Raw genomic sequence first — 115,343 nt, 5'->3', positions numbered from 1 at the left:
GGTTCTCACTCCACCATCCCTTCTCCATTGCTGCCATATAGGCTATCTGGTGTGTGCTTGGCTGGTAACCGAAATTCAGACTTTTTGCTGTTTTTTCTGTTCCTGCCGGTGTTTCATCTGTGCCTGTACATCCTGCTGTAAGCACAAGCGATAATGAAATCAGTGCCAGTAATATTAATCCTGCAATTTTTTTCATACCTTTAACCTCTCCTGATGGAGTTCTATAGTAATTTCATTAAGAAAAGTATTTAATTGGTTTTGTTTGGGTCAACTTTATTGGCTTTATGTATTAAATTATCTGTTTCTGTGGACAATGGGGTGGTTTTTTTCATGGATGTACCTGCCTGCTGACTCTCCGGTGCCTATGCGTGGATTTAATCATTTATTCTGACACCAATAATAAGAGGAGTTGTTTTTGCATATGACAAAAGATCCACTCAGGGGTGGGCGCCTTGGTGACTCACGCCCGTCTGAAGTCTGGGATTATTTATCTTCGATGGAGGCCGACCGCTTCATCGGGATGGCAGATGTGTCTGTAGATATTGCTCATCTGCTGATGCTTTCCAGGCAGGAAATAATAGACCAGGATTCTGCAAAAAAAATAATGAATGTCCTGCTGAAACTGCATGATGAGGGTCTTCCTGATTCCGTATATGACGAGAAATTTGAAGATGTTCATGCCGGGATTGAGGCATATATTATAGATAAAATAGGTATTGATTCCGGCGGCAGGCTTCATATGGGCCGTTCAAGAAATGATGAGGTTGCAACATGCGTCAGGATCAGACTAAGAGAGGAGATCTTAGACCTGATGTCTGATATTGCTATCCTGAGGAGTATCTTCTGCGGTTTTGCAAAGGATAATACTGATATTTACATGCCGGGATTTACTCATCTCCAGCATGCACAGCCGACAACGGTTGCCCATTACCTGATGAACTATGAGCAGGCATTTAAAAGGGACTTTGAGAGGCTTGGCGATGCTTATCTGAGGATTGATCAGTGCCCTCTCGGCGCTGCTGCCTTTGCCTCTACCGGATATCCGATTGACAGGGAGTATACGTCTGATCTGCTTGGCTTTGGCGGTGTTCTGGAGAATACAATGGACTGTGTTGCCGGCCGCGATTTTGCCCTTGAAGTGGTCTCTGACTGTGCTATCCTTATGAATAATATAAGCCGTCTGTGTGAGGAGATTATATTCTGGAGTTCTTCATTTGTCAGCTTTGTAATTCTTGCTGATGAATACTGCTCTACAAGTTCAATTATGCCTCAGAAGAAGAACCCCGACTGTGCCGAGATTATGAGGGCAAAGGCGGGTTCTGTCTCCGGGTGCCAGATGGCGGCATTTTCAATAATTAAGAACCTTCCTATGAGCTATAACCGCGATATGCAGGAGTTATGGCCTCATCTCTGGAAGGCGATTAGTGATACTAAGAGTTCAATAAAGATCCTGAACGGGATGATAAGGACTGCTCATATCAACCGGAAGAGAATGGCGGAGGAGGCAGTTAAGGGAAATACGACTGCAACTGAACTTGCCGATATTCTTGTAAGGGAGTATGGTCTGGCCTTCAGGACTGCGCATAACATCGTCGGGCGTGCTGTCAGAACTGGAAAACTTGACCTTGAAACGCTTGAGATGTCTGCAAAAGAGATGGCGGGGATATCCCTTGTGGAGCTTGGCCTTACGGAGGATGCAGTTGCTGACAGTCTTGAGGTAAGTACGTCTGTAAATGTCCGGAACGCAACCGGCGGACCGTCGCCGCAGGCTGTAATGGCCAGTATAATGAGAAGTGAGGCTGCATATGCGGATGACCTTGAATGGATCAGGGGTCTTAAGATGCATCTTCACTCGTCAGAGAAGCATATGATAGAAAAAGCAAGAGAACTGGTAATGGAATAATGGATTCGGGAGACCGGGTGTCATGCAGTTATGCCGGAAGCATGCTCGAGGGCACCTATATTACAAAGAGAGATGGCAAAGCGGTAATTAAGCTTGACAACGGGTACAACATCGGGGTGTCCTTTGATACAGTGACAAAAACCGCTGATGCTGAGAAGAGGGAGGCTGTTAAGGGTGGATTTACCCGGGAAGAAGGCCTTCCTGATCTTGCTATTGTATCAACCGGAGGAACGATTGCTTCCAGGATTGATTACAGAACCGGAGCCGTAACGAGCCAGTTTGAGGCTGAGGATATTATGAGGGCAATTCCGGGACTGGCTTCGATTGGCAATTTCACCTCTCATGTTCCGGCAACTATTCTTTCGGAGAATATGACTCCTTATATCTGGAAAGAGCTTGCCTCAACCATTTACAGTGAGATTGAGTCCGGTGTTGCGGGAGTTATTGTTACGCACGGTACTGATACCATGTCGTATTCGGCTGCTGCTGTAAGTTTCATGCTCAAAACCCCTGTTCCTGTTGTATTTGTCGGTTCTCAGAGGTCAGCTGACCGCCCGTCAAGTGACAATCTGATGAATGGCCTGTGCAGTGCTGCTGCGGCTGTCTCTGACTTAGGCGAAGTTTCGGTTGTGATGCACGGGACATCAAATGATGACTACTGCGCCATTCACAGGGGCACGAGGGTCAGAAAGATGCATACCTCCAGGCGTGATGCGTTCCGGAGTATTGATATTGACATTCTCGGTAAGGTTGAATATCCCTCACTTGAGGTCAGTCTGAATAAGCATGCCGTGAGGCGTGGCAGTTCTGAACCGGAACTTTGTGCTGATCTTGAGGAGAAGGTAGGGCTTGTGCAGTTCTATCCTGGTATGAGTCCTGATGTTATCCGCAGTTATGACGGTTATGCCGGGCTTGTCGTTGCCGGAAGCGGTCTCGGGCACACATCTTCAGTCTGTATTGAGCCTTTGAGGGAACTTGTATCATCCGGAACTACGGTTGTTATGACCTCTCAGTGTCTGAATGGCAGGGTATGTGATCGTGTCTATGATACGGGCAGGGATCTTATTGAGGCCGGAATTATTGAGGGTGAGGATATGCTTCCCGAGGTTGCTATGGTCAAACTGATGTGGGTGCTTGGCATGGAAGATGATAAGGAGAAGGTGAGGCAGCTCATGCTCTCTGATTTACGCGGTGAACTTGGGGGGTGCACACCTCATGGATTATAAGAAATTAGGTCTTAAGGCCGGAATTGAGATTCATCAGCAGCTCAATACAAGGGAGAAGCTCTTCTGCCACTGCCCTACTCTGCTCCGTGATGCTGAAGAGAGGAATGGAGAATTTTTCAGATTTCTCCGGGCAACCGAGAGTGAGATGGGAAAGATTGACCGGGCGGCAGAAGAGGAGATGAAGAAGGAGGATCGTGCCTATACCTATTATGCCTATGACACGACCTGCCTTGTAGAGAACGATGAGGAACCTCCGGCACCGATGAACCCTGAGGCTGTCGGGCTTGCAATGACTATTGCAAAGATGCTTGGCATGACTCCTGTTGAGCAGATTCATGTGATGAGAAAGCTTGTCATTGATGGTTCAAACACTTCCGGTTTTCAGAGGACTGCACTTGTTGCACTGAACGGAAAAATCCCTGCCGGTGCAGTCATTGAATCGATATGCCTTGAGGAGGAGGCGGCACAGAGGGTTGAGGGTGATATATTCTCACTTGACAGGCTTGGCATTCCTCTTGCTGAGATCACAACCGGCCCCGATATGAAGACTCCTCATGAGGTAAAGGAGGTCGCAGCATATATCGGAATGATTCTCCGGTCAACAGGCCGCGTTAAGAGAGGGCTTGGGACCATCAGGCAGGATGTCAATATCTCCATCAGTGAGGGTGCCCGTGTTGAGATCAAGGGTATTCAGGATTTAAGCCTTATTGAGGAGGTTGTGAAGCGTGAGGCCTTAAGGCAGGTGAATCTCCTTGAGATCCGTGCTGAGCTTATCCGCCGCAATGCTTCTGTTCCGGAAGATTATACTGATGTTACATCTGTCTTCTCTGAGACCGGTTCAAGCATTTTAAAGAAGGCTAAGACTATTCTTGCGGTGAATCTCAGAGGTTTTGCAGGGCTTGTAGGCAGGGAGATCCAGCCCGGAAGAAGGCTTGGCAGTGAGATCTCTGATTATGCAAAGAAGTGCGGTGTCGGCGGGCTTTTCCATACGGATGAACTGCCGGCATATGGAGTGACTGAGGATGAGGTTGCAAAACTCAGGGAGTTTGTCGGTGCTGCTGATGAGGACTGTGTCATCATAGTTGCGGATAAGAAAAAGAGGGCTGAGTGTGCAATCTCACAGATTATTAAGCGCTCGAATATGGCATTTGAAGGTGTTCCAGAAGAGACAAGAAAGATGCTTGAGGAAGGCAGCACTGCTTATATGAGGCCACTTCCCGGCGCTGCAAGGATGTATCCTGAGACTGATGTATTTCCGGTTGAGATTACTGATGAATACTGGAATTCACTTGAGATACCTGAGCTTTTAACTGCCAAAGAGGAGAGGTTTAAGAATGAACTGAACCTTGACGGGGCGGTTGCCAGGCAGATGGCCTACTCTCCGCGTATGCCCCTCTTTGAGAGGATGATTCGTGAGGGTATTAAGGCAAATCTTGCGTCAAGAACGCTTCTGGCAACCTTAAGGGAGCTTTACCGTGACGGTGTTGATACCTATTCATTATCTGATGATTCATTGCTTGAGCTTCTGAAACTTGTTGAAGACGGGAAGGCAGCAAAGGAGGCGATCCCTGATCTCATCCGTGCCGTTTCAAAGGGCATGTCTCCGGCTGAGGCTGTTGAGAGTGTCGCACCCGGAATTTCAGAAGAGGAGCTGACCGGCATTATCCGGACGATTATCGGTGAGAGGCAGGAATTCATCAAAGAGCAGGGCATGAGATCCTTAGGTCCGCTTATGGGTGTTGTCATGAAGGAGGCCCGCGGGCGTGCTGACGGCAAGGTTATCAGCGAGCTCCTTAAAAGAGAAATTCAGAGTGTTCTGTGAGATTATGGGTTAATTTATATTTTTAACCTTCAGTTAAATTTTTAACACATTGCTTTTGTATTATTATCCTAGCGATCAGGTTTTGCTTAAAATTATTTGTGGAGATATCATATGGGTGATTCGAGGAAAAATCCCTCTGCTAAGGATATAAAAATATTGTTTTCAAAAGCAGCAGGACGCTGTTCTTTTAGAGATTGCCGTAAAAATATTGTTCTTGATACGGATGATGATGGGAGCATAAATCAGATTGGACAAATTGCTCATATTGTGGCACATAGTTCTAAAGGGCCACGTGGGGATGAAAATTATACTGATAAAGAACTGAATTGCTATGATAATTACATTCTTCTCTGTCCAACCTGTCATAAAATAGTGGATGAACAACCGGAGAAATATTCGGTCGATGTGCTCCGGAAGATAAAAACAGAACATGAAAACTGGGTTTCAGATCAACTTGAAATATCAGTTGCTAAAGTTGATTTTGCAGAATTAGAAATTGCTGCTAAAGCAATATCTTCGGGAGAGAATTTTGAAGGCAGTGATTATACGGTTATCTCTCCTGAAGAAAAGATATTGAAGAATGGTCTGGGGAAGAGATCAAGGCGGCTGATTTCAATGGGTTTATGTGGTAGTGGAGAGGTAAGTAAATATTTATCCGAGATGTCAAAACTAGATCCTGATTTCCCTGATAGGTTAAAAAATGGCTTTAAAAAGAAGTACCTCGAATTAAACAGGGAGTTTTCCGGAGATGATCTCTTCATGGAGATGCTTACACATTTTCAGGGTGCTGAACATGACTTTGGGCAGGATGCCGCCCGTCTGGTTATCCTGACTCATATGTTTGAAATCTGTGAGGTATTTGAAAAATGATACTGCCAAATAAATATATCAAAGAAGATGAAGCTTTAATCGGTGTTGGTGCAATATTACTGAAGTATTTATCCTGTGAAAAAAATCTGTCGGAGTTATGGGATTCTGTCAGGAATTCTTCTCAGATTGGCAGTTTTGAGCGTTTTATTCTTTCACTGGATTTATTATATTCATTAGGTCTCATTGAATTTAAAAATAATAAGCTTGTGAGGGTTAAATTATGATTCATGGGCTATATGCCAGTGATAAGAGGTTTAAATCAGTTATATTTAATGAAGGTCTTAATATTATTGTTGCTGACCGGAAGGAAGACTCCGGCAGTAAAGATTCACGTAACGGACTTGGGAAAACCTCACTGTTAAATATCATTCATTTCTGTCTTGGTTCGGATTTGGAAAAATCATCTCTGCCGGTTGAAGATATTTCTGACTGGACTTTTTATATTGATATTGATCTTGGTGGTGAAAAAATTACTGCCGGCCGGAGTATTGGGGACCCTGGAATTATATGTGTTGATGGTAGTAATCTTTTAAATCTTCCATTGGTTCCTGAATATAATGAAAACAAGGGGTTTTACTATTATAAGCATAAAGACTGGAAAAATCTTCTTGGAATCTCTCTTTTTAATATTCCATCCACAACTCATATTAAATATATGCCGACTTTCAGAACTCTGATTTCATATTTTATCCGTACTGGTATAGATGCCTACAGTACTCCTTTTAGTTTTTATAAAAACCAGAGTGCCATACAAATACAGGTTGCAAATGCCTTTTTATTGGGTATGAACTGGCTTCATCCGATTGAAGTACAGAAATTAAAAGAGAAAGAAAAATCAATAAAAATGGTTGATGGTGCTATTAAGTCGGGTATGAGACCATCAAAGGGCGAACTTGAGGCAGAGAAAGTCAGGCTTCAGCATGAACTTGAGATTGAGGAGAAAGCTTTGAGTACGTTCAAAGTTCATCCTCAGTATCGTGTAATTCAGGAAAAAGCAGATAGTTTAACCAAAAGTATTCATCTGTTGGCAGATGAAAATATAATTCTACGAAGAAAACTGGACAGGTATGAGGAATCAGTCCAGTCCGAAAAAGCACCTGATAATTTATCAGTAGCAGATCTGTATGAGGAGGCCGGGCTTCATTTTAGTTCTGCCTTAAAAAAAACTCTTGAGGAAACAAGAAACTTTCATAATGAAATTGTCCGTAACAGAAAACTCTTTTTAGAGGCTGAGATTGAGGCAATTAAAAATAAAATTGGTAATAATGAAAAATATATGGAGAATATCTCATCTGAACGCGCTGAAATAATGGAGGTATTAAGTACGCACCATGCACTTGAAGAATATTCTATGCTTCAGAATAGAGTTACTGAAAAAAAAGTCCATTTAGAGAAAACATTACAGATGATCTCTGAGATTCAGGAAATGTCAGAGAAGAAAAAGGAAATCAGATCTGAAAGAATAGAGCTGGATTCTAAAATTCAACGCGATTTTGAAGAATCACGTCCCCGGTGGGAGAAAGCAGTTAATGGTTTTAATGATAATTCTCAGGCTCTTTACAATGAACCTGGCTATCTGATAATTAATACTCCTGATGGTGGTAGAGTTTCAGGCAATGCTTACAGTTTCGATGTAGATATTCCGCGTAGTAATAGTGAAGGTGTTGGGAAGATGAAAATATTCTGCTATGATTTGATGCTGGTGGATATATTTTCCGTTTCTGGTGGTATTGATTTTTTGATTCATGACAGTACTATGTTTGATGGTGTAGATTCCCGTCAAATAGCACATGCTCTGGAACATGGACATTATAAGGCTAGAGAATCAGGATTTCAATACATTTGCACATTTAATTCGGATATGATTCCGTACTCTGATTTAAGTGATGACTTTAAAGCAGATGATTTTATCTGTCTGAGACTTAATGATAAAAATCCGGAAGATTCGCTATTTGGTTTCCAGTTTGAGTTAAGTAAGAGAAATACCGGCATATGAATGATTCATGGGTTGTAGATGTGGACTTAAAACGAGAATATAGATTTTTTGTGTGTATAAATTGCGGATAATTGAGATCACCGGAAGAAAAGATGAATAATAATCCAGTTCAGCAGAAGGCAGATTCAATTGATTATGATTATGAGAATGACAGTTTGTTTTTGTATACAAAAGGAATGGGGTATAAACAGTCATTAAATCTGGATAATATAATTGTTGATTTTGATGATAAATATCAGATAAAAGGTGTTGAAATACTTGGGGCCTCTGAAAAATTTGGTGTTTCTAAATTTGAATTAAGGAAACCCGAAGAGATTAAGATTTATCTCGAAATATCTGAAAATGTGGTTGAACTCAGCGTCAATCTTACTCTTGAAAGAAGAAACCGGCATGTCCCTAAAGTAATCTCTGTAACAGGACTTAATGAGTCTAATATCCCATCCGGAAAAATGGCACTGTCATGCTGAATTTTTGTTTTTGATAGTCTTATGGTTGCAACCTGCCAGTGCCAATGTCCTGGGATTTTGAATATAGGAGTAATCATATGAAACAGTCCGATTTAGCTCTTCAGATAGCCGCCGGAGAGGACAGCACTCATCAGTTTAAGGTTGATGTACGTAGTGGTGAGTCCATAGCAGCAGAGATGGCAGCTTTTGCCAATTCAAAGGGTGGCACAATATACATTGGGGTTGCTGATGATAGTAATGTTCCGGGTCTGACAAAAGAGGATGTTTCCCGGATAAATCAGCTTATAAGCAATGCCGCCAGCCAGCAGGTCAGAAGTCCGCTTTCTGTACATACTGAAAATGTTGTCCTTGAAACCGGAAGAGTAGTGATTGTACTTACTGTTCCTAAGGGCATATACAAACCTTATTTTGATAAGAATGGTGTAATCTGGCTGAAAACCGGTTCAGACAAACGAAGGATCAATTCAAAGGAGGAACTGCGCCGGTTGTTTCAGGTGACTGATCAGTTCCATGCAGATGAAGTTCCAACTAAAGCAGGTATTGATAAGCTTGATAATATTCGCTTCCGCGACTTTTTAAAAAGTGCATATAAACAGGATGTGCCATCATCTTCTGAAGAACTTATCAGACTTTTGCAGAATATGAATCTTGCAACTGATGATGGGATGCTGAATCTTGCAGGTGTGCTGATGTTTGCCGAAAGGCCCGAATGGGTAAAACCACAGTTTATTGTCAAGGCAATATGCTATCCGGGAAATGATATTCATATCAGTGAATATCTGGATACGGAAAATTATGAAGGTCCTTTTCAGAAAGTCTTTGAAAGTTCTCTTGCTTTTATCATGCGCAATCTGCACAAGGTTCAGGCCGGACGTGGAATTAATTCTCCGGGACTCCCTGAGGTTCCGGAAAGTGTCTTTGAGGAACTGCTTGTAAATGCACTGGTTCATCGTGATTATTTTGTGAGTGCACCGATCCGTATTTTTATTTTTGATAACCGGATAGAGATTATAAGTCCTGGTCATCTTCCCAATAATTTGACGGTGGAGAAGATTAGGACAGGTAATTCAAATATAAGAAACCCGATTCTTGTATCCTATGTGGCGAAGGGGCTGTTGCCGTATCATGGGCTTGGTTCAGGAATAAAGCGTGCACTTGAACAGTGGCCCGATATTGACTTTGAGGACGATCGTGAAGGCTGTAAGTTCACTGTTACGGTTCACCGAAAAGTTCAGGGGGTATTGCTGGGGATGGAGGAACATGATGAAATAAAAGGTCAGGGAGGAGTTTTATCGGGTCTACACGGTGACCTTTTAAAATCCAATTTTGACCTTATAAATGTAATTAAATCAAATCCTCGGAGTGACTATAAAGCATTGGCAAAATCTGTTGGGGTAAGTGAAGCAACAGTTAAACGGCATATTCAGAAATTAAAGAATGCAGGCATTTTGAGACGTATTGGGTCGAAAAAGACAGGGCACTGGGAAATAATCTCTGATGGTGCGGGTCAGGCTAAAGATCAATGATTTTTGTGGTGGCTCATTTGGGTGTTCATCAATAAGTTCACCAAAATGTGTGATATATTGTGGTTTAAAAGGTCAAAATATTGGTTTATCGGGTCAACGCTGTGACCTTTTAATTTTGACCTCTTAATCATTTGGTTTCTGGTTGGTTTTCTCACTCCCCGTTCTCAACAAGCGTCTTTGAGATGATGTATTCACCTTTGGCTTCTCTTGTTGAACCTATTATGAGCCACTTCTCCTCACCGTGCTCTTCCACATAGCCACAGGCCTTTATTAACTCTCCATCAAGCGCCTGTCCGCTGTATGTATGTGTGAATGAGAGCACCTTTGAGATCTCTTCATGATCCACAGAGTATATGGCAGGGCTGTCAAACGAGAATGAGGCATCGGTAACTGTGGCCTCAATCTCCATCTTTCCGGTGACTCTGCCCTTGCTGACCGCAATTCTGTTCAGATCTTCATAGTCGCGGGTGTAGAGCAGGTCAAAATAAGTCCCGTCAATCTCACCACGGTTCCACTTCCTCTTCTCATGGAGTATAAAAGTTTCATAATCAATCTCCGGAATACGCTTGTTGTAAACCTTCTTCCAGAGTTCTTCGGAAAGAGGTGAGGCTTCCCCCTTCTTAACGGCAGATATCAGGTTTTTCTGGGCCAAAAACCAGTATTTGCCGTAAACGACCATATCAATATCCGAAACATCATTCTCAAGCCCGAGAAGGAGAGATCCTGTGCATCCGGCCCTGCCTTTAGGGACATCAAAAATCCTGAGCAGTTTTTTGACTCTGTTGTCCCTCTCTGCAATTTTTTCAACCTCAACTTCCGGTTTGAAAACTCTCTTAATGTCCTCAGGGGGCACCCTGTGAACCACGTCCAGATATTCCGGTTTATATTTCCTGATATACTCAAAGGCCGGCTCAAAATCATATTTCCTGTATTTTATCCCTTCCGGAGAGGTTCTTTCTCCCTCTTCATCAGGGACATATCTTAATACTCCGCCTGCCTTTGTCTCATTGTCATATGCCGAGACTGCATAGAGGCATCCGTCATTATCCTCAAAAAAATCTCTCAGTCTTATAGGTTTCATCTTTAAATTCCGTGTTCTGCCAGATATTTGCCTATTTTCTCAATATCACTGCCTGCCCTGATTATACTGCCTGATTTTAAATCAATAACTGTACTCGGCGTTCCGGGAAGTCTTCCGCCGTCAATAAATATATCATGGACAACATTCACCTGTGAGAACTCAACCGGAGATATGTGCCCTGAGATATTTGCACTCGTTGATGTTATCGGACAGTCAAACCCGCTGATCAGCTCAAGTGCAGTCTCATGCGCCGGCATTCTTATGCCGATAAGACCCGTTCCTCCGGTCAGTATGTCCGGTACGCACTTTGATGCCCTGACAACAACAGTCACAGGTCCGGGCATGAAATGCCGGATGAAATCCTCTTCCTTCTCCTCAAGAATAGTCACTGCATGGAGCATCTCCATATCTGACACCGCAATTGATATCGGCTTTGACAGTGACCTGTGCTTTGCATGGTAAACCTTCTCAACCGCATGGTCGGAGAATGCATCCCCGCCAAGACCATAGACTGTCTCAGTCGGATATACGACAAGGCCGTCTTTCTTTAAAACTTCTATTGCTTCTTCTGTTTTTTGGTTCAGAAATGCCGCCCCCTTACCCTGTATATGTCAAATACTGCCAGCTCACTTGCATGCATAACCGCAAAAACTCCTGCCTGTATCGGGTCGGTTACAACAAGGTCTGCGTGATCCGGCAGACTTCCTGCCATTGAGAGGGATATAACCGGAATTCCGTACTGCTTCACTCTCTCCACAACAGACACGATTGTGCCGCCCATCAGTGACCCTGCAAGGACCAGCACTGCAACTCTCGGGAGGCGTGATATTGCATCAATGGCAGCAGTCAGGTTCTTCTCTCCGACAACCGGAAATGTATCCACCGAAATTCTCTCTCCGCGGATATTATGCCTGTCTGCCTCATTGACTGCACCTAGCGCGACCTGTGCAACCTGTGCGCCTCCCCCGAATATTATAATCCTCTTTCCAAAGATCTGTGACAGCGGTCTGTAGGTCTTGATGTCATAAACCGTATCCAGTCCGAGAAGGCTCTCTTTAAGACTCTCATAATCTCCAATATCTCCGAATTCAAAATATAGGAGTGATCTGCCTCTGTCCGGCCCGAATGGGAGCACTGAAGACTGTACCATCTCAATATTTGCACCATTCTCTGCCATAACTTCAGATATGTCACGCAGAACTCCCTGTCTGTGCTCACAGATTATGCTTACAGCCCTAACCGAAATATCGCCTGATTCTGTCATATTCTAAAAATTTCCGAAAATTCCGGATTATATTCTCTTCAATAACCTTCTGATCAATTGATTTATAATTGATATAGATTTTATTGTATTGTTTTCTCTGTTCTTCAGTTGCAGTTTCCTGACATTTCACCGGTATAAACGGGAAGAGGTGTTATGTATTGCTGCCGCCCCGGAATAAATCCCTGCGATATTATTAATATCTCATCCATCCTAGTTTTATGAAGCACTTATCTTTGATAGTGCTGGCTTTTGTAAGTCCGACGTGTTCTGTACAACAGGCACTGCCTTATGGCTAGGGATTACAAAAAGGTCAGTATATGGCTCTTTTTGTGGACTTACAGTTGAATCCGGATGGTATTTGATACTTCAGAACCGGAAAAAGCGGGATATTAGTCAGTAATTGTCCCTGGGCAACTCTGCTGAATGCGCAATTAATCATGCGCAAAGGACGCAGATGCCCGTTAAAGTATCTTTTAAAATAAAGGTGGTGAAAAATGGCACGAATGCACGCCCGCAGGCGCGGTAAATCCGGCTCAGTCCGTCCACTCCGCACAGAAGCACCGGAATGGTCCAACAAGGACGCAGCAGAGATCATAAAGACAGTAGTAGAACTAAGAAAGGATGGCCTTTCAAGTGCCGCAATCGGTCTTGTCATGAGAGACAAGCACGGTGTTCCGAGTGTAAAACTCGCAACCGGTAAGAGAGTTGACCAGATTCTCGCAGACAACGGACTTGAATCCGATATTCCTGAAGATCTGAGAAATCTCATTGTAAAGGCACTTGGTATGAGAAAGCATCTCTCTGAGAATAAGAAAGATGTACACAACAAGCGTCAGCTTCACCTCACTGAGGCAAAGGTGCGCAGACTTGGTAAGTACTACGTAAGAACCGGCAAAATGCCAAAGGGATGGGCATACAAGCCTGATACTGCGGAGTTCCTGCTATCAAGATAATCTGATAATGTCCATCGAAGCCGCTGCGGAAATTCTGGCTGATAATTTATCCAAAGAGGATTTTGTCAGGGTATATGGCCACCATGATGCGGATGGAATAGCATCCGCCTCAATTATCTGCCATGCCCTCTCACGCCTTGGAAAAAAATATCACCTGACTATTAAATCCGGCATCAGTGCCGGGGATGTCAGTGACGAAATCCCCACAATACTGTGTGATTTCGGTTCATCACTCGAAGATCTTGCAGAGGGCGTGATGGTTGTTGATCACCATCTTCCCCGTTTTTCCGGAGAATTCCACGTAAATCCGAGACTGCACGGGATTGACGGAGATAACGAACTGTCATCTTCGGGTGCGGCATTTATTGTTGCAAACCGGATGGGTGACAACAGGGATCTCTGCGGACTTGCTCTGCTTGGCATAATCGGTGACGGTCAGAGAGTTACCGGAAAGAATGAAGAGATCATAACCGAAGGGATTGGAAATCAGTTCATAACTCCGGGAAGAGGCATTGCCCTTCCTGGCAGGGATACGGCTGAAAAGCTCTATACAGCAACCGATCCTTATCTCGCCGGAATAAGCGGTGATAAGGCTAAGGCTCTTGAGATTTCAAAGTCCGGTTCTGATCTGAAAAGTGATCCTGACAATATGCTCTCTTCAGTCATACTCGAGATTGCCGGTCAGTCAAGTCTTCATGCAATGCAGTCGGTCTGGGGAGATATATATGAGATTGAACGGGGCGTTATTCATGATGCACACACCCTTGCCGCAACTGTGGAAGGGTGCGGGCTTTCAGGGAGGGGCGGTCTTGGCGCCGCTTTATGCCTGCGTTCAGTCCGCTACAGGGAGATGGCGGAAGAGACTGCCGTATCATTCAGGCTTAACGTAATCTCCTCACTCAAAAGCGCAAAAAAACCGGATGAAAATCTTGGCCTTTTTGAGATTGACAACCCGAAGGTCTCGGGCAGTGTGGCGGATATTCTCTCAAAAGATCTCCTCTCAGATTCACCCGTATTTACGGTTGCGAGGAAGGATGACGGCGGATATAATATCTCTGCCCGGTGTCCTCCCGGTTATGGGCTGAATATCGGAGAGTTTCTCGAAAAACTTGCATCCGGGTGCGGTGGTACTGGCGGCGGTCATGTATCAAGAGGCGGTGCAACATTTCCGGAGTCCGGTTATCCGGCGTTCAGAAGAGGAATAGAGGGAGTGTTTGCATGAGTCTTCTCATCTCAGGAGAGATAAGGACATCTCATAAATTCCCGGAATGTGTCGCAGAGGCACTGTCAGCAGACAATCTGCTCTCAATGAGGACGGTTCCGGACGGAGTTTATGTCAGGACCACGGCAGAAGGAAATAAGCTGAGATCGGTGACAGCATCGGTGGACGATTATCTGATGAATCTCTCTGTTGCAGAGGATATATGCAATTGTGTATCTTTTGTTAAGGGGAGTAGCAGAAAATAATAAAAAAGGTGAATAAATGGCAGCAAGAAGAAAGTCAGTTGGAAGAAGAGTAGAGGGATGGAAGGCGAAGAGCTGGTACAAGGTATATGCTCCTGAAAATTTCGATAAAGCATACCTTGGCGACACCATCTCCAATGAACCTGAGAAGGTTTACGGAAGAGTAATGCAGACAACACTTGGTGAGATGACCCAGGATTATTCCAAGCAGAACATCAAGATGAGATTTAAAGTCAACAATGTAGCAGGAGATTCTGCATACACTGACTTTGTCGGTCATGAGGTTACAAAGGATTACCTCCGTGCAATGGTGAAGCGCAGAACATCAAGGATTGATTCAATCGTTCTTCTCACAACAAAGGACGGCAGAAAACTCAGGGTTACAACCACATGCTTTACAATTAACAGGGCTGATTCAAGTCAGGCGCATGCAATCAGGCAGGCAATAACAGATTCTGTTAAGGCAAGGGCTGCTGAGCTTTCTTATGAACAGTTTGTAAAGGAAATGGTTCTTGGCGACATCTCCCGTGAGGTATTTAAGCTCGTAAAGAAGATCCATCCTGTCCGCCGTGTTGAGGTCATTAAATCCAAGGGTATTGAAGCATCCTCGGTTTATGCACAGTAATTTAATCAACAAAATCAGATATATTTAAAGGAGCTGAAGATACAATGGGAAAAACAGGAACCACAACCTGGACTCAGATTAAGAGTGTTTCCGGACAGCTTAGGCTTGTCCCGCAGAAAGAAGCCGGGTATAAAAAACCAGGCCCAAACCAGCGTTTTAAATCCGGTGCAAAACTGAAGAAAGCTATCAGCAAGAGCCAGGATGCAGGACGCGGCAGAAGAGGGGGAAGACCTGCAAGAGGCCGCGGCAAACAGATTGATCCAAGATTCAGAAGGCGTATCAAGCGCTCTCCGGCATCAGTAAAAGGCACAAAGGGTTCAAAATAATATTTCCGGATATTATTTTGAAATTTTTTCTTAAACCTGTATTTCAGGGGAGGTTATTGTAATGAATTCTAATGAAGCAGTTCAGTCTTATCTTTTTGGTGAAAACGGGAAGCTGAATCTGATAACTGCATCACAGACCATTGCTGTTGTATCCGGACTTAAGGGTGCGGAGAAGAGCGGTGCAAAGAAAGTCCTGCTGATTCTGCTTGATTCATACTGGACCCAGCTTAATATTGCCGGGCAGAAGACCGGATTTAAAGAATTCGGTGAATCTGCGGATCTTATCGATAAGGCAAAGAAGCAGATTGAGGATGAGGATTTTGATGATGCAGTAATGACTCTCTCAATGGCAATTACAAAATGCACCACGCCTGCACAGTCGGCATGGACGGTACTGAGTGAAAATGAACTCATTTGATTTTCTGAATTTTGTCTCCACAAGATCTTCTGTGAGGGATTATTCGGAGACAGAGGTTTCTGATGAAGAGATCTCCGTTATAATTAAATGTGCTTCTGAAGCACCAAGTGCGGGCAACAGGGAGTCCTGGGATGTTATCATTGTCACAGATCCCGGGCTTAAAGAAGACCTCTCAGATGCGGCTTTCCAGCAGCAGCATCTCATATCGGCCCCTGTACTGCTTGTGGTATGTGCAAATTATGTGCGCTCCATGTCGCAGTACGGCGAGAGGGGAATTCTTTATGCAATTGAGGATGCTTCTATTGCATGTACATATATGATGCTTGCCGCACATTCAATGGGTCTTCAGACCTGCTGGACCGGTGCGTTTGATGATGAAGCTGTCCCGGAGATTCTGTCTCTGCCGCAGCATGCACGCCCGGTTGCCATACTGGCACTCGGAAGAGGGGTCGTTTCCGGAGAAAGACCGGAGAGGATGCCTGTAAATGAACATATTCATGAAGATGTCTGGTAGATATTATGGCGGATTATCTTGTAACTGTTGAATCCGGATGGATTATCAAGGATGTCGAGACTCTCGACGATGCAATTGGTATTGCTATCAGTGAGGCCGGAAAACGCCTCAATCCTTCGGCAAAGTTTGTTGAAATTGAGATTGGGCAGCTGACCTGTCCTTTCTGTGAGCAGGAGCTTAATAACGCTCTGCTTGTTGGAAATCTTGCTCTTGTCGGTCTTATACTTGAGATGAAGGTCTTTAAGGCTGAGAGTGAGGAGCATGCCGGAAGAATTGCAAAATCTGTAATCGGAAGGGCACTCCGTGATATTCCGCTCAAGATTGTAGAAGTAGAGGAAATCAAGGCATGATTTCGGTCGTGGGCCACACTGCAACAGACCATATCTTTAAGGTCCCGGTGTTTCCTGAAAGGCACAGCTCGGTGCCGATTCTTGATCATAAAATATATTATGGCGGAGGCGCGGCGAATATCGCAGCCGGAATTGCAAAACTCGGGGGGGAATGTGAACTCTTCTCTGCCGTTGGTTTTGATTTTTCCGGCAGTGAATATGATCTCTGGATGGACGAACTTGGTATCCGGAAGAACCTTCTCTGCTCGGATGATAAAAGGACTGCATCCTGCTATCTGTATAATGATGAGGACGGAGATCAGATCACATTCTTTGAATGGGGTGCTTCTGAGCTTTTTACAACCGCAGATTCGCCCAGGTTTGAGTGTGTCCATATGGCAACCGCAGATCCGTCTTTCAATGTGAAAGTATCTGAAAATTCTGAGTTCGCATCTTTCGATCCCGGACAGGATCTTATAAATTATTCCGGTGAGCAGCTCTCCGTCATTCTTGACAATATTGATATTCTCTTTGCAAATAAGCATGAGATGAAGGGGATGGCTGAGAAGATCGGGATTTCAGAGGCCGATATTATCAAATCTGTTCCTGTTTCGGTTGTTACCATGTCAGGTGACGGCAGTGTTATTCATATGAATGGCAGTAAGACGAGGATACCGTCCGTTCCTGTGACGCTTGCTGATCCAACCGGTGCCGGTGATGCCTACAGGGCAGGTTTTCTGACGGCTCAGCAGATTGGTTACGATCCTGTGACCTGCTGTAAGATTGGTACTGTTGCCGCTTCATTTAATGTGGAGTCGGTTGGCCCGCAGACTAATCTCCCCGACTGGGAGAGAATGAAGCTGCGCTATGAGGAGCACTTCGGTAAACTTGAGGCTGTTATTTATAGTGCAGAACCTGAGCGTAGGTAGGCCCGGAGAGCATTTCGAAACGTGCACTCCGGTCACACTGCATAGTCTCAGACTAACTTTCCGGATAATTCCGGAAAGTTTAGTATCGGACTATTATTCCGGAGCATTTATCCGGGATTATTGCCTTTATTAATCAGAATTTATTATATTATATAATCCGGGAGAGTGATTTGATCTGTCTGCTTCAGGTGATACAAAAATAGAGGGTCTGAGCAGATATCTGTTTATTGCGCCTTCCTGGCCGCGTTCTCTAACAATAATTATAATTCTTGGAATGCTGACAGATATTGCCAGCGTTTTCGGTAACAGTGAATTCAGGTTTTTCGGGACGCTTGGTTTTACTCTGCCTGCAATAATATCCTTTGTCTTAACAAAACCTCTTGTTGAATATTTCGGGAAGAAGATTACCTGGAACAGGTCTGCACTGCTGGTTCTTGCCTGTTTTATATTTTCGGTGATTATCAGTTTCTTTCCGGTTCTGCTGATCTTTGAAGGGATTGTTCCGCTTCTCTTTGCGGTGTCCCTTGGGTTTATATTCGGGATAAGACTGATTGTTCTTGTAGCAATAGCAGATTTCCGGCTAAAAAAGATGTTTCCGGCAGCGGTAACTCAGAGTTTCTTCGGGACTTTTGTGGGTTATTTTTATTTCGGACCGGATTTTCTGCTGCTCTCGGCAACGACGCATATTCTCTTCGGGATATGTGTGTTTCTCTTCCTGTGGCTCATTGAGCGGCCGCTTAAGAAGAATTTCAATATAAGTGCCCTCAATTTCATCAATGCATTTATTGCGCACAATACTGATGGCTCTAAGGCGCTTGAGACTTTTTTCAGGGAGATTGGTGAGGAGGTCTATGTCCCGCAGGTCTCGCTCTTCTTTAAGAGGGAGGGTAAGGAGGATGTGATCTTTACTGTGCCAAACCTCCATCCCGGACCTATGGGTGAGATTGGCGGCGGCAATCTACCACGTATTCTGCATGATTCTCTTCCTGGTGAGGCTTTTGTCGCACACGGGTGCGCAACGCACGACTTCAATCTTGTATCTGAGGACGAGGTTGCAAAGATTGCTGATGCTGTGAGGAAGTCTGCTCTCGGTATTGAATATTTTGAGTCTGCCGGAAAGTCGATGCGCTTTGAGTGTGGGACTGTCAAGACTCTTGTGCAGACTTTCGGTGACAGTGTCCTTGCTATCAGCACGAGGTCTCCGGGAATGACTGAGGATCTTGATTATCCGATTGGCCTTGCTATTATGGCCGAGGGGCATAAGAGGTTTAAGAATGTCGCTTTTGTTGATGCCCACAACTGTATGACTGATGTTGTTACATCTGTGCTGCCTGCTTCTTTTACTGCATATGAATATATCAGGGGGGCACTGTCGGCATTTGAGGGGTGCTCTGACTGTGGGCAGGATGAGTTCTCAATTGGTGTCTGCCGGATGGATCTGCCATTTACACGTGAGGACGGTTTTGGTGATCTCGGTATTCAGACGCTTGTTGTTGAGACTGCCGGACAGAGGACTGCATATGTGCTGTTTGACGGGAATAATATTCATCAGGGTGTCAGGGAGAAGATCCGTGATGAGGTTTTAAGGCATGTTGATGAGTGTGAGCTTATGACGAGCGATTCTCATGTGGTTAATACGATGAGCGGCAAGAACCCGGTGGGCCTTCGGGTTCCTCCTGAGGATATTATTCCGTATGTTATTGATTCGGTCAGGACTGCGGTTAAAGACCTCTCGCCTGCGACTGCCGCAGCCTCTACCGGGTGGTGTGAGGGTGTTGTGGTGTTTGGCTCGCAGAGGATCTCGCAGCTTGCAAGCACGGTCAATGCAATGCTCACCTATGTCGCGCCCCTTGGTGTTGCAATACTTGGTGTTGCGCTTGTTTTTTCGGTGATTGCGTATCTGATTCTGCTGTAATTGATAATAATCTTCTAATATTTTTTTGAATACTTGGTCTTTTTTCCGTTTTATTTTGGTATTTGCCAGTATATGTTTGTGATTTGTTTGTTTTTTGCCGGAATTTTATGCTGGCTTTTTTCTATGCGTGAGTCCTGGGGATTTTTGTTATGCTATTGGTTTTATCAGGATTTTTGGGGACAATTGCATAAATGTTAATTTGATGGAGTTTCATTTAATATGGGCGAGGGTAGGTAAGCTTGGCCAAAACCGACGGACTTAAGATCCGTTCCCGAAGGGGTCCATGGGTTCGAATCCCATCCCTCGCATTTTTGTAGTCGGGTCTGAATCTGGCTGTTTTTTATAAAATTTAATAAATCTCTTTTTTTTGGATAATGTTAATGTTGTCTTTATTTTCCTCAGGTCCGGTATAAGGAATCATTTTGTTCACTTGTAAATGATGGTCCTGATGTAGCTTTAAAAATTATTTGCCCATGATTAAATATATATCATATTAATCAAAACATAAGGGAGATATGAAATTTAATATAATTATTGAAAAAGATGAAGAAGGAGGATATATTGCAGAATGCCCTGATTTACCGGGTTGTATTACTGAAGGTGATACTCAGGATGAAGCTATCAGGAACTTGAATGAGGCTATCATTGGCTGCCTGAAATCAAGGCTGAAAAGTGCAATAAATAATATTAAATTTATCGAATCTGATGAAAAATTAAATCTCTCGCTTGACATATCTGAAAATACAGGTAGCAGTTATGCCTAAACTGCCACGCGCATCCGGTGAAAAACATATACATGCACTGAAAAAAGATGGCTGGAAGATAAATCATATTGAGGGCAGTCATTACATCCTCATAAAAGATGGCAGTAATGTTCATCTTTCAATACCAGTTCATTCCGGAAAAACAATGGGTCCGGGACTTCTTAAAAGGATAATTAATAAGGCAGGACTGACAACTGAAGAATACTGTAAGCTTTTCAATAATAAATAACAGGATTTCAGATTATTTTAAAATCCAGCCGGATGCACCAATTAAATTTATGTCTCATTTGTCTTTGCTTTCGTTTTTTTTCCAGACATTGTTGGATGCTTTGGGGAAAGTCTCATGTGCATGTCTTTAGGGGTTAGTTTTTACCGAATTCGGAAGTTCTGTTATGAATTTGTATGGCATGGTTTTGATTGTTGTCTGTGAGTCTGATAATGGTATGATGAATTGGTAATTGTGGATTAATATTCTGATCGTTTTGTGAAGTCTGAGAATGTGTCGTGTATCATTTAGTGCTGTAAAAATGAGTATTTTAAATTAATATGCGGGCTATACCAATTAATTAGTAATATTTTCAGGAGTTATTGTCAGAATATTTTGGACATTGATTGCTAAATATATGAGTTATTTCAAAGATAATTGCTGAAATCAGAAATAGCCTCATAAATGAGGGATGTTATATATTAATCAGGAAGAGTTTGATATAATTTGGTAGATTTGCCAAATTTAATTTAAATATATTGTGGTTTATTGGCGGAGTAATAATATGGATGTCGGAGTAATTGGTGCGGGGGCAATGGGCAGGAATCATGCCCGTGTGTATTCAGAGCTTAAGAAGGTGGACAACTTTTATATCTATGATACAGATGAGAAGGCTGCCGGAGATGTTGCCTCTAAGAATGAGGGTATTGCCACATCATCGCTGGACGTGCTCCTGGGCAATGTTGACGCCGTAAGTCTCTGCGTGCCAACACCATATCATTTTGAAGTTGCTAAAGAGATATTCATTGCCGATACAGGGATTGATGTCTTAATCGAAAAACCGATATGCCATAACTCGGAGGCTGCAAGGGAGCTTATCAGTCTTATTCCGGGTTATGGTAATAGTGACGGTTATAATAGCAGTTGTGGCAATTATTACCGTAGCAGTGGTAATGATTATCGCAACAGTGATAATGATGATTGCAGCATTGACGGTACTGGTAATCTTAATGTTACGGGTAATCTCAGAGGTCCGGTAGTCGGCGTAGGTCATATAGAGAGGTTTAACCCAATCATAAAAGAGATCAAAGAGATAATCAGGGGGACCCCCTGTATGTTGAAATCAAGAGGCACAATCCGGCTTCAGCAAGGGTTACAGGAAGTTCTGTAGTGGAGGACCTGATGATCCATGATATTGACGTAGTTCTTCATTCACTCTTTGGTCAGCCTGACAGAATGGAAGCCTTTGGAACTTTTGATGTTTGCTCTCTTATGATGCAGTATGACAATGGTCATAATCTGCGGAGTGCACAGGGTGGTGATATGCAGAGTGGGCAAGGTATCCAGGGAGGTATGCAGAGTATGCAAGGTACTCAGGGAGTTATGCAGAGTATGCAAGGTACTCAGGGAGTTATGCAGAGTATGCAAGGTATCCAGGGAGGTATGCAGGGGGTGCATGAGCAGGATGATGCTTATACCTATCCTCTGCATAATACACCTGTATATCTATCTGCAAGCCGGAAATCATCGAGGAAGATCAGAACCATCCATATTGAAGAAGAGGAATTCACACTTCAGGGTGACTTTATGACGCAGGAACTCTATGTCTACTGGAAGCCTGAGAATTACCAGATTGAGGCTGAGAGGTATTATCAGGAGAACATCATAGAGAAAGTTATGGTGGGAAAGATTGAACCTTTAAAGACGGAGTTGAGTCTCTTCCTTGAGTGTTCGGAGAAGAGGAAACCTTTTCCGGTAACGCCTGAGGATGGTCTTGGTAATCTTCTCTTCTGCGAGAGGGTTACTGGTAGATTGTAGTATCTGCGCAATTCCATAATTTCTAAATAAAATGGTGTGGATTATCTGAATTAGTGAATATGTGGTGTCTGGATAAAATATTGATCAGTATGGTTGAGTTATCTAAGCCAGATGAAAAATATGCTGTAATATCATGAAAATCGTATCAATAGTCGGCGCACGTCCGCAGTTTATCAAGTGTGCACCAGTATCAAGGGAGCTTAGAAAAGAACACCAGGAGATCTTAGTCCACACAGGTCAGCATTATGATGCCAATATGTCTGACATCTTCTTTGAGCAGTTAAGTATCCCAAAGCCGGATTATAATCTCAATATCGGCTCCGGCAGCCAGGGAGAGCAGACCGGAAAGATGCTCATTGAGATTGAGAAAGTCCTGATAAAAGAGCAGCCGGATATGGTGCTTGTCTATGGTGACACCAATTCAACCCTTGCCGGTGCCCTTGCAGCTGCAAAGCTTCACATCCCAATAGCCCATGTTGAAGCCGGCCTGAGATCCTTTGACAGAACAATGCCTGAAGAGATTAACCGGATTATGACTGATCACCTATCAGACCTACTCTTCTGCCCCACCCAGACCGCCGTTGATAACCTCAAAAATGAAGGAATTACCAAAGGTGTTCACCTGACAGGTGATGTGATGGTAGACGCTCTCCAGTATAATCTAAAAATTGCTGAAGAAAAATCAACTATCCTTGAAAGATTAAACCTTATAGATGATAATTCAAACAAAATTTCAAAATATTATGTTGCAACTGTCCATAGACCTTCTAATACTGACTCAAAAGAAAACCTGACAAACATCATTGAAGCCTTTATAGAAATAGCAAACTCTGAAGATGCGCAGATAATATTCCCTGCACACCCAAGAACAGTAAAGTGCCTTAGAGAATACGGACTATATGAAATAATATCAAACAAAAACCAATATAAACCCGGAAAGATTGTCCTCATTGATCCTCTCCCATATCTTGATATGCTTCTCCTGATGTCAAATGCGAAAATGATTTTTACAGATTCCGGAGGAATTCAGAAGGAGGCTTATATCCTTAATGTTCCCTGTGTAACCCTCAGAGATAACACAGAATGGGTTGAAACCCTTCAGGACGGAATGAATATTTTAACAGGAGCAGGTAAAATTAAAATCATCTTGGCTATATTAAAATATGAACAAATTAAAAATAATCAAGTCTTTAATAATCTCCAGAACACAGGAAGATTTGGTAATGGGGATTCTTCTGAATTAATAGTTTCTGAAATTAGTATATTCAATAAAATACTAGGAGGCTGTCCGAGAATGGTATCACAATATGACCAATTATTATGAAATATATTTTTTGATGTAGATCGTAAGAATTATATTTTGTAAAAACAACATAATATGTAATTATGGTTGACTCCTCAGTAAAATCTAAAAGAGACTATTGGTTTGGAAATCCTGATGAACTATCTCCAGATACAATAAAAAAAAGTCCGCCAGATATTTATTTTAAGGAAGATTCTGTCGATTTTACTCAATCTAAATTATCCTTCATGCACATTTTTGATTATTTACCCGATGATCATGAGTGCTTTGAATATACCAAAATCTTTAAAAAACTCGATTATACACCATTAATGAGTGATTATAGTCCTTTAGGGCAGCGTGCATATCATCCAGGGCGAATAACTGAAATTTTGATCTATGCCTATTGTGATGGTGTATATAGTTCCCGGCAAATCGAAAGGAAATGTCATACGGATCTTGGATATATGTATATTTCACGCATGAATTGTCCTAATTTCCGTGTATTAAGTGATTTTAGAAAGGACAACAATGATTATTTTCAAACTCTGTTTAAAGAAAGCGTGGCTATTGCAGAAGAAAATGGCTTAATGGATTTTAAAAATGTGAGTCAGGATGGCTCCAAATTTAAAGCTGATACATCAAAGCATAAAGCAATGAGTTATGGCAGAATGAAGGATAAAATAGCTGAATTAGAGAAATTTATAGAAAATATAATGACAGAAATTGAAAAAATTGAATCCAAAGAAGCACTTGAAATAAGGGAAGAAAATATTAATCCCGGTGAGCAAATACCAGATAAATCTCAAATTAGTTTTGCAGACACTGATGCAAGAATTATGGGTAAAAAGGGTGATTTTGACTATCGTTATAACGGACAAATCTCTGTCGATAGTAAAAATCAGATAATTATTGCTCAGCATCTTACTCAAAATGCAAATGATAAACAAGAGGTTATGCCGGCATTAACACAGATCCTTGATGATTATGGTAAAATGCCAGATTCAATGAGTTTTGATAATGGATATTTCTCTGGTCATAATCTTGAAGCATTAAAAAAATTCGGAGTGAATGCATTCGTAGCTGTGGGCAGAGAAGAAAAACAGGATGTTGATAATAAAGAAGGCGAAGGAAAACTCTTCGGTAAATCAGTATTTACATATGTTGAAGCTGAAGATGTTTTTATTTGCCCAAATGAGAAAATAATGAAGCTTAAATCTAAGAGTAAGGATGGTAAAAGGATATATTCTGGGATTAAAGAAGAGTGCCTCAATTGTAAATATAGAATATCCTGTTGTAAGTCCAAAAGGGGTCAACCAAGAACTGTTTCAACTGATGATTACGAACCATTAAGAAATGAGATGAGGGATAAAATGCAACAATTATCATCAAAGGAGATTTACGCCAGACGTAAAACTATTGTCGAACCGGTGTTCGGTCAAATTAAAAATAAGGGTTTTAGAGATATTCATTTAAGAGGATTCGAAAAAGCAAAAGGTGAATTTGCTCTTATTTGTTCCTGTCACAATCTCAAAAAATCAGTGAGATATTTGAGAAGTATTAATTTTGTGTCTTCATTTTCAAATAATCTGGCTTTATGTAGCTTTTTAGCAGAACAATCTGTTAGCGCTATTAAAATCTCTATAAATCGTGCACTCGGGAAGGTGCGTCGATGTAGAATTTTTTGCACAGAAATTTTAGATCATATTTCTGTTAGCAAATTTGTTTGTTGCGTAAAATTTGCTGAGAAAAACTCCTGTTTTCGGACAGCCTCCTAGAAAATTTGGGGTGGATAAAAGGCTTGTTCATCTCTCATCGTTAATTATTAGTGGACATATTACTCGCGGGGAGGCAATAGGGATGTTGAAAATGCCCCCGTATCTAGATCCAAGACAAGAAGAGAAAGATAAACAATTTGTAATGAAAAAGCTTGGTTTTACGGAAGAAAAATTTGAAATGTACATAAAATCTCCTGAAATACTGCATCAAGAATATGGTTCTGAGAAATGGTTATGGGATGGATTGGTAACAATAGTCAAATCTCTGAGATATAATTAAATGTCAACGAATTAATGACAAAAAAGATGAAATAATTTCAGGACTTAATAGTTTAGTAGCTTTAATTGTGATGGCATGATTCATAAATTTCGGAAATATTTAAATAAATACTATGGTTTATTTCTCATAAGAGGTTATATTCCTCCTAAACCTATAAGTTTGAATATATTCACTACGCGGCGATGTAATTTTTCTTGTAACTATTGCAGTCGAAATCTCTCAATAAATTCCTCAGTTTTTGAAGGAGAATCTATATTAAAATCGGATTTTAAAATTGAAGGGTTGAAGAAGATTTTAATTAAATACCCATCTATAAGGTCAGTTTCTTTTGTTGGTGTTGGTGAACCCTTTTTGGTTAAGGATATTATTGAAATGGCATCTTTAGCAAAGAAAAGTGGCAAAAAGACATCGGTAGTTACCAATGGGAGTCTGTTGCATAGATATTTTGGTCAAATTGGTGCATCATTTGACTCAATCTCTGTTAGTTTACATGGATTAAATCCAGATGATTTTTCAAAAACGACCGGTGTGGACTCTTTGGTATTTAAACAAATTGAAAAAAATATGTAAATGTTCAGTCTTCTGAAGCAATATCCTAATTTTCCATTTTTTTGAATCACTTTTCTGGAAATATCGCTATTTTGATTCAAATCGTAAGTTATATATACTTTAGATATCTAATAGATATCTGTGAAAAAAGTACCAATTGTTGCAGAAACTGAACTTAATGTCAAAAACATTGAGGGGTTCTACATTCGAAAAGTTACACCCTTTGGAACAAGTGCGAAGGTTGATTGTCCAAAGGAACACCTTGGAAAGAAAGTCTATCTTGTAATTGTAGGGCCTGAAGACTGATATCAGATGAATTGCGAAAGTATCCGTAATTACAACAAAACATACAGGTACAAGAAAGAAATAGCCAAATTATCTCATGATATTATTCAACTGAAGGTCGAAAACGAGAAGTTGAATAAAAAATTGAGTCAGGCTAATTCCTGTAAAAAATCATCGTAACTGATCCACTTTTCGTCAAAAAAATCATCGTAATTGATCCACCCCCAGTAACACTGGCAGTAAATGAAACTGCATAAGACGACAAACACAAGGTGGTGAAATCAATGTGCGATGTTAACAGGATTTATCAGCTGTACCTTGAAACACGATCAAAGAGGAAAGTAGCTGAAATAATGGGAATATCCCGAAACACTGTTTCAAAGTACCTTAATCGTATTGAAAACTGTAAAAATGGATTAACCAATGAGATCTTACCAGAAGATGAGAAAGTTGCAAGACCAAATACAGTATGCAAAGGAGAAATCAGAGATCGGATTCTCTCAATGCTTCTTGAGAATCAGGAAAAACCAAAAAACAAAGACTAAACGCAAAACAGATATTTTCAATTCTTGTTGGGGAAGGAGAAAAGATTAGCTATTCAACTGTTCTGAGAGAAGTTTCAAAATGGAAGGAAAGCAACTCCTTCAAAGATGTTTGCATAGCTCAGGAATATGATTCAGGCTTTAGATCAGAGTGTGACTGGGGAACCGTTGTATTAAAAATTCCTGAAGAACCAGCAAAGTACAAGCAATTTTCGACAGTTCTGAATTATTCTCTTTATCGCTTCGGAAGAATATATCCAAATGAGTCACAGGAAAATCTTTTCCATGCCCTAATTGAATTTTTCCATGAAATTGGCGGAGTTCCTGAGAACATTTTCTTTGATAATATGAAGACTGTTGTTACCAATCCAAAAGAGAAAGTCTTTAACGAAAGATTTCTTCGTTTTTCCGCCCACTATGGATTTAAAACCAATGCATGCAATCCTCATTCCCCACAGGAAAAAGGAACAGTGGAAAAAACAGTATCGGTAATCAGGACTTCTGCATTTGGCCTTAAGGATACCTTTAGTTCCTTGGAAGAAGCTAATGAGCATTTAAAAAATACCCTTTCAAGGATCAATAGTTGCAAAGTTGGAAATAGGGAAATGATTCCTATTGATGCCTTGAAAATAGAGCAAAAATCATTTATTCCGCTTCCTTCAATGGATTTTCAACCTTATGACTTAAAGTACAGGAAAGTTGACAGATATTCAACTGTAACATTTGAAAGAAATAATTACTCCGTTCCTGAATCCTGCAAAGCTGAGAGACTTTCATTGAAAATTTATTGCTTCAAAATTGAAATTTTTGAAGGTGATGAATTAATCGCTGAGCATCCAAGAATATTTGATAAAAACAAGTACTCGTTAAATGTTGAACATTATTTGAGCACATTAAGGAATAAACCTGGTTCGCTCAGGTCATCCAGACTTTTGAAAGTAATGGATCAAAATTTAAAAGATCTCTATTCTGAGAATTATGTGGATAAACCAGAAAAATTCATCATGATTCTTCTTCTTATCCGGGAGTATTCCCATGAAGAAGTTATTGCTGCAATAAAGGGACTTAGGAATGATGGAATTATTCCGGACTATGAATTGATAAAACTGAATCTTAATTTTAAAAATAGTCCAGAATTTGAAGATTTCGATTACAAATATGATATTGAAGTACCCAATCCAGACCTTAGAGAATATGACAGATAAACATCAGGAGATGATGAAAATGGACAATGAAATAAAAACGCTCTGTAGGCAACTTAGATTGCCTGGAGTATATCAATCATATCAAAGTATAGCTGAAGATTTTAAAGACCCTGAAGATTTTCTTTTCCAGATACTAAACGCAGAAGTGAAGTCAAGAGAAACCAGAAGAATTGAACGCTCAATAAATCAGGCCGGATTCCCAGCTTTCAAAAAATTTGAAGAGATTAAAAGGGATATGCTCCCAAAGGATGGGAAAGAAGCCTTTGAGAAAATTAAGAATCTTGCATTTCTCAAAGAAGACAGAAACCTTATCCTGATAGGAAATTCCGGCACAGGCAAAACTCATCTTGCAATAGCGGCAGGAATTGCTGCATGTGAGAATGGGTACTCTGTATATTTCAGAACAGCAGCTGGAATAATAAACGATCTAAAAGAAGCAAAGAAGGAACTTCGTCTTTCTAAATTTGAGAAGAGGTTTAGAAAGATGGACCTTGTAATTATTGATGAACTTGGGTATATCTCCTTTGATGAAGAAGGAGCAGAATTGCTCTTCCAGTTTCTTGCTCTCAGATATGAACATAAGTCCACAATTATTACAACTAACCTGACATTTTCTGATTGGATTCGTATCTTTCATGATAAGGCCATAACTACTGCAATACTTGACAGGGTTACTCACCATGCGGTGATAATAAATATGACCGGTAAAAGCTACCGGCAGAGAGAATTCGTAGCAACAAATAAGAATAATGAGGACATATAACTCAGTCAAGGGTGGATCAATTACGATGATTTCACTGGATCACTTTTAATGATTTTTTACAAATCCACCAACATAGAGTTACTCTACGAAAATGAAAAGCTGAAAAAAGAATTCAATGAGTACAAATTCAGGCATCCACCAACTACAGGAGAAAAAGGTGGCAAACCATATGCCATAAAAAAAGAGTCAAAAAAAGCACAACTAAAGATTCCAAGGATCCAGATAATAATAAAACAGAGAAGAAAAGAAGAGAGGGGCACAACCTGGACATAAGGGTAATTTTAGGCCAAAACCGGAGAAGGTTGACATACATAAGACAATTGATGTGGCTGAATGCCCTTACTGCGGCAATACCAAATTGAGCAAAGTGCAGGAAGAAAGGACAAGAATTGTTGAGGATATCCCCATAGTTAAACCAATTGTTACAATGTATCATATCCCTCGGAGATATTGCTCAAAATGTAAAAAAATGGTTGAAGGAGAAGTTTTAGATGCTCTTCCAAACGCAAGGATAGGTTTAAGGGCTATGCTTACTGCGGTCTGGATGGATGTTGTAATGAAAGGTACTGCAGTTGGAATACCTAAAATATTTAAGAACTTTACCGGTTTAAAATCAGCACTGGTGAAGTCAAAAAAATGGGTGAATTGATTGCAAAGGAATTCTCTGAATATTATGAGGTTCTCAAAGAGATGGTCAGAGAAGCCGATGTCAGATACATGGATGAAACTTCCTGGAGAGAGAGTGGAATTAACAAATGGTTGTGGGTTTTTGTTGCGGAAGGTGTAGCACTATACATGATTGCAAAAACCCGCAGTCACAAGGAACCACTTTCTATTCTTGGAGAAAACCCAAAAGGAATAGATGTTCATGACCGATTCTCTGCGTATAATACATTGGCAAGAAAAACCGGAAACAGAGCACAACAGATTTGCTGGTTTCATCTTCTTGTAGATTCTAAAGATCTTTCAAAACTTTATGGTGAAGAGGGCAAACATATCCATGAAACAATGAAGTACATCCATGCTAAAGCAAAATCATTCGAGGGAAAAGGCCGCCCGGAGGATGTTGAAAATTTAATCTCAGAATTGCAGGATAAATTAGACCGACCTTATAAAAATTTAAAATGCAGGAAATTTGGGGAGAGTTTAAAGAGAGTTAAGGAAAAATTATTTCAGTTTGTGATTAATCCGAAAGTAGAGAGTACTAACAATAAAGCTGAAAGAGCTGTTAGGCCAATGACTGTAAAAAGGAAAATTTCCGGAGGAACGAGATCACCAGAAGGTTCTCGGACATTAGAAATACTTGCATCTGTACTTTTTACCAGTCAGAACAATGGTGCAGATTTAATTGAAGATTTGCTTAATTTGATTCATCCTTCACAACACTGAATATATACAAAAATATTCGATATCTTGTTAATACTGAGGTAAAAAAATATCCTTCATTGATTGTCAGAAGTTCGATCGTTTATATAAAACAAGAAAGATCTAAATTATTGGACGCTGTAGAGTTTTGCATATCCAATAATATTCCAATTTTAGATGTTCAGAATTATCTGCCAAGTGATATTAATGAAAGTAATAATTGTATTTTTGATGATGATATGGATGATATTGATTTTATCAATGGAGTCATAAATAGTAATATTGGAAAATTAATAATTAATCCTCCTGTTTATATTAAAAGAAATGATAAATTAGTTTCGGGTAATTGTTCAGCTTATTTTACTACATTAAGGGTTGATGGTTTTGGTAGCGTTGAAGGTTGTTGTAAAATGATGATTCCTAAACCTGGAAATGGGAATATTTTTAGTGATGAAGATGTTTGGAAAAATCCTTTTTTTATCTCTAAAAGGAATGATTACAAATATACTGGCCTTTCGCCCATTTCAAAAGGCAAATGATCAAATTGAATCTTAAATCCTCATATTTGGGATTAATTTATACATTAAGGCCATATGTGCCAGATTATAGGTGAAATTATTATTCATGAGAGAGTAAGATGATATTCTGGTTTTACTTATCACCTCTGGAAATTGAGATGTTTTTTGGGTGAAATGTGTGGCAAATTAGGACATTTGTATCAATCTCTGATTTAGGATCTCGGATCAGCGAAAGGGTAGAATATAATACAAATATTCCTGATTGTTGTCGTTTCTGTCCAGATTTTCAATAATGCAAATATCGTTTAAATTCTACCCATTTTATAGTGAGCGTTTACACATTATCATTATCATAAACTAAATCCTCAAGAGATCCTTTTAGCTTTTTCATCTTTACTGACCAGTCCAGATGTTCTATGGCATATTCACACATTTTTCGTGAGTTTTCTGGATTAACAAATATTCTCTCTGTAAAGGCAATGACCTGCTTTATGTCAATCAGAGATTCATTAGGAGGTAAATGGAGGATATAGGGAAAATCCTTTGGAAAATCAGGATCATCACATGCAATTACAAATGGCATCCCACGTGCGCAATATTCTCTTGCTTTCAATTCAGATGTCTGCTTTAATCCTTTTCGTTGAATCCCCAAACTTCCAACAGCAATGTGGCACTTATCAAACAGAATGTCTAAATCCTTTCCGGAAAGGAAACTATGGAAAATAACCTGATCTGAAATATTAAGATTTTTAGCCAGATTTTTAAGAACCGGAACTTCTGATCCATCTCCGGCAATATGCAGTACCACTTTTGTTGGACCTTTATATTCAGCCATTCCCCTGATCAATCTGTCAAGACCATGCCATGGGCTAACATTTGCAACACACAAAAGGTGAAGTTCATCACCGGAAAATTCTGGTGGATTCCGGATGGGAACTGAATTTATATCAAAGCCGTTTCCTATTGTAATGTGTGGTTTTGAAGGGTTGCCGGATCGGGATAGTTGATACTGGGTTATTTCTTCAGTTACTCCTACTATTCCGTCAGTGTATTTCCGGATGTCATTCCCAAAAAGATAATCAATCAGCAGATACCAGTATTTTTTCTTAGTTTTATATTCAAGTGGTTCAATGGTCTGGTATTCAATAACAATTTTGCATCTTCTTTTATTTTTTAAAATTCTTGAGATTTGAGGGGAAGGATATGGACTTCTCATGTATATTATGTCATCATGATTAAGAGACTGGATAAGATTCTCAAATTCAATATTTACTAATTTTTCCCTGTTTATTTTATTTGATATCCCTTTTTTATTGGTGCCTTTTAGTCTTACATTTTTTACATTAATTTCTGGATATTGAAACTCTTCGTTACCTAAGCAAATACAAAATAATGTACAGTTTACTCCAAGATCAGAGAGATTTTTTATCTGTGAGATTACTTTTTTATCTACTCCGGTTTTATTCCCGCCGGAGAATCTATAATAATAATAAATGTTCATTTTATCAGATATATTTTACTTTGTTGAATTTGTGAAAATATTGTTATTATAATTCTTAGATTTCCCTGTTAAATACTTCTCATATATTGCCATCAATTGATCTGCTATGTTAATCCATGTAAATATTTTTGAATATTCAATTATTTCATAATGGTTCCAGTTTTTTCCAAGCGAGGTTAAGATTTTTTCTGCAAGTTCATCCGATTTACCTCTCTCACTCAATAAACCATAATTGTTAGATATAATAATTTCTGGAATTCCACCAACTTTAGTTCCAACAAAAGGTTTACCACACCCCAGTGCTTCAAACATAACGGTGGGATTACCCTCATTCAGACTTGGAAGCACAAAAAGATCACATGCATTCATCCATAGTGGAATTTCATTATGTGGCCTGCCGCCTGCAAGTAAAACATAATCCTCCAGTCCAAGTTTTTTTATCTGGCGCTTAAGAGAATTATGCAGACTTCCGGAACCGACAATTATGCAAAGGATATCTTTTCTTTGCTGAATTACTTTATGTATTGCTTCTATAAGGTACTTATGGCCTTTTACAGGCTCAAGATTCCCTACCGTCAGAATTATTTTTTTGTCCAGTGGGAGTTTTAGTCTATTTCTACATTCTGTGGTATTACGTGGATAAAAGAGATCATTCCTAAACCCATTGGGTATAACACTAACGGGTGTGGATACATCCAACTGATTTATGAATTCAAGATTCTTGTTGCTGACAGTTATTATATGATCAGCAGTGTTGAGGACAGATTCTATTTTCTTTCTCCAATCATAATTTCTGAAGGGCAGGTCATAGATATCATAACCGTGAGCTGTGATTACTAATGGTTTATCATACTCTTCCTTAAGACGTGCACCTACATAACCGGCTGACCATGTGAAATGAGCATGTATTAAATCAAATGCTAAATTATTTTTCAGTATAGCCCTTTTAACTGATTTATAGTGTAAATTCCCGACATATTTGTATAAGTAATTTCCTGGCAAATAGTAAACATTGGTTGGCAATATCCGGATATTATCGATATTTCCTGAAGGGCACAGTTTATTTCTCTTTATATATTTGGAATATCTATTTACGGGAATTATTTTAGTTAATTCTGCGAATGGGTTTATTCTGACCAGCACATCAGTTCTGTTAAAATAGGGTGATATTAATTCCGTTGGGTCACGCTGGAAGAAATCATATGTGTGGCAGATTTCTAAAATATTTTTGTTAAATATCGGAAAAATCCCTTTTTTTTCATGAGTCATAATTATAATACAAAATATACTTCTATTTTTTACTGATCAAATAATTTCCAATAGCAACATAATCAAGACCGGAATTTTCAAATACCTACATGGTCTCATTTGGAGTATTAACTATTGGATAACCGTGCAAATTAAAGGATGTATTCAACAAAACAGCCCTATAAGTGAGTTTTTCAAAATATTCCAGAATCCTGAAGTAATTTTCATTATATTCTTTTTCAAAAATTTGTGCTCTTGCAGTATGATCAGCGTTATGGACTCCTGCCATAAATTCGGTTCTTAATTCAGTAGTATCAAATGAAAGCATCATGTATGGAGATTTAACTTTTTCTAATGTTATCTATTTTTTATTTCATTAATGCTCTGGGGATAATTTTCAATTAACCATATCATATACTTAGTAATGTCTGATTTATCCTCAAGAAGTTTTTCTCTTTTTATTTTCCATTCATGCTTCACATTTTTAAAATTTAATATATTTATACAATTTTCAATTAATGCTTCATTAGAATTACAGTTGAATATAAGATTATACTTTTTTTCAAGTTCTATAAAATTGCCCATGTCGTTATTTCCAACAAAACTGTTAGTCCGAACTGCAGGTGTTCCAAGCACTGCTGCTTCAGTTGTCATAGTTTGAGAGTCAGAAACAAGCAGGGTTGCATAATATAGAAGATCATGAATGTTTTCTGGTGGGAGAGATAAACGGTATTTTTCCAGTTCTTTTGGCAAAGGTGCTTCTGATGAAATGTATATTGTTGAATTTTTGCTCAATTCATCTATAAGTTGAATTTTTGATTTAGCACTCAAACCATTTTGTCCAAAATCATGGAATGCATTCCATGATACAAATCTTACGAGAACAAATTTTTCGTAAGGGTCAATACCATTTTTCTTTAATAACTCCGGATTGGGTTTGAAATAATTTGGATGTAAGTATGCTATCTCCTTGAAACTGTTTATTTTCAGAACTTTATCTCCATTTATTTTAAATCCGGAGAATCCACAAATTGTGTCTGTGAAATAATGATAATATGGGTATGAATATTCATCATCATCGAAATTAATACATTTTTTTCCCATTAATTTAGAAACATGGGCCGCTCTTATGGATCCAAATCCAAGAAATATATCGGGTTGAAAGTTTTTAACTAAAAGGTACATTTTAATATCTATTATTGGAACATTGAGTATTTTTTTGATTATTGATTTGCCATAGCTACCAAGAAAACAATACTCAAATTTATATTTTTTTAATAGATCTTCAGTAAGATCTTTTTTACTTGCTGTAATGAGAATATCATGCCCTTTTTTCTTCATTTCAAGAGTGAAATTTTTAAAAAAATGAACCTGTGCCGGATGATTAATGTCAATAACAATTCTCATATATTACCCCAGATGTGAGAAAATAGATTTACTAAAGGCTTTGTATATTGGCATAGGGATTACTCTGACGGCCTTATTCGCAAATTGTGAATATCCGGAATTACGATCTTTTAATGAGGAATTGGTATATTTGGGGTAATAGCTGTACCAAAGTTTTTTCTCCTGAGTGCCCCATCTTTCTTTGAATTTAATCAGGCCGGTGTTATCATAAGAAGTCCGGCCAAAATCATACATCTGATAACCATTTATACATGCATCTTCAATACTTTTCCAGATGAAAGCATTATATGGGTATAATTTAAGGTAATCCGGATTTGCAGCGCCGTAACCATAAATGACTTTATCCTTGTAATATAACATAATTCCTCCTCCAATTATATTTCCATTGTATTCTGAGAGGTACATTTTAACATGCCCCTCAAGAAAATCAAATAAATTCTTAAAGAAATCCCAGGGGTGGCAAGGTACGCCAAGGTTATGTTTTGTGATGCAGTTTAATTCATAAAATTCTTTTAGATCCTCAATGTTTATTGAAGAATTAACTTTCACTCCAAGTTTTTTTGCCTTATTTACGGCCCAGCGGACACTGCCTTTGTCCATTTTCTTCCATATTTCATCCAAGTTCTGAGATAATTCAATCTTGTGGGTGCAAAAAGTGCTCTTTCCTTCAAAAACGGAATTATTTATGCTATCCCTGATTTCAATTTTTCCAATATTTAGCTGCCTATTTAGATTAATTGCCTCATTAGTTAAGGCAGTGCATATGTAGTTGTCTCCGAGACAACCACACTCATGAGAAAAGGGAACTGAGCATAATCTGTTTCCTGTAAGTATGCTTTTCACATGGAATTGTGGTAACATTCCAGCTAATTGTCCATATTCATCGGTAGCGAAGATATAGTAGGGCTTGTAGCCAAATGTTTTCTCCAAAAATGTTTTCCATTCAGGAGTATGGTAGATGGTCGCGTTACTACAACAATTTATATACTTTCTCCATTCGTTTTCCGGGATTTGCCTTAATATTTTTCTCATTGTTGTATTGCCGCAATAATAGTTTTTCCGGCATTTATCAAATTGTCCTGAAGATAACTGGAAATCCAGTTAAAATAATTTTTTGTCCACCTTTCCGGGTGTATATTCAAATACAGGTAACTTTCTTCGGCGGATTTAATCAGGTTAATCAGGTCATCTGTTGTTTCTACGGAATATGTTTGGGGAACAGACATAAAGTCCCTCAGGGAGTTTTTGTTACTCCAGTTTCGACCCGTATCTGTAAAATATTGTATTTTCTGTTCATCTATTGAAAGGTACGCTTCTCCTTCAATTCCATAATCATGGAAATCATAATATTTCCAGAGTTCGCGATTGTCATATCCTGAGAGTGGTTTACCATGCATACAAATAGTTTTGATTTCATGAATTTTTTTGAATTCATTGAGTTCCTCTTCGAAGAGTTTTATTGCTACTTTAGGTTCTCCCCTGGCCTTGCTTAGTGTTTCGTAATGGTAACCAACTTCATGACCAAGCTCATGAATTTTACTGATAATATCCGGTTTAAATGTATATGGATGCCTGAAATAGTATGAAGAACGTATTCCCAGATCATGTTCAATTTCAGCCATAATAAGGGAGTTCTTGATTTTCCGGTCAACATCATGACGGATTATGCAGATTCTGGCATCTATTTTTCTATGTACTGTATAATAAGAGATATTTTCTAAACAGTTAATATCTTCATTAATTTTCTTAAAATTAATTAGAAAATCATAAAATGTGCAGGTGGAGTAATTACGTTGGATAGCGTTGCATAGTTCTGTATATTTTTCAAGAGTAAAATCTAGAGTCATATTATTTCAAACTATAAATAAAGGTATTAGATTTTTGATTCTTGCCAATCAGTACCACCCGCCCGCTCTCTCCTGCTGCATGTCAAAGAGCATTGCAAACAAAACAAACATCATTCCAAGCATAAATACAAGTAATGCAAGGCCGCCATGGACAAAGAGGACATTATTCATAAGAATATATTTTTCATACAGGCTGTAAAGTCCTCCAAAGAATCCAAGAATGGTGAATATCGATCCAAAGAAATAAAAGAATACCAGTGGATGAAAACTCATCAGAACATACTTATTCTTCATTCTCCACAAAAATCCGGAGAACAACAACCATGAAACCTTCACAATATAAGAACTGTACCTTATTCCGGATTTCTCAAGCCCGTACCTTGCAGGGTGCGGGACATTGATCACCCTGAAACCAAATACATTCAGTTTAATCAGGAGATCATTACAATACCCATATCTTGTATATATCTGTGACAGTGGTATCGTCTCAAGCGCCCTCTTTGATATTGCAGTATAACCATTCTGTGGATCCATCATCTGCCAGTATCCGGATGCGATCTTTGTCAGAAGTGTAAGGGTTGCATTGCCGGCAAATCTCCACCTGCTCATATTGGCCCTGAATTTCTCATTGATAAGCCTGTTTCCGACAGTATAGTCCGCCCTCTCACTGACGATTGGATTTAATAATTCCGGCAGGAATGCAGGGTCCATCTGGTTGTCTCCGGCCATTACAGCAATAATATCCATCCCCTCCGCAAGCGCGGCTTTATACCCGGTAATTATCGAAGCTCCCACTCCTGAATTAATTTCATGCCGGATATTAACTATCCTTGCGTCCTTCCTTGTGCAGTCATCAATACGCTCCGCCGTTTTATCTGTAGAGCAGTCATCCACCACATAAATCCGGTTGACAAACTCCGGCATTGTCTCAAGCGTAGGACCAATTAATAATTCCTCGTTGTATGCCGGAACAACTACTCCGATTTTTCTTTCTTTATACATGTTCTCTGGACTATTTTCCTTTAATTTCTGTTATATGCTGTAATCAATGGCTGGTTTATATATGTGCCCGTTCTGAGATATATCTTATTTTTGAAATTTATTTTATCTCTGAATTGTATTTATCGGCTCTCTTCTGAACTTTATTTTTCTTTGGACCTGTTTACAAGTCCGTGCTGGCTAAGTCCGATGCCGGATATATCTCATGTACCTTTAGGGATTATTTGTAATAATAATTCCATTCTGACAATATCCCGCTGAATCAGATCTCCTGATTTACCCAAGAAATATTTATCACCTCCTCACATATACAGGCATCTGCGGGGAGTGGGCAGGTGCCCGCTTACCTTTGGCGCAAGTATTCTCTTTATCTGTATCTCTCTTTTATGTTTATTATTTAGATATTAAAGCCCATAACGGCTTTTATGAAATCTGTGTTCACATCATACTCTGATATTTATATTTGTGGGTTTTCGGATATTCATACTGCTCTACAGGAAGTATTATATATTATTTCTGTATTGATTTACCGTAGAGATTATTTCATCCTGTGTATGATCTGCGGGTGTCCCGCTGACTTGGCATTAATGGAAATATGGTTTCTTAAATCCCTGTTTGATTGAAACATTATTTCCCAACATTTGTTTTATTATGTTGATCACGTAATTATTGGCACCATATTTTTTTGTTCAATGAAATAACTTTTTAAAGTATGCCGTTATTAATAACTATTGATAGATATTGGAGGGATCCAATAGTCTCTCGAAATGGAATTATAATGGAGGAATAGTAATGTTAAAAATAAGAAATGATGAAGCATTTACCGGTCTTGAGGCCGCAATTGTGCTTATCGCATTCGTTGTCGTCGCCGCAGTGTTCTCGTACGTAGTGCTCGGCGCCGGTTTCTTCACAACCCAGAAATCACAGGAAGTTGTGTATACGAGTGTCGATCAGGCAAGTTCAAGTATCGAAATACTTGGAGATGTATATGGTGAGGCAGCAACTCCTGCTAATGGAATTGATACAATAAGATTTACTGTTGGTTTAACTGCTGGTGGTTCTTCGGTCGATTTCGCACAGACCACAATTACATTCTCTGATGAAGAGGCTGTTATAAGACTTGACGGTCCAGATACTACAATTGCTAATGCACACTATGCTGCCGGTCAGTGGAATGTTGTAAGCGCAGCTAATCAGGCAACTGTTTCTGCTACAAAGTATCTGCTTGAAGGAAATGAACAGTTTACAATAAAAGTGGGTGTACCTACAGGATATTTAATTGGTGCTAATGAAGAATTTAGTCTTAATATGAGGCCTGCTGTTGGTACTGCATACACGATTTCAAGAACTGCTCCTGCAAATATTAAATCAGTAAATGTTCTTTACTAAGGTGGTGTTATAAATGTCAAAACTAATAAAATCAGATGAAGCATTTACCGGTCTTGAAGCTGCAATTGTACTTATTGCATTTGTCGTTGTTGCTGCAGTATTCTCATATGTGGTTCTCGGCGCCGGTTTCTTCACAACTCAGAAATCACAGGAAGTAGTCTATTCCAGTGTAGATATGGCATCTTCCAGTATGGAAGTATTGGGTGATGTGTATGGTCACAACCCTGATAGTAAAGAGTCAATTTCAGCAATTGAGTTTGTTGTAGGTTTGACCGCTGGTGGAAGCCCTGTTGATCTTTCAAAGACCACAATGGTATTTAAGAATGATAGGACAATCTTAGATCTGGAGAGGTCTACGATGACAGCATCTGATGCAATGGTTACAAAAGGTGAACTTAGTTCTGGGGAGTGGGGTATTATCTATATGGCCAATGCAGATGATTCGTCAGCACTTCTTGAAAACCAGAAGCAGTTTACGATCTACGCAAAGAATTATAAGGACAATGTTAATCAGTACATAGGTGCAAATGAAGCATTCAGTCTTGAGCTTAAACCTCCGACTGGTGCGTCATATGGTATTAAGAGAACTGCTCCTGCAAGAATTAAGCAGGTGAATCTCTTATACTGAGAGCATCTTTAAAATTCTTTTTTTTATTATATATGTTGATAATATTTTACAATAATGACTCGATTATCTTGTAACTGAATTTTCCTGTCATTATATCTACTAAAAAAATTATTATGGGTCTCATTTTGAAATACTAGTTTTTACTGGTCCGATAACTTAGATTATGCTTTATTCCTGACAAAATCAACAGCTTCGTGTAATTATACTGCAATTAATATGGTTCTATAAATATTAGTTCTAATTATTCTGATATTTTTGAATCTATGATTAATGATATATTTCTTAATGACATTTTATATGGTGAGTGAATTTTTTGAAAAATGAAGGTAAGGATGATATATTATCTGTTTCTGATAAAATAAACAGATTAGCAGATCATAATTTATTGATAATTTTAGTATTTTTTATAGGATTATTTTTCATAATGACTTTTTCAAATCCGGCCATTTTCATCAATGATGAATGGATAACTGTAAATCAGTTAAATCAGCTGGATAGAGGTCAGCAGTTAATATATAATGAGGGAAAATACGGAACCTTTCTTAATGGTACTCCGGGTTTATACTTTTCATCGCGTAACAACCTCCTCGGTTATTCTTTAATGCTCCCTGTACTGTCGCTCCCCGCACTGAAATTATTCAGTCTGTTCGGTGAACAGTTCAGGTTCTTCATAGTTCTGCTCTGGAGTTTAATACCGATAGCAATGGTATTTCTGGTTGAGAAATACAGGCCTAAGTGGCTTAAGATTGGTGAAATCTCTCTCAAATGGCCGGTAATAATCACAGCATTTGCATTTATGCTCCTGAATATCCTGCTATATTATCCATTCAAATTCGGAACGTGGGATTCACCGCAGGAAGTTGCAGCGGTTGTATTTACTAATCATATACTCTTCGCATTAACCGCGGTTGCAATATTTCTCATCTGCCGGTATATGTTTAAGAATGACTGGTATTCGGTATTCGGAACAATTGCCTGCATGTCGTGCTCATCGTACCTCTTCTGGGCAGCAAACTGCAAGGATCATATGCTTACAGTTGCATTCACTGCATTTGTGATTCTCTTTATGGTGAGATACATCACATCCGGAAAAGTGCTGGATGCATTCTTTGCATTCTTCTTAATGGGCATGCTTGCCTGGGCACGTCCGGAGGTCGGCGCGGCAGTATTTGTATTCTCACTTGTATACTATCTTGGCTACAATCTGTACAAAAAAGAGAACCGCTCTGAATTTTTCAGGCTGAAGATATTTGCACCACTGTTCACCGTTCTCGGTGCAGTTCCGTTCTTCATAAATAATCTCTACGTAACCGGAAATCCGCTTGTTCCGACATTTTATGTATATCTCCAGAAGCATCTCTCGGCAGTGGACGTCAATGGGAATGTAATCGGAAGCAGTACAATCAATAATGTTTCATACTCAGTCCCGGCACCATCGGGTGGAATTGACAGTTTTGTAAATATAATTCAGAACCAGATGGGATTTCAGGTTACTACTCTCATATATGATATATTCGGAGTTTTACTGAAGCCTGAATCCGAAAATATCGGGGTGGGTGTTGTCTGCCCGCTGCTATTCATCGGAATTGTAATTCTGCCGGTATTATATTTCAGGAATAAGTCCATATTCTCAGACAAGGACATATCATTAATCATATTCCTCCTGTTTGCAGCAGTGGCAATCTGGGCAGCCTACTTCAACCGTATTCATGGTATGAATATAAGCCACGGCGTCATTCCGGACATTCGGTACATGACTCCTGCTTATCTTCCAATGGGGTTGTTGGGTATTTTTGGTGTATTTTCTGTCTTCCATAAAAACAAAAACACTGAAACGATTAATGAGAAAAAGATTACTCTTGCAATGGTTGCCTCGGCATTAACTGTTGTTCCGCTTTTAATCATTGTTATGATCTTTAAGCATCCTTTTGGAGCCAATTATGGTGGTTACACATCTTTTTTCATGTATCTTGTGTATATCATGGTTTTTGTTACAATTATTGCTTTTATTCTTGTTGAAATGAAGATAATATCTGTCAAATGGTTTATAATTTCAATGGTTCTCTTAGTATCTATCCCTCTGGCATGGCAGATAGTTATGCTCTTCTTCTATTCAGAAGCTAAATTCAATGGTTATTCATTCTGGATTCCTTTTATTGAAAATCTTTATGACAGTTCAATAACTGTACAGAAAAAACCATTATAATTTTTTACAGGTCCCAAAACCCAAAATGTGCACTACTGTACAACCATAAAGTCAATCTGATCGCCTGACTGATACATCATCTGTGAAATTATACCGATATTACTCATTAATTACAGAGCAATTATTTCTCCGGCCCGGAAATTCACCCAATATTATTTCCCCCGGCCACTAACAATAAAGCTTTAAACCATAATAGAAAAATATATTCCTTAGCATGGCAGTTAACCAGTCGCAGGTAGATCACATTCTAAGCACAGCCTCGGCGGATGATCCTGATGTTAAACTACAAAACCTTCAGGATGAGGTTGACCTCCTTAAAAAATCTGTAAAGAAGCTATTAATAGATTTAAGAGAGAGAATGAACGAGCTTGACAACCCCTTCATTCTGAGCAACTACTCCGAAACCGCACTCGAAAGCCCGAAGAAGCAGAATGAACTTCCGGCAGCAGAAGAGGAAACCCCGGAAGAGACCCTTCCGGCAGTCCCCGGTGAAGAGGACATCACCCCGGCTCTTCCGGATAAGAACACCACAGATTCCCTCTCATCATCATTAAAAGATGAAGATCTCCTTGCAGCACTGCACAGGCAGATAGATGACATAAATAAAAATGCACCTGAAGTTTCAGAACAGGCAAAGGAAAAGCCTAAACTTCAGAAACTTCACAGGATATTTGAGTGGACCGCCCGCATGGTCAAAAAGTACGGCCATGACCGAATGGAAATAATGATGGAGTCATACCGTTCAATGGGCTATGTCTCGGACGAGTACTGCACGCAGATAAAAGACATCGCCCGCCTGATGCCGCAGTCAATAGGGGAATATCATGAGATCGGTTCAGAAGAATTCGTAGCCGAATTATATGTATTAAACAGAATTCTCTACCCTGATGACTCATCCCTTGACAGAGAGATGATAGATGTCATGATGGACAACAAGAGTATAGAAGACCTCGTAAAATCCAAAGGGAGTTCAAAGGGAGAGTCAATCGAAGAGGACTGGATCGATATGCTTGAAGAGATTTAATATTACGCCTGTAAGAGATAATGTCGAGTGAAACCTTTGCCACAGCCATATTTCTGATAACAGCAATAGTAGCTGCGGCAGTGCTTGTCAATGCATTCTTTCCCGTAATCTATCAGGCAACATCAACATTCAGTGACTCTTCACAGTCGGCAGACGAACGGATGCGTACAGAAATAAAGATCATCAACACATTTGCCGTAAGTCCGGATGCTAAAATCTGGATAAAAAATATCGGTTCTGCAAGAGTTCCAAAATCAAATCTTGATATGTCAGACGTATTTTTCGGAGAAGAGGGTGACTATGATATCCTCATATTTGACCCTGACGGGACACCTGCCGACGGTGAATGGAGTTATTCTGTAATAGAAAGTACAGAGAATAACTACTGGGACCAGAGGGAAACCTTAGAGATAGAGATTAACTCAGCATCGATTCCTGCCGGCGAAGGCAATTATCTCTACTTTCAGCTGGCCCTCCCAAACGGCGTAACAGTATCACGGACATATACCACCAGTGGTTAGATAACAATGGCAAGCGCTTCACTTATTGCAACTGCATTTGCTCTCATAATGCTGATAATTACCGCATATTTTCTGGTAGGGGTAGTGCTTACCACAGCCCAGGTTGTCTCATATGCCCAGACAGACCAGGTGAATCAGCAGGAGCTGAGAATGAGGACATCACTCTCAATAAATACAGCCAGTATATCCTCAGGTAACCTTACCCTTGATATTGAAAATACGGGCAGCACAATAATTGAGGACTTTGAGTACATTGACGTGTACACAGTCAATTCAAGTACAGAACCTCCTATATACTATCCAATGGGCGAGGGCAGCTGGGCAATTGTATCCATAATTCCGGATATAATCAACCCCGGCCTTCTCGACCCTGATGAAGTGATGCAGGTCAATATAACATACACCGGTGACGAACCGGTATGGGCAAAAATGGCAACTCCGAACGGAATTTCAGTATCAGCATATATATAGGTGGCAGAGATGTTTGACGAAGAAGAAAAAAGAGGATCCCTTGGAGATATAATCGGGGGCAGTGACAGACAGATTTTGTCAACCGGAAATCCGGAGATCGACAAGAAACTTGCAGACGGACTGCCGCTTGAGTCACTCACTCTGATTGAAGGTGAAAACGATACCGGCAAGAGTGTCATGACACAGCAGATAATCTGGGGTGCAATGAAAGCCAGCCTGAACGTGGACCTCTACACTTCAGAGAACACATCCAAGAGTTTCTTAAACCAGATGAACTCCATGAGCCTTGATATATCAGATTATTATGCCTGGGGCTATCTGAGAATATACCCCATGCACACAATCGGATTTGAATGGGGCGAAGAGGAGATGCAGGGAATATTAAAGAAGATTATCCGTAAGATCCAGAGCAGTGATGCGGATGTCATCATCATTGACTCACTGACACTCCTGACAGAATCAACATCTCAGACCGATCTGCTTGCATTTTTAACAAACTGCAAGAATCTCGTTGACCATGGAAAAACAATCCTTATAACTCTGCACACATATGCCTTTGAAGAGGACACACTTGTCAGGATACGTTCAATCTGTGATGCACATTTATTCATGAAAAAGGCCCTTGTCGGGGATAAATACGTTATGGTTATGGAAGTAATCAAAGTCAGGGGAGCCAGAAAGACTACAGGAAACGTTGTCTCGTTTGAGGTTCACCCCGGATACGGAATGAAGATAATTCCGATGTCAGTTGCAAGAGTATGATATACTCCGGTAATCAGATATGTCAGCACCAATATTGAGGTAGTACATGGGTTCACTGAGTGCAAATATTAACCTTCCTTTCAAACCGGAAGAGGTGGATGAAGATGATGACATCTATTCAGATTATGAATCATCAGCACTCTACAGGATGCTGCCTGCCAATGCAAAGGAATATGTCGCACAGAGTCCGCACCTCCTTGAATATCTCCAGATTTTTCCCGTAAATTTATTCGGTATCCCGCTATTCTTCTCAGAATTAAAGAGAGAACTTAAAGGGATGGATAACCCGAATATCATCTACCCCGTGGATGAGTTTACATTTATTCATATCTTTGCTGACCAGGACGATGTAAGAAATTTTTACATCCCTATCGAACCCTCATTCATGCACTCGGTTGCCGAGGCAATGCCTCTCATTGAGAAAAAACTGGTTGATATAGTCGATGTCCTGGAAGAAGATCCCGTCACAGAAGAAGAGAGGATTGAGGTACTGAAGAGAGTACTTAAGGAAGTTATATACATCAAATCTCCGGAGGAGAACATCGCGGCACTGACTGGCGGCACCCATGGAGAGTCAGAAAGCCTTAAAGATAAAATAATCGGGTTTTTAAATAAAGACTTTTCATCCAAAGATGACCTTGATGCCATTGTAAAGAGCAAAATTCCGGTGACGTCCGACGGAAAGATAATTCTCTCACTTGCCGAGTACCGCTCAATTGAATACCTGATGATAAGGGACAAAATCCAGATGGGGATATTAAAACCATTCCTCTCTGACCCTTATATTGAGGATATCACCTGTGACGGTGTCGGGCCGATATTTATTGAACACAAGATATTCAAAGGAATTAAATCTGCTGTAGAGTTCAAATATTCCGATGACATAGATGACTTTGTCATAAAGATGGCAGAGAGAATAAAAAGGCCGATCACATACAGAAACCCTATCGTCGATGCCACACTTCCGGACGGCTCCCGTATCAACATCGTCTACGGTACAGAAGTATCAAAGCACGGGAGTAATTTTACCATACGTAAATTCTCCGAAGAACCTGCAAGTATAGTGCAGCTTGTAGAATGGAAGACTACAGATTATATGGTTGCCGGATATCTCTGGATCTGTATTGAATTCGGCATGTCTCTCTTTATGAGCGGTGAGACCGCCAGCGGTAAGACGACAAGCCTGAACGCCCTCACCACCTTCATTGCCCCGGAATCAAAGATTGTGACGATTGAGGATACCCCTGAACTTACTGTCCCGCATAAGAACTGGACAAGGGAGGTCTCAAAAGGAAAAGGAAAGGGTGAAGGAGAGAGCGGCGAGGTTACAATGTTTGACCTTCTCCGTGCAGCTCTTCGTCAGAGGCCCAATTACATCCTTGTCGGTGAGATTCGTGGTTCTGAAGGAGCAGTCGCTTTTGGTGCAATGCAGACAGGTCACCCTGTAATGAGCACTTTCCACGCTGCATCGGTTGAAAAGCTCATCCAGCGTCTCTGCAGTGACCCTATCAACATCCCGATGACTCATGTCGATAACCTCAATCTTGTTATCATCCAGAGCGCGGTCAGAAGACCTAACGGTGATATGGTCAGGAGAATGCTGAGCGTCAACGAACTTGTCGGTTATGACCCCGAAAGTGGCGGTTTCTCCTTCGTCTCGATGTTTATCTGGAATCCGATAACCGATGAGTTTGACTTCCCTGGAAAGGGCAGCAGCTATCTTCTTGAAAATAAGATTGCAACCCTCCTTGGTATTCCGGACAACAAAAAATCCGATATGTATTTTGAGGTTGAGAAGAGGGCAAGAATTCTTCAGAGACTTCATAAGGCCGGCTATACAAGATTCTGGGACCTTTACCATATGATGACGAAGGTAAAGAAGCAGGGACTGATAAAAATCGAGGTATAACCGGCTTTATGTTTGAAGATCTCATTGCGGACCTTAAGGAGAAGAACAACGGCCAGTTACCTTTTGAGGATACGGTAAAGGAGATTAAAAAGAAGCTCTCTGATATTTCAGATAACAAAAGGATGAGTAACGACCTTCTTTTTATGGTCACATACATGGCCTCAATCACCCATGCAAATGTCTCAAGGCCTGAAATATTTGCATATACAGCCGAGAGAAAGGAGTACATCTCCACAAGGGCGATAAAGAGGGTTGAATGCTTTGTAAAGAGATGGAATTACAGCTACGCCGAAAGCCTCAGGCTGGTTGCAGAGAGGGTCCGTAATCAGATTCTTCAGAGTCTCTTAAACCGTTTTGGAAACTCCATCGAGTCCGGAGTTCCGGACGAGGAGTTTCTCCGGTCAGAACTCGCCACAATAAGGAATGTGTACCGGAATAACTTTGAGCAGGGCATTGAGATGCTCAAGAAATGGGGTGATGCCTATATTGCACTCATGCTCTCAGCAACGGTTGTAAGTATAATCATCATGATCTCGGTGGCGATTTATGCCCCTGACAATCTTGAATCCACTCTAAATTCCTCCTATTTTCTGACACTGGGTGTCTCCGCTTTTGGCATTATCACAATGTACAAGGCCATCCCCGATGACCAGAAATGCCACGGTCTTGAGGGTATGGGCAGTTATGAGCAGATCATGATTGCCCGGCTTGAGCGGGTAATAGTCCCTATGGCCCTTATTGCAGGAATAATACTCTATGTACTTGGGATAAATTTTGGCCTTATCTGCATGCTTGTCGGAATAATGCTCGCACCTCTCGGATACCTCGGGTGGATCGATGATTCAAACATCATCTCAAGGGATGAGGATTTCACGACATTTATCCGGGGTCTTGGATCAATTATGGGCGGTATGGGGCTTACAATAGGCCCTGCGCTTGCTGATGTCGACCGGAAATCCCTCCACGTACTCGGACCCTTTATTGATGCCGTCTATTCCAAGATGAATATCGGTCTTGAGGAGACTCTTGTATGGCGGAAATTTATCATGGAGACCGGAAGCAACCTTATTTACAAATATCTTGGAATTTTTCGCGATTCAATCAATCTTGGCGCCGGTGCAAACGAGGTGGCATATATCGTAAGCGGTTCCATGCTTGAACAGACCCTTCTCAGACAGAAGAGGGAGATGCTTGCAACCGGATTTATTGTCCTTTTAATTCCTATGCATGTTGCGATGATCGGGATTTTCGCCTTCCTCTATAATATTCTGATTACAATGTCGCATGCCATAAGCTCGGTTCTGAAAACCTTTGAAGAGACATCTTCGGCACTCAGTTCAAGTTCATCCTCTGTAGGCGGCAGCATGATGGGTTCAATAAACATATTCACAAATTTTCCGGAGGATAAGATGCAGACCTTCATCATTACGAGCATCATGATTGTAACGGTTGCAAACATCCTTGCCGGAAGAATTGTCAAAGGCGGGCACCGTTATATGTATTATTTTTTCGGTAGTATTTTATTGACTCTTACAGGAATTATGTACATAGCAGCACCGATTATAGTTAAGGTGCTTTTTGCAATACCGGGATTTGAGGCAATATAAATGGCAGGTATGAGTGACAGCAGAAGAAGAATGATAATGATGCTGACCATCATCTTTGCAGGGTCAGCATTAACTTTTATTGACTTAAGTCCCCTCCTGGTTCTCGTTATAGCCGTAGTTATGGGCATTGTGATGCTTTTTGCACTCGGAATGGTGACTTTTGGTGAGATTAAGTCAGGTCTTAAGGCATTCAGGCACAGGCTGAGCCAGCCTGTAACTTTTAAAAAGAAGGAGGAAGATAAAAAATCCGGTAAGGAAAAACCTCCCAAAGAACCAAAGGAAGATGCCAAAAAGGATAAAGAGAAGAAAGGCGGTTTATTCTCCGGCAAAGGAGATAAGGAGTCAAAAGTTCCTTTTGCCGGTTTAATGGCAAAACTTCCGTTTGGCAGGAAAAAGGACGGTGAGGACCAGAAGAAGGAAGTTACTGAGGATAAAGGCAAAAGTGAATCCGCGGGTCTCTTCGCCGGGGTCGGCACATTATTTTCATCCTTAAAATCCGGAAAGAAATCCAGAGAGGAGAAGCAGAAGAAGATCGATGAACTTCTTGACCATACTGTAAATGATGTGGTGCCTTCTGCTCCCGGAACAAAAGATGAGAGTTCTGAAGATGAGTCTCAGGATGATATTTCTGACTCAGGTGAGGACGAGGACGACTTTTCAGATTTTGACAGCCTTGATCTCGGAATTGAGGAGGAATCTGATGAGGACTTTGATTCCTCTGTCAGCAGTATTCTCCAGGCAGAAGAGGAGATTCCTGAGTCAACCATTGCAGAGATTCTTGCAAAGGAAGGAATTGATCTTGAACTTGAGGATGATGAATTCTCCGGCATATCTGAAATTAACGATGAAACTGATTCCTCAGAGGAACTTTCCGGCAGTCCTTCCGGTTCTGAAGAGATCTCCGGTATTGATGAGGACATCTCCGGTCTTGAGTTTGAAGGCGGGGATGAATTTGATGAACTGGGTGACCTGGACGACCTTGATCTCGATGAGATTGAGATAGATGAAGAGGATGAATTTGAACCGGAAGAAGAGGTAAGCGTAGAACTCGGTGATGAGTCCGGAGATGGTGAATCTGCCTCCCCTGATATCTCTGAAGAAGAGGAGGACATATTCGCCGCACCTCCAAAAGAGTGGGAGCAGGGCAGTTTCGGACTGATGTCACAGGATTCTGAGGAGGAGTCTTTCACTGCATCTTTTGAAAAGGGCAGTGATGATGGCGATCTCTTTGCAATGCTCAAGTCAGATACCCAAAAGGCAGTTAATATCCAGGAGACAAGTCTTATAAGGGATATGAAAGATGTCAGGGTCTCGAGCGAAGAGCTTATCGAGGGTCTTGAATCCCTGATGTTTTCTCTGGGGGCAGAGATCGAAAAGACAAATAGAGCAGGGGATAAAGAGAATAGTGAAGAGTTGTCTGCTGTGATAAACCAGGGGTCAGAAGAAGAATGAAACAGGTGCCTGTAAAGATTGAGCATGAAAGTAAATGGCATGCGATAAAGATCGGAATCTCAGAGAATGCTATCTCTTTTCCCGAACCGATAAATAAAGAGATAAAAATCAAGGAGATAGATGATGTTGAAGAAAAAAGGAATATACTTGTATTAAATACAAAGTCCGGAAATTCCTATAAAATTGCATCTATCCCAAAAGTCCTTCAGATTCTTAAACGGACTGTGATTATGGGCTGTACTGCGTACAGGCTTGTTGCATATTTCATGTCTCCGGCCATCAGGGGCGGAGTTTTGGTAAGTTCTGCCAAATGGGATAAAGGTGCTATTGCAGTACTTAAGACGTCCATCTGGTTTGTTGGCCGCGACAAGCAGATCTCAATTCCTCTTGACGAAGTATCGGGTATTGAGATTACAAAGAGGGAAGTTCAGGGAAAAGACAGTGATGTCATACATATTGACCATATTGAGAACGATGAGGTTGTAACAAGTTTCATTCTATGCCCGCTCACAACCCTGGAAATATTGTACAATTATCTGAAGGATACAACCAAAGATCTCGATGTCTCAGCGGGTGAACTTGACTCGGTCTCCGGCCAGGTCGCCATGCTTGTGTACAGCGGAATGGACTCGCATGCAATAGAGAAGATGGTTAATATCAGCCATAAACAGCTTGAATCTGTCTATGACAAACTGATCGAAAAGCAGATTGTTGATGTTGTACTTACAAGGCGTGAAGTAAAACTGACCACCAAGGGAGTCAGGTTTGTAAACGAATCTGTAAAAACCTGATTTTTTTTCTGGGAAATATTTCTGTTTTTCATTCATCATCTGTGAGCCATTGCTCATGACTGACTTTTTAAATATTAATAATTGCTCCGGTTAATTTAAATACTCAGGTTCCTGCAGTGCTATATGCAGTTGTTTATCGGTATCTGTTCCGGGAAATAATATTTCCATATCTCCTCTGTAATTCCGGATATATTCACCTTTATATTGGTTCTTTTTAATCATATTCGATACTCTTAATACCGATTGTAAGAGAATACTAAATGATTAACAATGGGAAGAATTCTTGTCGTAGACGATACGATGTTTATGAGAACATTATTAAAAAATATTCTTTTTTCAGGTTCTCATGATATTGTAGGTGAGGCTGAAGACGGTGAGGAGGCCGTTGCTAAGTATAAGTCGCTGAAACCGGATCTTGTCACTATGGATGTCGTTATGCCCAAGATGAATGGAATTGAGGCTTTAAAGGCAATTATGGCAGAAGATCCCGGCGCACGTGTGGTTATGTGCACTGCTGTCGGCCAGGAGCAGATGGTAAAGCTTGCAATAAAGACCGGTGCCAAAGGTTACATTGTAAAACCATTCCAGGCCCCGAAAGTTCTTGAAGAAGTAAATAATGTGCTAAGTTCCTGATTATATGATTAGAGTCCTTGTAATTGATGATTCCGTATTCATGCGTACGGTCTTAATTGACCTTTTAAAGCATGATTCCTCTATAGAGGTTGTGGGTACAGCAGAGGATGGAAAAGAAGCCCTCAGGAAAATTGAGGAACTCTCCCCTGATGTTATCACCCTGGATATTCAGATGCCGGTTATGAATGGCATAGAGGTCCTGGAGGAGTTGTCATCTTATGAAAACCCGCCTAAAATACTGATGCTCAGCACCCTTACATCCAGGGATGCAGAGCTTACAAAAAAAGGGCTTGATCTCGGTGCTGATGACTTTATGTTAAAGCCAAAAAATCTTGGCAAGGTCAGAGGCATTGAACAGGAATTAATCACAAAAATTAAACATCTGATAACAATACCTCCGGTCAGAAACAAACCTGTATCAAGAGGAATTCCGGCTGACAATATAGTACTTATCGGATCATCTGCAGGTGGTCCTCCAATGCTGGATTCCCTTGTATCGTCACTTAAGTCCGACCTTAATGCGGCAGTTGTGATCACCCAGCATATGCCTGGCGGTTTTACAGCATCACTTGCAGAGAGGCTCAACAGGATATCACAGCTGAATGTTAAGGAGTCTGAGAACGGGGACATCCTGCATGTCGGGAAGGTATATGTATCAAAGGGCGGCTATCATACAATAATTTCTGCAAATCCTGATCACAGTGGCAGGATGAGCGGAAAAATAACACATTCCAAATCACCTCCTGTGCATGCGGTCCGGCCGGCTGTTGACAAAACCTTTGCCTCTGCTGCAAAGGTCTTTGGTTCAAGGACAGTCTCAGTCATACTCAGCGGTATGGGCAGTGACGGCGGGGAAGGCATGTCGGTATTAAAAGAGAGCGGCGGCAGAACAGTCGTTGTTAAAGAGGAGGACTGCCTTGTTTATGGTATGGCAAGGTCTGCCCTTGAGCGGAACTGCGTTGACAGGGTTCTCCCGCTAAAATCAATACCACGTGAAATAATGAAGTCGGTTGCCGCTCTGGAGTAAAAATTATGACAGATGAAGAATCCTACCGGAAACTTTTTGTTGCAGAATCTCTTGAAAATCATGAGACTATCGTAAATAATATTCTTATTCTTGAAGAGGGTTCTGACGATACTGCAATTGATGAAATTTTCCGTTCTGCACATACTCTCAAGGGGATGTCTGCATCGATGGGGTACTCTGAAATGGAACATCTCTGCCACAAAATGGAGGATGTCTTTCACTGTATAAGATCCGGAGCAATTGAAATATCTCCCGAACTGACTGACCTGCTTTTGGCATGCACAGACAGTATCGAGGAGATGATCGATGATGTCGAAAACGGCGGAGATACTTCCACCTTTTCAATCGGAGATTTCATATCACAGCTTGAGGAGATAGAGAGTGCTGCTGAGTCCTGCAAACCGGAAGGTGCTCTTTCCGGAGATAATGGGCCTGTATCCTCAGAGATAGATGCAATCCTGAATTCCGCTGCTTCTGCTCCATATGATGATAAAAATGAAAGTCCTGAAACCTCAGGGGGCAAAGGTTCAGAAGTTTATTCTCCTGAAGAATTTGATCCTGATCTCAGGGCAGATTATAATGAAGGTTCAGCCGTAATCAACAGGTACAGGATTGTTGCCCGCCTCTCAGAGGACTGCAATATGAAGGATGTCCGCTCTATGATAATCCTTCAGAACCTTGAGGACCTCGGCAGGATTATCTCAAGCAGGCCTACAGCCGGGGAACTGGATGAAGGTGTATGCAGTGATATATTTGAAGTTGTAATCGAGAGTGAGGACGGCGAAGAGGCGCTTTTAAGCGCTGCCAAAGTCACGGATGTCTCAGAAGTTGAGGTATTTCCTGCTGAGAGGGATATCTCCTCCAAAAATCCGGTGTACAGGCTTGATATAATTATCTCCCCTGAATGCAGTATGAAGGACATCAGGGCAATGATTATCCTTCAGAATCTGGAGAAGGCGGGAGATATCATCTCTTCAAGGCCCACCTATGAAGAGATTGATGCAGGCAGTATTGAGGATTTCTTCTCCGTCATAATGACTTCGGAGAAATCCGGAGATGACCTGATTCATTTATCCTCAGGGCCTGACACCGCATCTGTGAGTCTTTTCCGTGCAGAAGGTTCTGATTACTCCTTTGATAGTGCCGGATGGATTTTGGTATCCGAATCTTTACCCAAAACTCCGGATGAATCAGAAGAAGTCATTCCCGGAGCTGAAGCTGAATCTGTTAATCCTGCAGATGATGGCAAATCAGCTGAAGAACCGGCATCCAATGAGTTATCAGAGTCTGTATCCGGAATGAAAATTCCGGAGAAAAAGGAGAAGAGCGAGAAGAAAAAGAAGGAAGTCAAAAATATCCGTGTTGATATCAGCCGTCTTGACCAGATGATGAACCTTGTCGAGGATCTCGTTATCAACGGCGGCCGCCTGAAGCAGATATCAAAGGAGTATCAGATAAAAGAGATGGATGAAGCCCTGAGCATGGTCGGCAGGTCAATCTCAGACCTTCAGAACCTGATGATGTATATCAGGATGATCCCGCTCAATCAGATATTCAACCGTTTTCCCAGGGTTGTTAGGGATGTGGCCCACCATGACGGAAAAGAGGTCGAGTTCATAATGACCGGCGGAGAGACCGAACTTGACCGCAGTGTTATTGACGGTCTTGGTGACCCTCTTCTGCATCTCATCAGGAATGGTGTCAATCACGGCATTGAAACTCCGGAAGAGAGGTTAAAAGCCGGAAAACCGGCAAAGGGTACCCTTACTCTCTCTGCATGGCGCGATCAGGGCAATGTCATAATTGAGCTTGCCGATGACGGAGGCGGAATTCCGAGGGATAAAGTCCTCAGAAAAGCAATTGAGAGGAATCTCATCTCACCTGAGGACGCTGAATTACTGCCCGATGAAGAGGTCCCGTCCTTTCTCTTCCAGGCAGGTTTTTCGACAGCTGAGCAGGTCACTGACATCAGCGGAAGAGGCGTAGGCCTTGATGTTGTAAAAGGCGCAATAGAATCCCTTAAAGGTTCAATAAAGGTCAGTTCTACGGAAGGAAAAGGAACTAAATTCAGACTTACGCTTCCGCCCACAATGGCTATTATAGAGGTTATGATGGTCAGAATCAATAAGAAGAGATGTGCCATACCGATAAATGCCGTTGTTGAGGTTGCAAAGATTGATACTAAGAGAATTAACAGAATCGGCAGCACCGAGGCAGTCCTTTTAAGGGATGAGGTGCTTCAGATAAGCCGCCTTGATGAGATGTTTGGGGCATGTGAAGATAGTGGTATAGTGGTTATCGTTCAGAATCATGGCACAAAGTCATGCATACCTGTTGATGTTGTTGAAGGACAGCAGGAAGTTGTTGTTAAGCCTGTAAGCAATGTAATAGGTAACTGTCCGGGCGTTGGTGGTATTACCATCCCCGGAGACGGCGATGTAGTGCCGATTCTTGACGTGAATACAATGATAATAATGTAATTTGGAGATATAATTATGCAGTTAACAGATCAGCAGCTGGATGCAATGGCGGAACTTGGAAATATCGGGGCATCGCATGCTGCGACATCACTCTCGACAATGCTGATGTCACAGATAGACATGACTGTGCCTGAAGCAATTATGGTCGATATTTGTGATATTTCAGATTATTTCGGAGATGAAATATCGGCACTGGTTGTATTTGAGATCCAGGGTGAACTGCACCCCGGTGGATATGTGGTGCTTCACCTGCCAAAGGAGTCGGCAATACGCCTGACAAATACCATGCTTGGTTCTACTGACATGGAACGCGAACTGAATGAGATGGATGAGAGTGCCCTTCTTGAAGTCGGCAATATAATGGTCTCACAGTTCCTGGATGCAACAGCCACACTTCTTGGCATTGTAATGCTCCCTTCACCACCGGCAATTGCCATCGATATGGCACATGCGGCTTTCGCAAGTATAGTTGCACAGATTGCCGTCGATATAGATGAGATAATTCTCTTCAGGACCGAGCTGAAATCCGGAATGCACGATATTCAGAGTACAATAGTGATGCTTCCGGATACAAACACTCTCGATACCATTCTGGAATTACTGGACAAAGTGTTAAATCCGCAGTTATAATATCCGGGTTGCAGCCATGACCGAACCTCGTAAACCTGAGATGAAAGGACAGAATGTCGGTATAGGAGAATACTATACAGGTGATTTCGTAATGACCTCAATTGGTCTTGGATCGTGTGTAGCCTTAATTCTCCACGACAGAAAATGGAAGAAGGGTGCAGTAGCCCATGTCATGCTTCCGGAGAGCAACGGGAAGATGGAACGTCCCGGTAAATTTGCCGATACGGCAGTGACTGTTCTTTATGAAGAACTGATATCCGGCGGCAGCAATAAAAGGGATATCGTTGCTAAGATTGCCGGAGGTTCGAGCATGTTTAAGCATTTTAAGGGAAATCTTGATATCGGTTCCAGAAATGTTGCAGCTATAAAATCTGCTCTTGAAAAGTACCATATTCCACTGGTTGAGGAAGATACAGGCGGCACTGTCGGGAGATCAATAATTTATTATCCGGAAGATAACGGTAAGGTAATCATCCGAAAGGCAGATGGAAAATGCATAGAATTCTGAGTTCCCGTTCTTTATTTTACTGCATAATTATCTTAACTTTATTTTTATCTGCTTCACCTGTGTCCGGTGCAGTTGTCCAGTTCTGGCCCGGCTCCGGTTCTGTAAGCACTGCGGACATCAGGGATATGGCTGAGGACAGCAATCAGATACTCTATTTTGCAACCTCTAACGGACTTTCAGTATATGAAAAAGGCGGGTGGAATATTATCCATGCGGAAAGGAATGATGGTAGTGATAATCCTGATTCAGTGCCTTATGACGATTACATCACTGACGTTGAATTTGACTCTTCCGGAAATCTCTGGCTCGGGTACTCCAGTGCTCTGCAGATCTATGACGGGTACAGCCGGCCTGTAACAATCTCCGGGAATGATCGTTTTTTTGTCAGAAATGATATAAATGAGCTGGAACCGGTTGGAGAGGCTATGTTTGTCTCAACCGGAACTTCGGGCCTTTACAGGTATTATGACGGTGACTGGTTCTGGTTTAAGCCATACTCGGAGTCAGGTCCGGATGCGAACTTCATCATTGATATGGCATCTGATCGCCGTGACAATACTCTGTATATCGTCTCAAAGTATAGCGGCGCTTTTCTTCTTGAGAATTCAACCGGAACATCACCCCGTTTTGAAAAGATTGACCCGGGCCTTCTTCCGGTGGGCTGCGAAGATGTGGTCTCAAATCCTTTAGGCGGTGTGATCTTCTTCAACAGTTCTGAGGCAGTTGTCTTTTACGGGGATGGCAATGTACATAATTTCCTGAACCTCAGTATGCTGCCTTCCGGAGCTGGAAAGATAAATGACATTGCAGTTCTTCATGACGGCAGGACATCAGCCGCCACCGATTATGGCCTGGTTCTCCTATATGGCGGCGTTGTTGTTGACCATGTCACAAGGTATGACGGCATTGCCGAGAATAATATAAAGAAAGTTTTCCCGGATTCGCTTGGGAGAGTCTGGTTCTCAACCAAAAAAACTGTTGGATATTACTATTCACCGGTCTATACCCAGTTCTCATCGGCAGAATTTGTCCTGAACCGTGAGTTCGGGGGTATGTCACCGGCAGGATCAGAAGATATGGGTGATTATCCGGTCAGTTCAGATGAATCATACTCCAAAAATATGCCTGACAGCAGTGATTTATATTCGGAGAAGAGCTTTATTGATGTAATTATCGGGGTATTGTGGCCCTTTTAACCGGAATTTCAGGCTTACTGCCTTACGGCCTCTCACTTTATGATACATTGCAATATTATTTCCGGTGTTCTCCGGCTTTAAAAAAAGATAATCTGTTGTTTAAACCGGACCCGGTAAATTACTCCTGAATTTTTATGACCTGCATTGAATAACGGTCAAGAGAATCGAAGAAGACATTTTTTGCCGCTTTTTTCCTTTCACTGTCATCAGAGAAGATATCCTTCATGAGGTACTCAATAACAGCAAGGTAGAAATGAAGTGATTTAAACTTCTTTTTAATCAGTTTTAGCTGTAAATCCGCTTCTTTTTTCTCCTCTCTCATTATATATATCGCAAGGTCATAAAGCTGAATTAAATAATGTGGTATCCCTTTCTCCAGCGCATCCTTCCTGTACTGATTGTAGGTGTTTTTGCTGTTTGAAAGGAGAGACAGTTTGATCCCGTAATATACCGGTTCGAGGTTGTCGGGGTTTTGCTGGATCATCTGCTTTACAATGCCTGAGGCACCCATTGCATCGCGTTTCTCCAGTTTATAGTAGTAATATTCCCTCATAAAGTCGAGATCATTGGTATATTTTTCAATGGCATATGAGAGAAGCTGCGATCTCTTTATCTCATTGCCGTCATTTTTTGCCTTGGCAATTCCGATCTTTAAGAACCATCTCTCTGAGGGGAACCATTCCAGGGCTTTATTTATCATAAGCCAGAAGGCCCTGTCCATGATTTCAGTATCTTTAATATCAATCTGCTTTAATCTGTTAATCTCCGGCTGCGACCTTGCAAGTTCGAGCAGAATCTCCCTTGATGCAAGTTCATACTCCGATGGCCTTCCTGCAAGTTCGTTTATATTTTGTGATGATTTATTCTCATCCTCAGAGAGGGCATAATAGCAGAATGCAATATATATTCCGATCCTGGCATCGTGTTTCCAGAGGTCTCCGAAATAACTGATAGCTTCCCAGTATTTCCCGACATCCATCAGTTTAATTCCGGAAAATACCTTGAGTGTTGATTTCTTTGTCTTCTTTCTCTTGCAACGGACTGCATTCTGGATGATCTTCTCAATGAACTCGGTTTTTTTTGCCTCTGAACTTGAGATCATTATCCTGTAGGCGACCGAATCAATAAAATCGTCGTGGGTTGAATCGTCAATGTCGGGAAAGGCGTTTTCAAGTGCAGACATCACATGCCCGAAAAATACAGGAAGGTTATTTGAGATTTTTTCCGGATTGTTGTCAATGTAGAGAAAGAGATCTGTCTTTAATGATTCAACTTTCTCGTACCTTATGGCATCTGTAAGTTTTTCTCCCCTTGGCATAGATCAAAACCCTTTCACTAAAAGTTCTTTTTAATCAATAAAAAATTATGTTTTTGAGATTTCCGCGTAATAGTATTCCCCGGCCGATCTCTGCTCCCTGTCAAGGTAACTTCCCGGCTTGTTTATCCTCGGCCTTCCGGATTTGTCACGCCTGAATGTGACCTCAAGTTCCTTTAGGAAGTGGTTCATCCCGTCTTTCATTGAATAAGGGCCAAGGGCGGTTCCTTCAACTCCCGGATTTCCGTCAAAGACTAAAAGTCTCTCACTGATCATATCTATGACATATATGTCGTGATCAATTACCAGAACTCCGGATTCTGTGCTCTCAGCATGGCGCTTCAGTACTCTTGCAAGTTTCACACGCTGTTCAACATCGAGGTGTGCGCTTGGTTCATCGAGGATGTATATATCAGCCTCCTGTGAGAGACAGAGTGCTATTGCAACCCTTTGCAGTTCTCCGCCGGAAAGCTGGTCAACACAGTTCTGAAGGAGCGGCTCAAGTGTCAGCGGCTCTAAGATCTCGTGTTTGTAGAAGTTGGAATCGAATTTTGTGGTCGCTTTCCGAAGGAGCATCTCTACAGAGTCTTTTGAATCTGTCTTGATATACTGCGGTTTGTATGATACTTTTACAGTATCTGAAATCCTCCCGGAATCGGGCTTTTCAGCACCGGCAAGGAGCTTTGCAAAGGTACTCTTTCCTATACCGTTTGCGCCAACAACTCCGAGCACCTCACCATGACGTATATCTCCGCCATTGATATTGAGGGTGAATTTGCCGCCGTAGCTCTTTTTCATTGCCGGAAATTTCATCAGTATTTCCCTTTCAGTCTCTCTGGAGTGTGATCTCGTCTCAAAGTCAACCGAATACTGCCTGAACCTTACATTCTCCTCGGCAAGGAATCCTTCCAGGTACTGGTTAATTCCGATCCTTACACCTTTCGGCCTTGTAATGATACCAAATACCGACGGTTTACCATATCCTACGTGGATATTGTCAGCAAGCATGTCGAGTATTGCGAGGTCATGCTCGACTATCATAACAGGTTTTTTCTCAGCAACTTCCCGGATGAGTTCTGCTGCTGCCATTCTCTGGTATATGTCAAGATAGGGCGTTATCTCGTCAAGGAAGTAAAAATTAACATCTCTTGCAAGGCATGCCGCAAGGGCAACCCTCTGCAGTTCTCCGCCGGAGAGTTGGGCAATCTCCCTGTCAAGTATTGGGTCAAGCTTAAGTCTGGCTGTCAGGTGGCCCAGTATTCCCCTCTCATCGGTGGATTTTAGGAGTTCGCTCACTTTTCCTTTGAATACTTTTGGTATAAAGTCAATATACTGCGGTTTTACGGAGGCGCTCACCTTTCCCTGTGATATGAGCTGTATGTAGTCGAAGAGTTCAGTGCCTGCGTAGTCGGCAAGGAATTTGTCCCAGGTAGGTTCTTCGTCAAATGCGCCCCTGTTTGGTATCAACTGCCCTGAGAGTATGCTTACGGCAGTACTCTTACCTATACCGTTTTCTCCAAGTATTCCCATGACTTTTCCTTCAGAAGGCATTGCCATGCCATAGAGGGCAAAGCCGTTCTGTCCGTACCTGTGCGTAGGGTGTTCAAGCTCTTCGGGGAGTGTAATTATATCTATAGCTTCAAAAGGGCATTTCTTAACGCATATTCCACACCCGACACAGAGTTCTTCGGATATTACTGCTTTGCCGTTTTCCCCGATAACTACTGTCTCGTCGCCTGTTCTGACTCTCGGACAGTATAATATACATTCCTGTCCGCACTTTACAGGGTGGCACCTGTCTTTATGTACAACGGCAATTCGCATATTAATCAACCTGTAAATTTTTTATAAAAAATGTAATTTAGTTTATTGAGAGAAGAACTGTCCATGATATGAACCAGAAGGCAAATGCCATGAATCCCTGATAAAACCAGTCCTTCGCTCCGAGTTCGGAATAATCGATCTTTAATGCCATAAAGACATGCTTCTGAAAAACTATCCCTGCAAGAAGCAAAAGCCATCCAAGTATCGCTTTTGGTTCACCTGCTGGTGATACAGGGTCACCTATGAACAGATATGACAATACTCCGGTTATGATTCCCATAAAACATCCGACGCATGTCCTTATCATGCGCTGCTGATGTCCGGCAACCTTCTCCGCGTCACTTTTGCTGCTTATTTTCTCTGTTATTGGGTCTGCAGAAATCTCCTCACTCATATAAACATCAGTCATTATTTTTTTGTCTTCAGACAATATGTAGTTTGGTATATAATGGCTGTTAAAAAAGGAATGAGCGGACTTGACCTGAGGGCAGTAATAGCTGAGTTAAACGGCCTGATGCCGCTCTGGATTGGAAAGATATACCAATATGACCAGAATGCATTCGGATTCAGGCTTAACGGTGAGGACAGGCAGAAATTCAGTATTATTGCTGAGTCCGGAGTCAGGGTTCACCTGACAAAAAAACTTCCGAAATCACCGGAGAACCCATCCGGATATTCGATGTATCTCAGAAAATATCTCTCCGGCGGAAGAATTCTTGAGATAAATCAGCCGGGAATCCAGAGGGTTCTTGACCTTACTATAGGTAAAAGTGAGAGCATTTACCATCTAATCTTTGAATTTTTTGATGAGGGCAATGCAATTCTCTGTGACTCTGAATATACGATCTTAAATGCGCTTAAGAGGCACAGGTTTAAGGACCGGGATATCATTGCGGGGGAGAAGTATGCTGTCACGGGAAAAGACATCACTGAATATGATGAGGAGTCTGCCGGAATAGTTCTTGCAGAGTCTGATAAGGATATTGTACGTACACTTGCATCCTCATTTATGCTTGGCGGGAGGTATGCAGAGGAGATATGCCGCATATCGGGCATTGCCAGGGAAGCTCCGGCATCTGAGGCCGACCCTGCGGTGATTATTGCGGCGTTTAAGACTCTCTCCGGAGATCTCGAGTCCAAAAAGTCTCCGGCTATTACAAAGAGCGGCTGCTGGCCGTTAATCTTTGAGGGCGAAATTCCGGAGGAGACTTTTGAGACGTACAGTCAGGCACTTGACTCGTACTTCGGCCTTCCTGAGGTCTCTGAGGCGGAAGTGAAGAAGAAGCTCTCCAAGGCTGAGATTATCAGAAAGAGGCAGCAGGAGGCTATTGTTAAGTTTGAGGAGAAAATTACCCTTGCCAGTGAGAAGGTTGAGATTATCTATGCCAACTACCAGACCATTGCAGATATAGTCAAAACCCTCTCAGATGCTTCGTTAAAGATGTCGTGGCAGGAGATTGAGGATATCCTGAAAAATGCTGATAATCCGATGGCTAAGATGATAAAGAGGGTTTATCCGTCAGAGGCAGCCGTTGATATTCTCCTGGACGGAAAAACGATTAAACTGTATGCCTCTGAGGGTGTTGAGGGTAATGCGGGCAGGTATTACTCCGAGATTAAAAAATTCAAAAAGAAGAAGGCCGGTGCACTCGTTGCAATGGAGAGGTTTAAGGTTACCGAAAGGCCGGAGAGGAAGAGGACCGATATTAAATTTATAAAACCGAAGTGGTATCATAAGTTCAGGTGGTTTTACACATCTGACGATGTCCTGGTAATCGGCGGGCGTGATGCCGGCACAAATGAGGATATTGTCAGGAAATATCTCGAAGGTAAGGATACATTTCTTCATGCCGACATCCACGGCGGAAGTGCTGTGGCTGTTAAGGGTGAGACTGAGTGCATGGACGAAGCGGCAGTCTTTGCAGTATCCTATTCCAACGCCTGGAAATCCGGTTTTTACAGCGCGGATGTCTATGCAGTGCCGAGGGATCAGGTGAGCAAGACTGCCGAGTCTGGTGAGTCCTTAAAACGCGGTGCCTTTGTCATCAGGGGTGAGAGGAAATATTACAGGAATGTCGCACCCGGAATTTCAGTCGGGCTTCAGACATCTCCTGAGTATGGTATTATCGGCGGGCCGTCTTCAGCTATTGAGAAGAGAAAGGGCTATTTTGTACGGATCGTCCCGGGCACTTATGAGCCGAACGATATCGCAAGGAAGATCCTTAAGGCCTTAAAGGAGATGATTCCGGAAAATGAGCAGAAGAACCTTAAGAAAGTTCTGAATACTGAGAATATTGCAGCATTTGTCCCGCCGGGCGGCTCGGATATAGCGGAGTGATAAGTTGAAATCCGAATTCTGCGGGCTGAAGAGAAATTTCGGGGAGATTAAACTCTTTCCGGAGACCCTTGATGACTTATGGCACTTAAAGCACCTGATAGCGCCGGGTGACCTCGTCTTTGCAACAACCTTCAGAAGTATTGACTCTGCAACCGACAAGGCAAGGCCTGAGAAGACGGAGAAGAAGCCCGTGCGCCTTGGCATCCGGATTGAGAAGGTTGAGTTTCATCATAACTCCGGGAGGCTGAGGGCTGGCGGTGTTATTGAGCATGGCCCTGATACCGGCTTTCACCATTCCCTAAATCTGGAGTCCGGACATGAAATTTCGGTGATAAAAAACTGGACGTCCTATGATCTTGAGAGGATTGACAGGGCGGTTAAGGCCTCTTCACTGGGTCTTATACATATACTGACAGTTGAGGAGGGTGAGGCTGAACTCTTCAGGCTCAGACAGTTTGGCCCTGAACTGGTTACTTCGGTTCTGGGCGGTTCAGGCAAGCGTGAGGGTCTTGACAGCCGGAAGGAATTTTTTCTGGAGGTGTATGGTTTTCTGTCGGCAATTACAGGGCCGGTTGTCGTTGCAGGGCCTGGTTTTGTCAAGGATGATTTCATCTCATTCCTTAAGTCAAAGGATGCTGAACTTGCGGAGAGGTGCATCACTGCCGAGACGAGGCGTATAGGCAGGGGTGCAGTGCAGGAGGTTATCGGGCTTGGCATCACAGGCCGGATAAATGAGGACATTCAGCTTGCGAGGGAAGTTAAGGCCATTGATGAGCTGTTAAAGAGGATCTCAACCGGAGGTGCTGTCGCGTACGGAGTATCTGAGGTCAGGCAGGCTATTGACTATGGTGCTGTGGACGAGGTGCTTGTCTGTGACAGCCTGCTTCGGGACGATAACATATCAGCACTTCTTGAGACTGCTGAGAATATGAGGGCAGGCATAGTTGTTCTCTCGACTGAGTTTGAACCCGGAAGCCGGCTTGAGGCGCTTGGCGGCATTGCGGCACTGCTAAGATTTAAAATATGAATCACTTTTTTCGCCGGAATTTCTGATATTTCCGGTGTAAAACATACCCGATATTCACTCTGTTCATTCACGATAAAAATCGGAAAAACTCTGATCAATTTCCTTAGAAGAGAACTTTTTTTACGAAAAAACCATGTGGTTTTTTGATAATTTGAATTTTGGTTTTAAAAAATATTTTTGCTGAATATCCGGGTTTATTCTTCGGATGCTTCAGCTGTCTCTTCTTTAACTTCAGAAACTTCTGTTTCAGCTGCAACCTCTGTTGCCTCAGTTACTTCAGCAGTTTCTTCATTGTATATTTCTGGTTTCTTGAAGGACTCTTTGAGAATTACTTCCTCTACACCTTCAACGTACTCAAAGATCTGGTGTACTGCCATGCCTTTGCCGTACATGTAGTTCTTGTCATATGTGATTCCGGGCGGGAGGATTACTGTAAGAACACCGTCTGTAAGGTCCATCTCCATCTCCTTTCCGCAGAAGAGTTTGAAGAGTGCTGCTGCCTGTTCCTTTGGCTCTTCGATTACACTCTCGATTGTGTATTTGTAGGAGATTGTCTTTCCGGCGAGCATGTGGTTGAAGTCAATCACTACGCGCTTTCCTACTACATTTACAACTACACCCTGTCTGTCGTCTGCCTTTACACGCATTCCGACTGTTGGCTTCTCGCCGAAGTCCTTTGTGGATGCTGAGCGGACGAGTTCCTGGTTTCTCTCTCCGTATGCCTTTTCAGGTGAGATCTCTACTGAGTACTCTGTTCCGGTCTCTTTGCCTGTGAGGTCTTCATCAAGGCCCTGTATAAGATGTTGTCCGCCTACACGGACAACAATTGGTCCATAATTCTTCTCTTCTGAATATGTTCCGTCTTCTTTTGCAACCTCTTCGTAGGTTGTGTCAAAGATTATACCCTCGCTTTCGCCGGTATAACTGAGTCTGATGAAATCTCCTTCTTTGATTGTCATTTTACACCTGTCTATATTTATTTGCAACCGTACCTAATATAAGGTGACATAATGATCTACGAAGTTGAGTCAAAGAACCGGGTGGAATCTATAGATCGCATTAAACAGATTCTTGAAGAGAATAATGCAGGATATCTCGGTGTCAGTATGCAGGATGATATGTATTACAACTCCCTGATCCGGGACTACGCAAGGACAGATGAAGCTTTAAGGATCAGAGATACCGGTGATTCAGCTGAACTTACATATAAAGGGCCGAAGGTTAAGGCTGCGGGCGCGAAGGCGAGAGAAGAGTACAATGTCGCCATATCGTCTGCTGAGGATATGGAGAAAGTGCTTTTAAAAACCGGATTTTTCGTATCAAGGGGCGTGAAGAAGAGAAGAGAAGAATATCTGTTCATGGATGCCACAATTGCACTTGATATCGTTGAGGGCCTTGGTCATTTCGTTGAAATAGAGATAATTTCTGAAGATAAGGACTCAGCTGCTGAGAAGATAAACGAAATTAAGGAATTTCTTGAGGTAACCGGTGAGAGCATCCAGACGTCATATCTTGAGATGATTATAGAAAAAGAGGGTAATTTCTGAGTATATTACGGTTATTTCTCCGGCAGATTCACTTTTTTTGAGGCCCTGAATATCATAATTCCGGGTCTGCCTTCCCGTCTGCTCCGCGAAGGCTTCCTGAAAAATCCGGGAGAGATTTACTCTGCATAATCTCTCTCAGGTGGTTTTCTGCCGGAAATCAGATTGCTCTTCTTCAGAAGCTGTACAGCTCAACTCTTATATCCTTTGCATCGTCGCCGAGTGTTACTACGGCGCATCTGCCCTCTGATGCAGGTCCTGGGTTTACGACCACAGTGCCATCTGTCTCTTTTACACCCGGATCGTCATGTATATGCCCGCAGCATATGAGGTCATAATTATTCATATGCTCTTTTAGGGCCGTACTCCCGACCTGATTTTCCCCAACGTTATCCAGCGTCCCGAACGGCGGGGCGTGGCATATGAGGATATTATGCACATTTTTCCTCATCCTCTTCTCTGCTGATGAGAGGACCTCTTCGATCTCCTCCTCCTGAAGTTCAAAGGGGGTGCAGAAAGGCGTTGGATTTGAGCCCCCGAGGCCGACAAAAGTTATATTGCCAATGTCAAGTGCCGTGCCGTGCATTGATACGGCAGAAGAATCCTCCAGGTGTTCAAGGATATCCTTCGGGTCACAGTTTCCCGGAACCACAAAGCAGGGTACATCGATTGAGTCCAGCATGGCAATGGCCGGTTCGGATGGCCCCATCTCTGTCAGGTCTCCTGAAATTACGACAAAATCAGGATCAAGTTCAAGGAATGCCTCCATCTTTCCGTAGTTGCCGTGCAGGTCGGTCAATACGAGTATTTTCTTCATATTATCTGATCATTTGTTCTGATTAAAAAACCTTGACCCGCTCTCAATCCAGTAGCCGGTGACTTTTCCGTTAAGGGAGAGTTTTCCGAGAATTCTGTTCACATCCGGAATAAGAGGCGCGGGTTTTTCACCTTCAAAAGGCGTCCCTGAGAGAGGGGTGAAATAATGTGAATGAACCTTGCCGTATCTGCATACCCATTTTATCTGCTCAAGGGTCTCTCTCTGGTCTTCCTCCTCTTCGCCCGGAAGGCCTATTATGTAGTCCACAACCGGAGTAAACCCAAATTCCCGGCAGAGTTCTACTGCCGATACAACGTCTTCCGAAGTATGCCCGCGTCTTATCTTTCTGAGCATTCTGTTGCTGCCCGACTGGGCGCCGAAATGGATCTTTTTGTTGGAGCAGTAATCTGATATCAGTTCCAGTGATTTTTCTGTGACAAATTCGGGCCTCACTTCGCTTGGGAATGTCCCGAGGTAGACATTCTGGTCAGAAAAAAAGGAAGAGAGAAGTTTTTCCAGTTTGTCATAGTCCGGTGATGTACCTGTCTTTGAACCGTATGCAAGTGAGTTCGGGCTGATAAATCTGACATCCCTGTATCCTGATGCAGCCTTAACAATACAGTCAATGCTCCTGTGCCTTATGCCCTGCCCGAAGAGCCTTGGCGTCTGGCAGTAGGCGCAGCCGTAGGGGCAGCCCCGGCTGATCTCGACATACCCCTTAATCTTTGTAAACGGCGGGTATGCGTCCGGAATTACACAGTAATCCTTCTCCCTGTATCTGTCACCCGCTGCGACACCTGCCGGAAGGTCTTTTTCAGGACTGTCAGGGTCAAGGTATCTCAGCAGTGCCGGAAGGGAGTATTCCGCCTCACCTACAACGACATAGTCTGCAATCCCTGTAAATTGTTTATGGTCTGCGCTTGGATGAGGGCCGCCTGCAACAGTTATGCACTCTGCGTTTCTTATTTCATCAGAAAAATGGTCTGCGTTTACAGAGTTTAAGCTGTAAAGGGTTATGTCGTCTTCAGGTTTATCAACCGGAATAAGTTCATAACCGGCCAGTTCGCATGCCGCATACAATGCTGCATAAGAATTTCCCGCCCATTTTATATTTCTCCAGTTGATCTTCATATTTGGTCCTGATATTATTTTAAATAAGGAAATTATCCGGATTTATATAGTAATGTCCTGCATTTACCAGTAATTGTTGGCATCCGGCAGATGATACCTGTCATTGGCACCGGTTTTCTTCTCCTCCCGGCTGCTATTTATGGGATTATCTCACAGCCGTTATACTTTTCGTAATCAAAAACCCTCTCCGATATTATGCCCTTCTCAGTCAGCTCTTTTATATCCGGAATTTTATCCTCAATGCACTCTTTGAGATGTTTTACCGAATCCCTGACTATCTCTCTGCCCTCGGCAGGCCACGGCCTGATTATATTGGAGTAGAGGCATCTTCCGCCGCAGAAATCCTTTATTTCACAGTCGGTGCAGTCCCCGCTGATCTCTGATTTAAGAATTTCAGAGGGGTCTGTCTCACAGATATTGCCGCAGTAATACTCCTCAAGTCCGGCCATACAGGGACATGGTGCAATGTTCCCGTCCGTTAAAATGGCATAATTGTATATTCCTGCGCCGCATCTTATCGGATTTACTGCAATTCCTTTAAGAATATCTCCGGCTGTTGCTGCGAAGGGGTACCACCTGATAAACTCACCCTCTTTGAGTTTTCTGAGCCAGTATTCTGCGAGCTTTGATATTCCGGGATTGTATGACTCAGTTATCCATGCCTTAAATTCCGGCCTTAAACCATAGTCATACCAGAAATTTGCATCTAGCTGCCAGTGTATGGAATCAAACCGGAAGTTCTCGTGGTTCTGGAGGTGGAGGACAGATTTACAGATGTCAGTCTTTTCAGCAACAGTCATCCTGGCGATTATCTCTCCTTTAAACCCTCTCTCCCTGATCTCTTTCAGATTTTCAAAGATTTTCCTGTAAACTCCCCTTCCCCGGTATCCGTCTGTAGTCTCCTCATCCCCGTCTATTGATATGAAGATGTAGGATATCCTGCTTAGATATTCGTCTTTAAGCCTGTCAAGAAAAATTCCGTTTGTGTAAATCAGAAAAGAGGTATTCTCTGCACGGTCCATGATCTCCTCAATCATTTTTATTCTGAGAAGTGGTTCTCCTCCATAGAAGAGAATGCTTGGATCTCTGTCTTTTGAGAGGAAATCAATTAGCGAATCAATGCTGTATTCAATTTCCGGAGGAGTATCTGACAATTTAAAACTGTTGTAGTCGCTGTCCGGAACAATGAATGCCTTATCCCTGCAGTATGTACAGCAGAGGTTACACTCGTCAGTTAAAATAAGATGATAATACAAGATAGCACCGCGAAAAAGATTTTAGTCTTCGATAAGAATTACGCCTTCATCGCCGTCTACTTCTGCTATCATGCCGTCCTTCAGGGAATTTATATCCTGTGAGGGTTTATCCACCATCGGGAGATCGGCTATTATTGCACCTGTGGCAATTATCGTCTCTGCTTCGTTATTTACAATCGCAGCTGGTGCTTTGCCATTTTTCTTCAGGGCATACACTATGTATGATCCGACTGTGGAGCCTTTTCCGTGTGGGAATACCAGCACTTTTCCGGCTATTGACCTTCCCTCAATTGCATGCCCCTTTTCCATAACTATCCCGGTCTCCGGATCAACCCCTGAGAGAAATGAGATCGGGTCCTTGCTTACAATAATCTCGCCTTTAGCTTTTCCTTTGGAAATACCCCTGCACTGGATTGTAAAAGACATATCTAATAAATGTTGTAAGATTAAGATATAAAGTAATCATGGATGAATCAGTCTGCAACAATTCCGGAGATAGTTTTTCAAAACCGGGACTACAGGAACTAAACGAACAGTTGCAGGATTTAAGGGTAAAGCTTGATATCCTCAACAGGGAGATTAACAACCTCCAAAAGGAAAATACACAGCTTAAAAGGGAGAATGAACAGCTAAAGCGCCCTCCTCTCTTTGTTGCGACAGTTATTGACATTCTTGACAGTGGTGAGATTTACCTGCGTCAGCAGGGCAATAACCAGGAATATATTACGCAGACTATTGACTGCCTGAGAGGCCAGATTAAAGCCGGAATGAAGGTCGCTGTCAACAACGCGCTCTCTATTGTCAGGATTGTCGGCAATACCTTTGATACCCGCGTGCGTGTAATGGAACTGGAAGAATCTCCGAATGTCAGTTTTGATATGATCGGCGGTCTTAGAAATGAGATCGAGGAGGTACGGGAGGCGGTGGAGTACCCGCTGACGCGCCCTGAAGTCTTTGAAAAGATAGGTGTGGAACCTCCAAAGGGAATCCTCCTCTTCGGCCCTCCGGGGACAGGCAAGACAATGATTGCAAAGGCAGTTGCAAACCGTGCCAATGCTACATTTATCCGTATGTCCGGCAGTGAACTTGTCCATAAATTCATAGGTGAGGGTGCCCAGATGGTCAGGGACCTCTTCTTACTTGCACGGGAGAGGTCACCGTCTATAGTATTCATAGATGAGATCGACTCCATCGGAAGCATGAGGACACAGGACGGAACCTCCGGCAGTGCTGAGGTGCAGAGGACACTTATGCAGCTTTTAGCTGAGATGGACGGATTTGACAACCGGGGTAATGTCAGGATTATGGCAGCCACCAACAGGGTGGATATGCTTGACCCCGCACTCCTCCGCCCCGGGAGATTTGACCGGATTCTTGAGGTCTCACTTCCGGATGAGACAGCCAGGTCTGACATCTTAAAGATCCACTCCTCAAGAATGAATATAAAAGATGTCTCGATTGAGAAGCTGGTATCACTGACCGAGAATATGACCGGAGCTGAACTGCAGTCCATCTGCCGCGAAGCGGGTATGAATGCGGTCAGGAACAATGCAGACTATGTAACATTTGACGATTTCATCTATTCCATTGACAAGGTCACTAAGAAGACCGGCTCATCGGATATAATGTATATGTGATTGAAATGAATCTTCTGCTCATTCAGAAGGAGGGTATAGATCTCTTTTCTACCCTTCTTGCATCAGAGACGAGCAGGGATATTCTCAGATTTTACCGGCCTGAAAGAACGGACTGCGGAGTAGTAATCCCAAATTCGACCCTCGGCGGCTCTTTGTCCCTGCTCTCCGAGATCAGGTGGTACATCAGGCGTTATGTCGCCTCTGTTCTCTTTGAAGTTTCTCCCGGCATATACTGCTCGGAAATTTTTGCAGGAGAGATATATGGCAGAAATTTAAAGCTCAGTGATGCCGGTGGGAATGCAGGTCTTATAGGGATTAAAGACGGTTTTATCTCCGGAAAACTGAAGATTGATATAAATTCAAAAAAAGAGGATTACCCCGATTTCTGTGAAATGTGCGACCGTGTCCTTGAGGTCAGGTACAGCAGATCAGAGGATTGATCTGTTTTTATCTTTCCTGCGGGAATACGGCCTGTATACAGTATAATGCAGAACTTTCCGGAATGATCCGGAAAATCTGCTTGAAAATCTGCTTATTACTATTACTATGGGGTGTGGAACCAGTGCACTATAATCATTGTTCCTGATTCAGGCAAACATAACTCCGTCACTGGTAGTCTTCATGTGGTTTTTTATCTCGCTTCCCACTTTATCTGTCGCAAGGATGAAATCATCTATTCCCACATAATCCTTCTCATTTCTAAGGGCAAACATGCCGGCCTCGGTACATATGGCTCTCAGTTCCGAGCCGTTCATACCTTCCGTAAGTTTTGCAATATCCTCAAGTGATAATTTTTTAGATATATTCATATTTTCTGTATGGATTTTCAGAATTGAGAGCCTGCCTTCGTAGTCCGGGAGAGGAATCTCAATAATGCGGTCAAATCTTCCGGGGCGGAGGAGTGCGGGGTCAAGTATATCTATTCTGTTCGTTGCCCCGATTATTTTGACATCTCCTCTTGCCTCAAAGCCGTCAAGGTCAGCTAAAAGCTGCATGAGAGTTCTCTGTACTTCCCTGTCTCCGGAAGTGATCCCCTCTGTCCGGTGCGCACCGATTGCATCTATCTCATCTATAAATATTATTGAGGGTGCGGATTTTCTTGCAAGTTCAAACAGTTCTCTCACAAGTCTTGCGCCCTCCCCTATATATTTCTGGACCAGCTCTGAACCGACAACCCTCAGGAATTTTGCCTCGGTGTGATGGGCCACAGCCCTTGCAAGGAGAGTCTTTCCTGTTCCCGGAGGGCCATAGAGCAGTACTCCTTTGGGCGGAGTAATTCCAATTCTGGTAAATATTTCAGGTTTTGTCAGCGGAAGTTCAACTGCTTCCCGGATCTCGGTTATCTGGTATTCAAGGCCTCCTACATCGTCATAGGTCTCCTCCGGAATATTGCTGATCTCCATCCCGTAGATCTGGGAATCAAAGGATACCGGCAGTATGTCTACTATAGTTAATGACTGCTGGTTGAGTGTACATCTTGCACCCTGTTTCAGGTCAGCGGTGTCAAGAAATCCGGATGCACGAACCATAAATTTAGGGCCTGCGCTGGACTGTACGACATATCTGCTGTCACCTGCAATGTCGGTTATAGTGCCGATTATAAGCGGCGGGCTTCTCAGTTTTTCGACCTCACCTTTCAGTTTCCTGATCTCGCGTTCAAATCTTATCTTCTGTGTCTCAATAAAGCGCTTCTCTGATTCAAGCTGCCTTAATTCCTCACGAAGTTCGAGATTTCTCTTCTCAAGACCGGAAATTCTGTCGAGGAGGTACCTTGTTACATCCTCCTCATTCAGTGATTCGGATTTTTTTGTCTGGCTATCTGCCATCCGTTCCCTCAAATAGGTATTTAGGTTTTGTTTGATATATAGATGTTTAGATTTTTATGACAGAGTGTGAGGTTTGCGGAGAAACGATCCGGGGAAAACCCGTTCTCGTCCAGATTGGCGGCGCCAGAATGCGTGTATGCAGTAAATGCTCAAAGCTTGGCACAGTTTTGGAAAGGCCGGGTGCAGGAGCACAGGCACAGCAGCAGGCCGGCAAAATTAAGACTATAAGGCCGGGTGCTTCCGGGGCTGCTTCAGCACCAAAGAGGCGTGCAAGAGATGTCTTTGACATGATGGACGGCGATATTGTGGATGATTTCTCTGCCAGGGTCCGGGAGGGAAGAGAGGCGCTTGGTCTCTCTCAGAAGGAACTTGCCCTGAGTATCAAAGAGAAAGAGGGCCTTATAAAGAAGATAGAGAAAGGCATGATCCCGGAAGACGGCGTCAGAAAGAAGATTGAGAGTGCACTGAAGATTAAGCTCATTGAGTCCACTGATACAGACATCAGGTCTGAGAAATCCGGTCCTGTAACTCCGACTCTTGGGGATATGATGAAGCTTAAGAGGTCTAAATAAGGGGGTAGGAGAGAATGGCCAAGAGATTTCCTGAGATAATTATAAATTTCAAGATCTATACTGAAGGATTTGGCAAAGCAGGACACAGGATTGCAGAAGCCGCAGAGACGGTTATGAATGAGACGGGGGTTATTATAGGTATTGCTCCGGGCTATATGGATCTCCATCCAATGTCAATGCACTATTCCCTGCCTGTATATGCACAGCATATAGACCCTGTAAAACCGGGCGCGGGTACCGGACATATTCTTGCTGATGCTGTGGTCTCGGCCGGCGCCTGCGGGACGCTTATCAACCATTCTGAGAAGCGTCTCACACTTGCAGACATCTCTCTTGCAGTGGAGATTGCAAAGTCTGTGCATCTTGAGACAATTGTCTGCACCAATGATGTATTCACAAGTGCTGCGGCAGCAGCATTCTCTCCGGAATTCATTGCAATCGAACCTCCTGAGCTTATAGGTTCGGGCGTATCTGTCTCATCAGCAGACCCTGGAATAATTGAAAATTCTGTCCGGGCTGTAAAGAATGTCAGCGGCAGTACAAAAGTCCTTGCAGGTGCGGGCATTCATTCCGGAAACTGTATTAAAACGGCAATGGATCTTGGTGCAGACGGTGTACTGCTTGCATCCGGAGTTGTAAAGGCAAAGGACCCCTACGCTGTGCTCACTGACCTTGCAGGCGGGGTTATCTGAACTGAATTTCAAAAATACTGAATATATTCTTTTTTTTACTGCCTCTTTGCAATCAGGTCATGCTTTGTTATGACGCCTTTTACAGTGCCCTTTTCAAGGACAAGCACTGCGTGATTGTTGTGCAGGATGTGCATAATGGTATCCGTATCTGTTGAGGGTCCGACAACCGGGAAGCAGTCCTCCATCAGATCCTTAGCCAGGTGTTTTCCTATCTCTTTAATGCGCCCGTCTTCCATTGCATTTATGATAGCAGACTCGGAGATGCAGCCTACCGGCACACCGCAGTCAATAACCGGCAGTTGTGAGATCCCTTTCTCTCCCATAATTGAGACTGTTTTTGCAAGGCTTTCGCCAGACTCAACGGATATAACCGGTGAAAACATAAGGTCCACAGCTGTAAGTGCTGACTTTTCCGCTTCCTGAAGTACAGAGACTATCTTTCGGAGGGTGCTCACTCTCGGATCGACGCTCCCCGACTCTATTCTGGCAATCATAGACTGGCTGAGTCCCGATTTGCGTGCAGTTTCTGACTGCGTCATACCAAGTTTTATCCGTTTTTCCCTGATTTCACCTGGTGTGGGAATTTGCATAATTAGTATTGTAAGAGATCATTGGGTATAATAATTACTGTTGGTAATGTTTTATTGTCAGAATAAAATGTCGTGGTAATAACCGTAAAAGTATGTGAGTGGGAGGAGTAAGCCCCATTATGTTTCTGCGGCATTCAGCTGTGCGCCGTACCCGGAACCGGTCCGAAAATACCGTTATGCTCCTGTTCGGCTTGCTCCTGAAGGGATTCACCGTTCCATCGTCTCCCTTTGCCTCAAAATGCCTCGGCAGTTTGTTTCTGCCTCATCAGCTAAGCAGAGGGCCGTGTCGTTTCTGTGCCAGAGCCATGACTCTCGCCACCTGCACTTGCATGCAGCATCATTTCCGGTCGGAGTGGGGACTTTCCTCAGCAGTAAATAGATACTGCCGTCGGCCGCACTCTCCCTCTCTTCTTATTATTACCTGACACCAATATATTTAGGTAATGGAACTGCTGGATGAGAGTGAAGGAAAGATTGCATTATGCATTGCAAGAAGTGTGGTAAATGAAGCGATCTCCGGAGAAAAGAACGTCTGTCCTGAACCGACTGCGGTTTTTGAGGATAAGCGCGGAGTATTTGTAACTCTGAACAAAGGTGGCAGCCTCAGAGGATGTATAGGCATTCCGTATCCTGTGATGCCGCTTAAGGATGCGCTCAGGGAGGCAGCCGCCTCATCCGCAACGGCAGATCCCCGTTTTGAAAGGGTAAAGCCTGATGAACTGAGTGAAATTACTATAGATATTACAGTTCTGACGCCGCCTGAGACATTATCCGGTGATCCGCTCAGGAGACCGGATAGGATAGAGATTGGAAAGCATGGCCTGATCATCTCAGGATTTGGCAGAAGCGGCCTTCTTCTTCCGCAGGTAGCGACCGAATACGGCTGGGACGCAGAAGAATTCCTGGACCATACCTGTCAGAAGGCAGGATTTATTCCGGGATTCTGGAAGAACCCGGAGACTGAACTGAAGAGATTTGAAGGCCAGATATTTTCTGAAAAGGAGTGAATTTAGTTGTCAATAAGTTTTGAGGTAATTCATAAGGATATAATGGGCAGGACCGGAAAACTGAAGGTTGGTGACAAGACAGCAAAGACGCCGCTCCTTCTTCCGGTGATAAACCCGCATATCCAGATAATAAAACCTGAAGAGATGGAAAAACTCGGAGTTGAGGCTCTCATAACAAATGCCTACATCTTCAGCAAGAGCGAAGAGTTCAGGGAGAGGGCGCTGAATGAGGGCCTGCATAATATCCTGAACTTCTCAGGGATAATTATGACAGATTCCGGCGCTTTTCAGCAGTCTGTCTATGGCGATGTGAGCTTTACCAATACCGAGACTGTACAGTTTCAGAGAGCGATTGGCAGTGAGATAATCGTTCCTATGGACATTGCCACATCACCTGACAGGGATCACGATGAAGCGGACGCGGAACTGTCCGTGACAGACAAAAGAATACGTGAAGCTCTTACGGTCATTGACGACGGCCATCTTGCCGCGCCGGTTCAGGGGGGCATTCATGAAGACCTGAGGCTTAAGGCAGCAGAGTCAGTCCGTGATATGGGCGTTGTCTTCTGTCCGGTTGGTGCTGTTGTACCGCTGATGGAGAATTACCGTTACAGGGATCTTGTCCGTGTCGTAATGGCGGCAAAGGAGGGTCTCTCACCTTCGTCATGTATCCATCTCTTCGGCGCCGGGCATCCGTCCATGTTTGCCCTTGCCACTGCAATGGGCTGTGATGTCTTTGATTCGGCAGCCTATGCTCTCTATGCCCGTGAGGGACGGTATATGACCACAAGGGGCAGTCTGAAACTTGATGAGTTAAACGAACTTCCATGTGCATGTGATGTCTGCCGGAAACACACTGCGGAAGAACTGAAAAAATCCCCTGAGAGAGAACGCCTTTTAGCCCTTCACAATCTCTATGTTACACTTGCAGAGATCTCAACAATAAGGCAGGCAATACTTGACGGGACGTTATGGGAGCTTGTGGATGAGAGATGCAGAAGTCATCCTCTCCTGCTTGACGGGTACCGTGAGCTGCTGAAGTACAGGGAAAGGCTTGAAGAGTCGGACAATGCTGTCAAGAGAAGATTCTTCTACAGGGGTTCTGAGTCCTGCCAGAGAACCGAGGTGCTGAGGTACCACAGGATGGCAGAGAGGTTTGAAGCCGGAGATATATCCCTGATTAAGATTTCAGGCACCGTGCCGTCTGATCTTCCCACTTTTGATTCCGTATTTCTCTTCAGGCCCCCCTTTGGCCCTTACCCCCCTGAACTGTCTGAGACATTTCCCGTGGGGCAGACTGAGATTCCCGGATGGGATGATGATATGGTGAAATCCGGCCTTAAGGGTGTGTATGAACTCATAAGATCAAACCCTGAGACCGAATTTTATATCTGCATGAACGGGGAATTTGAGGATATAGCAGAACTTTGCCTGAAAGACTTTGAGGAGAGAATCAGATATGTTTGAAGTTAAAATAAGGGACGGGCCGGCAAGAACCGGCATTTACATCGAGGGTGAACTGAATCTGGAGACACCCTTTGCGGCGGATTCTGAATATATCCGGAATCTGATTCCGGGACTTGGTAAATCCCGTCACTCAAATGTCCCGCTCTTTGCCGGAGATGAATTTGCAGAGAAATACCTGGCAGACCCTGAAGGTGCTGTAGCAGTCCACCCTGCATCAGAAAACAGGGCAGAGTCCGGCGATGTTGTGCTGGTATCCAACTGGCATACAGTCATCGAAAATCCGGTATACTACTCAAAATGGATTATGCAGATGAAGAGGAATAATCCCTGCGACACTCTCTGGTACGCACCGGCATCTGCCCTGCCCTCAAATGCTGCAACTCTCATCTCCTCAGGTTTTGATCTCTTCGACTATACAGCGGTGGATCTGAAGACGGCCACAGGCATATTCTGCACATCTGACGGTGAATATCCTGCGGATGAATGGCTGGCCTCCGGTGTATGCACCTGTGCAGGCTGCCTTAAAGGTGACCTGAAGCTGCATAACCGCCTTACCCTTCAGGCCGAAATTTCGGTTGTGAAAAACCACATAAAGGCCGGCACACTGCGTGAACACCTTGAGAAGAGGTGCAGAAATTCCGCATGGCAGGTCTCTGTCCTGAGGCTTTCTGACAGCGAGTATAAGTTTGCCGAGGGCAGTATTCCGGTTGTAAGAAGCATAACACTCGCTGCAAACTCCGGTGAATCCCTGAAACGTCCTGAAGTAGTCAGGTTTGAGAAGCGCGTCATTGAGAGATTTGTCCCTAAGAGGTCTGATGTAGCTGTTCTTCTGCCATGTTCGGCAAGAAAGCCCTACTCGCAGTCGCAGTCACATAAGAAATATCAGAACGCAATCCAGAACCGTGCCCACGAGATTATAATCACGTCACCTCTCGGAGTTGTTCCAAGAGAGCTTGAGAGGATCTACCCTGCAGGTCATTACGATGTGCCTGTAACAGGCTACTGGGACGGAGAGGAGAGAAAGATAATCGGCTCACTCATTGAGAGGTATTTTGCCAAAAACCATTACGACAGGATAATTCTGCACCTTGACGGTGATGCCCTTGATATCGCAAAGGACTCATTTGAGAGGCTTGGAATGGATTATGAAGTGACTGTCGCTGATGACCGCCCCACTTCATATGACTCGCTCAAAAAGCTTGATGAGGCACTCTCCGGTGAGAGAAAGAAGAGGCCTGATGTTATCTCCGGAACAATAAACTGGCAGTTTGGAAAGGATGTCGATACATCCGGACTTATGATCAAGGGAAGATTCGGGCGTGAGAAAGTCCTGAAGGGAAAGACCCAGTTCTTCAGCATTGATAATGATACCGGACTTTTCCGTCCTACATTTAACGGCTGGCAGCTTCTTGGCGGCATCTACAGGGTCAGGATTGACAACTTCATCCCGCAGGGTGATATTCTCGCACCCGGAGTTATCTCATGTGGCCCGGAGATCCGCCCTGGTGATGAGGTTTTGGTCTCCGGTGAGAGCGCCCTTGCAACCGGAAGAGCTGTCATGGGGCCGGCTGAGATGGAGAATTCCCGGCGCGGAGTTGCTGTCAGGGTGCGTAAGGTAAAGAAGCTAAACGAATAATTAATATACACAAATTTTTACTCCGGAGTGAATCTATTGGGATATAAAATCGAGAAGGCGACTGAGATCGCAGATAATATTTTTGAGTTCTGGATAAATGCGCCTCATATCACGAAAAATGCGCGGGCAGGACAGTTTGTAGTAATCAGAATTAACGATTCGGGTGAGAGGATTCCCCTGACAATATCGGAGACTGACGGCAGTCTTGTCAGGATTGTTTTTATGGCTGTCGGAAAGACGACAACATATCTCTCCACCCTAAAATCCGGGGATGAGATCAGGGATATTGCCGGCCCTCTCGGGCACCCGAGTGAGATGGGCAATTTTGGGAACTGTGTGGTTATTGGCGGTGGTGTCGGTATTGCATGCCTTCCTATTCTTGCAAGGGAACTCAAAGCAGCGGGCAATAATGTCACGGGAATTATCGGTGCAAGAAATGAGTCACTTCTCCTCTTAAAGGATGAACTGGCGACACACTGTGATGAGCTTGTTGTCTGTACAGATGACGGCAGCTATGGCTTCCACGGATTTCCGGCTGACATACTTAAAAAGAAGCTTTCAGATGGTGAGAAGATTGACTGCGTATGGATAATCGGCCCCGGCATTATGATGAAGATTACCTCAATGGCAACCATTCCGTATAAAGTCAAAACATATGTAAGCCTCAATCCCATCATGGTGGACGGTACAGGCATGTGCGGTTCATGCCGTGTCACAATCGGCGGTGAGACTAAATTTGCCTGTGTTGACGGGCCGGAATTTGATGCCCACCTTGTGGACTGGGATGAACTTATGAGCAGGCAGAGGACATACACCGCACAGGAGAAAGAGTCCCTTAAACTGTTTCAGGATCACCAGTGCTCCTGCGGAGGAGACCATCATGACTAAGCGGGCCGGTGATGAGAGAATTGCGGACTTTAATGAGGTCAATGAGGGCATTTCTGAGCAGAATGCCGTACTTGAGGCGCTCCGCTGTATGGACTGTGTCCGTCCGCAGTGTACAAAGGGGTGTCCGGTAAATATTGATATATCTGCATTTATCAGGGCAATTGCCGAAGAGGATTTCAAAGGCGCTGCTGCGATTATAAAGAAAGACAATATGCTTCCGGCAATATGCGGAAGGGTCTGTCCGCAGGAGAATCAGTGTGAGGGTCTGTGTGTACTTGGCAAGAAGGAGAAACCTGTCAGAATAGGTGCACTTGAAAGGTTTGTTGCCGACAGGGAGAGGGAAGCCGGAATGACTCTTCCGGAAATTATGTCTCCAACCGGCAAACGGGTGGCAGTTGTCGGTTCCGGCCCTGCCGGTATTACGGCCGCAGCTGAACTTGCAAGGTACGGGCATTCTGTGACCGTTTTTGAATCCCTGCACGAGGCCGGCGGTGTGCTTACATACGGTATCCCTGAATTCCGCCTCCCAAAGGAGATTGTTAAGGCTGAGATTGAGCAGATTCTGGATATGGGCGTTGAACTGAAGCTCAATCACATCGCCGGAAGAACAGTCTCTGTTGAGGAACTTCTGGAGTTTGACGCAGTATTTCTTGGAACAGGAGCAGGTCTTCCTTCCTTCATGGGTATTGAGGGTGAAAATCTCAGTGGTGTCTATTCTGCAAATGAATTCCTGACCCGTGTCAATCTCATGCATGCCAATGCCTTCCCCGAGTACGATACTCCGGTTATGAAGGGCAGCCGTGTTGCAGTTGTCGGCGGCGGAAATGTCGCAATGGACTCTGCAAGGGTATCAAGAAGGATGGGTGCGGAAGTATATCTCATCTACCGCAGGCGTGAGGAGGACCTCCCTGCAAGAGAGGAGGAAGTACACAATGCCATAGAAGAAGGTGTTGAATTCATATGCTGTGCAAACCCTGTAAAGATCCTTGGTGGTCCTGCTGTCACAGGCATTGAATGCGTCAGAATGGAGATGTGCGATTTGGATGAGAGCGGAAGGCCGTGTCCGGTTCCGATGAAAGGCGATGAGGCGGTGTTTACGCTTGATGTGGATGTTGTTATTGAAGCAATAGGGCAAAGCCCCAACCCGCTGCTCGTATCCCTTATAGAGGGCCTTGAGAGGGGCAGGAGAGGTAATGTGATTGTGGATGAGCATGGCCTTACATCGGTTGACAGGATCTATGCCGGCGGGGACATCGCCACCGGAGCGGCAACTGTCATTGAGGCTATGGGTACTGCCAGGAAGGCTGCTGTCAGCATCAATGAGATGCTGATGAAGAAATAGGTCTCTTCCCGACAATATTTTTTAATTTTTCTGAACTGTATTTTTTACCGGTTTTTTAGTCTTTTCAGTATAGTGAATTAACCGGATTTTATTTTTTCCGGCATAATATCCGCTTTATGAGTGTTTTTGGAGTTTATGGGTCGGATGCAGATATGGTTTTGACAGAATCTGGATTGATTTTTCCATATGGGAGTTTATCTCCCCTAAAAAAAGTATGGCCGGATGGGTTGTATGGAATAAAAAAGTTATATTTTTTAAATTATATTGTTTATTATCCAAGTTCATCCCATGATGAATATCTTCTGTATATCAGAAGGCCTGCGACACCAATAATGACCACGGCAATAATTACAAATATTATTGTCATGCCGCCAAGGTCGGGGATAAGGCCTTTTGAGACCTCTGCATAAATCTCTTTTGCAGATGTCAGGGCTTCCTCCGACTTGCTTCTTGATGTCTCTGCAATTGTGTATGCCTGAGCGTAGTTTTTGTCATTCATCAGTGACTTTGCAGAGTTCAGTGAAGACTGCGCAGATTCAATCTTTGTCTCGATGTTGATGACGCGGGCGTCATTTGTCATTGACCTGTTGACCTTAAAGTCGGTCAGGTAGAAATCAATGGCCGTAATCGAGCTTTGCGCATCATCAATTGCTTTCTGTGCCCATGCACGGTTCAGTTCAACCTCTGCTTCGTCAATGAGCTTTAGTGCGTCATTTAGCATTGTGTTTGCATTTGAGTATGATGCAGTAACCGAACTTTCGTATTTGCTCTGAGCCTGGTTAAAGAGGTTCTGTGCGCCTGTTACGTCCACACCGGAGTTCTGCTTTGTCTGGATCTGGGTTTCAAGTGCGTCAAGTTCCTCTTTGATAATTCCTCTCAGTTTTGTGATGTCTTCCGGATTTAAAACCGTTCTTTTGACAACCCGGTATTTTTCATCCATTCCTGATACAAGTCCGCCGCCTGCATCTATCTGGCTGATCTCAATGAATATCTTCTCGCTGGTTGTAGAAACATCGGGTATTTCAGCCTCAAGCCTGTAACGTACGGATATTTCATTTTTATCAGCCGGATATTCCAGAAGATATCCTGTGATAATCAGGTTCTTCTTTGTTGACTGCTGCTCTTCTCCATGGCCGTTTATCAGTATTGTGTAATACCACTTCGGATTGTCAAGCTCGGTATATGCCTCAAGTGAATGTGAAGCCGGAAATGTTGACTCTCCCGAACTTGAGAGTTTTAAATCGGCAGCTACCGAGATGCTGTCGCCCGGAGTGTAGGCTGCCTGATCCGGTTTTAGTGTAATAACCGGTTCGTCAAAACTAACTGCCGATACTGCCGGCACTGAGATAATAAGTGCCAGTAAAAGTGCCAGAAAAATAAAGATTTTTGTTCTCATTTAATCATCACTCAAATAATGGATCAACGGAATCGTCATCAAACATGGTGACACGTCTCTCCTTTGATTTGATAACATCTTCCTTTGTCTCTTTTGCAATTTCAAGAAGTTCGCGTATGCGTGGTGCGTCTCCGATAGATGCAAGGACGACCACTGCTGCAATTTTTGAACTCTCAAGCGGATAGTCACCGCCACGCACCTCAACACCGGCGATATTCTCCTCAACCCATGACTTGGATTTCTCAACACCTTTTCTGTCCATCTCATCAGAAGGACCTGCAATGAGTACAAGTGCCCTTTCAGCGGTTGTGTAGTCGCACGGAAGAGTAAGCCGGCCAAGCATTGCCCTTCTGACAAGACCTATGATCTTGGCGGACTTGTCCTCTCCTGTAAGAACTTCTTCGGCGTTGTCCTTTTTCTTAACCGAAAATCCGCCCAGGAAGCCTTTCTTCTGTTTTGAGCTCTTGGTCACTTTCTCGCTTATTGCGTATCCTACTGAACTGACTCCTCCGCCGCGGAGTGTGTTGATGATCTCACTTGAATCGACAACCATCTCTCCGACTCCTGTCTTGCCGACTTCTCCTGCGCGGAAAAGGACACCAAAACGCCTGACAATTTCATCGTTGAGGCGTTCGTATGCCATCCTTACGCTCTCACCCTCATTCTTCCAGGCGCTGTTATCAAAGATAAAAGTATTATCGGCCTCGTTGACAAGGGTTGAAAGGCTTCTTGCTGCATTGTAGGAGTAAAGTCTGCCCTCTTCAGGTGCAGGGAGTATTCCTACTGCATATACCGGTTCACGGTAAATTCTCTTTAAGTGACGGCAGAGAACCGGAGTTCCTCCGGAGCCTGTACCGCCTCCAAGACCTGCAATTACGACAAAAGCATCTATATCGTGAGTTCCTCTCGAATCAATTGTGTTGATTATGCTGTCAATCTCATCGGCAGTTATCTTTGCACCTGTGACATTGTCAGTGCCGACACCGTGGCCCTTTACAACCGTCTGCCCGATAAGTATTCTGTCCTTGAGTTCGATATTTCTCAGGCCCATCAGATCTGTTCTTGCAGTATTTACTGCAATACCTCTGAAGCTTCTAACCGGGGCTTTCTTGTCCTGTTCGATGAACATATCGACAATTTTGCCCCCGGCCTGGCCAAATCCTATGAAAAAGACTCTCATTTATTATACACCATCCAGTGAGTGAAGATTATTTTCGTTCCCTTCTCTTCAGGATATAAAAATGTAGTACTCATAACTTCAAAAGCTTTCTTATGCGCCTGCACCGGAAAATTAAATGTTTTGTTTTGAGCAATGACATTATAATGAAAAGGATAAAATCATTTTCAGTAAAAATATAGAACGGAATGAATATCTGCATAATTGGAGGAGGACTTTCCGGGCTTTCTGCGGCATATATGCTGAAGGATTTTGCGGATATCGATCTTTTTGAGAAAAATAAAGTGCCCGGAGGGTGCCTTTCCTCATCAAAGGCAGCAAATGGATATATCGAGGACTTTTATCATCACTGTTTTTCCGGTGATAAAAACCTCATTTCACTTATAGATAAACTTGGCCTGACAGGGGATCTGGAATGGCTTAAAGGCAGTACAGGATATCTGATTGATGGTAAGATTAACCCTCTTACAACACCGGCTGATATTCTTAAATACAGATATCTGTCCTTATATGATAAATTCAGGCTTGGTATGCTCACTCTTAAGGCCGGAAAGATGAGTGCAGAAGATCTTGACAATATTACCGCGAAGGAATATATTGAAGCAAAATGCGGAAAATCGGTCTATTCCGGTTTCTTTGAGCCACTGCTCAGGAGCAAATTCGGTGCTCTGTCAGATAAGGTCTCTGCTGCATGGCTCATCTCAAGGATTGCCATCAGGTCTGATCGCGGAGTTGAGGGTGAGAGGCTCGGCTATCTTAAAGGCGGTTACGTTACACTGATTAACCGGCTTAACGGGGAGATAGAATCCTCGGAAAAGAGCTGTAATATTTATACGGGGACGTCTGTCAGTTTTATGGAAGAGAATTCTTCCGGAGGCTGGACTGTAAACGGGAAGGATTATGATGCTGTCATCTCAACAGTCAGCCCCTCTGAACTGAGGAGGATTGGCGGGCCTGATATCGGTGCTGTTCCCTACCAGGGTGCGGCATGTGTCACAATCGGGATGACCCGTGATGTCCTTGACGGCATATACTGGGTAAATGTCAGGGATAAAGCTCCTTACGGTGCTGTAATTGGTCATACCAATTTTGTAAATAAAGAGAGGTACGGGGAGCATATAGTATATCTTGCCTCTTACTTCTCAGAGATGCCCGGTCCTGATATAAAGGATATTATGGTTAAGGATTTCTGCTCAAGATTTGGTGTAAAGGATTCTGAGATCAACTGGTCTATAATTAAGACCGAACCTTATGCCGGGCCTGTTTATGTTACCGGATACCGTGATCTGATCCCTGAAAAATCATATGGCCGTTTATATCCCGCAGGAATGTTTTCGGAATCAAATTACCCTGAAAGAAGCATGGAAGGCTCGGTTGTGGCGGGATATGACGCGGCAAAGAGAATTATGAGGGATTTTTCTTGAAGGATGATATTGAAGTATCGGCTGTAATTCCGGTGTTCAACGATGTTGATTCTCTGAAAACTGCAATTCCTGAATCAATAAAAACCCTTGAAGCTGTCTCGGGATCTTTTGAGATTATTGTTGCAGAGGACGGCAGCACTGACGGCAGCCGTGAACTTGTCCTTGACTGGGAGAAGAAGGACTGCCGGGTGAGGCTCTTTCACAGTGATGAGAGGCTTGGCAGGGGAAGGGCGCTTAACCGTGCCTTTGAAGCGGCAAAAGGTGAGATTGTCTGCTATTATGATGTCGATCTTGCAACCGATATGTCACACCTTTCTGAGCTTATCGGTCACATCAGAGACGGTGCAGATGTCTCTACAGGTTCGCGTCTTCTGCCGTCAAGTGATATTGTCCGGACTGCGGGGCGTGAGGTCGCGAGCCGCGGCTACAATCTGATGGTCAGGTTAATCCTTAAAAGCCGGCTCTTTGATCACCAGTGCGGGTTTAAGGCGTTTAACCGGGATAAGGTCCTGAAGCTTATTCCGGATATAAAATCCGGGCACTGGTTCTGGGATACTGAAGCTTTGGTTATTGCACAGAAGAGAGGATACCGTGTCGATGAATTTGCGGTAAAGTGGAGAACCGGTTCAGGAACAACTGTCAGGCCCAAAGATGTCTTTTCAATGGGATCATCTGTCTTAAAACTCTGGTGGCGGCTTCATGCTGAAAAAAGTTAGTGCTATTGTAATTCCGACTGTAATTGCGGTTGGTATTATTGCCATAATGCTTGCGAGGGTGTGGGATGACCTCATTATCGCGCTTGATAATGCAGATCCTGCATACCTTGTAATTTCAGTTTTTGTCTGTATTGCAGCCTGGTTTGTCCGTGGTTACAGGTACAGGAATATTCTTGACAATCTCGGCGAGAGGATTACTGTTCTGCTCTCAACCGCATGTATTTTCATATCGCAGACTGCTAATCTGATAATTCCTGCAAGGCTTGGGGATCTCGTCAGGCTGCTGATCTTAAAACATGAGAGAGGAACCAATTACCCCACCGGACTGTCGTCCCTTGTTGTTGAACGTTTCTTTGATATTGCTGTCATTGCACTGCTTGGTGCCGCAGCAGTGCCGTTTATACTCAATATTCCTGACTGGTTCATTTCTGTCATATATGTCACTCTGGCGCTCTGTGCTGCGTTTGTTCTCTTTTTACTCTTCAGCGGGAGTTTTTCCTCTGAGAATAAATATCTGGCAGTTCTGATAGGTCTCTTAAATGAAGTCAGGAGCGCTTCTTTAAGACCTTTTTCTCTGATATATCTTGGATTTGTTTCACTTGTCATATGGATTATGGACAGTCTTATCTGCTATGTGATTGCCCTTATGTTCAGTGTAAATATCCCGTTTCTTGTGGTTATTCTGGCAATTGTCATCGGGAATCTGGTAAAAGCTGTGCCACTCACTCCCGGAGGTGTGGGCACTTATGAGGTTGCACTTGCGCTCACTTTTGAGATCTCAGGTGTTGCTCCGGCGGTTGCAACGCTTATTGCAGTTATCGATCATCTGGTGAAAAATCTTGTCACTCTCGGAGGCGGCATAATCTCGATGTACCTCTTTGGTGACTGGTCTGTAAAACTGCTGAAGAGAGCTTTTTCAAAAGGCATTGATAAAGGTGAGATTATTTGACCCCGGAGTTTCAGGTATTTTCCGTTATATCCTGGCTGATTGTCTTAAAGGTGATTCAGACCGGGTTGTGGCCTCTCCTCAGAGATTCATTTAAGGAGTATGCCTATCCTGTTTCATACCCGCTCTCCCTGATGCTCTTTGCGCTCTTCTCGTGGTATGCAGGAATTGCCGGAATTCCGGTTCAGGCTGCGGTTATACCATTTATCGCTGCGGTTTTGTATTTTGCATTTAAGGGTGAATACAGCAGGGAGTCTTTTAAAGGATTACTGAAGTGGGATCTTGTATTTCTCATTCTCTTCCTTTTTATGCTTGAGGTGAGGTACTTAAACCCTTCAATATCGTACGCTGAAAAATTCATGGACCATGCCTTTCTGGCATCTGTGATGAGAAATCCGGTTGTTGTGCCGCTTGACCCCTGGTACTCCGGCGGAAGCCTGAATGTCTATTATTATCTGGGGCACTGGATGATGGGTTCTCTGGGGCTTACAGCTTTTACAAAGTCAGCAATAGCGTTCAATCTTATTCTCCCGACAGTCCTTGCCAATGCCGGAGTGTCACTCTATGCATTTGGCAGGATGATGCTGAAGAGGTACTGCTGGCTTCCCCTCGCTGCGCTCTTCCTCGTCAATCCTTCGTTTATTTATCTTGCACTTACAGGTTCTGACATAAACGGGGTTATGTGGGGGAGCACACGAACCATTGAAGGCGCTATCACTGAATTTCCGCTCTTCTCAATGCTCTGGGGCGACCCGCATGCTCATGTTATCTCGATAATGAATCAGTGTCTCTTCATCTTCATACTGGCATTTATCCTCAAAGGATGGAGCAGTATGGGGCAGAAGGAGAAAGTTTTCTGCGGTCTTGCAGCCGCGCTCTCCCTTGGCACCATGCCGCCTGTAAACAGCTGGGATGTGCTCTTCTATGCGCCGCTCTTTCTGCTCTTTGCAGGCTGTATTCTGTACCGGGATTATTCGTCCGGAGTTAATATCAGGGACGCACTCTCTTTCCTTGTCACTGTTCCGGTGGTCTCGGTTCTGATATATGCTCCTTTTTACTTTATGATGGACAGTGCCGGAATTGAAGGACTGGGCATAGTAAACACTCCGACGGATATTGTTCCTTTCCTTCTGGTATGGGGAACTTTTATTGTTATACTGTATGCGGAGACAGCACGGGATATATGGGAAGATGCCCGGGTTATTATTCTTGCGGTTCCCTTTTTACTACTGGGATATCTAAGTGCGGCTGCTGCTGTTATTCCCGCCCTGGCACTGATAAAAAGAAAGAACAAATCTCCGGCTGATCTCTTTGCCATTGCCGGACTTCTGCTCATCACCCTTGTAGAGATTATCTATCTGAAGGATAATATGGGGGATACTTACTACCGGATGAATACGGTATTTAAGTTTTCAATCGTTGCCTGGATGATGCTTGCAGTCTCGTCCCTGTACTATATTGGTGCGTGGCTGAACAGGTGTTATGAACGGAAAAATGGCTGCGCAGATGCCGGGCTTTCTGAGGAGGATGATTTTTTCTCATCCGGAAGAAGAACTGCTATGCTTATAATCGTCCTTGCTGTCATATTTGCCGTCCCGGTTATTCTTCCGGATATGAACTACGGTTACGGTGGAAAGACTCTTGACGGCACTGCATGGATGAAGGTTTTGCAGCCGTATGATTATGACGCTGTCACCTTCTTAAACAGCCTTGAGGGCAATCTGACTATTGTTGAGGCTGAAGGCGGGGATTATACCTACTATTCAAGAATTTCATCTATGACCGGAATTCCGTCTGTAACCGGCATGCCTTTCCATGAGCAGATGTGGAGGGGTGATGAAGGTAATGTCGGAGCAAGGATGGGTGATGTCAGGAAAATCTATGAAAATCCGGCTGATACCATACCACTGATGCAGAAATACGGCGCGGGACTTTTGTACGTTGGAGAGGCAGAGCGGGAGGCATATGATGTGAATATTCCTGCACAGGGACTGGAGATTATCTATCAGAATGAAGAAGTCACAGTATATTCTCTTTTACAGGATTTCACAGGATATGGCGGGAATTGAGATTCAGTCATCATAATTGTCTCTTAAGGGTTTTCACATATTTTTTTCAGGTGGCCTGTATAGGTATTTGGCAACCTTTATTTCATCCGGTGGTGAATAATAATAGCTACATCAAGGCTACTGATGAGTGATGAAGGAGTAATACGCTACCTGAATCGTGAAGGGGAGAAATATATCTCCTCTTTATTCTTGCTCCTGAATGAGGTGAGTTATGTCTAAAGTATACGCAAAATTTGAAGCTCCTGAAGAAATTCAGAATAAAGCTCTTGAAGTTCTTGAATTATCAAGAGATACCGGTAAAATCAAGAAGGGATCAAACGAAGCAACAAAAGCTATCGAGAGAGGCATTGCGCAGCTTGTACTTATTGGCGGCGATGTTGAACCTGAGGAGATTGTAATGCACCTCCCGGCAATCTGTGACGAAAAACAGTGCCCATACGTCATCATCAACAAGCAGAATGATGTCGGTGCAGCAAGCGGCCTCGATGTAGGCTCAGCAGCAGCAGCAATTGTAAAGCCGGGCAAGGCAAAAGAACTTATCGAAGAGCTTGTCGGACAGATTGCCGAACTCAGACAGTGAGGTGATCTGGGATGGCAGAAGGAACGCCGGCTGAAGTCATAGAAGTTATCGGTGCAACCGGAATGCATGGTGAAGCCCAGCAGGTTAAGTGCCGTATTCTTGATGGCTCAAACAAGGGGAGGATCATCACCCGCAATACAGTAGGACCTATACGCGAGGGTGATGTCCTTATGCTCCTTGAAACTGAAAGAGAAGCAAAGAAACTATCGAGGCGGTAAAGATGGTGGACACATATATCTGTTCATTCTGCGGTGAGTCAGTCGAACCGGGAACGGGCAAGATGTTCGTAAAGAAGGACGGTACTATCCTCTTCTTCTGCGGCTCAAAGTGCCAGAACAACTTTAAGCTGAAGAGAGTTCCACGCCGTGTAACCTGGACAAAGGCAGGTCGCAAGGCTCTTGGAAAGGAGTGATCCACAATGGATCGTACCTTTCTGATGGTCAAGCCTGACGGTGTTCAGCGCGGACTTATCGGTGAAGTAATTGCACGTTTTGAGGCAAAAGGTCTCAAAATGGTCGCAGGCAAATTTGAAATGCTTCCTGAAGAGCGTGTTATGGAACACTATGCAGAGCATGCTGCAAAGCCGTTCTTCCCGGGACTTAAGAGTTACATTATGTCCGGGCCATGCTTCCTTATGGTATTTGAAGGAAAGGATGTCGTTGCAGTTACACGCAAAATGATTGGCGCCACAAATCCTGCTGAAGCAGAACCCGGCACAATCCGCGGTGACTTCGCAATGGAGATCGGAATGAATGTCATTCACGGCTCAGATTCATATGAAACTGCTGAACGTGAGATTGGAATTCATTTCAGACCGGAAGAAATTATCTCATATGAGAGAGCAGATGAGAAATATCTCTATGAATAATTTTTTTCTTAAGCAATTCTGATATTATCATCTGTATGTCCTGTTAATTCCGGACTAAACTGTTTCTGTACTGGTTCTTCTTCCTGAATTCTCTAACTGTTATATCCGGACCGTATGCCGGAATAGCGTGAATCTTTCCCTCTTCTGAAGTGATTTTCTCTCTCATTTTTAGTTATCTGATATATAAAGGTTGATTTTCCTGTTCTTCCTGCCCCTGTTAAGAGAAGGATCTCTTTTGCTCTGAGGTGCTGTATGATTTCCGGGAATAAGGGCAGACGGTTTATTCCGGTATTGAAATTCTTTGAAAACCACTATGGGTTCTGGCTTTCAAGGATTATCTGGATTTTTGGACCCATTTACAGGTTATAATCTGTGAGTGATAATTAAATTGTCAGTTATAATCTATGATTTTTCAGGGTTTTGTAAGTTATAATCTATGGTCTTGAGGTATTGTCTGCATTGCCTGCCATTATTATTGTTGGTGCAATTATTGTTGTAATTATAATTGTGGTTGTTATTTTAGTTGTTATTGTAATTATTATGTTAATTCTGATTTTGTTGCATATATGGGTATTTCCGATTGTTTTTCCGGTTACTGTGGCAGCTGCATGATCTCTCACTCAAAACCTTTGAATAAACCCATAAAGAACATTATAACTGCGAATATCTCCAGGCGGCCGATCCACATTATAAATATAAATACAATTTTGCTGAAAGGGCTTAAATCCGGGCCTGCAAATCCTGTGCTTATCCCGTTGTTGCATGTGGCTGATACAACATCAAAGAGCACCATGCTCGTGTCATGATCAGGAGTTTCAAAATGCATTATCAGTATCATTGCAACAAAGATTGTGAGCATGTAGAGGATAATTATCAGAATATTCCTTGAAACTTCGGTCTCTGCCTGAGCTTTCGGAATTATCTTTCCGCCGAACCTGAACGGAACAATCACCTTGCAGCTGATATAACTTCTCCTGAACCACCAGAGAATTCCCCTGTATGCCATAGCTGCCCTTGAGAGTTTTATTCCTCCGGCAGTACTGCCTGAGGATCCGCCTATAAACATAAGAAAGATTAGTATAAGGACAGTTACCGGTGCCCAGAGGTTTACAGAACCTGTCTGAAATCCAGTGCTTGTTGCACCTGCAACTGCCATAAAGACCCCTTTTCTCAGGGCGTCAAAGCCTTCAAGTCCCCTGTACATAATCAGATCAGCTGTGATTATTGTACAGCCGATAAGTATGAGCATAAAAAGAAGTTTTATCTGCTCATCCTTAAAAAATTCGGTTTTTTTCCTGTAATACAGAGTATAATATATTTTAAAGGGGAGGGCACCTGCAATCATCACCGGAATTATGAGGGCCTCCAGTAGTGCGTTGTCATAATAGGATATGCCTGCGGTATGCACTGAAAAGCCTCCGGTTGCAATTGCAACCATTGCAATATTGAGAGCGTCCCACAGGGGGACACCGGAGATGAGAATTACAATTATTGAAATTCCGGTGAGGATGAGATATATCTTCCACATCTGAAGGCCCTGCTGCACGACACTTGGCATAAATGCCTCGCTCCTTCCCTCAGACCTGTAAAACCTTGACGGGTTAAGGCCTGTTCTTGAGAGCATAACAACAGTGAAGGCAACGATACCAAGGCCACCCATCCACTGCATAAGTGATCTCCAGAAGAGAAGGGTGTGCGGCGTTGAATCTACATCACGAATCATGGTAATGCCGGTATCTGTCCATCCTGACATCGATTCAAAGACAGCGTCAAGATAGGGCATGTCAATTCCGATTGTGAAAGGTATTGCACCAATAAAGGCACATACCAGCCATATGAATGCGACTGAGAAGAGAGCCTGGCTTACTTTAGCCTCTCTTTTGTTCTCCGGAAAATTAAGCAGCATCGTTCCCAGGGTGAACAGGGCAACCGGTACAAGCCCCATAGGTATCAGCATATCCCATTCCCGGTAATAAAGTGCAATAAACAGAGGGAATACTGTACCCACACTTAAAAATCTGAAGACCGTCCCCAGATCATCTGCTATTATTGAAAACTGCTCCAGACGATTCATCCTGAATACCATTCAGATCATCATGGCAGAGTTAAAACCTTTTCCATATTGCAGTGGATATCAGTTTTTGGTTCTGCTCCTTAAAAAAAGAGTGATATAATATCTGAATTATTTTTTATTTGTCCATAGTCCGTGGACGTTACAGTGTTCAAAAGCCTTTACTTCGGGGTTTTCAACCGGAAATATGGCTGAAGGTTCATCTCCGGGCTTCAGGTACTTCAGCATGAAGCAGTCACCGTCAGCTATTGCTATCCATTCAATATGATGCTCTTCTGCCATCGGGTGCAGTGTTGAGCCGACAGTCACTTTAATCCCGCCGTCCACCTTCTCAATAATCGGGACATGCTTCTCGTTTTTAAAGTCGGCCGTCTTCTCTTCTAAAAGTTCCATTTCACTGCCGCAGCATGAGAGGTCTCCCTCATACGGGTTGATGGGCATAACTATTCCGTTACAGTCCTTACCTTTGTAAAATTCAAATTTTTCAGGCATCTCCTACACCTCCGTTATTACGCGATATTCTTCTCTTTATGCTTCTTTAATATTTCGCCGGCAAGATTTTCAAGTCCTATGAAATTTTCCTCAACCGGTGCTCCTTTGATGTAAACCGGTTCTATAATCTCTACATCGAGTTTTGAAGTCATAGCCTGAAGATCAGATATTGCCTTGCCGCCCCATCCGTATGAGCCGATAATACTGACATATTTTGCCTTTGGTTTCAGGATGTTTGCAATAAATGCGATATTTGCGGCTTTCGGGTGCGGGCCGAAGAGAACAGTGGGGGTTGCTATTACGATTGTTGCAGCGTCCAGGAGATCCATTGCAAGTCTTCCGGAGTCCAGTCTGCCCAGATCATAAGGCCTGACCTCAATTCCCCTGCTGATAAGTGCATCAGTTAAGTATGAAGCCATCTTCTTTGTGCTTCCGTGCATAGATACATACGGAATAATTACCAGGTTTTTGACTTCATCAGAGGACCATTCCCTGTAATATTCGAATAATACCTCCGGTCTGTTGCAGAGCGGGCCGTGGCTTGGTGCAATGATTTCAATATCGTAATCTTTGAGCATCTCAAGATATTCTGATACCTTCTTTCGAAATGGCATCATAATCTCGGCAAAGTACCGCTTTGCCAGAATATAGTGTGAATGCCAGTCTTCAGTGAAGAGGGATGATGTTGCATAGTGCGCCCCAAAGAAGTCACATGAGAAGAGAACCCTGTCCTCTTTTAAATATGTCATCATTGTATCCGGCCAGTGCACCCAGGGGGTAATTCTGAACTGGAGGGTTTTATCTCCGAGGGAGAGTTCTTCCATATCAGATACTTCCTGAATTCTGAAATCCGGAATTCCAAGAAGACTCTTCAGCAGTTCTTTTCCCTTTTCTGATGTGATTATCTTTGCCTGCGGGAAAAGTTCAATAAATATCCCAAGTGCACCTGAATGATCCTGTTCTGCATGATTAACAATGATGTAATCGATTGCCGTTGCATCTGATTTTGCAAGATTTGTAATAAACTCCTCTTCAAAATCAGAATCTACTGCATCAATGAGCACTGTCTTTTCAGACCCTTTGATTAGGTACGAATTGTAGCTTGTACCTTCCGGAAGCGGCAGCAGTTCGTCAAAGACCTGCCTGTCCCAGTCAATAACACCCACTGAGTAGACATTCTCCTTAATTGTTCTTACAGTCATGCTTATTCTGTTTTTACGAAGTCACTTTTATTAGCTCCGCAGACAGGACACCTCCAGTCATTTGGTACTTCACTGAACAAAGTTCCGGGTTCTACCCCGGCATCGCCTTTGTCAGAGTTGTATATGTGACCACAGACTGAGCATTTAAGTTTTTCAGCCATTTTAGTCAACCTTAATAAACTTTGATTTGGATGCACCGCATTTTGGACAAACCCAGTCTTCCGGAATATCTTCAAATGCTGTACCTGGTTTTATTCCGTTCTTTTCATCTCCTGTTTCAGGGTTATATACATATCCGCATACTCTGCATTTCCAGTATGTCATAATTTAATTCCTCCTTAATCAGAAAATCCACAGGGATTTCCATATGATTCCTATACAATATGATATAATTTAAATGTGACTCATTAATTATCTGAAATCCGGTAAACTGATATGATTTATTTTTCCGGTTCTGAAATGTATGAATAACACTTACTGCTATCCATTGCTGGAAATCTGATTCATGGAAGAATTAGCGCTTAAAAAAGGGGAATTATGTATCTAACTGTCAGTCATCTTCGGGGCAGTCAAGCTCAGCGATGATGTCAACCGGATTTTTTCTGACTTTTACAAGTTTTGTTATCATTCTGAGCCTTTCAATTCCGATGAAATGCTCAGCCATTATCTTTGCAAGGGGTGATACTGTTATCCTGTCCCTGTTGTAGGTGATCAACCCCTCGTTCTTTAAAACCCCTGCAATATCCTGCATCTCGCCGACCATTGTATTCTGCATCATCTCAATATCTTTTATATTTCCTTTGCAGACTATGGCATTTGCGGCAAACTCTTCTGAAGACTGTTCGTCGTCATAGACAGGGGCAACTTCAAACATCTCACCCTTAAGAAGGTTTATTGCGACCTCTTCTTCGGTTATCTTTGTCTCCCTTGAGTATGAGGCACCAGGTTCTGCAAGAATTACTACCTTGCCTGTATCATGGTAATCAGGCCTTCCGGCCCTTCCCATCATCTGTAAGAACTCCTGTACTTTGAGCCACTCAATACCCATTGCAAGTGATTCAAAGATGACCTGTGATGCCGGAAAGTCAACTCCGGCTGCAAGGGCCGCAGTTGTTACAACGGCAGAGATTTTTCCGTTTTCGAACTTATCCTCTACCTCATGCTTCTCCTTTGCGGTCAGGCCTGCGTGGTAAGGCGCGGCGTTGTTGCCAATCGCTGCTGCGATCTCATGGCATTTAGCCCTTGAATTTGTGAAGACTATCGTCTGGCCCCTGTAGCCTTTGGATGACTTCTTCTGAAATTCAATATTTACCATTCTCTTTATTGTCGGCACTTTCTGTTTCTTCTCAAGAAATATCAGGTGCCTCTCAAGGGCAACGGGACGTTCAGCATAACTGACAAGTTCGGCATTCAGTTTCCCTGCAAGGAGATGCGGCAGGCCGATTGTGGCACTGAGGTAGAGATACTGGGCCTGTGGTGCAACTTTCTTAAGCCTTGCAATAAGCCCGTCAAGTCTGTGTCCTCTTTCAGGATCTTCAAGGGTCTGGACCTCGTCAATAACAACAGTACCGATATTCCTTAACTCCCGTCCAAGCCTGAGATGATGATCAATCCCCTCATATGTCCCGACAATTATTGATGATTCGATATTTCTGCGTGCTTTTATCTTTGTTTCCGGAATATTGAGCCTTGAAACTCCGGTTTTAAGGGCGACATTAAGGTATGGGTATCTCTTTGTAAATCTTGAATATTTCTGGTTTGCAAGTGCAACCAGCGGAACCAGGAAGAGCATATTGCCTCTGCCTTCGGAATGGTTCTTAATTCCGGCCATCTCGCCGATGAATGTCTTTCCGCTTGCCGTTGCTGCAACTGCAAGGATGTCACGCCCTGATAACAGGCCGCTTTTGACGCATAACTCCTGAACGGGCATGAGGTTTTCTACACCTGATGCCTCTATGAATTTTTTGGGGAGGGGAAGGTCCTTTAATGCAGTTGTCTCTTTTATTTCATGTGCCTCAAGTGTGTCAAAGAGGGTATTTGATTTTTCCGGATTTTCAGGCTGAACTATGCCTAAAACCCTGTCAAGGTCCATATACAGTTCCAGGAGCCTTTCAAGATGATCAGTGGACATAATGCCCATGCCGCCCATAAAGCCAAGTTCTCTTCTAAGCTCCTTCTTTGCACAGTCGAGGCAGATCTTCTCCTTTCCGTAACTGACTGAATTTTTCTTTTTAAGCGGGGTTATCCTGTCCTCAACCAGGCAGATTCTGCATGCCGTAAGGCGGGCAAATTTAATCTGGAGGTCAGAGAGAAAAGATTCTATTTTTTTGTCTTCTGAGGTTATTCTGATGTCAGCATGCCTGAGGAGGTTTATCAGATCTTTTGTAGGGGTATTTTTATAATGCCTGCCGCCGGTCTGCCTCATCCGGAAATTCTTTGGCCTGTAACCTCTTGAGGTCTTTGAAAGTTCAACAGTTCCTGTTGCTGTAACAGACTGTCTGTTGTAAAAGAAAAGACTGTACTGACTTTTATTTGGGGATATTATAATTTTCATCGTGATATCAGGTCATGAATCACATATCTCAGGTTTGCAGTTTCAAGCCGTTTTAAGAAGTCTGTGAACTCTTCATCTACGATTACGACTGCACAGTCAAGTCCGTGAACTGCCGCTTCTATTACTCCTTCGCGTGCACCAAAGAATGAATCTGCCTTTCCTCCGGCATTTATTATGGCAATCTCTGCTTCTATACCTACTGCACCGGTAAATCTGCTCTTCTCAAGAATGTCCCGCAGCATTTCAGGTCTGACATTTTTTGACCCGCCTCTTTCTATTCTTGGTACCTTGCAGACATGTACGATTCCGCTGTGGTGGTTGATTATCCCTTTCAGGCCGGAAATTCCTATGTCCATGCCGGCTTTGGCATCCGAAATTGCCTCTCCTCTTGCATCTTCTCTGCTGAGGTTTGCCCTGAGGTAGCCGTCTTTCATAGTGACACCTGCGATGTCACCTTTTTTTATGTCACATTCAGCTATTGCGGTCCAGACCGATACCTGCCGGATAATATCCCTTGTAATATGCTTTGAGTAGGATTCAAGAGCTTCGGCATTGTTTGTGACCCATTCTACACCTTTTGGTGTTATTGTGTAGCTGCCCCTGCCCTGTGAAGCCACCATCTCGTCATCTACAAGTTCTCTTATATATTCAGAGACTGCCTGAGGGGTTACGCCAAGTTTTGCGGCGATCTCCTGCTGTCTTAAGGCTGGCTGATTCTCAGCAATTTCAACGAGAATCTGAAATCTTGTCGCTTCCTTTTTGCTTCTCAGAATAATATAAAGGGGATCATTCTGGTTTTTCAACAAAGATCAGCCCCTGCCCCTTCACTTCAAGATTTGGTATTCTTTTTGCAAGACCTTTCACAAATACAGGACTTATTCCGTATTTCCTTCCTATGTCATTGACAGAATTGTTTCCCGCGCGTACATCTTTAATTATTTCATCTGCTTTGTTTCTGAGGTCTCCGTTGTTTGAGACGGATATGTGTATTATATCTCCCAGGTCATCCATCGGGCACTGGAAATTTGCCCTGAATTTACTGTATGTTGTTTTAAATTCCATTGCCGGTTTTCCACCGGGTTTTGGCATTCTCCACTTTTCTTCAATCAGATTTCCTTTCTTTAAGAGAATAATACACTCACGCACTTTCTCAGAATCAGCTTCTTTAGACAGTTCTTCTTCAGTCATCCAGTTTTTGGTCAGCTGGCTGTAAACCAGCTTAAAATCCGGATCATTGAATGTAATCAGAAGCGGAACGAGATCCAGAGGATCATTTACAATTCTAATATGTCCCGTCAAAGTAAAACCCAATACATATATTGACTTTAAAAAAAATAAAACTATTTAGTGAATTTAAGGATTGAATCGGAAATTTCCTTTTAAATAAATATCAGATTTCGGCAGAGGCGCAATGCTCTCTGTCTGTGAAGCATCGTTTATATGGCAATCCGATGCCTGTTTATAATATATTGCAAACTTAATATGATAATTAATGATTCCTGGTTTATTCCCTGCCGGCGTCATTCGCAAAAAAAAGAGGATATAATATGCAGAAATGCGGCATAATTGTTGTGAAGGGTATTGTGCAGGGGGTCGGATTCCGGCCTTTTGTATATTCTCTTGCAGAGAAGTACAATATCAGCGGTTCGGTGCAGAATCTTGGGAGTGAGGTCAGGGTTGTCGCATGCGGAGATAATTTTGACTCTTTTTTATCTGAGATCGGGAAGGGGACGCCACTTTCAAAGATAGACTCGGTTGATGTTCTGGATTATTCCGGCGCAGCAGTATCCGGATTTTATATTGATAAGAGCAGTTCCGGCACTCTTTCCGGTTTTATTCCGGCAGATGTCTCCATCTGTGACGACTGCATTGATGATATCAGAGATAAGAACGGTCGTTACTTCAGCTACTGGGCAACTTCCTGCGTCAACTGCGGGCCGAGGTACAGTATAATCTTAGATGTTCCATATGACCGTGAGAGGACGACTATGGATGAATTTCCTCTCTGTGCCGGCTGCAGAAAGGAGTATGAAGATCCGCTCTCAAGGAGGCATCATGCACAGACTATTGCCTGCCGGAATTGTGGTCCGGGACTCTTTCTTTATGACCGGTCAGGAAATCCGGTTGAGTGCACTGATCCTTTAGAGAAGGCTGCTGAGTTTCTTGATGCCGGGCATATCATGGCAATAAGGGGTATTGGCGGGTTTCATATCGCCTGCACTGAAAGTTCGGCTTCATGCTTAAAGGAGAGGCTTGGGAGGACTGAGCAGGCCCTTGCAATAATGGCCGGCAGGATGAGTTTTATTGATTCTGTCGCATATGTCTCAGATGAGGAGAGGGAGATTTTAAGAGGGCCTGAGCATCCGGTTGTTGTCCTTGTGAAGCGTGAGAGGGACTCACTCTGTGAAGTTTCAAACCTTGATACGATCGGCATTATGTTGCCATATTCCGGCCTTCATCATCTTCTCTTTGATAATCTGAAAGCCCCGTTTCTGATTATGACCAGTGCGAATTCGCCCGGAAATCCGATGATCACTGAATATGAGACCGCACTTCTAAAACTTAGGTCATCTGTCGATTATTTCCTGACACATAACCGGGTTATAAAGAACCGCTGTGATGATTCTGTTGTAAGGGACGGGTATATAATCCGCATGTCACGCGGTTATGCACCTAAGAGAACTTCTGCTGACCTGGGTGGCAGGTGTATTCTTGCGGTCGGTCCTGAGCTGAATTCAAATATTACAGTCTATAAAGGTGGTTTTTGCTATACATCCCCGCATGTTGGCAATGTGAGAAATCCCTCAACCCTTGACTATCTTAAGGAGACTGTTCATAAGATGACGGCTATCACAGGTGCGGAATATGATATCATTGCACATGATATGCACCCACAGTTTTTATCGACCAGGTATGCAAAGGAGCTCTCTGATATTTCCGGTGCACAACTGATTCCGGTTCAGCACCACCGTGCACATATTGCTGCGGTATGCACCAAACCCTGTGTCGGCATTGCAATTGACGGGGTTGGTCTTGGTGATGACGGGACTGTATGGGGCGGTGAGGTCTTTGCCGGATGCGTGCCTGAACTTGAGAGGGTGGGTCATCTTGAGACTGTTGATATGCCCGGCGGTGATCTTGCAACGCGGTTTCCTGAGAGGATGCTGTATGGTATTCTGCCTGATGACCTTACTGCCGGAATTTTAGCCGGACGGGGTATGTCTGAGCTTGAGCTGAATGTTTTGGACCGGCAGGTTAAGGCAGGGATTAATGTTGCAAAGACGAGCAGCACAGGAAGGGTGCTTGATGCTGCATCCGCCCTTCTTGGTATCTGCCGGGAGAAGACCTATGACGGTGAACCTGCGATGAAGCTTGAAGCCTCTGCGTCTGCCGGGACTCCGGCAAAGTGGGAGAGGGAATTTAAGACTGAATCGGGATGCAGGGTTTTTCAGACTTCATCCCTTCTCCGGCGGGCACGTGCTGAATATCTCTCCGGTACAGATGTCTCAGATATTGCTGCGTCCTTTCAGTATAATCTTGCGGCAGGTATTGCTGAGATTGCGGTTGAGTCTGCCGGAATTTTAGGTTATGATAAGGTTGCGGTCTCCGGGGGGGTTGCCTACAATAAGATGATCCGTGAGACTGTCATTAATATTATCAGAAGTCATGATCTGATTCCTGTTCTGAACCGGGATTTTCCTCTTGGCGATGGATGTATCTCATATGGTCAGGCTGTATATGCAGGAAAGATGAAGGGATGATCAGTTTTGGATGGGCGGGTCTTTTTTTCTTCTGTTAACCTGTACATATTCCAGAATAATATTTACACGAATTTTTATAATTCTCTTTCAGATGTCCGGTATTTTTAGCTGTTTACCAGACTTTTGACCAGGTTTATCAGATCTGCGGATTTAAACGGTTTTTTCAGTGCCCTGTCAAATCCAAAATCTTCCGGTTTTTTCATTGCCCCGCCTACCGAATCCCCGCTTGTAATTACTGCTGATATATCAGGATCGTGCTCTTTTATTGATTTAATAATTTCTACTGCACCGATGTCCCCCGGTATGTTTGCATCAAGTATTACAAGATCAAAAGGTGCCCCTGAATTCAGACTGGATTTAAAATTTCTGACTGCTTCACTTCCGGATGAAATGGCAGTTATGTCGTGTCCGTCTCTTTTTAGGAAAAGGGTCATGATCTCCCTTATCGCTTCCTCATCATCAACTATCATTATTCTTGACATAGGTCATTTAGAATTATGGTATATCTATTGATTCTCCCATTTAATAGTCTTTTTTTATTAACAGTATCTTCTTTGGAAATAATATTTTTTAAATCCAGTCTGTGAAAAATATTATTTCTTTTGCTGTTGTGGCTATGGTCTCTATAGTGTTCCGGAATTTTTGTGTGGATGTCTGATCTGAGGTGTGGAGAAATAGTCCGAAAAAAAGTAAATATCCTCATCCTCAGGATGAAGATGTTCTGCATTTAAATTTATTCTCTTCTGGAGATTAAGAATCCGCAGAGAAGTGCTGCCATAACCGAGAAAAGGATGATTCCGGGTGCGACAGGTGACTTTGTCGGCTCCGGAGCAGGGGCGGGGTTGAGTGTTGCATGAAGCTTTACGGTATCGCCCTTTTCTGGATATTCAGTGATCTGTGCTGTAAATGGTGTATATCCGCTCTTCTGGACGGAGTATGTTGTGTACGGGGTTCCGGTGGTGTACACCTCGACTGTCAGTTCGCCGTTTGCAGTCTGTCCTTTATAGTCTGAGCCGAAGTAGACATCAGCACCGTCAACATTGCAGTATACAACGTAATATCCTGTGTCGCCGCCGATCATGATTGGCTCAGGTGTGGGTACAGGGTTTAATGTTGCATAGATGTCTTCCTGTTCTCCTGCTGCCGGGTTAGTATCAATGTTTTCTGTCCATGTTGTGTAGCCCGGCATCTCAACTGATACTGTCTTGTACGGAGTTCCGGTGGAGTAAACAGGGACTGTAAGTATTCCGTTTACAATCTCACCCATGTAATTTCCGTCCATGTAAACCGCTGCACCGTCCACATTGCAGTGGACATTATACCATCCCTGATCTCCTCCGACAGTTGCGGCTGATGCTGCACCTGCAAGAAGAATGACAGATAGTAATAATATTCCTGATAAACATACCTTTCTCATTTTAATCACCACAACCGGAAATTATCTTTCCTTTATTGTGTTTATCTGATTTGTTTGTTTTTACGTAATTTATGAATTTTGTGTTCATTTTATGTTGATTAATGAACTATATGAATTATCTGCTTTTTAGCCTTTATAATTATTTACCGGAATTTTATGATTGTTATCTGTTTTCTGACGCAGTAATTGAAATTTAAAAGTCAATGGTATGATTTAGAGTACCTGCCGGTGATATTCCGGCTGTCAGTTCTCCGGGTACCCCTTCTGTGCCCTGATTAATTTTTGTCGCTATGAACACTACATATATATGGTAAATATTCAATCTCAGAATACTGGAGATGAGTCATAATATATTTACACCCTTGGAACGAGGGGAAGGGCCTGTGGACTTGTGGAGGTTACTCCTGGGTATGAAGCAGGAAGCCTCTCTGGTCTTTAGCCCAGAGGTAGTTCACCTGCTGTTAAATAGCGGTTATGCAACTGCCTGCGGTGCCTGATATACAAACATCCACAACACAACAGCAATAACAAAAACAAAAATCCCGTAGCATGCAAGCGGCAGGGTGTAGTTTTTCAGGACTGTCTTTATCTCGTCTCCGGTTGTCTTCTTAACAAGCCAGAAGTATGGGTCCGTCAGGTATGATATACAGCATGTCCCTGCGATTATCATCATGATTAAGGGAACAGGGTGGATTATCTCTGCAAGTACACTCTTCCCGATAATTTCAGCAGAAATAACAGCTGTAACAACTCTTGACCCCTGGGCGGTTGCAAGCATTGCAGCGGTCAGGAAAGGTATCAATATCACGGGCATCACCGGCAGCATGCTCTCAAATGCACTGTCGGCAAGGCCTGATTCTGATATTACACTCCCGATTGCCCCTGCGGCACAGAAGTCGAAGAGAATAAGCCCTGCAAATTTTGCACCGTCTGAGAAACTGCGTTTTCTGATTCCATCGGGGGCAAGAATGAGTGCCGTCATCATTGCCAGAAGCATGATGAACTGCATGAGGCTTACATGGGAGAGATTCAGCAGAAAAAGCCCTGCCGGGATTGATATTATAAATGTAAGGAAAGGTGCCCATGCCTTTGCCTGGGTTTTAAGTGGAATTTTTTCATCATCGGCTTCATCTCTTCCCTTACTTATCTTCTCTTCAGTACTGGCTCCATTCTCTTTTGAGAGAAATCTCCTGCAGAAAAACCAGATCACGACAAGAAGGGAGACAGATGAAACCGGAACCGCAAGCAGATCAAATGAGAATGCCGGAAATTCCGGTGCGAAAGCTTCAAACAGGGGAATTGTCACCGGTGTCGGAAATATGAACACATAGGAGATTATGCTTCCGACAGCCGCTGTATACAGCAGGGTATTTGATCTCTTTTCATCAGCACTATTGTAATTGTCCTCTTCAACCCTGTCCTTACCATCTATGGTATTATTGAGATTGTTCCCTGTCATCTTCAGTGCCGGTGCCAGCATCATATATGTTGTGATACAGCAGGTTGTCGGGACGGACAGGAGATAACCTAAAATTCCGGCACTGAGGCACGGGTTCTTTATCCGTTTATTTATCCCGTACATCATGGCAGAGAGAAGATTCTGATCAGATAGCAGCCTGACAATAACTATTCCTGAGAGTATAATGACTGCGAATCCGGAAAATACCCTTCCCATGCCGGCTATGGCCCATTTTATAACTATATCCGGATCAAATCCGGCGAGAAGGCCAAAGAAGAGTGCACTCATTACAAGGGTGATAAAAACCGGCACTTTCCTTGAAAATGCAAGGGCGGTTATCAGAATAAGGGTGAGGGCGAGTATAATGAGTGCATCCATTATTGATATCTGTTACCCGCAGAGAAATAAGAATTTATATTCTGATCAGAAGTCTCAGTTTTGGTTCTGCCTGAATTATTTCTTAATATTTTAAGCCGGAAATCCGGGAAAAAGCTGAAGTTAAATGCAGTAATGTTACAGCTGTCTGAAATATGTTTTTCCGGATGAGAAGGATCCGCAGAATAGTTCTGATTTTAGTATAAGATTAGGAATTAAAAAAAAGAGATTTATCCGAAGAGTGCTCCGAGACCGGCCATGCCGCCTGATGCATCTTCCTCTTCTTCTTCCTCTTCCTCTTCCTCAGCTGGTGCTGCTTCAGCCGGTGCTGCTGCTGCCGGTGCTGCTGCTACTGCTGCAACTGCTGACTTTGCAATTGCGTCTTCAATGTCAACGCCGTCAAGTGCTGCGATGAGTGCCTTTACACGGCTGTCGTTAACTGCGATACCTGCTGCACTGAGGACAGAAGTTACGGCTTCCTCAGTTACGTCTTTTCCTGCGTTGTGCAAAATAAGTGCTGCGTAGATGTATTCCATTTTTAATTCACCTTATATTATTTTATATTAATTTTCTTCAACAATCGCTTTAACAGCGAGAGATTCTCTCTGTGTACGTCCTATGATCAGCTCAACAATATCCTTCTCGTATATTGCCGCTTCAACACCAAGGTTGCGTGCCTCGCGTACAGCCTTGCCAATAATTGCCCCTGCTGTTGTAGCTGTCGGGATAACTGCATTAACTGAAAGGTTAAATGCCTGCTGGGCTGCAAGTACGAGATTGTTGAAGTACTCTGTCTCATCAATCGCCAGTGTCTTGGGCTCGAAGAAAGTTCCTTCGTAGAAAGCAATCTGAAGACTGAGACCTACATCAATTGGCTTTATATCAAGCTTTGAAAGTACGTCTGCCATCTTTGCGTTGATCACTTCGCCTTCTTTGACAACGGTTTTTGTTTCACGAATAACTACCTTTCCTCCGGTAATTGCCGCAGGAATTCCTGCCTGCTGCAGCTGACCAACGATTGGTCCCGGTGGGAATGATGTCGGACCTTTTGGAACTGTTATATCTTCAGGGGAAACTTCACCAGGCTTTGCAGCCATCTTTGTCATTGTCTCCTGAAGTTTTTTGTACAGTCTGAAGGGATTTTCGTTTGTGAAAATAAGAGCGCTGTGACCTTCGATATGGTTGTTGATGCCTTCGATTTCACCGCCCATCTCTGCGAAAGCGTGCTCGATGAGTGTGTTTCTTGTCATCTTAAGCACTGCGCTTCCACGAAGGTTGCGGCGCATCTGCTGCATCTGGCTTGCAGGGATACCCTGGAAGTCTACAAGACCTACAAGTTTGTATTCCTCTGCGTGTCTCTTTATCTCCTCAACTTCGTCCCTTTTCCACTGCGGCAGGTGTGCTGTATATAATGCCATTATACTAACCTCTCTGCCGGGCCCATGGATGTTTTAACGTAAACTGAACGAATGTTCATAACACCGCTTTCAAGATTGGCTTCTACCTTCTTCAAAACCGCATCGATATTCTCTGCAATATCGTCAGGATTCATACCGGTTGAACCGACTTTCACATGGAAGGTCTTCTTGTCCTTGGTTCTGAATTTGACTGATTTGCGGAGACGCTCTACGATAGGTCCGATGTCAACTCCCTGGGGAATTGGCTGTGGCATCTTACCACGCGGACCAAGCCTGGTACCTAAGAAACGGCCTACAAGAGGCATAACAGCTGTCTCTGCAAGGAAAAACCTGTAAGTGTCGGCCATCTGCCTTGCTTCACGTTTTTCTCCACCTAGACGCTCAATTTCTTCAGGTCCGATGATGAGATCTACACCTGCAGCTTTTGCCTGAGTGGTGATATCTCCTTTACCAAGCACAGCGATCTTTTCCACTCTCCCTGTGCCATGTGGCAGAAGCATTGTCTCATCTATACGGTTTTTAGGCTGTGCCATGTCAATATTTCTAAGATTGACGATAATTTCCATTGATTCCTGGAAATTTCTCTTTGGCGCCTTTTCTATCGCCGATTTTACGGCATTTAGAATCTGGACCCTTTCTACCAAATTAATACCTCCATAGTTCAACGACCCGGATAATTCCCGGATCTTCTATGGGTTTTCATAGTCTATGCTCTTTATTTGAGCTGACTGTCATAATCGCCTGCATCAATGAGGGCAAACATCTCTTTAGGATCTTTGCCGTCAACAGTGACGCCAACGCTGACACATGAACCGATAACTTCCTTTACGGCGTTCTTCATGTCATATGAGAGCATATCGTCAAATTTCATGCCTGCAATGCGGACAGCAGCCTCGAACGGTAAGTCGCCAACCTTGTTGACGTTCGGTTCTCCCGAGCCTTTTGCAATGCCGCACTCTTTCATAACAAGTGCAGTTGCCGGCGGGACACCTACGGAAATTGTGAAGTTCTTCTTGTCATCGACTTCAACTTTAACAGGAACCTGCATTCCGTTAAAGCTGGAGGTCTTCTTGTTGATCTCGTCAACGACTGCCTTCACATTGATTCCGAGAGGTCCGAGTGACGGACCTAATGGTGGCCCTGCTGTGGCCCTACCGCCGGGTACCAATACCTCGACTACTTCTCCCATTGTAATATCACCTTTGCCGACAGTGATATAGTTTCCACTGCCAAGCTTGGGTCTTTATTATTTGATTTTGTATTAATTTAAAACTTTCAGGTGTTCCTGAAAAAAATAGTATTATTCCTGGACTTTTTCAATCACGCGCACATTGTCGCCGCGGACAGTGATGGGGATTGGAACCATACTCTCGTAAAGTTCTACTGTGATCTCTTCTTTTGATGTATCTACCCGTTTTACAACAGCTCTTTCACCTTTGAAAGGTCCGGCAATGAGTTCTACAATAGTTCCCTCGTCAATACCGCTCACTACCGGTTTTGGCACGAGGAAATGTTCTACCTCGTGGAATGATGATGCCCCTTTTACCACAGTTCTTGCATTTGGCACCATCTCTCTCAGTTGTTCCATTCTGGCGATGGGATCAGGACTTTCAACAAGCACATAACCCTTAAGTTCATCAGGCGCCATGATTGACATTACGCGGATCTCTTCGTGATCCTTCAGCGCCTCAACAATATTGTCAACAACTGCCCTCTCCTGTTTGGCAGTTGTCTTTATTGCATATATTTTATTCTCGGATTCTTCAGTACTCATTTTGCTGTACCTGTCTGAAATATTGATTCAGGGTATTAAAAGGATTATTTCATAGAGGATAAATCCAATCATCCCTATAAGGGCGATACCTGCCGCCGCAACTATTGCGATTTTCTGGAATTCGTCGCGTGATGGTGTTCTTGCAAGTTTTAAAACACGCATATACTTTTTGAAAAGTTCTTCGTCTAACTTAAACTTAAAATTAAATGACATTTTGTATTACTCACCTGAGAAAGTCTATATCGTACTCGCGGGATGCGGGCTTTTGTGAATACTCATCACCCTTCCCGTAAATCTGTGGCGAACTTACGCCTGTAACCACAAGCATGGTTCTCATCTTATGGTGCATATCCGGATCAATCTGTGCTCCCCAGATAATACGTGCATCAGGGTCTATCCTCTCATAGACTTCCTGTACAACACCTTCGGCTTCCTTCATTGTCATATCAGGGCCGCCGACTACATTTACAAGTGCAGCTGTTGCATTGGATATGTCCACATCGAGAAGCGGAGATCTGAGTGCCTTCTTGACTGAATCAGCCGCTTTGTCCTCACTGTCACTCTCACCCATACCTATCATTGCCACTCCTCCGCGTTCCATAACTGTACGGACATCGGCGAAATCAAGGTTGACAAGACCTGGCTGAGTGATAAGTTCTGTAATACCTTTGACGGCACGCATCAAAACTTCATCGGATACTTTGAAGGCTGCATGCAGTGGGAGGTTGGGTACAACTTCCAGAAGTCTGTCATTCGGAACCACTATGACAGTATCTGCAACATCGCGCAGCCTCTCAAGACCGGCTTCGGCATTCTCGGCCCTTATCGCGCCCTCAACCGTGAAAGGCAGGGTTACAATTGCGATGGTGAGTGCGCCCTCTTCTCTTGCGGCCCGTGCGATTACCGGCGCAGAACCTGTGCCTGTTCCTCCTCCAAGCCCGGCAGTGATGAAGACCATATCGCTCTCTGCAAGCTTTGCCTTAATCTCCTCTTCGTTTTCAAGCGCCGCTTCCTCTCCCACCTGCGGGACAGAACCTGCACCAAATCCCTTTGTTCTCTTCCTGCCGATGAGGATCCGGTAATCTGCCTTTGTTCTGATTAGGTGCTGTGCATCGGTATTAAGTGCATACAGGGTTGCACCGTCAATACCCTCTTCTGCCATTCTTGAAATGGTGTTAGATCCGCCTCCGCCACAGCCTACAACTGTAATTCTTGTCCTGAGTGATTTGAGAATCTCCTCCAGATCCTCATCCTCGCTGCTGTAGGGACGATCAACAATCATTTCGGTATCCTCCCTGCTCCTTGCCAGCGCCTCTTCCACTATTGATTTCATCATAGATATCTTTCCAAACCCTCTAAGTGAATTATTTTCTCATCAACTACTGAGACCATCTCCGGAGTAATTTTTCTCCCCTCAATAATTATCTCATTTCCGGATGCCAGTTTGCCATATAGCGGACCCGGCGGGACTCCTGCTTTTTTTGCCGCATCAGGGTCAAACCTGACTCTTCTGATAATTATTCTGTCATTGTCGGTGACAGTAAATTCTTCCTTGTGTAAGGTTTTGACACACAAAGTAATTAAATCATTTATTAATTTTAATCTGTTCTCTTTATATGAAATAAATTCCGGAAGTAAATTTCCGGAAAGCGACGTTATGCAGACTAATGGAAGTTTTTGAAGCGTTTTAACGACTGCGCTTTTATCTGCCCTGAGTGCCTCCTCAAAGAGGTCTGCGTCTATTCCAAACCGGAATAATTCTCCTTTTCCGGAAATGGCCATGATTTTAACTTTTCCTGCGCCTTTTACTTCATCTGCCATCTCTCTGATCTCAAGAAATGTTTCCCAGTCAAGTTCTCCGGCTGATATAACCTCGCCTTCTGAGAGCAGGGGCAGGTTAAGGTCTGCAAGTATCTTCTCAATTCTTCTCAGATCGCTCTTAGGGACACTTTTTTTGTCTATGTATGCCGCCTGTGCGCCGGAATTTTTTATCATTCTGATGACGGTCTCTTTATCCGCATCCGGAACTTCGCGTGAGTGGCATATATGGCCAAATCCCGCGTTTGAACTGAGCGCCATCTCAGTCTCCCTTGCGGCATAGTGGTTCCCGCCAAACCCTATAAGCCGGATGACCTCCGGAGAATCCTCCTTTAACACTTCCAGGAGTGAACCGGCAACGGCGGATGCTGCATCTTTGTCCGCCCATTCCTTCTCAGTGCTGCCGATCTCAACGAAAAAAGAAGGTGTTCTGAGATCAGTCGGGCCGTGGTGGGTCACTTCATAGGACACGCTGTAGCCATCGGGTGCATTTTTCAAAAGCGCATTCAGTGTCCTGTGCATCCACTCCGGAGCTGCCATGGCCAGTGACTCCGGTTCTCCGCCGTAGTCTGCGGTCTTAAAATTGCCCGTTACATGCACTGTGAGTGCCGGGGCGGGGTTTACGCTTGTATGCCTTGAGATGAATATTATCAGGTCGCAGTCAGTTCTTACATCGAGGTTATCCTCATATATGAGGCGCTCTTCAGTCTCTAAAAAGACGATCTCATGTGTGAAGTACCTGAATATCCCGCTGCCTGAATGTCCGGTCATCTCCAGGAGTTCTTCCCTGATATGGCATCCTGCGGGGTCTTTTGCTGAATTAACTATTGATATTTTCATATTTTTCTGCTGTGAATTTTTGTCTGCAATTATCTTTCCTGCCGGAGTTCTTTTCCGGAATAACTGTTCGTAGGATAATTTCTGTTTATATCTCTCTTTTTAGCCTGAATATTTGTATATTTTCTCATATCCGTCTCTGTAGTTTAATTGATGCGGCATATTCTCCGGCGAAGGATCTATATGCTGTATGCGGTATTCATGTGCCCAAATATATATGCCGCTCTCCAAAGTGCTATGTTAAAAGAATTACAAATATTACAGGACTATTCGAGGGATTGCAGTTGAAAGAGGTGACAAGCAGCTTTAATGCAAAAGAGGTGGAAGGCGAGGTCTTAAAATTCTGGACCGAAAACGACACCTACGGTAAAGTTAAGGAACTAAGACGTGAAGGAGACGATTACTTCTTCGTTGACGGTCCTCCTTATACGACCGGACATATCCATCTTGGTACTGCGTGGAATAAGATCCTTAAGGATACAATTCTGCGCTACAGGAGGATGTGCGGATTAAATGTGACTGACCGTGCAGGTTATGACATGCACGGACTGCCGATTGAGGTCCGCGTTGAAAATGAACTTGGTTTTAAGTCCAAGAAGGATATCGAGAAGTTTGGCATATCCGAATTCATTGAGAAGTGCAGGGACTTTGCAGTCACGCATAAGGATATTATGTCTGACCAGTTCAAAGCGCTCGGCATCTGGATGGATTTTGACAACCCGTACCAGACAATAACTCCTGACTATGTGGAGGCGGCATGGTGGGCGCTTAAGAAAGCGGATGAGAAAAATCTTCTTGAAACCGGTTCACGTGTTGTGAACTGGTGCCCGCGCTGCGAGACTGCGATTGCAGACTCTGAGGTTGAGTACTGGGATGAGCAGGACCCGTCAATATATGTCAAATTCCCGGTGAAAGGTGCAGAGAAGGAGTACCTTGTCATCTGGACGACAACTCCGTGGACACTGCCGGCAAATGTTGCCGTTGCTGTCAGAGAGGATTTTGTCTATGTGAAAGTCCTTGCAGAGAAGGAGGGCCTGTCGGAGTATCTCTGGATTGCCGAGGACCTCGCTGAGGAAGTCCTTAAGAAAGGAAGATATAAGGACTTTTCAGTAGTGGAGAAGAAGACCGGTGCAGAACTTGCCGGAACCGAATATGAATCTCCGCTTGCTGAGTTTGTACCAAGGCAAAAGGAGGTCGCACACAGGGTTGTTGTGGCAGATCACGTAACTCTTGAGAATACCGGAATGGTTCATACTGCACCGGGGCACGGCTGGGATGACTATCTCGTCGGACAGAAGGAGAATCTTGATTCCCTGTGCCCTGTTGACGGAAGGGGTATCTTTACAGCAGAGGCCGGAGTTTTTGCCGGACTTTTTGTAAAGGACGCTGACGCAAAGGTTCTTGAAGCGCTCGGCGATCATCTCCTGCGTGAGATGAAGATTGTGCACAGATACGGGCACTGCTGGCGCTGTAAGACCCCGATTATCTCTCTTGCCACTGAACAGTGGTTTATTGCAATCCCGAAGATCAAAGAGCAGATGCTTGATGAAATTGCAAAGGTGAAGTGGTATCCTGAATGGGCAGGCAGTGCAAGATTCCACGATTTTGTCGCTGATGCAAGAGACTGGTGCATATCCAGGCAGAGATACTGGGGCATTCCGATTCCGGTATGGAAGTGCGACACCTGCGGTAATCATGACACTTTCGGCACCATGGCCGAACTGAATGAGAAGGCAGGCTCAAACCTTACTGATCCTCACCGCCCGTATGTGGATGAGATCACATACTCCTGCTCATGCGGCGGGACTATGAAGCGGGTTGAGGATATATTCGATGTCTGGTTCGACTCCGCGATGGCCTCATGGGCGACAATAGGCTACCCCGGAAAAACCGATGAGTTTGAGAAACTCTGGCCGGCGGATTTCATAACCGAAGGTCAGGACCAGACCAGAGGGTGGTTCTACTCACAGCTCGGCGCCTCAACGATTGCCTTTGACAGGTCACCTTACAAGAGTGTGATGATGCACGGTTTTGCCCTGGATTCTGACGGCCGGAAGATGAGCAAGTCGTTTGGAAACGTTGTAACGCCTGAGGAGGTCATTGAGAAGGTCGGTGTTGATGTGCTCAGGCTTTACATCATGTCTGCAAGCGCACCATGGGACGATCTCAAGTTCAACTGGGAGGGCATCAGGACAACAAACCGTGCGGCAAATATTCTGTGGAATGTGTACCGCTTCCCGCTTCCGTATATGATCCTTGACTCTTTCGTACCGGAAACAGATGTGACGGGCATCTGGGACGGCAGGTATGTCAGGGAGAATTTCGCGTCAATGCCTGATGAGGATCGCTGGATCATCTCAAGAGTCAATACTGTTGCATCCGAAGTAACCGGTTACATCGAAAACTGCGAGCTTCACCGTGCAACCCGGACGCTTATCTCCTGTATTCTTGAGGACATCTCCAGGTGGTATGTGCAGCTTGTCCGGTCAAGGATGTGGCTTGAGGAGGATTCGGTGAGCAAGAAGCAGGCATATGAGACTATGTACTATGTCATGAGGAGGCTTTCAGGCCTGCTTGCACCGTTCACTCCGCATATATCCGAGAAGATATACAGCAACCTGAGATCAGACGCCGACCCTGCAAGCGTTCATATGCTTGACTGGTTTGCAGGTGATGACTCCTTAAAAGAAGCATCAGCTGAGGCTGAGATGGCAGTTGTAAGGTCCTTTGATGACGCTGTTGCTACTGCAAGGCAGGACGGCAGGAGGAAGCTCAGATGGCCTGTTGCAGAGGCTATTGTAATCACAGATTCTGAAGTCGCCGAAGCTGCGGTTGTAAGGCTCAATGAACTCTGCTGCCAGCGTGCCAATGCACGCAAAGTTACGGTTGTTAAGGGTGCATGGGACCGCATGGGCGTAAAGGCTGAACCTGTTATGAGGGCTATAGGGCCTGAGTTTGGAAAGGAGGGGCCGAAGGTCAAAGCCGCAATCGAAGGTGTGGACGCAGCAATGCTTAAGCGTGAAATCGGGGCAAACGGCTCAGCCGAAATCTCCGGCTACGCAATTACAGATAAGCATGTTGCATTTGAAGAGGAGCTCCCGGAGAATGTCTTCTCCGCAAAGATGGACGGGGGCATTGTCTGTGTTGATGTAACACTTGATGACGATCTCATAGCCGAAGGGTACTCAAGGGAGGTCATCAGGAGAATCCAGGAGATGAGAAAGCAGCTTGACCTTCAGGTCGATGACTCAATAAATGCCGTTGTTCAGGTGGAGGATGATAAGATTCTGAATCTGGTCTCCGGATGGAAGAAGACAATAATGAACGAAGTGCGCGCAAAGTCCCTTGAATTCTCCGGGATGGGAGATATTGAAGCGTCCCTTGTCCAGGACTGGGACGTTGAAGGAATAAAGATGAATATCGGAATTTCGGGCCTGTCCTGAATAAAATATTCATAGATATTTTTTGAGCCGATAACAGTTTTTCTTCACTTTCAATGAAACCGGCTTTGTTTTCTGCCGGAAATTAATCCGGGCTATTACAAAAAAGTGTGGTATATTTTCTGTTTTACTGTCCGCTGCCGCGTGACAGCAGTTTTTCAATGTATTCATCCGCAGTTTCAGTGTCACTGAAGAGGGGTGGGTTTTTGTCAGCCGTAATTATGGTCCGGGTGGCTGTAACTTCAGTATTTGTGACCGGGTTAAAACCCTTCCTGAGCACTTTTGCCTTATGAATTATCGTTCCGCGCCTCTGCCATGCCGGTGTCTCAGAGAGATTGACGCCCCGCTTAAACATCATCTCATGCATATCTCCGGATTTCATCCCCTTCATTATCCTGGCAGTCTCGGTGCCTGATTTTCCTTCGGATATAAGTGCGCTCTGGCAGTAGGCGTTCATATGGTTTCTCCATGCCTCACTCTGCCGCCACGAGAGATATTCCCTGATCTGGTCCTTCTGTATCATTATTACTCTTGAATCAAATGCCAGAGGCTTATTCAGGCCAAGTTCGAGCAGAAGGGCGGACGCCGCATATGAGGCACAGACTGAATTTATCTTCTCGATACGCCCTTTAAATGGAAGATTTGTAAAATAGAGGCTTATCTCATCTGAAAATGTATATGCAAATTCCGGTTCAAGCCCGCTTTCAGAGATCAGTTTCTCAGACACCCTGCACATGGCACTGCTGAAATTATCATCAAAGGGTTTTTTGAAATCCAGATCTCTTGTCAGGCTGTGAAATGCCCTTCCGTCAAGCCTGACAATGACAGGCGGCACTGCATAAAGGGCGCTGAAGATCTCTCTTTCCTGCATAAAAAAATTTCAGATCCTCTGTTTTATTTGGATTCATTCTTCGGGAACATATTGGTGAAATGACGGATGATAATTATATCTCCGATTGACTTTATGATCCTGTAGGGCACTTTAATTCCGGTGAATCCTTTCATCTGAACAAGTTCAGGATTTAAGTCGCCAACGGCAAGAGCATCTACTTTTTTTGTGTCAATATTCAGTATGGCATCATCTACCGTTCCGACACGGACAGCCTTGTCTGTATAGACCTCTACCCCGAAGAGTTCGGTGATTTGTGTTTTCATCGTTACCGGTTGAAGGTATAATACTTAATATTTAAAAATATAATCTATCTCAATGCAGGATTCAATACAGATTGGGAGACTGTTTGGTATTCCTATCAGGTTACATTTCACGTTTCTTCTGGTAATTCCCCTTTTTACATATATAATCGGCTACCAGATTGAATACAGCGCATCCTTTCTTGAGGATATCTACGGTCTGCCTTACGGGATGGACCTCTCGCTTATCACTGCCGGAACTATGCCCTATGTTCTCGGCGCTGTTGTGACAATATCCCTTTTTGCAGGTGTACTGATACATGAGCTGGCACATTCTGTTGTTGCGCTCTCAAAAGGGCTTGAAGTTACGGGTATTACCCTGCTGATACTTGGCGGCATATCTTCAATAGATGAAGGCAAATCGCCCGATCCTGCTGTGGAACTCCCTATGGCGCTTGCAGGGCCGGTTGCAAGCCTCATTATCGGAATTCTGACCTCGGCAGCGGCTTATATCTCTTTTGTTACAATCCAGCAGCCCGCATATGCCTCACTTATATTCTATATCCTCGGCTATCTCGGCTTTTTAAATGTCCTTCTCTTCCTCTTCAACCTCATTCCGGCCTTTCCAATGGACGGCGGCAGGGTGCTCAGGGCACTTCTTGCAAAGAGGATGCCGATTCACCGGGCGACAAAAATAGCGGCGGATGTCGGCCGGGGTTTTGCGATAATATTCGGCATAGTCGGACTTTTGGTATTCAGTCCTGTGCTCATCATAATCGCAGTCTTTGTCTATCTCGGTGCCGGGCAGGAGGCATCAGTGATGAGGTATAATGAGCTTTTAAAGGATGTCTATGTGAAGGATGCAATGTCCTCTCCTGTGACGGTTGTAAGCCCGCGTATGCCGCTCTCAGAGCTTGTTGACCTCATGTATCAGACGAGGCATCTTGGCTTTCCTGTTATGGAGGGGCAGGACCTCGTAGGTATGGTCACTCTTACAGACGCCGGTTCCCGCTCTTCCATCGACAGTGAAGCCCTGGTTGTCGGGGATGTGATGTCATCCGATCTTTTAACCGTTTCACCGTCACAGCCGCTCGCAGATGTGCTTAAGCTCATGTCGGTGCAGAATATAGGCAGAATTCCGGTGGTGAAAAACGGCAGGGTCGCCGGCATCGTCACAAGGACAGACATCCTGAAATTCCTTGAGATTAAGGAACATTCCGGGGATAAAAGAAAAAACGTCTGAAAAAAATTCTTGTCTCAGTATTTTATTATCTCATCAACGGGTGTCTCACCGGGACGACCACTCTGATAGATGCCTGCAATGCAGATCAGAATTTTATTATGTCATCAACGGGTGTCTCACCCGTGATTTTTCTGAATTCTTCAATATTTTTAAACGGCCGCTTTGAAATGATGGATGCCGCCCTCTTCTTCCCGACTCCGGGCAGATACTTCAGAGCATGAATGCTCAGTTCATTTATCCTGACCGGAACTGTCATTGCGGTTACTGATCTAAATCCCCAGTCTGTGACTGCTGCATCAGTGACAGTTCCCTCTTCTGTCTCCTCCGGAATTCCGACAAGTATCGGGTATGATCCCATCTGCCGCCCGAATGAGGTTTTGCCGCTCTCCTCGATGAATATCTCCTTAAGGATGGTCCCTGCCGGGAATACTCTCTTTAACATAGGCAGGTCAAAATTCCGGCGGACATCATCCTTAAATGCCTTAAATTCCTTATCGTGCATGCCGATTGTATTCTTCTCATAAGCGTCCGTTCCCTCAAATGGCATCACCTGCCGGATATTTACCCTTCTGACAAGCAGCCCCCGCCTGACAACTTCGCGCAGGAATTCAAGGTTGAGCCGGTACGTATCAGCCGTCTCACCCAAAAGTCCGGTGACGAAATTTATCCCCGGCAGGAGTTCCGGTATTCCGTCTCTTCTTACTGCTCCGACTTCGTTTACAATTTCAATGGCTCTCATGACCTCTTCTGCTGAGGCTTTGAGGTTGTTTGCAGAGACTACCGCAGGATCGGCTGACTCCAGGCCGAATGCCGCGACATCCCCTGCTGTATGCCATCTGACAATCGCCCTCAGAGCTTCCTTTGCCTCTTCCTCATGGGCTGCAATTGTGCCGGGATTCACATTGTCTATATGCAGTGTATGGAGGCTGGGTGCATTTTTTCTTATTCCGGAGAAGAGCCTCTCAATAATGTCGGGTTTTGGTTCCGGAAATTCATCTCCGGTCTTTGCTCCGTATGCCAGGATGTCGGGCTGCCTCCCGACTCTGAT

At 43.4% G+C, this 115,343-nt stretch carries 121 protein-coding genes, 1 tRNA gene and 1 other RNA gene (2 of these 123 cut by a window edge); 75 read left to right on the top strand and 48 right to left on the bottom strand.

Annotation, left to right across the window (positions count from 1 at the left end; genetic code table 11):
- On the bottom strand, nt 1-196 hold the beginning of the coding sequence (locus METLIM_RS13340; RefSeq protein ID WP_004079266.1) for an ABC transporter substrate-binding protein. Its footprint begins 821 nt before the window's first position; the window shows 196 of its 1,017 coding nt (coding positions 1-196); the start codon lies at nt 194-196; its stop codon lies off the left edge, out of view.
- Between the two features lie 225 nt (nt 197-421).
- Between METLIM_RS13340 and argH the strand changes: the two genes are divergently transcribed.
- The 8 genes from argH (at nt 422) to METLIM_RS13300 (ending at nt 9,810) form a co-directional block, all read left to right on the top strand.
- Nucleotides 422-1,903 (top strand): argininosuccinate lyase, encoded by a 1,482-nt coding sequence (gene argH / locus METLIM_RS13335; protein WP_004079265.1) that lies wholly within the window; start codon nt 422-424, stop codon nt 1,901-1,903.
- On the top strand, nt 1,903-3,129 hold the full coding sequence (gene gatD, locus METLIM_RS13330) for a Glu-tRNA(Gln) amidotransferase subunit GatD (RefSeq protein WP_004079263.1): 1,227 nt from the start codon (nt 1,903-1,905) through the stop codon (nt 3,127-3,129). Before argH ends, gatD begins: the two co-directional genes overlap by 1 nt.
- Nucleotides 3,119-4,951 (top strand): Glu-tRNA(Gln) amidotransferase subunit GatE, encoded by a 1,833-nt coding sequence (gene gatE / locus METLIM_RS13325; RefSeq protein WP_004079261.1) that lies wholly within the window; start codon nt 3,119-3,121, stop codon nt 4,949-4,951. Before gatD ends, gatE begins: the two co-directional genes overlap by 11 nt.
- A 111-nt stretch (nt 4,952-5,062) precedes the next feature.
- Complete coding sequence (locus METLIM_RS13320) at nt 5,063-5,821, top strand: ABC-three component system protein (RefSeq protein ID WP_004079259.1); 759 nt, start codon at nt 5,063-5,065, stop codon at nt 5,819-5,821.
- The gene (locus METLIM_RS13315) at nt 5,818-6,045 is read left to right on the top strand and encodes an ABC-three component system middle component 6 (protein WP_004079257.1); all 228 of its coding nucleotides are present in this window, start codon (nt 5,818-5,820) and stop codon (nt 6,043-6,045) included. Before METLIM_RS13320 ends, METLIM_RS13315 begins: the two co-directional genes overlap by 4 nt.
- Nucleotides 6,046-6,212: 167 nt before the next feature.
- The gene (locus tag METLIM_RS13310; RefSeq protein WP_217177981.1) at nt 6,213-7,817 is read left to right on the top strand and encodes a DUF2326 domain-containing protein; all 1,605 of its coding nucleotides are present in this window, start codon (nt 6,213-6,215) and stop codon (nt 7,815-7,817) included.
- 92 nt (nt 7,818-7,909) lie between these two features.
- The gene (locus METLIM_RS13305; protein WP_004079247.1) at nt 7,910-8,284 is read left to right on the top strand and encodes a DUF2283 domain-containing protein; all 375 of its coding nucleotides are present in this window, start codon (nt 7,910-7,912) and stop codon (nt 8,282-8,284) included.
- 77 nt (nt 8,285-8,361) lie between these two features.
- Complete coding sequence (locus METLIM_RS13300; RefSeq protein ID WP_004079245.1) at nt 8,362-9,810, top strand: RNA-binding domain-containing protein; 1,449 nt, start codon at nt 8,362-8,364, stop codon at nt 9,808-9,810.
- Nucleotides 9,811-9,961: 151 nt separating this feature from the next.
- Here METLIM_RS13300 and METLIM_RS13295 read toward each other — a convergent pair whose 3' ends face one another.
- The 3 genes from METLIM_RS13295 to METLIM_RS13285 are packed head-to-tail and all read right to left on the bottom strand — an operon-like array spanning nt 9,962 to nt 12,155.
- Nucleotides 9,962-10,891, bottom strand: coding sequence for a hypothetical protein (locus tag METLIM_RS13295; protein WP_004079242.1), 930 nt, complete (start codon nt 10,889-10,891; stop codon nt 9,962-9,964).
- Between the two features lie 2 nt (nt 10,892-10,893).
- On the bottom strand, nt 10,894-11,475 hold the full coding sequence (locus METLIM_RS13290; RefSeq protein ID WP_004079240.1) for an L-threonylcarbamoyladenylate synthase: 582 nt from the start codon (nt 11,473-11,475) through the stop codon (nt 10,894-10,896).
- On the bottom strand, nt 11,472-12,155 hold the full coding sequence (locus METLIM_RS13285; RefSeq protein WP_004079238.1) for a DUF5612 domain-containing protein: 684 nt from the start codon (nt 12,153-12,155) through the stop codon (nt 11,472-11,474). Before METLIM_RS13285 ends, METLIM_RS13290 begins: the two co-directional genes overlap by 4 nt.
- A 494-nt stretch (nt 12,156-12,649) precedes the next feature.
- On the opposite strand from METLIM_RS13285, the gene METLIM_RS13280 reads away from it, so the two are divergent.
- The 27 genes from METLIM_RS13280 to METLIM_RS13160 all read left to right on the top strand — a co-directional run bounded on the left by METLIM_RS13280 (nt 12,650) and on the right by METLIM_RS13160 (nt 31,003).
- Nucleotides 12,650-13,108, top strand: coding sequence for a 30S ribosomal protein S15 (locus tag METLIM_RS13280; protein WP_004079232.1), 459 nt, complete (start codon nt 12,650-12,652; stop codon nt 13,106-13,108).
- A 7-nt stretch (nt 13,109-13,115) separates the two neighbouring features.
- Nucleotides 13,116-14,330 carry a DHH family phosphoesterase gene (locus METLIM_RS13275; protein ID WP_004079230.1) on the top strand — a complete coding sequence of 405 codons (1,215 nt, stop codon included), beginning with the start codon at nt 13,116-13,118 and terminating at the stop codon, nt 14,328-14,330.
- Entirely contained in the window at nt 14,327-14,575 is a 249-nt protein-coding gene (locus tag METLIM_RS13270; RefSeq protein WP_004079228.1) for a KEOPS complex subunit Pcc1, read from the top strand. Before METLIM_RS13275 ends, METLIM_RS13270 begins: the two co-directional genes overlap by 4 nt.
- A 16-nt stretch (nt 14,576-14,591) precedes the next feature.
- Nucleotides 14,592-15,197, top strand: a complete 606-nt coding sequence (locus tag METLIM_RS13265) for a 30S ribosomal protein S3ae (RefSeq protein ID WP_004079225.1) — start codon at nt 14,592-14,594, stop codon at nt 15,195-15,197.
- A gap of 44 nt (nt 15,198-15,241) precedes the next feature.
- Entirely contained in the window at nt 15,242-15,523 is a 282-nt protein-coding gene (locus tag METLIM_RS13260) for a DUF5350 domain-containing protein (RefSeq protein WP_004079224.1), read from the top strand.
- A 61-nt stretch (nt 15,524-15,584) separates the two neighbouring features.
- Nucleotides 15,585-15,941: a hypothetical protein gene (locus METLIM_RS13255; RefSeq protein WP_004079222.1), complete on the top strand. Its 357-nt coding sequence runs from the start codon at nt 15,585-15,587 to the stop codon at nt 15,939-15,941.
- Nucleotides 15,928-16,455, top strand: coding sequence for a nitroreductase family protein (locus tag METLIM_RS13250; RefSeq protein ID WP_004079221.1), 528 nt, complete (start codon nt 15,928-15,930; stop codon nt 16,453-16,455). The genes METLIM_RS13255 and METLIM_RS13250 overlap by 14 nt, the downstream gene beginning before the upstream one ends.
- Nucleotides 16,456-16,460: 5 nt before the next feature.
- Nucleotides 16,461-16,805 (top strand): DUF555 domain-containing protein, encoded by a 345-nt coding sequence (locus METLIM_RS13245; protein ID WP_004079220.1) that lies wholly within the window; start codon nt 16,461-16,463, stop codon nt 16,803-16,805.
- Complete coding sequence (locus METLIM_RS13240; RefSeq protein ID WP_004079217.1) at nt 16,802-17,713, top strand: carbohydrate kinase family protein; 912 nt, start codon at nt 16,802-16,804, stop codon at nt 17,711-17,713. Before METLIM_RS13245 ends, METLIM_RS13240 begins: the two co-directional genes overlap by 4 nt.
- A gap of 175 nt (nt 17,714-17,888) precedes the next feature.
- A complete protein-coding gene (locus tag METLIM_RS13235) occupies nt 17,889-19,628 on the top strand; it encodes a DUF2070 family protein (protein WP_004079214.1) in 1,740 nt (579 codons plus the stop codon).
- 223 nt (nt 19,629-19,851) lie between these two features.
- A tRNA-Leu gene (locus METLIM_RS13230) sits at nt 19,852-19,936 on the top strand.
- Between the two features lie 207 nt (nt 19,937-20,143).
- Nucleotides 20,144-20,392: a type II toxin-antitoxin system HicB family antitoxin gene (locus METLIM_RS13225; RefSeq protein WP_004079212.1), complete on the top strand. Its 249-nt coding sequence runs from the start codon at nt 20,144-20,146 to the stop codon at nt 20,390-20,392.
- Nucleotides 20,385-20,621, top strand: a complete 237-nt coding sequence (locus tag METLIM_RS13220; RefSeq protein WP_004079211.1) for a type II toxin-antitoxin system HicA family toxin — start codon at nt 20,385-20,387, stop codon at nt 20,619-20,621. The genes METLIM_RS13225 and METLIM_RS13220 overlap by 8 nt, the downstream gene beginning before the upstream one ends.
- Nucleotides 20,622-21,162: 541 nt before the next feature.
- Entirely contained in the window at nt 21,163-21,768 is a 606-nt protein-coding gene (locus METLIM_RS17750) for a Gfo/Idh/MocA family oxidoreductase (protein WP_004079209.1), read from the top strand.
- A complete protein-coding gene (locus METLIM_RS17745) occupies nt 21,768-22,415 on the top strand; it encodes a hypothetical protein (RefSeq protein WP_052300929.1) in 648 nt (215 codons plus the stop codon). The genes METLIM_RS17750 and METLIM_RS17745 overlap by 1 nt, the downstream gene beginning before the upstream one ends.
- A gap of 133 nt (nt 22,416-22,548) precedes the next feature.
- Entirely contained in the window at nt 22,549-23,739 is a 1,191-nt protein-coding gene (gene wecB, locus METLIM_RS13210) for a non-hydrolyzing UDP-N-acetylglucosamine 2-epimerase (protein WP_004079205.1), read from the top strand.
- A 62-nt stretch (nt 23,740-23,801) separates the two neighbouring features.
- Nucleotides 23,802-25,475: an IS1182 family transposase gene (locus METLIM_RS13205; protein ID WP_004079203.1), complete on the top strand. Its 1,674-nt coding sequence runs from the start codon at nt 23,802-23,804 to the stop codon at nt 25,473-25,475.
- A gap of 10 nt (nt 25,476-25,485) precedes the next feature.
- A complete protein-coding gene (locus METLIM_RS16770) occupies nt 25,486-25,755 on the top strand; it encodes a hypothetical protein (protein WP_169312402.1) in 270 nt (89 codons plus the stop codon).
- 75 nt (nt 25,756-25,830) lie between these two features.
- The gene (locus METLIM_RS13195) at nt 25,831-26,325 is read left to right on the top strand and encodes a radical SAM protein (protein ID WP_004079199.1); all 495 of its coding nucleotides are present in this window, start codon (nt 25,831-25,833) and stop codon (nt 26,323-26,325) included.
- Between the two features lie 120 nt (nt 26,326-26,445).
- Nucleotides 26,446-26,610: a DUF2080 family transposase-associated protein gene (locus METLIM_RS16295; protein ID WP_004076083.1), complete on the top strand. Its 165-nt coding sequence runs from the start codon at nt 26,446-26,448 to the stop codon at nt 26,608-26,610.
- A 263-nt stretch (nt 26,611-26,873) separates the two neighbouring features.
- Nucleotides 26,874-27,134, top strand: coding sequence for a helix-turn-helix domain-containing protein (locus METLIM_RS13190; protein ID WP_048146028.1), 261 nt, complete (start codon nt 26,874-26,876; stop codon nt 27,132-27,134).
- 11 nt (nt 27,135-27,145) lie between these two features.
- Nucleotides 27,146-28,336 carry an IS21 family transposase gene (istA, locus tag METLIM_RS13185; protein ID WP_083824967.1) on the top strand — a complete coding sequence of 397 codons (1,191 nt, stop codon included), beginning with the start codon at nt 27,146-27,148 and terminating at the stop codon, nt 28,334-28,336.
- A gap of 10 nt (nt 28,337-28,346) precedes the next feature.
- Nucleotides 28,347-29,099, top strand: coding sequence for an IS21-like element helper ATPase IstB (gene istB / locus METLIM_RS13180; protein WP_281034204.1), 753 nt, complete (start codon nt 28,347-28,349; stop codon nt 29,097-29,099).
- Between the two features lie 48 nt (nt 29,100-29,147).
- A complete protein-coding gene (locus METLIM_RS13175) occupies nt 29,148-29,372 on the top strand; it encodes a hypothetical protein (RefSeq protein WP_048146023.1) in 225 nt (74 codons plus the stop codon).
- A 52-nt stretch (nt 29,373-29,424) separates the two neighbouring features.
- Nucleotides 29,425-29,748, top strand: a complete 324-nt coding sequence (locus METLIM_RS13170; protein WP_048146021.1) for an IS66 family transposase zinc-finger binding domain-containing protein — start codon at nt 29,425-29,427, stop codon at nt 29,746-29,748.
- Complete coding sequence (locus METLIM_RS13165) at nt 29,745-30,488, top strand: IS66 family transposase (RefSeq protein WP_169312400.1); 744 nt, start codon at nt 29,745-29,747, stop codon at nt 30,486-30,488. The genes METLIM_RS13170 and METLIM_RS13165 overlap by 4 nt, the downstream gene beginning before the upstream one ends.
- Nucleotides 30,489-30,595: 107 nt before the next feature.
- Nucleotides 30,596-31,003, top strand: a complete 408-nt coding sequence (locus tag METLIM_RS13160) for a hypothetical protein (protein WP_004079193.1) — start codon at nt 30,596-30,598, stop codon at nt 31,001-31,003.
- 313 nt (nt 31,004-31,316) lie between these two features.
- Here the strand turns inward: METLIM_RS13160 and METLIM_RS13155 are convergent, their stop codons facing one another.
- From METLIM_RS13155 to METLIM_RS13125, 7 genes are all read right to left on the bottom strand, one after another.
- Nucleotides 31,317-32,483, bottom strand: coding sequence for a glycosyltransferase family 4 protein (locus METLIM_RS13155; RefSeq protein WP_004079192.1), 1,167 nt, complete (start codon nt 32,481-32,483; stop codon nt 31,317-31,319).
- A gap of 15 nt (nt 32,484-32,498) precedes the next feature.
- Entirely contained in the window at nt 32,499-33,752 is a 1,254-nt protein-coding gene (locus tag METLIM_RS13150) for a glycosyltransferase family 4 protein (RefSeq protein ID WP_004079189.1), read from the bottom strand.
- An 85-nt stretch (nt 33,753-33,837) separates the two neighbouring features.
- Entirely contained in the window at nt 33,838-34,092 is a 255-nt protein-coding gene (locus METLIM_RS13145; RefSeq protein WP_281034229.1) for a carbamoyltransferase C-terminal domain-containing protein, read from the bottom strand.
- Nucleotides 34,089-35,138, bottom strand: coding sequence for a DUF354 domain-containing protein (locus tag METLIM_RS13140; RefSeq protein WP_004079187.1), 1,050 nt, complete (start codon nt 35,136-35,138; stop codon nt 34,089-34,091). Before METLIM_RS13140 ends, METLIM_RS13145 begins: the two co-directional genes overlap by 4 nt.
- Nucleotides 35,139-35,141: 3 nt before the next feature.
- On the bottom strand, nt 35,142-36,170 hold the full coding sequence (locus METLIM_RS13135; RefSeq protein WP_004079186.1) for a lipid II:glycine glycyltransferase FemX: 1,029 nt from the start codon (nt 36,168-36,170) through the stop codon (nt 35,142-35,144).
- The gene (locus METLIM_RS13130) at nt 36,167-36,760 is read right to left on the bottom strand and encodes a hypothetical protein (RefSeq protein ID WP_052300928.1); all 594 of its coding nucleotides are present in this window, start codon (nt 36,758-36,760) and stop codon (nt 36,167-36,169) included. Before METLIM_RS13130 ends, METLIM_RS13135 begins: the two co-directional genes overlap by 4 nt.
- A gap of 273 nt (nt 36,761-37,033) precedes the next feature.
- Nucleotides 37,034-37,987 carry a glycosyltransferase family 2 protein gene (locus METLIM_RS13125; RefSeq protein WP_004079182.1) on the bottom strand — a complete coding sequence of 318 codons (954 nt, stop codon included), beginning with the start codon at nt 37,985-37,987 and terminating at the stop codon, nt 37,034-37,036.
- A 789-nt stretch (nt 37,988-38,776) separates the two neighbouring features.
- On the opposite strand from METLIM_RS13125, the gene METLIM_RS13120 reads away from it, so the two are divergent.
- The 17 genes from METLIM_RS13120 to METLIM_RS13040 all read left to right on the top strand — a co-directional run bounded on the left by METLIM_RS13120 (nt 38,777) and on the right by METLIM_RS13040 (nt 57,218).
- Nucleotides 38,777-39,373, top strand: a complete 597-nt coding sequence (locus METLIM_RS13120; protein WP_004079180.1) for an archaellin/type IV pilin N-terminal domain-containing protein — start codon at nt 38,777-38,779, stop codon at nt 39,371-39,373.
- 13 nt (nt 39,374-39,386) lie between these two features.
- The gene (locus tag METLIM_RS13115; protein WP_004079178.1) at nt 39,387-40,001 is read left to right on the top strand and encodes an archaellin/type IV pilin N-terminal domain-containing protein; all 615 of its coding nucleotides are present in this window, start codon (nt 39,387-39,389) and stop codon (nt 39,999-40,001) included.
- Nucleotides 40,002-40,602: 601 nt separating this feature from the next.
- Nucleotides 40,603-42,207 carry a hypothetical protein gene (locus tag METLIM_RS13110; RefSeq protein ID WP_157202324.1) on the top strand — a complete coding sequence of 535 codons (1,605 nt, stop codon included), beginning with the start codon at nt 40,603-40,605 and terminating at the stop codon, nt 42,205-42,207.
- Between the two features lie 214 nt (nt 42,208-42,421).
- Entirely contained in the window at nt 42,422-43,231 is an 810-nt protein-coding gene (locus tag METLIM_RS13105) for a hypothetical protein (protein ID WP_004079176.1), read from the top strand.
- 20 nt (nt 43,232-43,251) lie between these two features.
- The gene (locus tag METLIM_RS13100) at nt 43,252-43,752 is read left to right on the top strand and encodes a flagellin (RefSeq protein WP_004079175.1); all 501 of its coding nucleotides are present in this window, start codon (nt 43,252-43,254) and stop codon (nt 43,750-43,752) included.
- A 6-nt stretch (nt 43,753-43,758) separates the two neighbouring features.
- Nucleotides 43,759-44,223: a hypothetical protein gene (locus tag METLIM_RS13095; protein ID WP_004079174.1), complete on the top strand. Its 465-nt coding sequence runs from the start codon at nt 43,759-43,761 to the stop codon at nt 44,221-44,223.
- Nucleotides 44,224-44,232: 9 nt separating this feature from the next.
- A complete protein-coding gene (locus METLIM_RS13090) occupies nt 44,233-44,985 on the top strand; it encodes an ATPase domain-containing protein (RefSeq protein WP_004079173.1) in 753 nt (250 codons plus the stop codon).
- 46 nt (nt 44,986-45,031) lie between these two features.
- Nucleotides 45,032-46,894, top strand: coding sequence for a type II/IV secretion system ATPase subunit (locus tag METLIM_RS13085; RefSeq protein ID WP_004079172.1), 1,863 nt, complete (start codon nt 45,032-45,034; stop codon nt 46,892-46,894).
- 8 nt (nt 46,895-46,902) lie between these two features.
- Nucleotides 46,903-48,501, top strand: a complete 1,599-nt coding sequence (gene flaJ, locus METLIM_RS13080) for an archaellar assembly protein FlaJ (RefSeq protein WP_004079171.1) — start codon at nt 46,903-46,905, stop codon at nt 48,499-48,501.
- On the top strand, nt 48,502-49,953 hold the full coding sequence (locus tag METLIM_RS13075; protein WP_004079170.1) for a putative sodium/potassium/calcium exchanger: 1,452 nt from the start codon (nt 48,502-48,504) through the stop codon (nt 49,951-49,953). It abuts the gene before it with no gap.
- On the top strand, nt 49,950-50,744 hold the full coding sequence (locus tag METLIM_RS13070; protein WP_004079169.1) for a CheF family chemotaxis protein: 795 nt from the start codon (nt 49,950-49,952) through the stop codon (nt 50,742-50,744). The genes METLIM_RS13075 and METLIM_RS13070 overlap by 4 nt, the downstream gene beginning before the upstream one ends.
- Before the next feature lie 270 nt (nt 50,745-51,014).
- Nucleotides 51,015-51,377, top strand: coding sequence for a response regulator (locus tag METLIM_RS13065; RefSeq protein WP_004079167.1), 363 nt, complete (start codon nt 51,015-51,017; stop codon nt 51,375-51,377).
- A 4-nt stretch (nt 51,378-51,381) separates the two neighbouring features.
- Complete coding sequence (gene cheB, locus METLIM_RS13060) at nt 51,382-52,404, top strand: chemotaxis-specific protein-glutamate methyltransferase CheB (RefSeq protein WP_004079165.1); 1,023 nt, start codon at nt 51,382-51,384, stop codon at nt 52,402-52,404.
- Nucleotides 52,405-52,409: 5 nt separating this feature from the next.
- Nucleotides 52,410-54,884, top strand: a complete 2,475-nt coding sequence (locus METLIM_RS13055; protein ID WP_004079163.1) for a chemotaxis protein CheA — start codon at nt 52,410-52,412, stop codon at nt 54,882-54,884.
- 15 nt (nt 54,885-54,899) lie between these two features.
- Nucleotides 54,900-55,514, top strand: a complete 615-nt coding sequence (locus tag METLIM_RS13050) for a chemotaxis protein CheC (protein ID WP_004079161.1) — start codon at nt 54,900-54,902, stop codon at nt 55,512-55,514.
- A gap of 16 nt (nt 55,515-55,530) precedes the next feature.
- Nucleotides 55,531-56,022 (top strand): chemotaxis protein CheD, encoded by a 492-nt coding sequence (locus tag METLIM_RS13045; RefSeq protein WP_004079159.1) that lies wholly within the window; start codon nt 55,531-55,533, stop codon nt 56,020-56,022.
- A gap of 59 nt (nt 56,023-56,081) precedes the next feature.
- Nucleotides 56,082-57,218: a ligand-binding sensor domain-containing protein gene (locus METLIM_RS13040; protein ID WP_157202323.1), complete on the top strand. Its 1,137-nt coding sequence runs from the start codon at nt 56,082-56,084 to the stop codon at nt 57,216-57,218.
- A 118-nt stretch (nt 57,219-57,336) separates the two neighbouring features.
- On the opposite strand, the gene METLIM_RS13035 is transcribed toward METLIM_RS13040, so the two are convergent.
- The 3 genes from METLIM_RS13035 to METLIM_RS13025 are packed head-to-tail and all read right to left on the bottom strand — an operon-like array spanning nt 57,337 to nt 60,766.
- Entirely contained in the window at nt 57,337-58,536 is a 1,200-nt protein-coding gene (locus METLIM_RS13035) for a hypothetical protein (protein WP_004079152.1), read from the bottom strand.
- Between the two features lie 45 nt (nt 58,537-58,581).
- Nucleotides 58,582-60,357: a ribosome biogenesis/translation initiation ATPase RLI gene (locus METLIM_RS13030; RefSeq protein ID WP_004079151.1), complete on the bottom strand. Its 1,776-nt coding sequence runs from the start codon at nt 60,355-60,357 to the stop codon at nt 58,582-58,584.
- Nucleotides 60,358-60,394: 37 nt separating this feature from the next.
- On the bottom strand, nt 60,395-60,766 hold the full coding sequence (locus METLIM_RS13025; RefSeq protein WP_004079150.1) for an EMC6-like membrane protein: 372 nt from the start codon (nt 60,764-60,766) through the stop codon (nt 60,395-60,397).
- Between the two features lie 39 nt (nt 60,767-60,805).
- Here METLIM_RS13025 and rqcH point away from each other — a divergent pair, with 39 nt between their 5' ends.
- Both rqcH and METLIM_RS13015 read left to right on the top strand, forming a co-directional pair.
- Complete coding sequence (rqcH, locus tag METLIM_RS13020; RefSeq protein ID WP_004079149.1) at nt 60,806-62,695, top strand: ribosome rescue protein RqcH; 1,890 nt, start codon at nt 60,806-60,808, stop codon at nt 62,693-62,695.
- A 4-nt stretch (nt 62,696-62,699) separates the two neighbouring features.
- The gene (locus tag METLIM_RS13015; RefSeq protein ID WP_004079148.1) at nt 62,700-63,722 is read left to right on the top strand and encodes an mRNA surveillance protein pelota; all 1,023 of its coding nucleotides are present in this window, start codon (nt 62,700-62,702) and stop codon (nt 63,720-63,722) included.
- Nucleotides 63,723-63,916: 194 nt separating this feature from the next.
- On the opposite strand, the gene METLIM_RS13010 is transcribed toward METLIM_RS13015, so the two are convergent.
- Complete coding sequence (locus METLIM_RS13010) at nt 63,917-64,681, bottom strand: FKBP-type peptidyl-prolyl cis-trans isomerase (RefSeq protein ID WP_004079147.1); 765 nt, start codon at nt 64,679-64,681, stop codon at nt 63,917-63,919.
- 51 nt (nt 64,682-64,732) lie between these two features.
- Between METLIM_RS13010 and cyaB the strand changes: the two genes are divergently transcribed.
- A complete protein-coding gene (cyaB, locus tag METLIM_RS13005) occupies nt 64,733-65,269 on the top strand; it encodes a class IV adenylate cyclase (RefSeq protein WP_004079146.1) in 537 nt (178 codons plus the stop codon).
- Nucleotides 65,270-65,441: 172 nt separating this feature from the next.
- Here the strand turns inward: cyaB and METLIM_RS13000 are convergent, their stop codons facing one another.
- From METLIM_RS13000 to METLIM_RS12985, 4 genes are all read right to left on the bottom strand, one after another.
- Complete coding sequence (locus METLIM_RS13000) at nt 65,442-66,083, bottom strand: metallophosphoesterase family protein (RefSeq protein ID WP_004079144.1); 642 nt, start codon at nt 66,081-66,083, stop codon at nt 65,442-65,444.
- A gap of 9 nt (nt 66,084-66,092) precedes the next feature.
- Nucleotides 66,093-67,214, bottom strand: coding sequence for a TIGR04013 family B12-binding domain/radical SAM domain-containing protein (locus METLIM_RS12995; RefSeq protein WP_004079142.1), 1,122 nt, complete (start codon nt 67,212-67,214; stop codon nt 66,093-66,095).
- 137 nt (nt 67,215-67,351) lie between these two features.
- Complete coding sequence (locus tag METLIM_RS12990) at nt 67,352-68,470, bottom strand: TIGR04084 family radical SAM/SPASM domain-containing protein (RefSeq protein WP_004079140.1); 1,119 nt, start codon at nt 68,468-68,470, stop codon at nt 67,352-67,354.
- Between the two features lie 21 nt (nt 68,471-68,491).
- Nucleotides 68,492-68,896: a DUF126 domain-containing protein gene (locus METLIM_RS12985; protein ID WP_004079138.1), complete on the bottom strand. Its 405-nt coding sequence runs from the start codon at nt 68,894-68,896 to the stop codon at nt 68,492-68,494.
- 38 nt (nt 68,897-68,934) lie between these two features.
- Between METLIM_RS12985 and METLIM_RS12980 the strand changes: the two genes are divergently transcribed.
- Nucleotides 68,935-70,107, top strand: a complete 1,173-nt coding sequence (locus METLIM_RS12980) for a proteasome-activating nucleotidase (RefSeq protein ID WP_004079136.1) — start codon at nt 68,935-68,937, stop codon at nt 70,105-70,107.
- 5 nt (nt 70,108-70,112) lie between these two features.
- Complete coding sequence (locus METLIM_RS12975) at nt 70,113-70,547, top strand: DUF5804 family protein (RefSeq protein WP_004079133.1); 435 nt, start codon at nt 70,113-70,115, stop codon at nt 70,545-70,547.
- 147 nt (nt 70,548-70,694) lie between these two features.
- Here the strand turns inward: METLIM_RS12975 and METLIM_RS12970 are convergent, their stop codons facing one another.
- Nucleotides 70,695-71,933 (bottom strand): proteasome-activating nucleotidase, encoded by a 1,239-nt coding sequence (locus tag METLIM_RS12970; protein ID WP_004079131.1) that lies wholly within the window; start codon nt 71,931-71,933, stop codon nt 70,695-70,697.
- 56 nt (nt 71,934-71,989) lie between these two features.
- Between METLIM_RS12970 and METLIM_RS12965 the strand changes: the two genes are divergently transcribed.
- Both METLIM_RS12965 and tpiA read left to right on the top strand, forming a co-directional pair.
- Entirely contained in the window at nt 71,990-72,505 is a 516-nt protein-coding gene (locus METLIM_RS12965) for a multiprotein bridging factor aMBF1 (protein WP_004079129.1), read from the top strand.
- Between the two features lie 14 nt (nt 72,506-72,519).
- Nucleotides 72,520-73,197 (top strand): triose-phosphate isomerase, encoded by a 678-nt coding sequence (gene tpiA / locus METLIM_RS12960; protein ID WP_004079127.1) that lies wholly within the window; start codon nt 72,520-72,522, stop codon nt 73,195-73,197.
- A gap of 35 nt (nt 73,198-73,232) precedes the next feature.
- Here tpiA and METLIM_RS12955 read toward each other — a convergent pair whose 3' ends face one another.
- Nucleotides 73,233-73,787 (bottom strand): CBS domain-containing protein, encoded by a 555-nt coding sequence (locus METLIM_RS12955; RefSeq protein WP_004079126.1) that lies wholly within the window; start codon nt 73,785-73,787, stop codon nt 73,233-73,235.
- A gap of 96 nt (nt 73,788-73,883) precedes the next feature.
- An RNA gene (gene rnpB / locus METLIM_RS15890) (RNase P RNA component) lies at nt 73,884-74,195 on the bottom strand.
- Between the two features lie 35 nt (nt 74,196-74,230).
- On the opposite strand from rnpB, the gene METLIM_RS12950 reads away from it, so the two are divergent.
- Genes METLIM_RS12950 through gltA form a run of 5 tightly spaced genes read left to right on the top strand, consistent with a single transcriptional unit; the run spans nt 74,231 to nt 80,127 of the window.
- A complete protein-coding gene (locus METLIM_RS12950) occupies nt 74,231-74,794 on the top strand; it encodes a TIGR00296 family protein (protein WP_004079124.1) in 564 nt (187 codons plus the stop codon).
- Between the two features lie 6 nt (nt 74,795-74,800).
- A complete protein-coding gene (tgtA, locus tag METLIM_RS12945) occupies nt 74,801-76,261 on the top strand; it encodes a tRNA guanosine(15) transglycosylase TgtA (protein ID WP_004079122.1) in 1,461 nt (486 codons plus the stop codon).
- Nucleotides 76,254-77,897, top strand: a complete 1,644-nt coding sequence (gene arcS / locus METLIM_RS12940) for an archaeosine synthase subunit alpha (protein WP_004079120.1) — start codon at nt 76,254-76,256, stop codon at nt 77,895-77,897. Before tgtA ends, arcS begins: the two co-directional genes overlap by 8 nt.
- 36 nt (nt 77,898-77,933) lie before the next feature.
- The gene (locus METLIM_RS12935; protein ID WP_004079118.1) at nt 77,934-78,785 is read left to right on the top strand and encodes a sulfide/dihydroorotate dehydrogenase-like FAD/NAD-binding protein; all 852 of its coding nucleotides are present in this window, start codon (nt 77,934-77,936) and stop codon (nt 78,783-78,785) included.
- Complete coding sequence (gene gltA / locus METLIM_RS12930) at nt 78,778-80,127, top strand: NADPH-dependent glutamate synthase (protein WP_004079116.1); 1,350 nt, start codon at nt 78,778-78,780, stop codon at nt 80,125-80,127. Before METLIM_RS12935 ends, gltA begins: the two co-directional genes overlap by 8 nt.
- Before the next feature lie 271 nt (nt 80,128-80,398).
- Here gltA and METLIM_RS12925 read toward each other — a convergent pair whose 3' ends face one another.
- Complete coding sequence (locus METLIM_RS12925; RefSeq protein ID WP_004079114.1) at nt 80,399-81,523, bottom strand: hypothetical protein; 1,125 nt, start codon at nt 81,521-81,523, stop codon at nt 80,399-80,401.
- 7 nt (nt 81,524-81,530) lie between these two features.
- Nucleotides 81,531-82,703 carry a tubulin/FtsZ family protein gene (locus METLIM_RS12920; protein ID WP_004079112.1) on the bottom strand — a complete coding sequence of 391 codons (1,173 nt, stop codon included), beginning with the start codon at nt 82,701-82,703 and terminating at the stop codon, nt 81,531-81,533.
- Nucleotides 82,704-82,888: 185 nt separating this feature from the next.
- Between METLIM_RS12920 and METLIM_RS12915 the strand changes: the two genes are divergently transcribed.
- The 8 genes from METLIM_RS12915 to ndk all read left to right on the top strand — a co-directional run bounded on the left by METLIM_RS12915 (nt 82,889) and on the right by ndk (nt 89,303).
- Nucleotides 82,889-84,124 (top strand): NAD(P)/FAD-dependent oxidoreductase, encoded by a 1,236-nt coding sequence (locus METLIM_RS12915; protein WP_004079110.1) that lies wholly within the window; start codon nt 82,889-82,891, stop codon nt 84,122-84,124.
- Nucleotides 84,121-84,840 (top strand): glycosyltransferase, encoded by a 720-nt coding sequence (locus tag METLIM_RS12910; protein ID WP_004079108.1) that lies wholly within the window; start codon nt 84,121-84,123, stop codon nt 84,838-84,840. The genes METLIM_RS12915 and METLIM_RS12910 overlap by 4 nt, the downstream gene beginning before the upstream one ends.
- Nucleotides 84,824-85,789, top strand: coding sequence for a lysylphosphatidylglycerol synthase transmembrane domain-containing protein (locus METLIM_RS12905; RefSeq protein WP_004079107.1), 966 nt, complete (start codon nt 84,824-84,826; stop codon nt 85,787-85,789). Before METLIM_RS12910 ends, METLIM_RS12905 begins: the two co-directional genes overlap by 17 nt.
- Nucleotides 85,786-87,855, top strand: coding sequence for a DUF2298 domain-containing protein (locus METLIM_RS12900; protein WP_004079105.1), 2,070 nt, complete (start codon nt 85,786-85,788; stop codon nt 87,853-87,855). Before METLIM_RS12905 ends, METLIM_RS12900 begins: the two co-directional genes overlap by 4 nt.
- 211 nt (nt 87,856-88,066) lie before the next feature.
- On the top strand, nt 88,067-88,435 hold the full coding sequence (gene rpl7ae / locus METLIM_RS12895; protein WP_004079103.1) for a 50S ribosomal protein L7Ae: 369 nt from the start codon (nt 88,067-88,069) through the stop codon (nt 88,433-88,435).
- Between the two features lie 11 nt (nt 88,436-88,446).
- The gene (locus METLIM_RS12890) at nt 88,447-88,653 is read left to right on the top strand and encodes a 30S ribosomal protein S28e (protein ID WP_004079101.1); all 207 of its coding nucleotides are present in this window, start codon (nt 88,447-88,449) and stop codon (nt 88,651-88,653) included.
- Between the two features lie 2 nt (nt 88,654-88,655).
- Complete coding sequence (locus tag METLIM_RS12885) at nt 88,656-88,847, top strand: 50S ribosomal protein L24e (RefSeq protein WP_004079099.1); 192 nt, start codon at nt 88,656-88,658, stop codon at nt 88,845-88,847.
- 6 nt (nt 88,848-88,853) lie between these two features.
- Entirely contained in the window at nt 88,854-89,303 is a 450-nt protein-coding gene (gene ndk / locus METLIM_RS12880) for a nucleoside-diphosphate kinase (protein WP_004079097.1), read from the top strand.
- Nucleotides 89,304-89,346: 43 nt separating this feature from the next.
- Here the strand turns inward: ndk and METLIM_RS17605 are convergent, their stop codons facing one another.
- The 10 genes from METLIM_RS17605 to METLIM_RS12835 all read right to left on the bottom strand — a co-directional run bounded on the left by METLIM_RS17605 (nt 89,347) and on the right by METLIM_RS12835 (nt 96,921).
- Nucleotides 89,347-89,469, bottom strand: coding sequence for a hypothetical protein (locus METLIM_RS17605; protein WP_281034203.1), 123 nt, complete (start codon nt 89,467-89,469; stop codon nt 89,347-89,349).
- 268 nt (nt 89,470-89,737) lie between these two features.
- Nucleotides 89,738-89,923: a hypothetical protein gene (locus METLIM_RS12875; protein ID WP_004079095.1), complete on the bottom strand. Its 186-nt coding sequence runs from the start codon at nt 89,921-89,923 to the stop codon at nt 89,738-89,740.
- Nucleotides 89,920-91,377, bottom strand: a complete 1,458-nt coding sequence (locus METLIM_RS12870) for a TrkH family potassium uptake protein (protein WP_048146401.1) — start codon at nt 91,375-91,377, stop codon at nt 89,920-89,922. Before METLIM_RS12870 ends, METLIM_RS12875 begins: the two co-directional genes overlap by 4 nt.
- Nucleotides 91,378-91,485: 108 nt before the next feature.
- On the bottom strand, nt 91,486-91,866 hold the full coding sequence (locus METLIM_RS12865; RefSeq protein WP_004079092.1) for a desulfoferrodoxin: 381 nt from the start codon (nt 91,864-91,866) through the stop codon (nt 91,486-91,488).
- A 17-nt stretch (nt 91,867-91,883) separates the two neighbouring features.
- Entirely contained in the window at nt 91,884-93,068 is a 1,185-nt protein-coding gene (locus tag METLIM_RS12860; protein WP_004079090.1) for an FprA family A-type flavoprotein, read from the bottom strand.
- 2 nt (nt 93,069-93,070) lie between these two features.
- Nucleotides 93,071-93,229, bottom strand: a complete 159-nt coding sequence (locus METLIM_RS12855; RefSeq protein ID WP_004079088.1) for a rubredoxin — start codon at nt 93,227-93,229, stop codon at nt 93,071-93,073.
- A 1-nt stretch (nt 93,230) separates the two neighbouring features.
- On the bottom strand, nt 93,231-93,392 hold the full coding sequence (locus METLIM_RS12850; RefSeq protein ID WP_004079086.1) for a rubredoxin: 162 nt from the start codon (nt 93,390-93,392) through the stop codon (nt 93,231-93,233).
- A 226-nt stretch (nt 93,393-93,618) separates the two neighbouring features.
- The gene (locus METLIM_RS12845; RefSeq protein ID WP_004079084.1) at nt 93,619-95,622 is read right to left on the bottom strand and encodes a DEAD/DEAH box helicase; all 2,004 of its coding nucleotides are present in this window, start codon (nt 95,620-95,622) and stop codon (nt 93,619-93,621) included.
- The gene (locus METLIM_RS12840; RefSeq protein WP_004079082.1) at nt 95,619-96,428 is read right to left on the bottom strand and encodes a DUF7839 domain-containing protein; all 810 of its coding nucleotides are present in this window, start codon (nt 96,426-96,428) and stop codon (nt 95,619-95,621) included. Before METLIM_RS12840 ends, METLIM_RS12845 begins: the two co-directional genes overlap by 4 nt.
- Complete coding sequence (locus METLIM_RS12835; protein WP_048146007.1) at nt 96,409-96,921, bottom strand: ArsR family transcriptional regulator; 513 nt, start codon at nt 96,919-96,921, stop codon at nt 96,409-96,411. The genes METLIM_RS12840 and METLIM_RS12835 overlap by 20 nt, the downstream gene beginning before the upstream one ends.
- Nucleotides 96,922-97,169: 248 nt before the next feature.
- Between METLIM_RS12835 and hypF the strand changes: the two genes are divergently transcribed.
- Nucleotides 97,170-99,383 carry a carbamoyltransferase HypF gene (gene hypF, locus METLIM_RS12830; protein ID WP_004079077.1) on the top strand — a complete coding sequence of 738 codons (2,214 nt, stop codon included), beginning with the start codon at nt 97,170-97,172 and terminating at the stop codon, nt 99,381-99,383.
- Between the two features lie 104 nt (nt 99,384-99,487).
- Here the strand turns inward: hypF and METLIM_RS12825 are convergent, their stop codons facing one another.
- The 11 genes from METLIM_RS12825 to METLIM_RS12775 form a co-directional block, all read right to left on the bottom strand.
- Nucleotides 99,488-99,865 carry a response regulator gene (locus tag METLIM_RS12825; RefSeq protein ID WP_048146006.1) on the bottom strand — a complete coding sequence of 126 codons (378 nt, stop codon included), beginning with the start codon at nt 99,863-99,865 and terminating at the stop codon, nt 99,488-99,490.
- A 251-nt stretch (nt 99,866-100,116) separates the two neighbouring features.
- The gene (locus tag METLIM_RS12820) at nt 100,117-100,800 is read right to left on the bottom strand and encodes a PEGA domain-containing protein (RefSeq protein ID WP_004079072.1); all 684 of its coding nucleotides are present in this window, start codon (nt 100,798-100,800) and stop codon (nt 100,117-100,119) included.
- Between the two features lie 472 nt (nt 100,801-101,272).
- Nucleotides 101,273-102,637 (bottom strand): GntP family permease, encoded by a 1,365-nt coding sequence (locus METLIM_RS12815; protein ID WP_004079070.1) that lies wholly within the window; start codon nt 102,635-102,637, stop codon nt 101,273-101,275.
- 227 nt (nt 102,638-102,864) lie between these two features.
- Nucleotides 102,865-103,170, bottom strand: a complete 306-nt coding sequence (rpl12p, locus tag METLIM_RS12810) for a 50S ribosomal protein P1 (RefSeq protein WP_004079069.1) — start codon at nt 103,168-103,170, stop codon at nt 102,865-102,867.
- Between the two features lie 27 nt (nt 103,171-103,197).
- Complete coding sequence (locus tag METLIM_RS12805; protein WP_004079067.1) at nt 103,198-104,052, bottom strand: 50S ribosomal protein L10; 855 nt, start codon at nt 104,050-104,052, stop codon at nt 103,198-103,200.
- Entirely contained in the window at nt 104,052-104,696 is a 645-nt protein-coding gene (locus METLIM_RS12800; protein ID WP_004079065.1) for a 50S ribosomal protein L1, read from the bottom strand. The genes METLIM_RS12805 and METLIM_RS12800 overlap by 1 nt, the downstream gene beginning before the upstream one ends.
- Before the next feature lie 71 nt (nt 104,697-104,767).
- On the bottom strand, nt 104,768-105,241 hold the full coding sequence (locus METLIM_RS12795; RefSeq protein ID WP_004079063.1) for a 50S ribosomal protein L11: 474 nt from the start codon (nt 105,239-105,241) through the stop codon (nt 104,768-104,770).
- A gap of 111 nt (nt 105,242-105,352) precedes the next feature.
- Nucleotides 105,353-105,826 (bottom strand): transcription elongation factor Spt5, encoded by a 474-nt coding sequence (locus tag METLIM_RS12790; protein WP_004079061.1) that lies wholly within the window; start codon nt 105,824-105,826, stop codon nt 105,353-105,355.
- A gap of 27 nt (nt 105,827-105,853) precedes the next feature.
- On the bottom strand, nt 105,854-106,039 hold the full coding sequence (locus METLIM_RS12785) for a protein translocase SEC61 complex subunit gamma (RefSeq protein ID WP_004079059.1): 186 nt from the start codon (nt 106,037-106,039) through the stop codon (nt 105,854-105,856).
- A 10-nt stretch (nt 106,040-106,049) separates the two neighbouring features.
- Entirely contained in the window at nt 106,050-107,159 is a 1,110-nt protein-coding gene (ftsZ, locus tag METLIM_RS12780; protein WP_048146400.1) for a cell division protein FtsZ, read from the bottom strand.
- The gene (locus tag METLIM_RS12775; RefSeq protein WP_004079056.1) at nt 107,159-108,484 is read right to left on the bottom strand and encodes a D-aminoacyl-tRNA deacylase; all 1,326 of its coding nucleotides are present in this window, start codon (nt 108,482-108,484) and stop codon (nt 107,159-107,161) included. The genes ftsZ and METLIM_RS12775 overlap by 1 nt, the downstream gene beginning before the upstream one ends.
- Nucleotides 108,485-108,765: 281 nt before the next feature.
- On the opposite strand from METLIM_RS12775, the gene ileS reads away from it, so the two are divergent.
- Nucleotides 108,766-111,924, top strand: a complete 3,159-nt coding sequence (gene ileS / locus METLIM_RS12770) for an isoleucine--tRNA ligase (RefSeq protein ID WP_004079054.1) — start codon at nt 108,766-108,768, stop codon at nt 111,922-111,924.
- A gap of 124 nt (nt 111,925-112,048) precedes the next feature.
- Here the strand turns inward: ileS and METLIM_RS12765 are convergent, their stop codons facing one another.
- Nucleotides 112,049-112,792: a tRNA(His) guanylyltransferase Thg1 family protein gene (locus METLIM_RS12765; protein ID WP_004079052.1), complete on the bottom strand. Its 744-nt coding sequence runs from the start codon at nt 112,790-112,792 to the stop codon at nt 112,049-112,051.
- 23 nt (nt 112,793-112,815) lie between these two features.
- Nucleotides 112,816-113,076 carry a PRC-barrel domain-containing protein gene (locus METLIM_RS12760; protein WP_004079050.1) on the bottom strand — a complete coding sequence of 87 codons (261 nt, stop codon included), beginning with the start codon at nt 113,074-113,076 and terminating at the stop codon, nt 112,816-112,818.
- Nucleotides 113,077-113,128: 52 nt separating this feature from the next.
- Here METLIM_RS12760 and METLIM_RS12755 point away from each other — a divergent pair, with 52 nt between their 5' ends.
- Nucleotides 113,129-114,295, top strand: a complete 1,167-nt coding sequence (locus METLIM_RS12755; RefSeq protein ID WP_004079048.1) for a CBS domain-containing protein — start codon at nt 113,129-113,131, stop codon at nt 114,293-114,295.
- 85 nt (nt 114,296-114,380) lie between these two features.
- Here METLIM_RS12755 and METLIM_RS12750 read toward each other — a convergent pair whose 3' ends face one another.
- Nucleotides 114,381-115,343, bottom strand: the 3' portion of a protein-coding gene (locus tag METLIM_RS12750; protein WP_004079046.1) for a radical SAM protein. 708 nt of this gene lie beyond the right edge of the window; the window shows 963 of its 1,671 coding nt (coding positions 709-1,671); the start codon falls outside the window, past its right edge; its stop codon occupies nt 114,381-114,383.

Source organism: Methanoplanus limicola DSM 2279 (genome assembly GCF_000243255.1).
Classification (GTDB): Archaea; Halobacteriota; Methanomicrobia; order Methanomicrobiales; family Methanomicrobiaceae; genus Methanoplanus; species Methanoplanus limicola.
Note: the sequence above shows the minus strand (reverse complement) of the source record. Positions and strands in the feature narration are given on the sequence as shown.

Excerpts from the sequence above, each read along its gene's own strand:
- argH (WP_004079265.1), top strand. The coding sequence starts at position 422 with ATGACAAAAGATCCACTCAGGGGTGGGCGCCTTGGTGACTCACGCCCG.
- gatD (WP_004079263.1), top strand. The coding sequence starts at position 1,903 with ATGGATTCGGGAGACCGGGTGTCATGCAGTTATGCCGGAAGCATGCTC.
- gatE (WP_004079261.1), top strand. The coding sequence starts at position 3,119 with ATGGATTATAAGAAATTAGGTCTTAAGGCCGGAATTGAGATTCATCAG.
- METLIM_RS13320 (WP_004079259.1), top strand. The coding sequence starts at position 5,063 with ATGGGTGATTCGAGGAAAAATCCCTCTGCTAAGGATATAAAAATATTG.
- METLIM_RS13315 (WP_004079257.1), top strand. The coding sequence starts at position 5,818 with ATGATACTGCCAAATAAATATATCAAAGAAGATGAAGCTTTAATCGGT.
- METLIM_RS13305 (WP_004079247.1), top strand. The coding sequence starts at position 7,910 with ATGAATAATAATCCAGTTCAGCAGAAGGCAGATTCAATTGATTATGAT.
- METLIM_RS13300 (WP_004079245.1), top strand. The coding sequence starts at position 8,362 with ATGAAACAGTCCGATTTAGCTCTTCAGATAGCCGCCGGAGAGGACAGC.
- METLIM_RS13295 (WP_004079242.1), bottom strand. The coding sequence starts at position 10,891 with ATGAAACCTATAAGACTGAGAGATTTTTTTGAGGATAATGACGGATGC.
- METLIM_RS13285 (WP_004079238.1), bottom strand. The coding sequence starts at position 12,155 with ATGACAGAATCAGGCGATATTTCGGTTAGGGCTGTAAGCATAATCTGT.
- METLIM_RS13280 (WP_004079232.1), top strand. The coding sequence starts at position 12,650 with ATGGCACGAATGCACGCCCGCAGGCGCGGTAAATCCGGCTCAGTCCGT.
- METLIM_RS13275 (WP_004079230.1), top strand. The coding sequence starts at position 13,116 with ATGTCCATCGAAGCCGCTGCGGAAATTCTGGCTGATAATTTATCCAAA.
- METLIM_RS13270 (WP_004079228.1), top strand. The coding sequence starts at position 14,327 with ATGAGTCTTCTCATCTCAGGAGAGATAAGGACATCTCATAAATTCCCG.
- METLIM_RS13265 (WP_004079225.1), top strand. The coding sequence starts at position 14,592 with ATGGCAGCAAGAAGAAAGTCAGTTGGAAGAAGAGTAGAGGGATGGAAG.
- METLIM_RS13260 (WP_004079224.1), top strand. The coding sequence starts at position 15,242 with ATGGGAAAAACAGGAACCACAACCTGGACTCAGATTAAGAGTGTTTCC.
- METLIM_RS13255 (WP_004079222.1), top strand. The coding sequence starts at position 15,585 with ATGAATTCTAATGAAGCAGTTCAGTCTTATCTTTTTGGTGAAAACGGG.
- METLIM_RS13250 (WP_004079221.1), top strand. The coding sequence starts at position 15,928 with ATGAACTCATTTGATTTTCTGAATTTTGTCTCCACAAGATCTTCTGTG.
- METLIM_RS13245 (WP_004079220.1), top strand. The coding sequence starts at position 16,461 with ATGGCGGATTATCTTGTAACTGTTGAATCCGGATGGATTATCAAGGAT.
- METLIM_RS13240 (WP_004079217.1), top strand. The coding sequence starts at position 16,802 with ATGATTTCGGTCGTGGGCCACACTGCAACAGACCATATCTTTAAGGTC.
- METLIM_RS13225 (WP_004079212.1), top strand. The coding sequence starts at position 20,144 with ATGAAATTTAATATAATTATTGAAAAAGATGAAGAAGGAGGATATATT.
- METLIM_RS13220 (WP_004079211.1), top strand. The coding sequence starts at position 20,385 with ATGCCTAAACTGCCACGCGCATCCGGTGAAAAACATATACATGCACTG.
- METLIM_RS17750 (WP_004079209.1), top strand. The coding sequence starts at position 21,163 with ATGGATGTCGGAGTAATTGGTGCGGGGGCAATGGGCAGGAATCATGCC.
- wecB (WP_004079205.1), top strand. The coding sequence starts at position 22,549 with ATGAAAATCGTATCAATAGTCGGCGCACGTCCGCAGTTTATCAAGTGT.
- METLIM_RS13205 (WP_004079203.1), top strand. The coding sequence starts at position 23,802 with ATGGTTGACTCCTCAGTAAAATCTAAAAGAGACTATTGGTTTGGAAAT.
- METLIM_RS13195 (WP_004079199.1), top strand. The coding sequence starts at position 25,831 with ATGATTCATAAATTTCGGAAATATTTAAATAAATACTATGGTTTATTT.
- METLIM_RS13190 (WP_048146028.1), top strand. The coding sequence starts at position 26,874 with ATGTGCGATGTTAACAGGATTTATCAGCTGTACCTTGAAACACGATCA.
- istB (WP_281034204.1), top strand. The coding sequence starts at position 28,347 with ATGATGAAAATGGACAATGAAATAAAAACGCTCTGTAGGCAACTTAGA.
- METLIM_RS13175 (WP_048146023.1), top strand. The coding sequence starts at position 29,148 with ATGATTTTTTACAAATCCACCAACATAGAGTTACTCTACGAAAATGAA.
- METLIM_RS13155 (WP_004079192.1), bottom strand. The coding sequence starts at position 32,483 with ATGAACATTTATTATTATTATAGATTCTCCGGCGGGAATAAAACCGGA.
- METLIM_RS13150 (WP_004079189.1), bottom strand. The coding sequence starts at position 33,752 with ATGACTCATGAAAAAAAAGGGATTTTTCCGATATTTAACAAAAATATT.
- METLIM_RS13140 (WP_004079187.1), bottom strand. The coding sequence starts at position 35,138 with ATGAGAATTGTTATTGACATTAATCATCCGGCACAGGTTCATTTTTTT.
- METLIM_RS13135 (WP_004079186.1), bottom strand. The coding sequence starts at position 36,170 with ATGAGAAAAATATTAAGGCAAATCCCGGAAAACGAATGGAGAAAGTAT.
- METLIM_RS13130 (WP_052300928.1), bottom strand. The coding sequence starts at position 36,760 with ATGGCTGAAATTGAACATGATCTGGGAATACGTTCTTCATACTATTTC.
- METLIM_RS13125 (WP_004079182.1), bottom strand. The coding sequence starts at position 37,987 with ATGTATAAAGAAAGAAAAATCGGAGTAGTTGTTCCGGCATACAACGAG.
- METLIM_RS13120 (WP_004079180.1), top strand. The coding sequence starts at position 38,777 with ATGTTAAAAATAAGAAATGATGAAGCATTTACCGGTCTTGAGGCCGCA.
- METLIM_RS13115 (WP_004079178.1), top strand. The coding sequence starts at position 39,387 with ATGTCAAAACTAATAAAATCAGATGAAGCATTTACCGGTCTTGAAGCT.
- METLIM_RS13110 (WP_157202324.1), top strand. The coding sequence starts at position 40,603 with ATGCTCCCTGTACTGTCGCTCCCCGCACTGAAATTATTCAGTCTGTTC.
- METLIM_RS13105 (WP_004079176.1), top strand. The coding sequence starts at position 42,422 with ATGGCAGTTAACCAGTCGCAGGTAGATCACATTCTAAGCACAGCCTCG.
- METLIM_RS13100 (WP_004079175.1), top strand. The coding sequence starts at position 43,252 with ATGTCGAGTGAAACCTTTGCCACAGCCATATTTCTGATAACAGCAATA.
- METLIM_RS13095 (WP_004079174.1), top strand. The coding sequence starts at position 43,759 with ATGGCAAGCGCTTCACTTATTGCAACTGCATTTGCTCTCATAATGCTG.
- METLIM_RS13090 (WP_004079173.1), top strand. The coding sequence starts at position 44,233 with ATGTTTGACGAAGAAGAAAAAAGAGGATCCCTTGGAGATATAATCGGG.
- METLIM_RS13085 (WP_004079172.1), top strand. The coding sequence starts at position 45,032 with ATGGGTTCACTGAGTGCAAATATTAACCTTCCTTTCAAACCGGAAGAG.
- flaJ (WP_004079171.1), top strand. The coding sequence starts at position 46,903 with ATGTTTGAAGATCTCATTGCGGACCTTAAGGAGAAGAACAACGGCCAG.
- METLIM_RS13075 (WP_004079170.1), top strand. The coding sequence starts at position 48,502 with ATGGCAGGTATGAGTGACAGCAGAAGAAGAATGATAATGATGCTGACC.
- METLIM_RS13070 (WP_004079169.1), top strand. The coding sequence starts at position 49,950 with ATGAAACAGGTGCCTGTAAAGATTGAGCATGAAAGTAAATGGCATGCG.
- METLIM_RS13065 (WP_004079167.1), top strand. The coding sequence starts at position 51,015 with ATGGGAAGAATTCTTGTCGTAGACGATACGATGTTTATGAGAACATTA.
- cheB (WP_004079165.1), top strand. The coding sequence starts at position 51,382 with ATGATTAGAGTCCTTGTAATTGATGATTCCGTATTCATGCGTACGGTC.
- METLIM_RS13055 (WP_004079163.1), top strand. The coding sequence starts at position 52,410 with ATGACAGATGAAGAATCCTACCGGAAACTTTTTGTTGCAGAATCTCTT.
- METLIM_RS13050 (WP_004079161.1), top strand. The coding sequence starts at position 54,900 with ATGCAGTTAACAGATCAGCAGCTGGATGCAATGGCGGAACTTGGAAAT.
- METLIM_RS13045 (WP_004079159.1), top strand. The coding sequence starts at position 55,531 with ATGACCGAACCTCGTAAACCTGAGATGAAAGGACAGAATGTCGGTATA.
- METLIM_RS13035 (WP_004079152.1), bottom strand. The coding sequence starts at position 58,536 with ATGCCAAGGGGAGAAAAACTTACAGATGCCATAAGGTACGAGAAAGTT.
- METLIM_RS13030 (WP_004079151.1), bottom strand. The coding sequence starts at position 60,357 with ATGCGAATTGCCGTTGTACATAAAGACAGGTGCCACCCTGTAAAGTGC.
- METLIM_RS13025 (WP_004079150.1), bottom strand. The coding sequence starts at position 60,766 with ATGACTGATGTTTATATGAGTGAGGAGATTTCTGCAGACCCAATAACA.
- rqcH (WP_004079149.1), top strand. The coding sequence starts at position 60,806 with ATGGCTGTTAAAAAAGGAATGAGCGGACTTGACCTGAGGGCAGTAATA.
- METLIM_RS13010 (WP_004079147.1), bottom strand. The coding sequence starts at position 64,681 with ATGACAATCAAAGAAGGAGATTTCATCAGACTCAGTTATACCGGCGAA.
- cyaB (WP_004079146.1), top strand. The coding sequence starts at position 64,733 with ATGATCTACGAAGTTGAGTCAAAGAACCGGGTGGAATCTATAGATCGC.
- METLIM_RS13000 (WP_004079144.1), bottom strand. The coding sequence starts at position 66,083 with ATGAAGAAAATACTCGTATTGACCGACCTGCACGGCAACTACGGAAAG.
- METLIM_RS12995 (WP_004079142.1), bottom strand. The coding sequence starts at position 67,214 with ATGAAGATCAACTGGAGAAATATAAAATGGGCGGGAAATTCTTATGCA.
- METLIM_RS12985 (WP_004079138.1), bottom strand. The coding sequence starts at position 68,896 with ATGTCTTTTACAATCCAGTGCAGGGGTATTTCCAAAGGAAAAGCTAAA.
- METLIM_RS12980 (WP_004079136.1), top strand. The coding sequence starts at position 68,935 with ATGGATGAATCAGTCTGCAACAATTCCGGAGATAGTTTTTCAAAACCG.
- METLIM_RS12975 (WP_004079133.1), top strand. The coding sequence starts at position 70,113 with ATGAATCTTCTGCTCATTCAGAAGGAGGGTATAGATCTCTTTTCTACC.
- METLIM_RS12970 (WP_004079131.1), bottom strand. The coding sequence starts at position 71,933 with ATGGCAGATAGCCAGACAAAAAAATCCGAATCACTGAATGAGGAGGAT.
- METLIM_RS12965 (WP_004079129.1), top strand. The coding sequence starts at position 71,990 with ATGACAGAGTGTGAGGTTTGCGGAGAAACGATCCGGGGAAAACCCGTT.
- tpiA (WP_004079127.1), top strand. The coding sequence starts at position 72,520 with ATGGCCAAGAGATTTCCTGAGATAATTATAAATTTCAAGATCTATACT.
- METLIM_RS12955 (WP_004079126.1), bottom strand. The coding sequence starts at position 73,787 with ATGCAAATTCCCACACCAGGTGAAATCAGGGAAAAACGGATAAAACTT.
- METLIM_RS12950 (WP_004079124.1), top strand. The coding sequence starts at position 74,231 with ATGGAACTGCTGGATGAGAGTGAAGGAAAGATTGCATTATGCATTGCA.
- arcS (WP_004079120.1), top strand. The coding sequence starts at position 76,254 with ATGTTTGAAGTTAAAATAAGGGACGGGCCGGCAAGAACCGGCATTTAC.
- gltA (WP_004079116.1), top strand. The coding sequence starts at position 78,778 with ATGACTAAGCGGGCCGGTGATGAGAGAATTGCGGACTTTAATGAGGTC.
- METLIM_RS12925 (WP_004079114.1), bottom strand. The coding sequence starts at position 81,523 with ATGAGAACAAAAATCTTTATTTTTCTGGCACTTTTACTGGCACTTATT.
- METLIM_RS12920 (WP_004079112.1), bottom strand. The coding sequence starts at position 82,703 with ATGAGAGTCTTTTTCATAGGATTTGGCCAGGCCGGGGGCAAAATTGTC.
- METLIM_RS12915 (WP_004079110.1), top strand. The coding sequence starts at position 82,889 with ATGAATATCTGCATAATTGGAGGAGGACTTTCCGGGCTTTCTGCGGCA.
- METLIM_RS12905 (WP_004079107.1), top strand. The coding sequence starts at position 84,824 with ATGCTGAAAAAAGTTAGTGCTATTGTAATTCCGACTGTAATTGCGGTT.
- rpl7ae (WP_004079103.1), top strand. The coding sequence starts at position 88,067 with ATGTCTAAAGTATACGCAAAATTTGAAGCTCCTGAAGAAATTCAGAAT.
- METLIM_RS12890 (WP_004079101.1), top strand. The coding sequence starts at position 88,447 with ATGGCAGAAGGAACGCCGGCTGAAGTCATAGAAGTTATCGGTGCAACC.
- METLIM_RS12885 (WP_004079099.1), top strand. The coding sequence starts at position 88,656 with ATGGTGGACACATATATCTGTTCATTCTGCGGTGAGTCAGTCGAACCG.
- ndk (WP_004079097.1), top strand. The coding sequence starts at position 88,854 with ATGGATCGTACCTTTCTGATGGTCAAGCCTGACGGTGTTCAGCGCGGA.
- METLIM_RS17605 (WP_281034203.1), bottom strand. The coding sequence starts at position 89,469 with ATGAGAGAGAAAATCACTTCAGAAGAGGGAAAGATTCACGCTATTCCG.
- METLIM_RS12870 (WP_048146401.1), bottom strand. The coding sequence starts at position 91,377 with ATGAATCGTCTGGAGCAGTTTTCAATAATAGCAGATGATCTGGGGACG.
- METLIM_RS12865 (WP_004079092.1), bottom strand. The coding sequence starts at position 91,866 with ATGCCTGAAAAATTTGAATTTTACAAAGGTAAGGACTGTAACGGAATA.
- METLIM_RS12860 (WP_004079090.1), bottom strand. The coding sequence starts at position 93,068 with ATGACTGTAAGAACAATTAAGGAGAATGTCTACTCAGTGGGTGTTATT.
- METLIM_RS12855 (WP_004079088.1), bottom strand. The coding sequence starts at position 93,229 with ATGGCTGAAAAACTTAAATGCTCAGTCTGTGGTCACATATACAACTCT.
- METLIM_RS12850 (WP_004079086.1), bottom strand. The coding sequence starts at position 93,392 with ATGACATACTGGAAATGCAGAGTATGCGGATATGTATATAACCCTGAA.
- METLIM_RS12845 (WP_004079084.1), bottom strand. The coding sequence starts at position 95,622 with ATGAAAATTATAATATCCCCAAATAAAAGTCAGTACAGTCTTTTCTTT.
- hypF (WP_004079077.1), top strand. The coding sequence starts at position 97,170 with ATGCAGAAATGCGGCATAATTGTTGTGAAGGGTATTGTGCAGGGGGTC.
- METLIM_RS12825 (WP_048146006.1), bottom strand. The coding sequence starts at position 99,865 with ATGTCAAGAATAATGATAGTTGATGATGAGGAAGCGATAAGGGAGATC.
- METLIM_RS12820 (WP_004079072.1), bottom strand. The coding sequence starts at position 100,800 with ATGAGAAAGGTATGTTTATCAGGAATATTATTACTATCTGTCATTCTT.
- METLIM_RS12815 (WP_004079070.1), bottom strand. The coding sequence starts at position 102,637 with ATGGATGCACTCATTATACTCGCCCTCACCCTTATTCTGATAACCGCC.
- rpl12p (WP_004079069.1), bottom strand. The coding sequence starts at position 103,170 with ATGGAATACATCTACGCAGCACTTATTTTGCACAACGCAGGAAAAGAC.
- METLIM_RS12805 (WP_004079067.1), bottom strand. The coding sequence starts at position 104,052 with ATGGCATTATATACAGCACACCTGCCGCAGTGGAAAAGGGACGAAGTT.
- METLIM_RS12795 (WP_004079063.1), bottom strand. The coding sequence starts at position 105,241 with ATGGGAGAAGTAGTCGAGGTATTGGTACCCGGCGGTAGGGCCACAGCA.
- METLIM_RS12790 (WP_004079061.1), bottom strand. The coding sequence starts at position 105,826 with ATGAGTACTGAAGAATCCGAGAATAAAATATATGCAATAAAGACAACT.
- METLIM_RS12785 (WP_004079059.1), bottom strand. The coding sequence starts at position 106,039 with ATGTCATTTAATTTTAAGTTTAAGTTAGACGAAGAACTTTTCAAAAAG.
- ftsZ (WP_048146400.1), bottom strand. The coding sequence starts at position 107,159 with ATGAAATCAATAGTGGAAGAGGCGCTGGCAAGGAGCAGGGAGGATACC.
- METLIM_RS12775 (WP_004079056.1), bottom strand. The coding sequence starts at position 108,484 with ATGAAAATATCAATAGTTAATTCAGCAAAAGACCCCGCAGGATGCCAT.
- METLIM_RS12765 (WP_004079052.1), bottom strand. The coding sequence starts at position 112,792 with ATGCAGGAAAGAGAGATCTTCAGCGCCCTTTATGCAGTGCCGCCTGTC.
- METLIM_RS12760 (WP_004079050.1), bottom strand. The coding sequence starts at position 113,076 with ATGAAAACACAAATCACCGAACTCTTCGGGGTAGAGGTCTATACAGAC.
- METLIM_RS12755 (WP_004079048.1), top strand. The coding sequence starts at position 113,129 with ATGCAGGATTCAATACAGATTGGGAGACTGTTTGGTATTCCTATCAGG.